118 protein-coding genes, 3 tRNA genes, 1 other RNA gene and 1 pseudogene are annotated in these 111,282 nt (G+C 57.8%); 32 read left to right on the top strand and 91 right to left on the bottom strand.

Annotated features, from left to right (window positions below):
• Window positions 1-189: 189 nt before the first annotated feature.
• From LOY68_RS32210 to LOY68_RS04365, 4 genes are all read right to left on the bottom strand, one after another.
• A complete protein-coding gene (locus LOY68_RS32210; RefSeq protein WP_413787187.1) occupies window positions 190-894 on the bottom strand; it encodes a methyl-accepting chemotaxis protein in 705 nt (234 codons plus the stop codon).
• Between the two features lie 1,562 nt (window positions 895-2,456).
• Window positions 2,457-3,293 (bottom strand): regulatory signaling modulator protein AmpE, encoded by an 837-nt coding sequence (gene ampE / locus LOY68_RS04375; protein WP_054050021.1) that lies wholly within the window; start codon window positions 3,291-3,293, stop codon window positions 2,457-2,459.
• Window positions 3,290-3,850, bottom strand: a complete 561-nt coding sequence (gene ampD / locus LOY68_RS04370) for a 1,6-anhydro-N-acetylmuramyl-L-alanine amidase AmpD (protein ID WP_054050023.1) — start codon at window positions 3,848-3,850, stop codon at window positions 3,290-3,292. Before ampD ends, ampE begins: the two co-directional genes overlap by 4 nt.
• A gap of 64 nt (window positions 3,851-3,914) precedes the next feature.
• Window positions 3,915-6,122, bottom strand: a complete 2,208-nt coding sequence (locus LOY68_RS04365) for a DUF1631 domain-containing protein (protein WP_265043127.1) — start codon at window positions 6,120-6,122, stop codon at window positions 3,915-3,917.
• A 361-nt stretch (window positions 6,123-6,483) separates the two neighbouring features.
• Between LOY68_RS04365 and nadC the strand changes: the two genes are divergently transcribed.
• A complete protein-coding gene (gene nadC / locus LOY68_RS04360) occupies window positions 6,484-7,332 on the top strand; it encodes a carboxylating nicotinate-nucleotide diphosphorylase (protein WP_265043125.1) in 849 nt (282 codons plus the stop codon).
• A gap of 118 nt (window positions 7,333-7,450) precedes the next feature.
• Here the strand turns inward: nadC and LOY68_RS04355 are convergent, their stop codons facing one another.
• A complete protein-coding gene (locus LOY68_RS04355) occupies window positions 7,451-7,756 on the bottom strand; it encodes a DUF6388 family protein (protein WP_265043123.1) in 306 nt (101 codons plus the stop codon).
• A gap of 138 nt (window positions 7,757-7,894) precedes the next feature.
• Between LOY68_RS04355 and LOY68_RS04350 the strand changes: the two genes are divergently transcribed.
• Window positions 7,895-8,737: a hypothetical protein gene (locus LOY68_RS04350; protein WP_265043121.1), complete on the top strand. Its 843-nt coding sequence runs from the start codon at window positions 7,895-7,897 to the stop codon at window positions 8,735-8,737.
• 9 nt (window positions 8,738-8,746) lie between these two features.
• Here LOY68_RS04350 and LOY68_RS04345 read toward each other — a convergent pair.
• From LOY68_RS04345 to rlmE, 16 genes are all read right to left on the bottom strand, one after another.
• A tRNA-Thr gene (locus tag LOY68_RS04345) sits at window positions 8,747-8,822 on the bottom strand.
• 135 nt (window positions 8,823-8,957) lie between these two features.
• Window positions 8,958-11,063 (bottom strand): polyribonucleotide nucleotidyltransferase, encoded by a 2,106-nt coding sequence (pnp, locus tag LOY68_RS04340; protein WP_265043119.1) that lies wholly within the window; start codon window positions 11,061-11,063, stop codon window positions 8,958-8,960.
• Between the two features lie 194 nt (window positions 11,064-11,257).
• Entirely contained in the window at window positions 11,258-11,527 is a 270-nt protein-coding gene (rpsO, locus tag LOY68_RS04335; protein WP_003176135.1) for a 30S ribosomal protein S15, read from the bottom strand.
• A 118-nt stretch (window positions 11,528-11,645) separates the two neighbouring features.
• Window positions 11,646-12,563: a tRNA pseudouridine(55) synthase TruB gene (truB, locus tag LOY68_RS04330; RefSeq protein WP_123405159.1), complete on the bottom strand. Its 918-nt coding sequence runs from the start codon at window positions 12,561-12,563 to the stop codon at window positions 11,646-11,648.
• 3 nt (window positions 12,564-12,566) lie between these two features.
• Window positions 12,567-12,968 carry a 30S ribosome-binding factor RbfA gene (rbfA, locus tag LOY68_RS04325; protein ID WP_054050033.1) on the bottom strand — a complete coding sequence of 134 codons (402 nt, stop codon included), beginning with the start codon at window positions 12,966-12,968 and terminating at the stop codon, window positions 12,567-12,569.
• Between the two features lie 159 nt (window positions 12,969-13,127).
• Complete coding sequence (infB, locus tag LOY68_RS04320; protein WP_163908351.1) at window positions 13,128-15,653, bottom strand: translation initiation factor IF-2; 2,526 nt, start codon at window positions 15,651-15,653, stop codon at window positions 13,128-13,130.
• Window positions 15,654-15,680: 27 nt separating this feature from the next.
• On the bottom strand, window positions 15,681-17,162 hold the full coding sequence (nusA, locus tag LOY68_RS04315) for a transcription termination factor NusA (protein WP_008024459.1): 1,482 nt from the start codon (window positions 17,160-17,162) through the stop codon (window positions 15,681-15,683).
• 47 nt (window positions 17,163-17,209) lie between these two features.
• On the bottom strand, window positions 17,210-17,668 hold the full coding sequence (rimP, locus tag LOY68_RS04310; protein ID WP_010463487.1) for a ribosome maturation factor RimP: 459 nt from the start codon (window positions 17,666-17,668) through the stop codon (window positions 17,210-17,212).
• Between the two features lie 138 nt (window positions 17,669-17,806).
• Window positions 17,807-17,883, bottom strand: a tRNA-Met gene (locus LOY68_RS04305).
• A 96-nt stretch (window positions 17,884-17,979) separates the two neighbouring features.
• A tRNA-Leu gene (locus LOY68_RS04300) sits at window positions 17,980-18,065 on the bottom strand.
• A 22-nt stretch (window positions 18,066-18,087) separates the two neighbouring features.
• Window positions 18,088-18,471, bottom strand: coding sequence for a preprotein translocase subunit SecG (gene secG, locus LOY68_RS04295; protein ID WP_017336473.1), 384 nt, complete (start codon window positions 18,469-18,471; stop codon window positions 18,088-18,090).
• Window positions 18,472-18,475: 4 nt separating this feature from the next.
• Window positions 18,476-19,231, bottom strand: a complete 756-nt coding sequence (gene tpiA, locus LOY68_RS04290; protein ID WP_163908349.1) for a triose-phosphate isomerase — start codon at window positions 19,229-19,231, stop codon at window positions 18,476-18,478.
• 66 nt (window positions 19,232-19,297) lie between these two features.
• On the bottom strand, window positions 19,298-20,635 hold the full coding sequence (glmM, locus tag LOY68_RS04285; protein WP_163908347.1) for a phosphoglucosamine mutase: 1,338 nt from the start codon (window positions 20,633-20,635) through the stop codon (window positions 19,298-19,300).
• A 16-nt stretch (window positions 20,636-20,651) separates the two neighbouring features.
• Window positions 20,652-21,503: a dihydropteroate synthase gene (folP, locus tag LOY68_RS04280; protein WP_163908345.1), complete on the bottom strand. Its 852-nt coding sequence runs from the start codon at window positions 21,501-21,503 to the stop codon at window positions 20,652-20,654.
• Window positions 21,504-21,511: 8 nt separating this feature from the next.
• Window positions 21,512-23,425, bottom strand: coding sequence for an ATP-dependent zinc metalloprotease FtsH (gene ftsH, locus LOY68_RS04275; protein WP_054050044.1), 1,914 nt, complete (start codon window positions 23,423-23,425; stop codon window positions 21,512-21,514).
• 202 nt (window positions 23,426-23,627) lie between these two features.
• Window positions 23,628-24,257 carry a 23S rRNA (uridine(2552)-2'-O)-methyltransferase RlmE gene (gene rlmE / locus LOY68_RS04270; RefSeq protein WP_054050046.1) on the bottom strand — a complete coding sequence of 210 codons (630 nt, stop codon included), beginning with the start codon at window positions 24,255-24,257 and terminating at the stop codon, window positions 23,628-23,630.
• A 105-nt stretch (window positions 24,258-24,362) separates the two neighbouring features.
• Between rlmE and LOY68_RS04265 the strand changes: the two genes are divergently transcribed.
• The gene (locus tag LOY68_RS04265) at window positions 24,363-24,671 is read left to right on the top strand and encodes a YhbY family RNA-binding protein (RefSeq protein WP_054050049.1); all 309 of its coding nucleotides are present in this window, start codon (window positions 24,363-24,365) and stop codon (window positions 24,669-24,671) included.
• A 9-nt stretch (window positions 24,672-24,680) separates the two neighbouring features.
• Here the strand turns inward: LOY68_RS04265 and LOY68_RS04260 are convergent, their stop codons facing one another.
• From LOY68_RS04260 to grpE, 8 genes are all read right to left on the bottom strand, one after another.
• Window positions 24,681-25,085: an MFS transporter gene (locus LOY68_RS04260; RefSeq protein ID WP_265043115.1), complete on the bottom strand. Its 405-nt coding sequence runs from the start codon at window positions 25,083-25,085 to the stop codon at window positions 24,681-24,683.
• Window positions 25,086-25,113: 28 nt separating this feature from the next.
• Complete coding sequence (gene greA, locus LOY68_RS04255) at window positions 25,114-25,590, bottom strand: transcription elongation factor GreA (RefSeq protein WP_054050053.1); 477 nt, start codon at window positions 25,588-25,590, stop codon at window positions 25,114-25,116.
• A complete protein-coding gene (gene carB / locus LOY68_RS04250; RefSeq protein ID WP_265043114.1) occupies window positions 25,587-28,808 on the bottom strand; it encodes a carbamoyl-phosphate synthase large subunit in 3,222 nt (1,073 codons plus the stop codon). The genes greA and carB overlap by 4 nt, the downstream gene beginning before the upstream one ends.
• A gap of 118 nt (window positions 28,809-28,926) precedes the next feature.
• The gene (gene carA, locus LOY68_RS04245) at window positions 28,927-30,063 is read right to left on the bottom strand and encodes a glutamine-hydrolyzing carbamoyl-phosphate synthase small subunit (RefSeq protein WP_163908338.1); all 1,137 of its coding nucleotides are present in this window, start codon (window positions 30,061-30,063) and stop codon (window positions 28,927-28,929) included.
• 258 nt (window positions 30,064-30,321) lie between these two features.
• Window positions 30,322-31,128: a 4-hydroxy-tetrahydrodipicolinate reductase gene (gene dapB / locus LOY68_RS04240; RefSeq protein WP_265043113.1), complete on the bottom strand. Its 807-nt coding sequence runs from the start codon at window positions 31,126-31,128 to the stop codon at window positions 30,322-30,324.
• Between the two features lie 9 nt (window positions 31,129-31,137).
• Window positions 31,138-32,262 carry a molecular chaperone DnaJ gene (gene dnaJ / locus LOY68_RS04235; RefSeq protein ID WP_007933514.1) on the bottom strand — a complete coding sequence of 375 codons (1,125 nt, stop codon included), beginning with the start codon at window positions 32,260-32,262 and terminating at the stop codon, window positions 31,138-31,140.
• A 296-nt stretch (window positions 32,263-32,558) separates the two neighbouring features.
• Window positions 32,559-34,475, bottom strand: coding sequence for a molecular chaperone DnaK (dnaK, locus tag LOY68_RS04230; RefSeq protein WP_054050062.1), 1,917 nt, complete (start codon window positions 34,473-34,475; stop codon window positions 32,559-32,561).
• A gap of 102 nt (window positions 34,476-34,577) precedes the next feature.
• Window positions 34,578-35,144: a nucleotide exchange factor GrpE gene (gene grpE / locus LOY68_RS04225; protein ID WP_054050064.1), complete on the bottom strand. Its 567-nt coding sequence runs from the start codon at window positions 35,142-35,144 to the stop codon at window positions 34,578-34,580.
• Between the two features lie 241 nt (window positions 35,145-35,385).
• On the opposite strand from grpE, the gene recN reads away from it, so the two are divergent.
• The gene (gene recN, locus LOY68_RS04220) at window positions 35,386-37,059 is read left to right on the top strand and encodes a DNA repair protein RecN (protein ID WP_265043112.1); all 1,674 of its coding nucleotides are present in this window, start codon (window positions 35,386-35,388) and stop codon (window positions 37,057-37,059) included.
• A 75-nt stretch (window positions 37,060-37,134) separates the two neighbouring features.
• Here recN and fur read toward each other — a convergent pair whose 3' ends face one another.
• Window positions 37,135-37,539, bottom strand: coding sequence for a ferric iron uptake transcriptional regulator (fur, locus tag LOY68_RS04215; protein ID WP_003197684.1), 405 nt, complete (start codon window positions 37,537-37,539; stop codon window positions 37,135-37,137).
• A 97-nt stretch (window positions 37,540-37,636) separates the two neighbouring features.
• Here fur and LOY68_RS04210 point away from each other — a divergent pair, with 97 nt between their 5' ends.
• Window positions 37,637-38,164: an outer membrane protein assembly factor BamE gene (locus LOY68_RS04210; protein WP_054050068.1), complete on the top strand. Its 528-nt coding sequence runs from the start codon at window positions 37,637-37,639 to the stop codon at window positions 38,162-38,164.
• A 61-nt stretch (window positions 38,165-38,225) separates the two neighbouring features.
• Here the strand turns inward: LOY68_RS04210 and LOY68_RS04205 are convergent, their stop codons facing one another.
• Genes LOY68_RS04205 through LOY68_RS04195 form a run of 3 tightly spaced genes read right to left on the bottom strand, consistent with a single transcriptional unit; the run spans window position 38,226 to window position 40,378 of the window.
• A complete protein-coding gene (locus LOY68_RS04205; protein ID WP_265043111.1) occupies window positions 38,226-38,540 on the bottom strand; it encodes an RnfH family protein in 315 nt (104 codons plus the stop codon).
• Window positions 38,533-38,967 (bottom strand): type II toxin-antitoxin system RatA family toxin, encoded by a 435-nt coding sequence (locus LOY68_RS04200; RefSeq protein WP_054050071.1) that lies wholly within the window; start codon window positions 38,965-38,967, stop codon window positions 38,533-38,535. Before LOY68_RS04200 ends, LOY68_RS04205 begins: the two co-directional genes overlap by 8 nt.
• A gap of 7 nt (window positions 38,968-38,974) precedes the next feature.
• Window positions 38,975-40,378: a sodium-dependent transporter gene (locus LOY68_RS04195; protein ID WP_054050073.1), complete on the bottom strand. Its 1,404-nt coding sequence runs from the start codon at window positions 40,376-40,378 to the stop codon at window positions 38,975-38,977.
• Window positions 40,379-40,496: 118 nt separating this feature from the next.
• On the opposite strand from LOY68_RS04195, the gene smpB reads away from it, so the two are divergent.
• Window positions 40,497-40,979 (top strand): SsrA-binding protein SmpB, encoded by a 483-nt coding sequence (gene smpB / locus LOY68_RS04190; protein WP_007900551.1) that lies wholly within the window; start codon window positions 40,497-40,499, stop codon window positions 40,977-40,979.
• 107 nt (window positions 40,980-41,086) lie between these two features.
• On the opposite strand, the gene LOY68_RS04185 is transcribed toward smpB, so the two are convergent.
• Window positions 41,087-41,854 (bottom strand): FCD domain-containing protein, encoded by a 768-nt coding sequence (locus LOY68_RS04185; protein ID WP_163908333.1) that lies wholly within the window; start codon window positions 41,852-41,854, stop codon window positions 41,087-41,089.
• Window positions 41,855-42,115: 261 nt separating this feature from the next.
• Between LOY68_RS04185 and LOY68_RS04180 the strand changes: the two genes are divergently transcribed.
• From LOY68_RS04180 to LOY68_RS04130, 11 genes are all read left to right on the top strand, one after another.
• The gene (locus LOY68_RS04180; RefSeq protein ID WP_265043110.1) at window positions 42,116-43,810 is read left to right on the top strand and encodes a lactate permease LctP family transporter; all 1,695 of its coding nucleotides are present in this window, start codon (window positions 42,116-42,118) and stop codon (window positions 43,808-43,810) included.
• 150 nt (window positions 43,811-43,960) lie between these two features.
• Window positions 43,961-44,785 carry a (Fe-S)-binding protein gene (locus LOY68_RS04175; protein ID WP_265043109.1) on the top strand — a complete coding sequence of 275 codons (825 nt, stop codon included), beginning with the start codon at window positions 43,961-43,963 and terminating at the stop codon, window positions 44,783-44,785.
• Window positions 44,782-46,236 (top strand): LutB/LldF family L-lactate oxidation iron-sulfur protein, encoded by a 1,455-nt coding sequence (locus LOY68_RS04170; protein ID WP_163908329.1) that lies wholly within the window; start codon window positions 44,782-44,784, stop codon window positions 46,234-46,236. The genes LOY68_RS04175 and LOY68_RS04170 overlap by 4 nt, the downstream gene beginning before the upstream one ends.
• Entirely contained in the window at window positions 46,236-46,907 is a 672-nt protein-coding gene (locus tag LOY68_RS04165) for a LutC/YkgG family protein (protein ID WP_265043108.1), read from the top strand. Before LOY68_RS04170 ends, LOY68_RS04165 begins: the two co-directional genes overlap by 1 nt.
• Window positions 46,904-49,723: an FAD-binding and (Fe-S)-binding domain-containing protein gene (locus tag LOY68_RS04160; RefSeq protein WP_265043107.1), complete on the top strand. Its 2,820-nt coding sequence runs from the start codon at window positions 46,904-46,906 to the stop codon at window positions 49,721-49,723. Before LOY68_RS04165 ends, LOY68_RS04160 begins: the two co-directional genes overlap by 4 nt.
• Window positions 49,724-49,842: 119 nt before the next feature.
• Entirely contained in the window at window positions 49,843-50,118 is a 276-nt protein-coding gene (locus tag LOY68_RS04155; protein WP_163908323.1) for a hypothetical protein, read from the top strand.
• A gap of 242 nt (window positions 50,119-50,360) precedes the next feature.
• Complete coding sequence (locus LOY68_RS04150) at window positions 50,361-50,612, top strand: hypothetical protein (RefSeq protein WP_265043100.1); 252 nt, start codon at window positions 50,361-50,363, stop codon at window positions 50,610-50,612.
• Between the two features lie 110 nt (window positions 50,613-50,722).
• Window positions 50,723-51,115: a transfer-messenger RNA gene (gene ssrA, locus LOY68_RS04145) on the top strand.
• Between the two features lie 256 nt (window positions 51,116-51,371).
• Window positions 51,372-52,202: a tetratricopeptide repeat protein gene (locus tag LOY68_RS04140; RefSeq protein WP_265043098.1), complete on the top strand. Its 831-nt coding sequence runs from the start codon at window positions 51,372-51,374 to the stop codon at window positions 52,200-52,202.
• On the top strand, window positions 52,189-52,596 hold the full coding sequence (locus tag LOY68_RS04135) for a hypothetical protein (protein ID WP_265043096.1): 408 nt from the start codon (window positions 52,189-52,191) through the stop codon (window positions 52,594-52,596). The genes LOY68_RS04140 and LOY68_RS04135 overlap by 14 nt, the downstream gene beginning before the upstream one ends.
• 200 nt (window positions 52,597-52,796) lie before the next feature.
• On the top strand, window positions 52,797-53,432 hold the full coding sequence (locus tag LOY68_RS04130; protein ID WP_265043094.1) for an AbiV family abortive infection protein: 636 nt from the start codon (window positions 52,797-52,799) through the stop codon (window positions 53,430-53,432).
• A gap of 18 nt (window positions 53,433-53,450) precedes the next feature.
• Here LOY68_RS04130 and LOY68_RS04125 read toward each other — a convergent pair.
• Window positions 53,451-53,574, bottom strand: a pseudogene (locus LOY68_RS04125) (cell wall hydrolase); the annotation flags it as partial.
• 134 nt (window positions 53,575-53,708) lie between these two features.
• A complete protein-coding gene (locus LOY68_RS04120) occupies window positions 53,709-54,482 on the bottom strand; it encodes a hypothetical protein (protein ID WP_265043092.1) in 774 nt (257 codons plus the stop codon).
• Window positions 54,483-54,701: 219 nt separating this feature from the next.
• Here LOY68_RS04120 and LOY68_RS04115 point away from each other — a divergent pair, with 219 nt between their 5' ends.
• Entirely contained in the window at window positions 54,702-55,070 is a 369-nt protein-coding gene (locus LOY68_RS04115) for a hypothetical protein (RefSeq protein WP_265043090.1), read from the top strand.
• Between the two features lie 13 nt (window positions 55,071-55,083).
• Here the strand turns inward: LOY68_RS04115 and LOY68_RS04110 are convergent, their stop codons facing one another.
• From LOY68_RS04110 to LOY68_RS03975, 28 genes are all read right to left on the bottom strand, one after another.
• Window positions 55,084-55,509: a cell wall hydrolase gene (locus tag LOY68_RS04110; protein WP_265043088.1), complete on the bottom strand. Its 426-nt coding sequence runs from the start codon at window positions 55,507-55,509 to the stop codon at window positions 55,084-55,086.
• Window positions 55,510-55,569: 60 nt separating this feature from the next.
• Entirely contained in the window at window positions 55,570-55,935 is a 366-nt protein-coding gene (locus tag LOY68_RS04105) for a phage tail protein (protein WP_265043086.1), read from the bottom strand.
• Window positions 55,932-56,261 (bottom strand): hypothetical protein, encoded by a 330-nt coding sequence (locus LOY68_RS04100; protein WP_265043084.1) that lies wholly within the window; start codon window positions 56,259-56,261, stop codon window positions 55,932-55,934. Before LOY68_RS04100 ends, LOY68_RS04105 begins: the two co-directional genes overlap by 4 nt.
• A gap of 11 nt (window positions 56,262-56,272) precedes the next feature.
• Complete coding sequence (locus LOY68_RS04095) at window positions 56,273-57,271, bottom strand: phage tail protein (RefSeq protein WP_265043082.1); 999 nt, start codon at window positions 57,269-57,271, stop codon at window positions 56,273-56,275.
• Window positions 57,272-57,332: 61 nt separating this feature from the next.
• Entirely contained in the window at window positions 57,333-58,229 is an 897-nt protein-coding gene (locus LOY68_RS04090) for a hypothetical protein (protein WP_265043080.1), read from the bottom strand.
• Window positions 58,230-58,478 carry a hypothetical protein gene (locus tag LOY68_RS04085; RefSeq protein WP_265043078.1) on the bottom strand — a complete coding sequence of 83 codons (249 nt, stop codon included), beginning with the start codon at window positions 58,476-58,478 and terminating at the stop codon, window positions 58,230-58,232.
• 50 nt (window positions 58,479-58,528) lie between these two features.
• Entirely contained in the window at window positions 58,529-62,287 is a 3,759-nt protein-coding gene (locus LOY68_RS04080) for a phage tail protein (protein ID WP_265043076.1), read from the bottom strand.
• A gap of 38 nt (window positions 62,288-62,325) precedes the next feature.
• Window positions 62,326-62,910 (bottom strand): tail assembly protein, encoded by a 585-nt coding sequence (locus LOY68_RS04075; protein ID WP_265043074.1) that lies wholly within the window; start codon window positions 62,908-62,910, stop codon window positions 62,326-62,328.
• Window positions 62,907-63,689, bottom strand: coding sequence for a C40 family peptidase (locus tag LOY68_RS04070; protein ID WP_265043072.1), 783 nt, complete (start codon window positions 63,687-63,689; stop codon window positions 62,907-62,909). The genes LOY68_RS04075 and LOY68_RS04070 overlap by 4 nt, the downstream gene beginning before the upstream one ends.
• A 2-nt stretch (window positions 63,690-63,691) precedes the next feature.
• Window positions 63,692-64,393: a phage minor tail protein L gene (locus tag LOY68_RS04065; protein ID WP_265043070.1), complete on the bottom strand. Its 702-nt coding sequence runs from the start codon at window positions 64,391-64,393 to the stop codon at window positions 63,692-63,694.
• Between the two features lie 54 nt (window positions 64,394-64,447).
• Window positions 64,448-64,792, bottom strand: a complete 345-nt coding sequence (locus LOY68_RS04060) for a phage tail protein (RefSeq protein ID WP_265043069.1) — start codon at window positions 64,790-64,792, stop codon at window positions 64,448-64,450.
• Window positions 64,792-68,898, bottom strand: a complete 4,107-nt coding sequence (locus LOY68_RS04055; RefSeq protein WP_265043067.1) for a phage tail tape measure protein — start codon at window positions 68,896-68,898, stop codon at window positions 64,792-64,794. Before LOY68_RS04055 ends, LOY68_RS04060 begins: the two co-directional genes overlap by 1 nt.
• 499 nt (window positions 68,899-69,397) lie before the next feature.
• Entirely contained in the window at window positions 69,398-69,652 is a 255-nt protein-coding gene (locus tag LOY68_RS04050) for a hypothetical protein (protein WP_265043065.1), read from the bottom strand.
• Window positions 69,653-69,681: 29 nt separating this feature from the next.
• On the bottom strand, window positions 69,682-70,017 hold the full coding sequence (locus tag LOY68_RS04045; protein ID WP_265043063.1) for a phage tail assembly chaperone family protein, TAC: 336 nt from the start codon (window positions 70,015-70,017) through the stop codon (window positions 69,682-69,684).
• A 9-nt stretch (window positions 70,018-70,026) separates the two neighbouring features.
• Window positions 70,027-70,521 (bottom strand): phage tail tube protein, encoded by a 495-nt coding sequence (locus LOY68_RS04040; protein ID WP_265043062.1) that lies wholly within the window; start codon window positions 70,519-70,521, stop codon window positions 70,027-70,029.
• 63 nt (window positions 70,522-70,584) lie between these two features.
• On the bottom strand, window positions 70,585-70,953 hold the full coding sequence (locus LOY68_RS04035) for a DUF3168 domain-containing protein (RefSeq protein WP_265043060.1): 369 nt from the start codon (window positions 70,951-70,953) through the stop codon (window positions 70,585-70,587).
• Window positions 70,953-71,426, bottom strand: coding sequence for an HK97-gp10 family putative phage morphogenesis protein (locus LOY68_RS04030; protein ID WP_265043059.1), 474 nt, complete (start codon window positions 71,424-71,426; stop codon window positions 70,953-70,955). The genes LOY68_RS04035 and LOY68_RS04030 overlap by 1 nt, the downstream gene beginning before the upstream one ends.
• Window positions 71,419-71,757, bottom strand: a complete 339-nt coding sequence (locus LOY68_RS04025) for a phage head closure protein (RefSeq protein WP_265043057.1) — start codon at window positions 71,755-71,757, stop codon at window positions 71,419-71,421. Before LOY68_RS04025 ends, LOY68_RS04030 begins: the two co-directional genes overlap by 8 nt.
• Window positions 71,757-72,098, bottom strand: coding sequence for a head-tail connector protein (locus tag LOY68_RS04020; protein WP_265043055.1), 342 nt, complete (start codon window positions 72,096-72,098; stop codon window positions 71,757-71,759). The genes LOY68_RS04025 and LOY68_RS04020 overlap by 1 nt, the downstream gene beginning before the upstream one ends.
• 1 nt (window position 72,099) lies before the next feature.
• On the bottom strand, window positions 72,100-72,336 hold the full coding sequence (locus LOY68_RS04015) for a hypothetical protein (protein WP_265043053.1): 237 nt from the start codon (window positions 72,334-72,336) through the stop codon (window positions 72,100-72,102).
• 43 nt (window positions 72,337-72,379) lie between these two features.
• Window positions 72,380-73,594, bottom strand: coding sequence for a phage major capsid protein (locus tag LOY68_RS04010; RefSeq protein WP_265043052.1), 1,215 nt, complete (start codon window positions 73,592-73,594; stop codon window positions 72,380-72,382).
• Complete coding sequence (locus LOY68_RS04005) at window positions 73,591-74,478, bottom strand: head maturation protease, ClpP-related (RefSeq protein ID WP_265043050.1); 888 nt, start codon at window positions 74,476-74,478, stop codon at window positions 73,591-73,593. Before LOY68_RS04005 ends, LOY68_RS04010 begins: the two co-directional genes overlap by 4 nt.
• A gap of 14 nt (window positions 74,479-74,492) precedes the next feature.
• Window positions 74,493-75,890: a phage portal protein gene (locus LOY68_RS04000; RefSeq protein ID WP_265043048.1), complete on the bottom strand. Its 1,398-nt coding sequence runs from the start codon at window positions 75,888-75,890 to the stop codon at window positions 74,493-74,495.
• Window positions 75,890-77,581: a terminase large subunit gene (locus LOY68_RS03995; protein WP_265043046.1), complete on the bottom strand. Its 1,692-nt coding sequence runs from the start codon at window positions 77,579-77,581 to the stop codon at window positions 75,890-75,892. Before LOY68_RS03995 ends, LOY68_RS04000 begins: the two co-directional genes overlap by 1 nt.
• A 2-nt stretch (window positions 77,582-77,583) precedes the next feature.
• The gene (locus LOY68_RS03990) at window positions 77,584-77,991 is read right to left on the bottom strand and encodes a hypothetical protein (RefSeq protein WP_265043044.1); all 408 of its coding nucleotides are present in this window, start codon (window positions 77,989-77,991) and stop codon (window positions 77,584-77,586) included.
• A 168-nt stretch (window positions 77,992-78,159) separates the two neighbouring features.
• Window positions 78,160-78,474 carry an HNH endonuclease gene (locus LOY68_RS03985; protein ID WP_265043042.1) on the bottom strand — a complete coding sequence of 105 codons (315 nt, stop codon included), beginning with the start codon at window positions 78,472-78,474 and terminating at the stop codon, window positions 78,160-78,162.
• Window positions 78,474-78,656, bottom strand: coding sequence for a hypothetical protein (locus tag LOY68_RS03980; protein WP_265043040.1), 183 nt, complete (start codon window positions 78,654-78,656; stop codon window positions 78,474-78,476). The genes LOY68_RS03985 and LOY68_RS03980 overlap by 1 nt, the downstream gene beginning before the upstream one ends.
• Window positions 78,653-78,943 (bottom strand): hypothetical protein, encoded by a 291-nt coding sequence (locus LOY68_RS03975; RefSeq protein ID WP_265043039.1) that lies wholly within the window; start codon window positions 78,941-78,943, stop codon window positions 78,653-78,655. Before LOY68_RS03975 ends, LOY68_RS03980 begins: the two co-directional genes overlap by 4 nt.
• Before the next feature lie 108 nt (window positions 78,944-79,051).
• Here LOY68_RS03975 and LOY68_RS03970 point away from each other — a divergent pair, with 108 nt between their 5' ends.
• Complete coding sequence (locus tag LOY68_RS03970; protein ID WP_265043037.1) at window positions 79,052-79,480, top strand: hypothetical protein; 429 nt, start codon at window positions 79,052-79,054, stop codon at window positions 79,478-79,480.
• Between the two features lie 57 nt (window positions 79,481-79,537).
• Here LOY68_RS03970 and LOY68_RS03965 read toward each other — a convergent pair whose 3' ends face one another.
• The 17 genes from LOY68_RS03965 to LOY68_RS32085 all read right to left on the bottom strand — a co-directional run bounded on the left by LOY68_RS03965 (window position 79,538) and on the right by LOY68_RS32085 (window position 88,796).
• A complete protein-coding gene (locus LOY68_RS03965) occupies window positions 79,538-79,699 on the bottom strand; it encodes a hypothetical protein (RefSeq protein WP_265045851.1) in 162 nt (53 codons plus the stop codon).
• The gene (locus LOY68_RS03960) at window positions 79,686-80,072 is read right to left on the bottom strand and encodes a hypothetical protein (protein WP_265043036.1); all 387 of its coding nucleotides are present in this window, start codon (window positions 80,070-80,072) and stop codon (window positions 79,686-79,688) included. The genes LOY68_RS03965 and LOY68_RS03960 overlap by 14 nt, the downstream gene beginning before the upstream one ends.
• Window positions 80,069-80,386: a phage holin, lambda family gene (locus LOY68_RS03955; protein WP_265045747.1), complete on the bottom strand. Its 318-nt coding sequence runs from the start codon at window positions 80,384-80,386 to the stop codon at window positions 80,069-80,071. Before LOY68_RS03955 ends, LOY68_RS03960 begins: the two co-directional genes overlap by 4 nt.
• A 131-nt stretch (window positions 80,387-80,517) precedes the next feature.
• Window positions 80,518-81,009 carry a DUF1983 domain-containing protein gene (locus LOY68_RS03950; protein ID WP_265043034.1) on the bottom strand — a complete coding sequence of 164 codons (492 nt, stop codon included), beginning with the start codon at window positions 81,007-81,009 and terminating at the stop codon, window positions 80,518-80,520.
• Between the two features lie 287 nt (window positions 81,010-81,296).
• Window positions 81,297-81,560, bottom strand: a complete 264-nt coding sequence (locus tag LOY68_RS03945; protein ID WP_265043033.1) for a DUF2513 domain-containing protein — start codon at window positions 81,558-81,560, stop codon at window positions 81,297-81,299.
• 218 nt (window positions 81,561-81,778) lie between these two features.
• Window positions 81,779-82,015: a hypothetical protein gene (locus LOY68_RS03940; RefSeq protein WP_265043031.1), complete on the bottom strand. Its 237-nt coding sequence runs from the start codon at window positions 82,013-82,015 to the stop codon at window positions 81,779-81,781.
• Window positions 82,016-82,127: 112 nt separating this feature from the next.
• Window positions 82,128-82,676 (bottom strand): hypothetical protein, encoded by a 549-nt coding sequence (locus LOY68_RS03935; RefSeq protein ID WP_265043030.1) that lies wholly within the window; start codon window positions 82,674-82,676, stop codon window positions 82,128-82,130.
• Complete coding sequence (locus LOY68_RS03930; RefSeq protein WP_265043028.1) at window positions 82,676-82,975, bottom strand: hypothetical protein; 300 nt, start codon at window positions 82,973-82,975, stop codon at window positions 82,676-82,678. Before LOY68_RS03930 ends, LOY68_RS03935 begins: the two co-directional genes overlap by 1 nt.
• Entirely contained in the window at window positions 82,975-84,342 is a 1,368-nt protein-coding gene (locus LOY68_RS03925) for a replicative DNA helicase (protein WP_265043026.1), read from the bottom strand. The genes LOY68_RS03930 and LOY68_RS03925 overlap by 1 nt, the downstream gene beginning before the upstream one ends.
• Entirely contained in the window at window positions 84,339-85,139 is an 801-nt protein-coding gene (locus LOY68_RS03920) for an ATP-binding protein (RefSeq protein WP_265043024.1), read from the bottom strand. Before LOY68_RS03920 ends, LOY68_RS03925 begins: the two co-directional genes overlap by 4 nt.
• Window positions 85,120-85,857 (bottom strand): helix-turn-helix domain-containing protein, encoded by a 738-nt coding sequence (locus LOY68_RS03915; RefSeq protein ID WP_265043023.1) that lies wholly within the window; start codon window positions 85,855-85,857, stop codon window positions 85,120-85,122. The genes LOY68_RS03920 and LOY68_RS03915 overlap by 20 nt, the downstream gene beginning before the upstream one ends.
• Window positions 85,854-86,447 carry a hypothetical protein gene (locus LOY68_RS03910; protein WP_265043021.1) on the bottom strand — a complete coding sequence of 198 codons (594 nt, stop codon included), beginning with the start codon at window positions 86,445-86,447 and terminating at the stop codon, window positions 85,854-85,856. Before LOY68_RS03910 ends, LOY68_RS03915 begins: the two co-directional genes overlap by 4 nt.
• Window positions 86,444-87,208: a Bro-N domain-containing protein gene (locus tag LOY68_RS03905; protein ID WP_265043019.1), complete on the bottom strand. Its 765-nt coding sequence runs from the start codon at window positions 87,206-87,208 to the stop codon at window positions 86,444-86,446. The genes LOY68_RS03910 and LOY68_RS03905 overlap by 4 nt, the downstream gene beginning before the upstream one ends.
• Window positions 87,205-87,465 (bottom strand): hypothetical protein, encoded by a 261-nt coding sequence (locus LOY68_RS03900; RefSeq protein WP_265043018.1) that lies wholly within the window; start codon window positions 87,463-87,465, stop codon window positions 87,205-87,207. Before LOY68_RS03900 ends, LOY68_RS03905 begins: the two co-directional genes overlap by 4 nt.
• Entirely contained in the window at window positions 87,462-87,758 is a 297-nt protein-coding gene (locus LOY68_RS03895) for a hypothetical protein (RefSeq protein ID WP_265043016.1), read from the bottom strand. The genes LOY68_RS03900 and LOY68_RS03895 overlap by 4 nt, the downstream gene beginning before the upstream one ends.
• Window positions 87,755-88,075, bottom strand: coding sequence for a DUF3077 domain-containing protein (locus LOY68_RS03890; RefSeq protein ID WP_265043014.1), 321 nt, complete (start codon window positions 88,073-88,075; stop codon window positions 87,755-87,757). Before LOY68_RS03890 ends, LOY68_RS03895 begins: the two co-directional genes overlap by 4 nt.
• 424 nt (window positions 88,076-88,499) lie before the next feature.
• A complete protein-coding gene (locus LOY68_RS32085) occupies window positions 88,500-88,796 on the bottom strand; it encodes a Cro/CI family transcriptional regulator (RefSeq protein ID WP_320110090.1) in 297 nt (98 codons plus the stop codon).
• A 106-nt stretch (window positions 88,797-88,902) separates the two neighbouring features.
• Here LOY68_RS32085 and LOY68_RS03880 point away from each other — a divergent pair, with 106 nt between their 5' ends.
• The 5 genes from LOY68_RS03880 (at window position 88,903) to LOY68_RS03860 (ending at window position 92,231) form a co-directional block, all read left to right on the top strand.
• Window positions 88,903-89,679 (top strand): helix-turn-helix transcriptional regulator, encoded by a 777-nt coding sequence (locus LOY68_RS03880; RefSeq protein WP_265043012.1) that lies wholly within the window; start codon window positions 88,903-88,905, stop codon window positions 89,677-89,679.
• Window positions 89,680-89,813: 134 nt separating this feature from the next.
• On the top strand, window positions 89,814-90,128 hold the full coding sequence (locus tag LOY68_RS03875; RefSeq protein WP_265043010.1) for a response regulator transcription factor: 315 nt from the start codon (window positions 89,814-89,816) through the stop codon (window positions 90,126-90,128).
• Window positions 90,129-90,214: 86 nt separating this feature from the next.
• Window positions 90,215-90,427 carry a hypothetical protein gene (locus LOY68_RS03870; protein WP_265043008.1) on the top strand — a complete coding sequence of 71 codons (213 nt, stop codon included), beginning with the start codon at window positions 90,215-90,217 and terminating at the stop codon, window positions 90,425-90,427.
• Window positions 90,428-90,692: 265 nt separating this feature from the next.
• Entirely contained in the window at window positions 90,693-90,890 is a 198-nt protein-coding gene (locus LOY68_RS03865) for a hypothetical protein (protein WP_265043007.1), read from the top strand.
• A 159-nt stretch (window positions 90,891-91,049) separates the two neighbouring features.
• Window positions 91,050-92,231: a site-specific integrase gene (locus tag LOY68_RS03860; RefSeq protein WP_265043005.1), complete on the top strand. Its 1,182-nt coding sequence runs from the start codon at window positions 91,050-91,052 to the stop codon at window positions 92,229-92,231.
• Between the two features lie 22 nt (window positions 92,232-92,253).
• Here the strand turns inward: LOY68_RS03860 and LOY68_RS03855 are convergent, their stop codons facing one another.
• Both LOY68_RS03855 and LOY68_RS03850 read right to left on the bottom strand, forming a co-directional pair.
• On the bottom strand, window positions 92,254-92,538 hold the full coding sequence (locus LOY68_RS03855; protein WP_248738361.1) for an STAS-like domain-containing protein: 285 nt from the start codon (window positions 92,536-92,538) through the stop codon (window positions 92,254-92,256).
• A 2-nt stretch (window positions 92,539-92,540) separates the two neighbouring features.
• The gene (locus LOY68_RS03850; protein ID WP_265043002.1) at window positions 92,541-93,527 is read right to left on the bottom strand and encodes a hypothetical protein; all 987 of its coding nucleotides are present in this window, start codon (window positions 93,525-93,527) and stop codon (window positions 92,541-92,543) included.
• A 369-nt stretch (window positions 93,528-93,896) separates the two neighbouring features.
• Between LOY68_RS03850 and LOY68_RS32205 the strand changes: the two genes are divergently transcribed.
• Window positions 93,897-94,184 carry a hypothetical protein gene (locus LOY68_RS32205; protein ID WP_413787171.1) on the top strand — a complete coding sequence of 96 codons (288 nt, stop codon included), beginning with the start codon at window positions 93,897-93,899 and terminating at the stop codon, window positions 94,182-94,184.
• A 55-nt stretch (window positions 94,185-94,239) separates the two neighbouring features.
• Here LOY68_RS32205 and LOY68_RS03840 read toward each other — a convergent pair whose 3' ends face one another.
• The 6 genes from LOY68_RS03840 to LOY68_RS03815 form a co-directional block, all read right to left on the bottom strand.
• Window positions 94,240-95,571 (bottom strand): MFS transporter, encoded by a 1,332-nt coding sequence (locus LOY68_RS03840; RefSeq protein WP_265043000.1) that lies wholly within the window; start codon window positions 95,569-95,571, stop codon window positions 94,240-94,242.
• 79 nt (window positions 95,572-95,650) lie between these two features.
• The gene (locus LOY68_RS03835; RefSeq protein WP_265042998.1) at window positions 95,651-97,057 is read right to left on the bottom strand and encodes an SUMF1/EgtB/PvdO family nonheme iron enzyme; all 1,407 of its coding nucleotides are present in this window, start codon (window positions 97,055-97,057) and stop codon (window positions 95,651-95,653) included.
• 15 nt (window positions 97,058-97,072) lie between these two features.
• Window positions 97,073-98,062: a LysR family transcriptional regulator gene (locus LOY68_RS03830; protein WP_265042997.1), complete on the bottom strand. Its 990-nt coding sequence runs from the start codon at window positions 98,060-98,062 to the stop codon at window positions 97,073-97,075.
• Window positions 98,063-98,231: 169 nt separating this feature from the next.
• On the bottom strand, window positions 98,232-98,879 hold the full coding sequence (gene leuD / locus LOY68_RS03825) for a 3-isopropylmalate dehydratase small subunit (protein ID WP_239511940.1): 648 nt from the start codon (window positions 98,877-98,879) through the stop codon (window positions 98,232-98,234).
• A gap of 18 nt (window positions 98,880-98,897) precedes the next feature.
• Entirely contained in the window at window positions 98,898-100,325 is a 1,428-nt protein-coding gene (leuC, locus tag LOY68_RS03820; protein WP_163908307.1) for a 3-isopropylmalate dehydratase large subunit, read from the bottom strand.
• A 146-nt stretch (window positions 100,326-100,471) separates the two neighbouring features.
• Window positions 100,472-101,374, bottom strand: a complete 903-nt coding sequence (locus LOY68_RS03815; RefSeq protein ID WP_163908305.1) for a LysR family transcriptional regulator — start codon at window positions 101,372-101,374, stop codon at window positions 100,472-100,474.
• A 421-nt stretch (window positions 101,375-101,795) separates the two neighbouring features.
• Between LOY68_RS03815 and LOY68_RS03810 the strand changes: the two genes are divergently transcribed.
• The 7 genes from LOY68_RS03810 (at window position 101,796) to LOY68_RS03780 (ending at window position 109,551) form a co-directional block, all read left to right on the top strand.
• On the top strand, window positions 101,796-102,860 hold the full coding sequence (locus tag LOY68_RS03810; protein ID WP_265042994.1) for an iron-containing redox enzyme family protein: 1,065 nt from the start codon (window positions 101,796-101,798) through the stop codon (window positions 102,858-102,860).
• Between the two features lie 20 nt (window positions 102,861-102,880).
• Window positions 102,881-104,158 carry a pyridoxal phosphate-dependent aminotransferase gene (locus tag LOY68_RS03805; RefSeq protein WP_265042992.1) on the top strand — a complete coding sequence of 426 codons (1,278 nt, stop codon included), beginning with the start codon at window positions 102,881-102,883 and terminating at the stop codon, window positions 104,156-104,158.
• Window positions 104,146-104,364, top strand: a complete 219-nt coding sequence (locus LOY68_RS03800; protein WP_163908299.1) for a tautomerase family protein — start codon at window positions 104,146-104,148, stop codon at window positions 104,362-104,364. Before LOY68_RS03805 ends, LOY68_RS03800 begins: the two co-directional genes overlap by 13 nt.
• 52 nt (window positions 104,365-104,416) lie before the next feature.
• Complete coding sequence (locus LOY68_RS03795; protein ID WP_265042990.1) at window positions 104,417-105,061, top strand: glutathione S-transferase family protein; 645 nt, start codon at window positions 104,417-104,419, stop codon at window positions 105,059-105,061.
• 79 nt (window positions 105,062-105,140) lie between these two features.
• Complete coding sequence (locus LOY68_RS03790) at window positions 105,141-106,175, top strand: cyclase family protein (protein ID WP_265042988.1); 1,035 nt, start codon at window positions 105,141-105,143, stop codon at window positions 106,173-106,175.
• Between the two features lie 76 nt (window positions 106,176-106,251).
• The gene (locus LOY68_RS03785; RefSeq protein WP_265042986.1) at window positions 106,252-107,487 is read left to right on the top strand and encodes an MFS transporter; all 1,236 of its coding nucleotides are present in this window, start codon (window positions 106,252-106,254) and stop codon (window positions 107,485-107,487) included.
• Between the two features lie 111 nt (window positions 107,488-107,598).
• Complete coding sequence (locus LOY68_RS03780) at window positions 107,599-109,551, top strand: aconitase family protein (protein ID WP_265042984.1); 1,953 nt, start codon at window positions 107,599-107,601, stop codon at window positions 109,549-109,551.
• Window positions 109,552-109,557: 6 nt separating this feature from the next.
• Here LOY68_RS03780 and LOY68_RS03775 read toward each other — a convergent pair whose 3' ends face one another.
• A complete protein-coding gene (locus tag LOY68_RS03775; RefSeq protein WP_265042983.1) occupies window positions 109,558-110,355 on the bottom strand; it encodes a DNA-binding domain-containing protein in 798 nt (265 codons plus the stop codon).
• Entirely contained in the window at window positions 110,345-111,169 is an 825-nt protein-coding gene (locus LOY68_RS03770; RefSeq protein WP_163908287.1) for a DUF692 domain-containing protein, read from the bottom strand. Before LOY68_RS03770 ends, LOY68_RS03775 begins: the two co-directional genes overlap by 11 nt.
• Window positions 111,170-111,282: the final 113 nt, after the last annotated feature.

Here is a 111,282-nt window from a genome sequence, read left to right as displayed (position 1 = left end):
GCAGGAAAACAGGAAATGACGTACTGGCGATGGGAAGAAGTACTACAGATTGTTCGGTACGGACGTTGGAACACATCCCCCTGTGGGAGCGGGCTTGCTCGCGAAGGCGGTGTGTCAGTCAAGGAAGATGTCGACTGACACACCGCCTTCGCGAGCAAGCCCGCTCCCACATTTGATCCGGTTTATGTTTCAGACCCGGAACGCGCTGATCAATTGTTTCAACTCCACCACCTGCGCCGACAATGCGCGGCTGGCGTTCTCGGTCTGGTGCGCGCCCTCGGCCGTACGCTCGCCAGCACGGTTGATTTCGACGATGTTCTGGTCGATGTCATGCGCCACAGCGGTTTGCTGTTCCACGGCGGCGGCGATCTGCTGGTTCTGGTCGACGATCATGCCTACGGCGCCGAGGATATTTTCCAGGGCCTGTTGGACCTTTTCCGACTGACCAACGGTGCCGTTGGCCATCTGATGGCTGACGCCCATGGCTTTGACTGCCGCGCCAACACCGCCGTGGAGCTTGGCGATCATCTGCTCGATTTCTTCGGTCGATTGCTGGGTGCGCTTGGCCAGCGTGCGAACCTCATCCGCCACCACCGCAAAGCCCCGGCCCTGCTCTCCCGCCCGTGCCGCTTCGATGGCCGCGTTCAGTGCCAACAGGTTGGTCTGCTCGGCGATGCTTTTGATCACTTCCAGCACCCGACTGATGGACTGGCTGTCGCTGGCCAGTTGATTGATCACCAGTACCGACTGGTCAATCTCGCCAGCCAGTGCCGCAATGCTGCCCTGCTGGGACTCCACCAACCCGCGCCCGCTGAGGGTTTCGTCGTTGACGCTGTGGGCGCTGCTGACCGCTGCTGCCGCACTGCGCGCCACTTCCAGCGAGGTGGCGGACATCTGGTTCATGGCGGTGGCGACCTGTTCGATCTGACTGCGCTGCCCGGCCACGGCCTGGTTGCTCTGGGCGGAAACGCTTTCCACCTGACCGGCCTGACGCTCGACTTCGCCGACGGTCTGCCCGACTCGCTCGATCAAGTCGTGGATTTTCTTCACCGTGCCGTTGAACACCTCGCCCAACTCGCCCAGTTCATCGCGGCTGTGGGCGCTGAAGGTCACGGTCATGTCGCCGGCCGCCACTTTGTCCATCACCGCGCCCAAGCGCTTGAGGGTGGTGCGGGTCGAGTAGTAAAAACCGCCGTAGAGATAAAAGATCAGCACAAACACCACCGACAGTGCCACGGCCTGCATGACCATGTGGGTGCGGTTCTGCTCCAGCCGCTGCTGCAACTGGCTGCCGAGGAACTTCAAGGTCGCTTCATTGAGCTGGTAGGTCTGGTCCATCAGGCCGGTGACCTGATCGTAGAACGCTTGCCACGGCGCATCGAGGGTGTCGGCCATCACCACTTGTTCTTCGAACAGTTCGCTGGCCTTTTTCAGCGACGCCTTGCTGCTGTCAGCCTGCGCGGCCAGGGTTTCGTTCGCGGCTTTGCTGGAGCCCAACGCGTCGTGCAACTTCAGCCCATATTCCGCCTGAAGCTTTTCGATCTGCGCCAGCAATTCGTCGAAACGCGTACTCGACGCCGAGTTGAGAAAGCCCTGCCCCAACGACAGCGAGCCCATGGCCCGGCCGTCGCCCAGAAGTTGCGTCACGGGCGGGGTGACATTGGTGATCAGTTCGCTGAGCTGGCGCATGTCGCTCTGGGTATCGCGGCTCAACCCGGCCTGGCTGGCAATGATCTGACTGAAAATCTGTGCGTTACCGAGCAACTTGCCGATCAGCGCACTTTTGCTTTGCAGGGAGTTTTCCGCTTGCTGGGCCTTGAACGCGGCGATCATTTCATCGCGTTTGCCATCGAAAACCGTGATCTGTTCCGGGTCGATGCTCATCGACGTCAGGCCTTGCAGGCGCGTCATAACGCTTTGTTCGAGAGCGCTGATCTTGGTCTCGACATCGCCGGCCTTGCCGGACTGCCCGAGGGTGACGTTGATTTGCACGAGGTTGTTCAGGGTTTCCAGATCCCGACGCAGGGTCAGGCTGCTGCCCAGCAGATCGAGGCTTTGCAATTCGACGCGGGTGCCCTGGAATTCACGATAGGAATCGCGCACCAGGTAAAAGTTGGTCACCAGCATCGGCACCAGGAACAGCACGCTGATCAGGCTGAACTTCATGCCGAAGCTCAGGCGGTTCATCAGCGCGACAGCGGGATAGAGCAAGCTCTTCACTGTGAAGTCTCCCTTGGATTTCTTATTTTTATTGGCAGGCGCACAGATACAGCAGATAGCCACTATTGGGCGCTATCTCTGTATAGCTCAAATCGGAGGGAGGTTTTGTAACTTAAGGTTAACGAAAAAGATCGTAGCCTTCGGCAACTCCTACATGGATCGTGTACACCCGATATCCGGATGCACACGTACCTGTTGGAGCTGCCGAAGGCTGCGATCTTTTGGCTTTATGCAATTCAGGGAAGGACCGTCCACAACGCAAACCCGGCATACCACAGCACCGCCGCTCGCAGCAGCAATTCCCAGATGCGGTCCAGGCTGTTGATGCCATCCGGCCCGACCACCGGCGCCGGAATTTCCCCGGCCACCAGCCCGACCTTTTCGATCAACTGGGCGGCGCTGATGTTCCAGTTCAGCAGCTCATGCAACATCACTCGACCGACCGCGACAAAATTGCCGACCAGGGCAAAACTCGCCGCCAGCAAGCGCACCGGCACCCAATCGAAGGCGTGGCGCAGTTGTGCGGCGCGTTCGACCACTGCCGGGTTCTGCCCGTGTTCTTCGGCCAGGGCGAGCAAGCGATAGCTCAACGCAGCTACCGGTCCCAGCAGGAAGTACCAGAAAATCACTGCGAAAAAGCTCTGATAGGCCTCCCACAACAGATGCCCTTGAACCCGCTCCAGCAGTTGCTCTCCACTGTCGGCGCAGATGTCCAGGTCACGCTTGGCCACATGGGCGGCGGCTTGCAGGTCTTCACGGCGCCAGGCGTCGCGAAACGGACCGAGCCCGCCGAGCAGATCGCCGCGCCCCAGGCTGTAAATCACCACCAGCAAATGCACCGGCAACGCCAGCAAGCCATAGGCCACGGGCTCGAGCACCACCAGCAGCAAACCTAGCAGCGCCACCGGCAACAACACCAATATCAGCAACACCAGCCACGGTTGGTCTTTCAGACGTGGGTTGGCTTCAAGCTTGTGCAACTCGCGTACCCAACCGCCATCACGTTGAACCCGATGGCGCAGGGCCGAGAACTTCTCGATCCAGACAGCCAACAGCAACACCAGAAAACTCATTGTTGTTCCTCTTTTGCCAAAGCGGCGCGGTAGCGTGCCCAATCGAACGCCGGTCCCGGGTCAGTCTTGCGCCCGGGCGCGATGTCGCTATGCCCGCAAATACGCTGTGCGGTAATGCCCGTGAAAGCGCTTTGCAATTGTCGGGTCAGGGTGGTCAACGCCTGATATTGCGCGTCGGTAAACGGCAGATCATCCGTGCCTTCGAGCTCGATGCCCACGGAAAAATCATTACAGACTTCGCGCCCGTCAAAACTCGAGACGCCGGCATGCCAAGCGCGCTCAAGACAGGAGACAAACTGAGTCACCGTGCCGTCACGTTCGATCAGAAAATGCGCAGACACCCGCAGGTCAGCGATCCCTTCAAAGTAGGGATGCTCCGTGACATCCAGGCGATTCTGGAAAAATTCCTGCACCTTGCCCGTGGCGAACTGCGCCGGCGGCAGGCTGATGTTGTGGATCACCAGCAGGGAGATTTCATCTGAGGGGCGCGCATTGAAGTTGGGCGAGGGGCATATGTTTACGCCCTGGCACCAACCGCTCGCGGGGTCCAACTGCATACAGGTTCCTTCAACGACGACCGTGTTGGCGCCCAGTATGCCGCGATAGACCCTCGGGGCGCGATCACTTGGCGTGATTGAGGCGCCGCAAGTTGCCGATCACCGATTCCAAGGCCCGATCGAACAGCAACGTATCGTCCAGCGTGCGCACCACGCCACGGCGGAATTCCAGGGCCAGCCCGGTGCGGCTGCGCTCCAGCACTTTCATACCGGTGCGGTTGACGAAAATGTACTTACCGGTGGCTTCAATGATCGCCGCGAGTTTGCAGCGCAAGGTGTTTTCTTCATCTTCCTGAAATTCGACCCAGCAACCCAGGCGCAGTTGATCGACCTGAAGCAGGCCCGCATCGTCCGCGGGTAAACGCGCCGAGGCCGTTTCGATCGGGCCTTCATCGGCGGTGCGCAGCACGATTTCCTCGCGCACTTCGACCATCACTGGCGCATCCGCCTGCTCCGGCGTCAGGGTTGGGCGTTCGAACAGCTGAACGTGCAAGGCTTCCAGCTCACTGAAAAACTCGCTGGTGGCAAAGGGATCGAACGCCGAGCTGCTCAGGCCGTCGCGCAGGGATTTAAGCAACCCCGGCACCATCGACAGCAAACGCAGGCTTGCATCGGCTTCCTCATGGCGCTGCACGCTCCAGATCAACTGCGCCATGGTCTGCACATCGGCGTGCCATTCAGCGGACTGATCGCCGTGCTTGAGGCAGGTCAGCAACAGCACCTTGCTCCACGCGTCCTGGACGAACCCCACCACCCCTTGCGGCAGTAACTTGCCCAACAAGGCCTCATTCAACGCCTGCTCGACCCGCTGACGCGCCAGTTCAGTCTTGGCCCGGCCTTCTTCGGCGTCGCGGGTGCGCTGTTCCAGCAGTTCGCTGCGACGGCGTTCGTCACTGGTAAAGGCCAGGAAGTCCGCCAGCAACTCAGAGAAAATCGCCGGGTCATCGACAAAGTCATTCAACAGCCGCTGCACCACTTGCTCGATGCGCAGGTACAAGGTGTCGCGCTCATGATCGTCGCACTCGCCCCAGCCCATGGCCGCGTCGGCGATTTCGTTGAGCAGGCGACGCGCCGGATGGCTGCTGCGGCTGAAAAAGCTCTTGTCGAGCACCGCGACTTTCAGCATCGGGATCTGCAAGCGTCCGATCAACGCCTTGAGGGAATCCGGCAGATTGCGGTCATCGAGAATGCATTCGAAGAGCATCGCGATCAGGTTGATAACGTCCTCGTCAGCGACCCCGACCACCCGGGACTTGCCACTTTTGACGCTGACCCGGGTCAGCAGTTGTTCGAGCTGGTTGCGCAGGTCGAAGTCATCTTGAGCCGCCAGCGCCGGGACGTACTGCTGCAAGTGTGACAGCAGGCGCAGCAGGTCGCGGGTGGAAATCGGCTGGGCCGGGGCACTGGCTTCGAGCGTCGGCGCGACACTGCCGCGCACGTGAAACAGCAGTTCCTGCAACGCGGCGAAGACTTCCTGCACGCTGTCATCAATGTGCGCACTGCCGGACCGGACAACCGCATCAACGGGTTCGGCATGCGCGCTGGCCGCCGCACGATCCGCGGCGCGCCGTGCCGGAGCGGGCTTGAGCTCGGGCAGCACGCCGGTGGCGATCAGCAGTTGGTTGGCTTCGGCGTAGAGCTGATCGGCGCTGCTGAGCACATAACGCTCGAACAGCTTGAGGATGATCAGCTTGACCTTGATCTCCACGCCCAGATTGCGCCCGGCCTGCAGGAAATATTCGCACAGCATCGCCGGGCCCAGCGGGTTGTGCTGCTCAAGCAATTCCTTGCCCAACAGCACGCTGAGCCGCGTGGTCAGTTGATCGAGGGCGAAACCTTCCCGGTTCATCACCTTGCTGACCATGCCTTCCACGGCCACGTTGCGCTCCAGGTCGTCACTGGGCAGCGCTGCGCTGGCGTCGAATGCCAATGCCTGGGGCAAAGCTGACTGGGAAATGTCGTATTGCGTGAGGCTGATGAACGCCTCGAAGAATTGTTCGAGAAACCCGCGCTCAATGCTTTTGCGTTTGAGGCGCAAGTCGCGCATGGCTTCGAAAAAGATGTTCTGTTCGACGTCGTTGCGGGCCCGGTCGGCCATTTCGAACAGGGTGTCGTCGGCGTTATCGAACAGTTCCTGCAAACCATGCCGCAGCTGTTGCGCAGCCTTGTCGCGAACCTGAAGCAGAATCACAGGCAGGCGGGCGAGCGGCGAGTGAGTCGCCTGGTCGGTAGCTGCCTTGTGCAAAGGCACTACATTCCCGTCGTTGTGCATCCAAGCCTCCTGGAACGGTGATGCTTCGGTTCGTTGAGAAAGATCGATTTGCGCAAGCCGCACAGCCGACGCCCAACGGGGAACAGTGCCCACCCGCTGTCATTCAATAATCGGGGACCCAAAGGGGCGTCAAAGCTATGACGTCAAATGCAAGGCGGATTATCTGCAAAACAGGCCGCTTGTGCCAGCGGACTCTACGCTTCACATTGAAATAGACGTACAGAGCAGACCCTGGCTTAGCGGCAAATGCTCACGCGAATCGACCAAATGCAGGTTTCAGAGCGATCTGGGCACCCGGCATGCCTTGGGTTGCTTCGCGCCATGGCCCTATAATCGAGCCACTTTGTTTGTGGAGCCCGTTATGCCGAATCTACGTCTCGCCGATTTGACCGCCGAAATCGAAGCCAACGTGCGCCGTGCGTTGCTCGAAGATATCGGCAGCGGCGACATCACCGCGCAACTGATCCCGGCCGAACGACTGGCCAAAGCCACCATCATCACCCGCGATGCGGCCGTCATTGCCGGCACCTCTTGGGTCGATGCCGTTTTCCGGCAACTGGACCCGCGGGTGGCGGTGCACTGGCAAGTGCGCGATGCCGAACGGGTGCAACCCAATCAACCGCTGTTCCACCTCGAAGGCCCGGCGCGCTCGCTGCTGACGGGTGAGCGTTGCGCGCTGAATTTCCTGCAACTGCTGTCTGGCGTGGCCACTCGCGCGCAGTTTCTGGCGGATTTCGTCGCCGAGACTCAGGTGAAGCTGCTGGACACGCGCAAAACCCTGCCAGGGCTGCGTCTGGCGCAAAAGTACGCCGTGACCTGCGGCGGCTGCCATAACCACCGCATCGGCCTGTATGACGCCTTCCTGATCAAGGAAAACCATATCGCGGCCTGCGGCGGCATCCCTGAAGCGATTAAAGCCGCGCACAAGATTGCCCCGGGCAAGCCGGTGGAGATCGAAGTGGAAAGCCTGGATGAGCTGAAGGAGGCCCTGGAGGCCGGTGCCGACATCATCATGCTCGACGAACTGAGCCTGGACGACATGCGCGAGGCGGTGCGCCTGAACGGCGGCAAAGCCAAACTGGAGGCCAGCGGCGGGATCAACGAAAGCACGTTGCTGCCAATCGCCGAAACCGGGGTGGATTACATCTCCATTGGTGCGATGACCAAGGATGTGAAGGCAGTCGATCTGTCGATGCGACTCAGCCTCTGATCAAACAATGTGGGAGCGGGCTTGCTCGCGAAAGCGGTGTACCAGACGACAATGATGTCGATTGACACACCGCTTTCGCGAGCAAGCCCGCTCCCACAGGTGTTTCACATTTGTTGGGTCAGACCACCAGATTATTCATCTCGCAGTACTCTTCCCACTCGACGCCTAATACTTCGGCCGCCTCCTTGTGCAGAACAAGGCGCGCCGCCTCGAACTCCTCAGGAGTCGAGGTGTACTTGAGCGTCAGCTCCCAAGGCTGCAGGCCCTGGGATTCCGCTTCATCCTCGAACGCCCACTGGATCTGGTCTTTCTGATCGTCGGCCGGCAGGTCTTTGATCTCGGCGGCTAGCTGGGGCGACTCCAGCAGGTACTTCTTCAGCGCTTCTTCGTGTCTGGCTTCTTGGGTCAATTCTTTAACAGTCATGTCGTTCTCGCTGATCTGGGGAATGGAAGATGGATCTGGATCATCAAGGATCTCTCTGACGCAAAAAACCGTGTGAAGCCCGGCTTATCTGGCCTTCAGAACCATTCGGGATCATCTGAAAACAGCTCGGTGGTGCTCATGCGAGCACCGAATATAGGACCTTTGGCTGACGATTTATATGCATGTTTACATCAAATCTACAAAAAAACGGATGCCCTCGCCGGCCATGCCATTTTTACGCGCCCTGAGGAACATGTTTCGGAAACCGAAGTCATAGCGATGTGCCATATAGGCACTCCACAAGGAACTCAGGTGATGCGCAATTTCCCAAAGCTTACGTCTACCCTGTTTGCAACCGGCATGGCCGCCCTTCTGCTCGGCAACCTGGCACTGACCAATACGGCTCAGGCTATCGAGCTTAGCTCCGAAAGCACTTCATACAACGATACGCTCGTCGCCCTCCATAACTCATATGGCAAGAGCGTACTGGTCAACACCAGTCTTAGTGTTGATGAACTGGAAAAGTTACAGGGCACCGCTAAATCCAATGCGGCTGAAATCGACACCCTGAAAAAGACCGTCAGTGAACAAACGCGCCTCATCGAAGAACTCCGACGCAACACCGGCACCAGCACCGGCTCGAGCAGCAATGAAATTTCCAACCTCAAGCGTACCGTCGAGGAGCAGGAAAAAAACCTGAAAGACCTTGCCAAGCAGATGGAGGAGTTCAAGCGCAACACTGGCTCAAGCTCCAGTTCCAGCTCGAGCGAAGTGTCCAACCTCAAGCGGGAAGTCAGCGATCAGGACAACGACCTGAAGAAACTGGCCAGTCAGGTGGAAGACCTCAAGCGCAGCGCCGGATCGAGTTCCAGCTCAAGCTCCAGCGACCTGTCCAACCTGAAGCGGGAAGTCAGCGATCAGGACAATCAACTCGATCAGCTCAAACGCACCGTCGAAGACCTGAGCCGGAAGGTGAAATAACAGCAGCGGTGGTGCCCGAGACAGGAGTCGAACCTGCGACCTTCGCGTTACGAGTGCGCTGCTCTACCAACTGAGCTACACGGGCGGTGAGCTAAACCTAGCACAGCTTTCGCGAGTCGCAACCGCCAGCCCTGCCTCGGTTTATCGCAGACAAAAAAAGGCCCCGTCGTTTTCACGGCGGGGCCTTTTTTACAACGTTGAAGCGGTCAGGCGGGGGTAATTAAACGCCCGACGCCTTGGCTGCTGCTACGTCTTTGATGGACAGCTTGATACGGCCGCGGTTGTCCACGTCCAGTACCAGTACTTCCACTTCCTGGCCTTCTTTCAGGATGTCGGTCACTTTCTCAACGCGAGCGTCGCTCAACATGGAGATGTGAACCAGACCGTCCTTGCCAGGCAGGATGTTGACGAATGCGCCGAAGTCGACGATGCGCTCAACCTTACCGACGTAGATCTTGCCGATTTCAGCTTCTGCGGTGATGCCCAGGACGCGCTGACGTGCAGCTTCAGCAGCTTCTTTGGTTTCGCCGAAGATCTTGATCGAGCCGTCGTCTTCGATGTCGATCGAAGCCTTGGTCTCTTCACAGATCGCACGAATGGTCGCGCCGCCTTTACCGATAACATCACGGATTTTGTCGGTGTCGATTTTCATCGCGATCATGGTCGGAGCATTTTCCGACAGTTCGGTACGCGACTGACCAATGATATGGTTCATCTGACCGAGGATGTTCAGGCGCGCTTCCAGGGCTTGGCCCAAAGCGATTTCCATGATTTCTTCGGTGATGCCTTTGATCTTGATGTCCATCTGCAGCGCGGTAACACCTTTGGCGGTACCCGCTACTTTGAAGTCCATGTCGCCGAGGTGGTCTTCGTCACCCAGGATGTCGGTCAGGATGGCGAACTTCTCGCCTTCTTTAACCAGACCCATGGCGATACCGGCAACCGGTGCCTTCATCGGAACACCAGCGTCCATCAGGGCCAGGGAAGCGCCGCAGACCGAAGCCATGGAGCTCGAACCGTTGGACTCGGTGATTTCCGACACAACACGAATGGTGTACGGGAACACGTCGGCAGCCGGCAGCATGGCTGCAATCGAACGACGGGCCAGACGGCCGTGACCGATTTCGCGACGACCAGCGCCACCCATGCGACCACACTCACCTACCGAGAACGGAGGGAAGTTGTAGTGCAGCATGAACGGGTCTTTTTTCTCGCCTTCCAGGGTGTCCAGCAGTTGTGCGTCACGGGCGGTGCCCAGTGTTGCAACGACCAGCGCCTGGGTTTCGCCACGGGTGAACAGAGCCGAACCGTGGGTTTTAGGCAGAACACCGACTTCGATGTTCAACGGGCGTACGGTCTTGGTGTCGCGACCGTCGATACGTGGCTTGCCGTTTACGATGTTTTCGCGAACGGTGCGGTATTCGATTTCGCCGAAAGCCGCTTTGACTTCGCTGGAAGAAGGCTGGCCTTCTTCACCGGACAGCTTGGCAACGACCTGGTCTTTCAGCTCACCCAGGCGAGCGTAACGGTCGGCCTTGATGGTGATGGTGTAAGCCTGGGAGATCGCGTCGCCGAACTCGGCACGGATAGCACCCAGCAGAGCAGTGGCTTCTGGCTGTGGAGCCCAGGTCCAGGTCGGCTTGGCAGCTTCGGCAGCCAGTTCTTTAACAGCGTTGATCACAACCTGGAACTCGTCGTGAGCAAACAGTACCGCGCCCAGCATCTGGTCTTCGGTCAGCTCTTTGGCTTCCGATTCAACCATCAGAACGGCTTCCGACGTACCGGCAACGACCATGTCCAGGCTCGAAGCTTTCTGTTGTTCGTAAGTCGGGTTCAGCAGGTAGCCGGTGCTTTCGTGGAACGCAACGCGGGCAGCGCCGATCGGGCCATCGAAAGGAATACCGGAGATAGCCAGGGCAGCCGAGGTACCGATCATCGCAGCGATGTCCGGATCGGTCTTCTTGCTGGTGGAAACGACGGTGCAGACAACCTGCACTTCGTTCATGAAGCCTTCTGGGAACAGCGGACGGATCGGACGGTCGATCAGTCGGGAAGTCAGGGTTTCTTTCTCGGAAGGACGGCCTTCACGCTTGAAGAAACCGCCAGGGATCTTACCGGCAGCGTAAGTTTTTTCCTGGTAGTGAACGGACAGAGGGAAAAAGCCTTTGCCTGGATCGGCTTGCTTGGCACCAACGACGGTCACCAATACGCTGACGTCATCGTCAACGGTGACCAATACTGCGCCGGAGGCCTGACGGGCGATACGGCCAGTCTCGAGGGTAACGGTCGACTGACCGAACTGGAATTTTTTGATTACCGGGTTCACGGTGTCCTACCTTCTTTGTGGCTCTTGGGGAACTTGTCTTCTTGCGAAATTCTTGGGCAATGTCGGGAATCGGCCCAACGCCTGTCCAGGGTAAAACGTGTATCCAGATAAAACTTGAGGCTGGGAGCCTGCCATGTACCGGCGGGAAACCCGCTGGCACACAGCAAACAACCAACCTCTAGCGCAATCGCTTATTAGCGACGCAGACCCAGGCGACCGATCAGAGCCTGGTAACGGCCCAGATCCTTGCCTTTCAGGTAGTCCAGCAGCTTACGACGCTGGTTTACCATGCGGATCAGACCACGACGGGAGTGGTGATCTTTACCGTTGGCCTTGAAGTGACCTTGCAGCTTGTTGATGTTGTGGGTCAGCAGTGCAACTTGCACTTCTGGCGAACCAGTGTCACCAACAGCTTGCTGGTAGTCAGCTACGATTTGAGCTTTTTCTTGAACGTCGAGAGCCATGAGGCAATCCTTTTATCAGGAAACTGTTTCAAAGAAACAGCTTCAACAGGCCAGGGACAAATCCCTGTATCTATAAATGAGGAAGTGACCGTGCCTGTTAACAGCCACCCTCGTCCGGTCATTCTGACCGAATAAGTCGACGCGGCGCGATGCGCCCGTCTTCGCTCACTTCACCGATACCGATGAAGCGACCGTTGTGATCCTGTACCCGTACCATGCCGAACTTCGGTGCATCCGGGGCTCGTACCGGCTGGCCGTTGAGCCAGTAGAACGAGCTGTGCTCCGAGAACTGCAACAACGGCCAATCCAGCAGGCCGCTGTCCGATGGCATCAGGAAGCGATCGACCGCTTCGTTGCCGCCTTCGGCGTGTACGGCTTCCAACTCTTCAAGCGTGACAGTCTGCGCCAGCGTGAAAGGCCCGGCCTGGGTACGTCGCAATTCTGCAACGTAAGCGCCACAACCGAGTTGCTCACCGATATCCTCCACCAGGGTGCGAATATAGGTGCCTTTGCTGCAATCCACCGCAAGTCGCGCAGTATCACCCTCGAAGGCCAGCAATTCCAAGCGCGCAATAGTAACAGAACGCGGTTCGCGCTCCACTACTTCGCCTGCACGGGCCAGCTTGTACAGCGGCTGGCCATCACGCTTGAGCGCCGAGTACATCGGCGGTATCTGGCTGATTTGCCCACGAAAACCGGGTAAAACCGCTTCGACATCGGCGCGACCAACGGTCACCGGGCGTTCCTGCAAAACTTCACCCTCGGCATCCGCCGTGGTGGTGGTCTTGCCCAGTTGCGCCAGGGTTTCATAGGCCTTGTCGGAGTCGAGCAGGTATTGCGAGAACTTGGTGGCCTCACCGAAGCACAACGGCAGCACGCCGGTGGCCAGCGGATCGAGACTGCCGGTGTGCCCGGCCTTCTCGGCGTTCAGCAACCAGCGGACCTTCTGCAACGCGGCGTTGGAGGTGAACCCCAGCGGCTTGTCGAGCAGGATGATGCCGCTGACGTTACGACGGATACGTTTGACCTGAGCCACCGATTACTCCTTGGCGTCTTCGGGTTCAGCCGTTACCGGGTGCTGATTGTCTTCAGCCACCGCACGCTCGATCAGGGCCGACAGATGCGCGCCACGCACGACGCTTTCGTCGTAGTGGAAGTGCAACTGTGGAACGCTGCGCAACTTCATTTCGCGAGCCAACTGCATGCGCAGGAAACCGGCGGCGGAGTTGAGCACCTTGATGCTTTGTGCGATGTCTTCGGCGTTGTCCTGGCCCATCACGGTGATGAAGATCTTGGCGTGACCGACGTCACGGCTGACTTCAACAGCGGTAATGGTGACCAGGCCTACGCGCGGGTCTTTGACTTCACGACGGATCAGCTGTGCCAGCTCACGCTGCATCTGATCGCCGATACGTTGGGTACGGCTGTATTCTTTTGCCATGTCTTGTTACCTGTTACTGCCTCACGGTGAAACCCGTGGGGTCTGAAAGCGGCAAACGCCCGGCCTGACAAAAGCCAGACCGGGCGTTGCGTTTAGAGTCCTGACGCCGTGCCGCGCACTTGCATGCGGCGGCTCGCCGTGGCCCTTGAAGTGCGCGAGTTAGAGGCTGCGAGCAACCTGAACCTTCTCGTAAACTTCGATCTTGTCGCCAGCTTTGACGTCGTTGTAGCTCTTGACGCCAATACCGCATTCCATACCGGCACGTACTTCGGAAGCGTCATCCTTGAAGCGGCGCAGGGATTCCAGCTCGCCTTCGAAGATAACGATGTCTTCACGCAGTACACGGATTGGACGGTTACGGTGAACAACACCTTCGATAACCATGCAACCGGCGATCGCGCCAAACTTCGGCGAACGGAACACGTCACGCACTTCAGCGGTACCCAGGATGTTCTCGCGAACATCGCTGCCCAGCATACCGGTGAGGGCCTTCTTGACGTCTTCGATGATGTCGTAGATCACGTTGTAGTAACGCATATCCAGACCTTCCTGCTCGACGATCTTGCGAGCGCCAGCATCGGCACGCACGTTGAAGCCGAACAGTACAGCGTTGGAGGCCAGTGCCAGGTTAGCGTCGGACTCGGTGATACCACCAACGCCGCCGCCCACAACACGCACTTGCACTTCGTCGTTACCCAGGCCGTTCAAGGCACCGTTCAACGCTTCCAGCGAACCACGGACGTCGGATTTGAGGACGATGTTGAGCGTCTTCTTCTCTGCCTGACCCATGTTTTCGAAGATGTTTTCAAGCTTGCCAGCGTGAGCACGGGCCAGTTTGACTTCGCGGAACTTGCCTTGACGGAACAGAGCCACTTCACGGGCTTTCTTCTCGTCCGACAGCACGCTCATCTCGTCGCCAGCGTCCGGGGTACCGTCCAGGCCGAGGATCTCGACAGGGATGGAAGGACCGGCTTCTTTGATTGGCTTGCCGTTCTCGTCGAGCATGGCACGTACACGGCCGTAGTTCGAACCGACCAGAACCATGTCGCCTTGGCGCAGGGTACCGTCTTGAACCAGAACGGTAGCAACCGGGCCACGACCTTTGTCGAGACGCGATTCAACCACAACACCACGACCTGGGGCCGAAGGGGTTGCCTTCAGTTCCAGAACTTCGGCTTGCAGCAGAACAGCTTCGAGCAACTCGTCCACGCCAGTACCGACTTTCGCCGAAACCGATACGAACGGGGTATCGCCGCCCCACTCTTCCGAGGTCACGCCGTGAACCGACAGTTCGCTACGGATGCGATCGAGATCAGCGCCCGGCTTGTCGATTTTGTTCACTGCAACGACCAGAGGAACACCGGCAGCCTTGGCGTGCTGGACCGCTTCAATGGTCTGCGGCATTACGCCGTCGTCCGCTGCAACGACCAGGATCACGATGTCAGTTGCCTTGGCACCACGAGCACGCATTGCGGTAAACGCAGCGTGACCCGGGGTGTCGAGGAACGTGACCATGCCGCGATCAGTTTCAACGTGGTATGCGCCGATGTGCTGGGTGATACCGCCGGCTTCGCCAGCAGCTACCTTGGCACGACGGATGTAGTCGAGCAGCGAGGTCTTACCGTGGTCGACGTGGCCCATTACGGTCACAACCGGCGCACGGGAGAACGTCTCACCTTCAAACTTCAGGGACTCGGCCAGGGAATCTTCCAGGGCGGTGTCGCTGACCAGGGTCACTTTGTGGCCCAGCTCTTCGGCAACCAGTTGGGCAGTTTCCTGATCCAGTACCTGGTTGATGGTCGCTGGAGTACCCAGTTTGAACATGAACTTGATGATTTCAGCAGCCTTGACCGACATCTGTTGGGCGAGATCCCCAACAGTGATGGTCTCGCCGATCTGCACATCACGCACGACAGGGCCGGTTGGGCTCTGGAAACCGTGAGCGTTGCGTTTCTTCAGCTTGGCCTTGCCGCGACCACCACGACGGAAGCCATCGCTTTCTTCGTCGGTAGTACGTGGCGCAACACGTGGAGCAGGCGCTTTCTCTTTGACCGAAGCACGATGCGGAGCGTTTTTGCGCTCGCCATCGCCACCGCCGCTGCGACGATTGTTATCGTCTGCACGTGGCTTGTCCGGACGACGTTGATCGTTCGGCTTACGGTCCGCAGAAGGAGCCGGTGCAGCCGCCACGACCGGTGCGCTTTCGCGTACTGGCTCGGCAACCGCAGCAGGCGCTGCGACAGCATCGTTAGTAGCGGTTTGCGCAGCAGCAGGCTGGCGACGCGCTTCTTCTTCGGCGCGACGCTTGGCTTCTTCTTCAGCCTTCTGACGGGCAGCATTTTCTACTGCGCGACGCTCATCCAGTTCACGCTTGCGCTCGGCTTCAATTTCTTCCGGGCTGCGCTGTACGAAAACTTTCTTTTTACGGACTTCAACGCTGATGCTTTTGCTGCCAGCAACACGCAGGGTGCTGGTGGTTTTACGCTGCAGCGTGATCTTGCGTGGTTCTTCCACTTTCGCCTTGTGGCTGCTTTTCAAGTGAGTCAGCAAAGATTGCTTCTCACTGTCAGTCACATGTTCTTCGGCGGCGGTGTGCGGCAGACCTGCCTCACGCATCTGCTGCAACAGGCGCTCTACCGGTGTTTTGACCTCATCGGCCAGTTGTTTCACCGTGACTTGCGTCATGCACTTCTCTCCTCAGGCCGCGCCTAATTACTCGAACCAGTGGGCTCGGGCGGCCATGATCAACTTGCCGGCACGATCATCGTCAATGCCGTCGATGTCGAGCAGATCGTCAATAGACTGCTCGGCCAGGTCTTCGCGGGTAATTACGCCGCGCACCGCCAGTTCCATCGCCAAATCCTTGTCCATACCCTCAAGCGAGAGCAGGTCTTCGGCCGGATGGGCGTCTGCCAGCTTTTCCTCAGTAGCGATGGCTTTGGTCAACAAACGATCCTTGGCGCGAGCGCGAAGCTCGTTGACGGTTTCTTCGTCAAAGCCGTCGATGTTGAGCATTTCTTCCAACGGTACGTAGGCAATCTCTTCCAGGCTGGTGAAGCCTTCATCTACCAGCACCTGTGCCAGATCTTCGTCGACTTCCAGCTCGTCGATGAAGTTGCGCAGGATGTCGCCGGTTTCTGCTTGCTGCTTAGCCTGGATGTCCGATTCGGTCATCACGTTCAGGGTCCAGCCAGTCAACTGGCTAGCCAGACGCACGTTCTGACCACCGCGACCGATGGCCTGAGCCAGATTGTCTGCGCCAACGGCGATGTCCATTGCATGGGCATCTTCGTCAACGATAATTGCCGCCACTTCAGCCGGCGACATTGCATTGATCACGAACTGAGCCGGGTTATCGTCCCACAGGACGATGTCCACACGCTCGCCGCCCAATTCGCCCGACACTGCCTGGACGCGCGAACCGCGCATACCGATGCAAGCGCCTTGCGGATCAATGCGTTTGTCCTTGGAGCGGACCGCGATCTTGGCGCGCGAACCCGGGTCGCGGGACGCAGCCATTACTTCGATCAGGCCTTCAGCGATTTCCGGCACTTCGATGCGGAACAACTCGATCAGCATTTCCGGCGCGGTACGCGACAGGATCAGCTGCGGGCCGCGGTTCTCGGTGCGGATTTCCTTGAGCAGCGCACGCAGACGCACGCCAACCCGGAAGGTTTCGCGAGAGATGATGTCTTCACGAGCCAGCAACGCCTCAGCGTTGTTGCCCAGGTCGACGATCACGTTGTCGCGGGTAACTTTCTTCACGGTGCCGGAGATGATTTCCCCCAGGCGCTCGCGGTAAGCATCAACGACTTGCGCGCGCTCGGCTTCACGAACTTTCTGCACGATGACTTGCTTGGCAGTCTGTGCAGCAATGCGACCGAACTCGATCGATTCGATTTTTTCTTCGACTACGTCACCGACCTGAGCGCCAGGATGCGTTTCGGCAACCTTGCTCGGCCAGGTTTCGATGGCCGGATCGTCCAGGTCTGCTTCTTCGACGACCGTCCAGCGACGGAATGTCTCGTAAGCACCGGTGTGGCGATTGATTTCCACACGCAGATCGACTTCGTCCTCGAAACGTTTTTTGGTAGCAGTGGCCAGAGCCAGCTCCAGCGCTTCAAAAATTACGTTTGCCGGTACGCCCTTTTCATTGGATACCGACTCAACAACCAGCAGTACTTCTTTGCTCATCGTACGCCTCGCCTTTCGCAAGCCATTGGATCCGCGGGATCCGCGTCTCAGTCAAAACTGGGAATAATGTTGGCCTTGTCGATCATATCGATCGGCAACAGGAACTCATGGTCTTCTACCTGCACCACGACGTCCTGCTCTTCTACACCGCGCAGAAGGCCCTGAAAGTTGCGTCGGCCTTCGAAAGGCGAGCGCAGCTTGATCTTCACTTGTTCACCGGCAAATTTTGCAAACTGCTCAATAGTGAACAGTGGGCGTTCCATGCCAGGCGAGGAAACTTCAAGGGTGTACTCAACGGCGATCGGATCTTCAACATCCAGGACACCGCTGATCTGGCGGCTGACGATGGCACAATCGTCCACCAGCACGCCGCCTTCTTTATCGATATAAACGCGCAACATTGAGTGGCGACCTTGAGCCGAAAACTCAATACCCCAGCATTCATAGCCTAGGGCCACGACCACCGGGGCCAGCAAGGCCTGCAACTCTTCTAGCTTGCTCGACACCTGAACCCCCTCGTGCATGTATGTGCATGCTATGCAAAATAAAAAAATGGGCGAAACGCCCATCCTTGAAACGCCGTCGAACAGCGGCGTTGAAAGTGTCCAGCTAACAAAAAGCCCCTTAAAAGGGGCTCCTTAAACTGGTTGCGGGGGCCGGATTTGAACCGACGACCTTCGGGTTATGAGCCCGACGAGCTACCAGACTGCTCCACCCCGCGACAAAGCTGGGGCGGAAGTATACGACCGATCCCTGACAGGGTCAATGTAACCTTCCACCTACAAGAAAGCCCGCAACAGCGGGCTCTCCTGATAATTGGTACCGAGAAGGGGACTCGAACCCCTACACCCTATGGGCACAACCACCTCAAGGTTGCGTGTCTACCAATTCCACCACCTCGGCAATACTACGTTTGAAACCCTTCTTACTTTTGCTCTTGAGCTGGAGGCACGTCAGTCGCTGGAGTAGCCGACTTTTGCTCTTGAAGCACCGGGACATCATCAGAAGCCGGTTGTTGCTTTGGAACTTCCAACACTGCTGGGTTTGGCAAACCTACTTGAGTCAGCTGGTGAGCTTTCTCTTTAGCAAAGTAACCTAACCCTAAGCTGGTTATGAAGAAACCTGCGGCAAGTATAGCAGTAAACTTACTAAGAAAGGTAGAGGAACCTTGGCTTCCGAACACAGTATTTGAAGCACCTGCACCGAAAGACGCGCCAGCATCCGCACCTTTACCCTGCTGTAGCAATACCAGAGCAACTACGCCCAATGCACCCAGCAGATGAAAAACGACTACGACTGTTTCCAGCATTTTTTCAGTTTCCCGCGGCGCGACAAATCGCACCGAACTCATCTGCATTCAGGGAAGCTCCACCAATGAGCCCCCCATCGATATCCGGCATGCCGAACAGTTCGACCGCATTGGCCGCCTTCACGCTGCCGCCGTATAGAAGCCGCACACCTTGTGCGACCTCAGAATTCTCTGCCGCTAACTGAGCGCGAATGGCTGCGTGCACATCCTGCGCCTGTTGCGGCGAAGCAGTCAGCCCGGTGCCAATGGCCCAGACCGGCTCGTAAGCGATTACTGCCTTTGCAAAAACTTCAACACCCAGCTTCTCGATGACGCTGCCCAGCTGATGCCCGACAACCTCAAGCGTTTTACCGGCTTCGCGCTGCTCAAGGGTTTCCCCTATGCACAACACCGGAATCAAGCCACATGCCTGTGCCGCTGCAAACTTGCGAATGAGTGTTTCATCATTCTCGCCGATGATCTGGCGTCGCTCGGAATGCCCGACGAGCACCAGGGAACAACCTTCATCAGCCAACTGACTCGGAGCAACTTCACCGGTCAGCGCACCTTGTTTGGATTCCACCGCAGCGTTCTGCGCGCCGACCTTGATCGACTTGCCTTCCAGACCATCAATCACTTGATTGACATGCAGGAAAGACGGGAATACCGCTACATCAACACCGCTCGGCAAGGCCAGATTACGCAAGCCTTCGATCAGCTCAGCGACGCTGGCGCGGGTACCGTGCATCTTCCAGTTACCAGCTACCATAGGGCGACGCATGCTGTACCTCGTCGGTCAAAGTGGGCGCAGATGTTACCCAACACAATCATGGCTGGCAAGCCGAATTCAGGCAGAAACTTCAGTAACCAGTTTTGCCAGCTCTTCAGCGTAACCACGAACCAGTGTTTCGTCCTCGCCTTCGACCATGACCCGCACCAGCGGCTCTGTCCCGGACTTGCGCAACAGCACGCGCCCACGACCGGCCATGGCCTGGGTTACACGCTCGCTGGCTTCCTTGACCGACGGATGATCGAGGGGGCTCGCCCCACCACCGAAACGGACATTGATCAACACCTGTGGACATTTGCGTAACGCCTGGCGGGCCTGAGCCAACCCTTCGGAGCGAGTCTTCAGCGCCATCAGCACTTGCAACGCAGCAATGATCGCATCGCCAGTGGTGGTGTGGTTGAAGCAGACGATATGCCCGGAGTTCTCACCACCAACCAGCCAGTTGCGCTCCAACAGGTCAGCGATCACATAACGGTCACCGACATTGGCGCGCACGAAAGGAATCGCCAGATCTGCCAGAGCCAGTTCCAGCCCCAGGTTACTCATCAACGTCCCGACTACACCGCCCTGCAACTTGCCACGCTCATGCAGATCACGGGCAATAATGAACAGCAGCTCGTCGCCATCGACGATAGCGCCGGTGTGATCAACCATCAGCACCCGATCACCATCACCGTCGAAGGCGATACCGAGATCCGCATGCTCAGCCATTACGGCAGCCTGCAACTGGCCCATATGGGTCGAACCGCAGTTATCGTTGATGTTCAGGCCATTCGGCTGGGCCGACAGCACAACAACATCAGCACCCAGCTCACGGAACACACTAGGCGCCACTTTGTAGACCGCGCCATGTGCGCAGTCGATCACGATCTTCAGGCCCGCGAAGCTGGTGCCGGTCGGGACGCTGCTCTTGCAGAATTCAATGTAACGACCCGAAGCGTCGTTAATGCGCGAAACCTTGCCGATCTTGCTCGACTCAACCACGGTCATCGGGGTGTCGAGCAACTCTTCAATCATCAGCTCGACTTCATCCGGAAGCTTGGTGCCCTTTCCGGAGAAAAACTTGATGCCATTGTCATCATGAGGATTATGCGAAGCACTGATCACGATGCCGGCTTCGGCATGGAACGTCCGTGTCAGATAGGCGATAGCCGGGGTCGGCATTGGCCCCAGCAGCATCACATCGGCGCCTGCCGACGTAAGCCCGGCTTCCAGTGCCGATTCAAACATGTACCCGGAAATGCGCGTGTCCTTGCCGACCAGTACCTTGCAGGCACCCATCTTGCGGAATGCCATACCGGCCGCCCAGCCCAGCTTGAGCATGAAGTCCGGAGTGATCGGATATTCGCCGACCCGACCACGAATGCCGTCGGTACCAAAATATTTCTTAGTCATAAGTGCTCCATCATTCTTATTCGGCTGATTCCACTGCAGCGATCATCCGCACCACATCGACTGTTTCGGCCACATCATGGACACGCAAGATACGCGCGCCCTTGACCGAAGCCAGCGCTGCAAGTGCCAGACCGCCAAAAAGGCGCTCTCCAACCGGACGATTCAACGCCAGCCCAATCATGCTCTTTCGCGAAACCCCGACCAACAGGGGCCGCCCCAAGGCATGCAAGGCTTCCATATGTTTGAACAAGCTTAGATTGTGCTGCAGGGTTTTGGCGAAACCGAAACCCGGATCAAGGATGATCCGCTCTGCCGGGATCCCCACGGAAGCACATTGCGTCATGCGCTCGGCAAGGAATTCGCCAACTTCTTTTGTTACATCCCGATACTGCGGGTTGTCCTGCATGTCGCCCGGCTCGCCGAGCATATGCATCAGGCATACCGGCAACCCCGTGGCCGCAGCAGCATCCAGGGCACCGTCACGCCGTAATGAGCGCACATCATTGATCAAACCAGCGCCCAATCGTGCGGTTTCACGCATGACGGCTGGCGTGGAGGTATCAACAGAAATAATGACATCTAGCTCACGATGGATGCGCTCGACGATCGGCGCAACGCGCTCGAGCTCTTCGAGCGGCGAAACCGCCCTGGCGCCGGGCCGGGTCGACTCGCCACCGACATCAATCAGTGTCGCGCCAGCCGCCACCATCGCCTCGGCGTGGCGCAAGGCCGCATCGAGCTGACTGTATCGGCCGCCATCGGAAAAGGAATCGGGAGTGACATTGAGAATGCCCATGACATGCGTATGGGCCAAATCAAGAACCCGGTTGCCGCAAGGCAACCGGGTCAGGGACTGAACAGAAGTCATTTCAAACCTTAAACGTCAGCAGCCGGGCCGCCGATCGGTGTTTCTGGACGCGGATCCTGCGCCACCGGAGGTGTACCGGAAGTGCCAGCACCACCACCTGACCAGTCACGTGGCTCACGCGGCGTACGACCGGCCATGATGTCATCGATCTGATCGGCATCGATCGTCTCGTATTTCATCAAGGCATCCGCCATGGCATCGAGCTTGTCACGGTTGTCCGTGAGGATCTGCTTGGCTGTGCCGTAGCACTGATCGATGATGCTACGCACCTCGGAGTCGATCAGCTTCGCCGTCTCGCCAGAGAAGCTTGCACTCTGACCGCCACCGCCGCGACCGAGGAACACTTCACCCTCTTCTTCGGCATACATCAACGGACCGAGTTTTTCCGACAGGCCCCACTTGGTCACCATGTTCCGCGCAATCTGACTTGCACGCATGATGTCGTTCGACGCACCAGTGGTGACGCCGTCGAAGCCCAAAGTCATCTCTTCAGCAATACGGCCGCCGTACAACGAGCAGATCTGGCTGATCAGTGCACGTTTGGACAGGCTGTAACGATCTTCTTCCGGCAGGAACATGGTCACACCCAGCGCACGACCGCGAGGAATGATCGACACCTTGTAGACCGGGTCATGCTCAGGCACAACGCGACCGACGATAGCGTGGCCAGCCTCGTGGTAAGCAGTGTTCTGCTTCTCTTTCTCGGACATGACCATCGATTTGCGCTCGGCGCCCATCATGATCTTGTCTTTGGCCAGTTCAAATTCCTTCATTTCGACGATGCGCTTGCCGGTACGGGCAGCGAACAACGACGCTTCGTTCACCAGGTTGGCGAGGTCGGCACCGGAGAAACCTGGAGTACCACGAGCAATCACGGCCGGAGCGACATCGTCACCCATTGGCACTTTGCGCATGTGGACCTTGAGAATCTGCTCACGACCACGGATGTCCGGCAGACCAACCACAACCTGACGGTCGAAACGGCCTGGACGCAGCAACGCAGGGTCCAGTACGTCCGGACGGTTGGTTGCGGCAATGACGATAATGCCGTCATTCATTTCAAAGCCGTCCATCTCTACCAGCAACTGGTTGAGAGTCTGCTCGCGCTCATCGTGACCGCCGCCCATGCCGGCGCCACGGTGGCGACCAACGGCGTCGATTTCATCGATGAAGATGATGCATGGCGCGTGTTTCTTGGCTTGTTCGAACATGTCGCGAACACGGCTTGCACCGACACCCACGAACATCTCGACGAAATCGGAACCGGAGATGGTGAAGAACGGCACCTTGGCTTCGCCGGCAATCGCCTTGGCCAGCAAGGTTTTACCGGTACCCGGTGGGCCAACCATCAGCACGCCGCGAGGAATGCGACCGCCCAGGCGCTGGAACTTGCCCGGATCGCGCAGGAACTCGACCAGCTCACCGACTTCTTCCTTGGCTTCGTCGCAACCGGCAACGTCACCCAGGGTGGTTTTCACCTGATCTTCGGAGAGCAGGCGTGCCTTGCTCTTGCCGAAGCTCATCGGCCCGCCCTTGCCACCGGCACCGCCCTGCATCTGCCGCATGAAGAACATGAAGACGGCGATGATCACCAGGATCGGGAAGCTTGCGACCAGGAGTTGAGTCCAGATGCTTTGCTGTTCAGGCTGTTTGCCTTCGACTACGACGTGATTGTCCACCAGGTCGCCGATCAGGCCATTGTCCTGAATTGCCGGACGAATGGTCTTGAAGCTGTCGCCATCGTTGCGCTTGCCGGTAATCACATAGCCGTCTACAGCTACGCGCTCGACCTTGCCATCCTTGACCTGCTGGATGAAGTCGGAATAGTTGAGGGTCTGCGGCTCGTTAGGGCTGGAGAAGTTGTTCATCACCGTCACGAGGACAGCCGCGATGATCAACCACAGGATCAGATTCTTTGCCATATCGTTCAATTAACTACCCTCTGAAGCAAGCTCCGCTATTGGCGCGCGCTTCGCATGATATTCACCGGCCTAACTTACTACATTACCTACGACTCTGGCAGGCGCCGTCTGTAACCCTTTGTGAAACACTTTCTACACATTATTCGCTAATGCCCGCGGGGCGAAATACGAAAAACCTATCGACCCGCTGAAAAACCTCGATTTACTCACTACGACCGCGGTAGCCCCAAGCCAGCATGTATTGCTCGCGGGAACTGCCACGGGAAGAGTCCGGCTTGATCATCTGGACCTTGTCGAATTTCTGACGAACGTCCTTCACGTAAGCATCAAACCCTTCGCCCTGAAACACCTTGATCACGAAATTACCACCTGGCTTGAGTATGCGAGCCGCCAGATCAAGAGCCAGCTCACATAGAAACATGGCTTTTGGCATGTCCACTTCAGGCGTACCACTCATATTGGGGGCCATATCGGAAATCACAAGGTCCACCTGCGAATTACCCACGGCTTCAAGGATCTGAGCGAGCACGTCGTCCCGGGTGAAGTCACCCTGGATGAAAGTCACGTCCGGAATGCTGTCCATTTCCAGGATGTCCGAAGCAATCAGACGCCCCTGACCACCGATCAGCCGACTAGTGACCTGCGACCAGCCGCCGGGCGCCGCCCCCAGGTCGACAACGCTCATACCCGGACGGATCAGTTTGTACTTCTCCTGGACCTCCAGAAGCTTGTAACTCGCACGCGAGCGGTAACCATCCTTCTGCGCCTGCTTCACGTAGGGATCATTGACATGTCTTTGCAGCCACTTAAGGCTTGTCTTGGAACGGGCCACGGGCCACCTCTAAAATAAAACGGGTCGTGATTAACTGGGCGGTCCCGGACTCGCTCGGGTAAACTGGCCGCCGCTTTTTACAAGATCAGACGCAGGGGTCAGATTATGCCGCTCAAACCAGAGCAGAAGAAACAATACAAATCCATTGGCCACCATCTGAAACCAGTTTTGACTGTGGCTGACAACGGTTTGACTGAAGGTGTGTTAGCCGAACTTGAACGCGCGCTGGCGGATCACGAGCTGATTAAAATCAAGCTCAACATCCTCGATCGCGAATCCCGCCTGGCCACCGTTGCAGAAATTTGCAAGGCCGGCAAAGCGGACCTGGTTCAGGTCATCGGCAAGATGGCATTGATTTACCGCAAGAACTTCAGCGTCAACAAGCAGCTGTCGAACGTCCATCGCTTCGCGTGATGACAAGGGTCAAGGGTGTGCTTCGCGCACCCTGCCACTCCATCCAGGCACTGGTTGCAATACCAGCACCAGCCCGGAAAACCCCAGTACCAGATAGCTGAACGTTTCCCAGCGTACCGCCTGCGGCCAGCCAAATCGCACGATGAAAAACATCCCGCACGCATACAGCGCCATCAGCAGCAATTGTCCGCGAATATCGCGCCATAGACTGACAAGGCCTTCGGCCTGAACCAGCACCAAAGCCTGAAAAATCACACACGCTGTGGCGAATCCCACCATCAGCGCACCCAGCATGCCTTCAATTTCGTCGATCAGCAGCGGCGCCAGGCCAATCTTGCCCAGCACCGGCAGCAGACCGATATGCAACAACCACAGGCCGCCAACCCACAACATCTGAGTCAGCTGCCAAAGCATGGCGCCCGCACGGAGCGGGCGCCTTCTTTCAGATGTGGCGGACTTCGACAATCTCGTACTCGATAACGCCGCTAGGCGTTTTGACCGCGACCACATCACCTTCTTCCTTGGCGATCAAGGCGCGAGCCAGTGGCGAACCCACCGAAATCTTGCCCAGTTTGAAGTCGGCCTCGTCCTCACCCACGATGTGGTAAGTGACGGTTTCGTCGGTTTCGACGTTGGCGATTTCAACGGTGGTGCCGAAAATCACTTTGCCGGTGTGAGGAATGGTCGTGACATCGATGATCACCGCATTCTGCATACGGCCTTCGATATCACGGATCCGCGCCTCGACCATACCCTGCTGCTCGCGAGCAGCGTGGTATTCGGCGTTTTCCTTCAGGTCACCCAACTCGCGAGCCGTACCGATGTCCTGGCTGAGCTTCGGGCGGACGACCTTGGTCAGGTGAGCGTGTTCTTCTTCCAGGGCTTTGGCGCCCTGGACAGTCATTGGGTATTTGATCATGCCTTCAATCCTGCGTGTAGGTCCTGCAAGCGGCGCACGGTCTTCTCGGGACCGAACTTCAGCGCTTCGCAGATAGCTTCGCCAGCAGCGATGGTCGTGGTGCAGTAGATCTTGTGCTGCAAGGCATTACGACGAATGGAGTAGGAATCAGCGATCGACTGACGACCTTCGGTGGTGTTGATGATCAGGGTGACTTCGTCATTCTTGATCATGTCGACCACGTGCGGACGACCTTCGGTCACCTTGTTCACACGACGTACTTTCAGGCCTGCGGCTTCGATCAGCTTGGCAGTACCGGCAGTGGCGACCACTTCGAAGCCCAAGTTGATCAGATCACGGGCCACGCCTGCAACCAGCGGCTTGTCGTCGTCACGCACGCTGATGAACGCGGTACCGCCAGTCGGCAGCACTTCGCTCGCGCCCATCTGAGCCTTGGCGAAGGCTTCGCCGAACGTATCGCCCACGCCCATCACTTCACCGGTGGACTTCATCTCTGGGCCCAGGATCGGGTCCACACCAGGGAACTTGGCAAATGGGAACACTGCCTCTTTCACGCTGTAGAAGTTCGGAATGATTTCCTTGGTGAAACCAATTTCTTTCAAGGTTTTACCAGCCATCACGCGAGCCGCGATCATGGCCAGGGAAACACCGATGCACTTGGACACGAACGGCACGGTACGGGAAGCGCGCGGGTTGACCTCGATGACGTAGATGTCTTCGCCTTGCAGCGCCAACTGAACGTTCATCAGGCCGACAACGCCCAATTCCAGGGCCATTTTCTTGACCTGTTCGCGCATCTCGTCCTGGATATGTGCAGGCAGCGAGTATGGCGGCAGGGAGCACGCGGAGTCACCGGAGTGAACGCCAGCCTGTTCGATGTGCTGCATGATTGCGCCGATCACCACGTCGGTGCCGTCGCAAACCGCGTCCACGTCCATCTCGATGGCGCAGTTGAGGAAGTGGTCGAGCAGCACCGGACTGTCGTTGGACACTTTCACCGCGTCACGCAAGTAGCGCTTCAGCTCTTCTTCTTCGTAGACAATTTCCATCGCACGGCCGCCCAGTACGTAGGACGGACGAACCACCAGCGGGTAACCGATCTTGGCAGCGGCACGAATCGCTTCGTCTTCGCTGCGCACGGTGGCGTTTGGCGGCTGACGCAGGTTCAGGCGCTCGACCATCTGCTGGAAGCGCTCACGGTCTTCGGCACGGTCGATGGCGTCAGGGCTGGTGCCGATGATCGGCACGCCGGCTTCTTCCAGGGCGCGAGCCAGTTTCAGCGGGGTCTGGCCGCCGTACTGGACGATTACGCCTTTAGGCTTCTCGACTCGGCAGATTTCCAGCACGTCTTCCAGGGTCACTGGTTCGAAGTACAAGCGATCGGAGGTGTCGTAGTCGGTGGAAACGGTTTCCGGGTTGCAGTTGACCATGATGGTCTCGTACCCGTCTTCGCGCAGCGCCAGTGCCGCGTGAACGCAGCAGTAGTCGAACTCGATGCCCTGGCCGATACGGTTAGGACCGCCGCCCAGGATCATGATCTTGTCGCGGCCCGACGGCGCAGCTTCGCACTCTTCCTCGTAGGTCGAGTACATGTAGGCAGTGTCGGTGGCGAACTCGGCCGCGCAGGTATCAACGCGCTTGTAGACCGGGAAGATCTCGAGCTTGTGGCGGTGGCGACGCAGTGCCTTCTCGGTCACGCCCAGCAGCTTGGCCAGACGCATGTCGGAGAAGCCTTTGCGCTTGAGCTTGAACATCAGGTCGCGATCGATGCTGGCCAGACCCAGGGTCTTGACCTTCTCTTCTTCCTTGATCAGATCTTCGATCTGCACCAGGAACCACGGGTCGATCATGTTCATGCCGAAGATGTCTTCGACCGACAGACCGGCGCGGAAGGCATCAGCCACGTACCAGATACGCTCGGCACCCGGCACGGTCAGTTCGCGCTTGAGGATGCTCATGCTTTCCGGATTGCTCAGGTCGAGCTTCTCGTCCAGGCCGCAAACGCCCACTTCCAGACCGCGAAGGGCTTTCTGCAGGGATTCCTGGAAGGTCCGGCCGATGGCCATGACTTCACCGACCGACTTCATTTGAGTGGTCAGGCGCGCGTCGGCTTTCGGGAATTTCTCGAAGGCGAAGCGTGGCAGCTTGGTCACGACGTAGTCGATGGACGGCTCGAAGGACGCAGGAGTAGCGCCGCCAGTGATTTCGTTCTGCAATTCGTCCAGGGTGTAGCCGATCGCCAGCTTGGCAGCGATGCGCGCAATCGGGAAACCAGTGGCTTTCGACGCCAGCGCCGAAGAACGGGATACCCGCGGGTTCATCTCGATGACCACCATGCGGCCAGTGCCCGGGCAGATGCCGAACTGGACGTTGGAGCCGCCGGTTTCCACGCCGATTTCACGCAGTACCGCCAGGGAGGCGTTACGCATGATCTGGTATTCCTTGTCCGTCAGGGTCTGTGCTGGCGCAACAGTGATCGAGTCACCGGTATGCACGCCCATTGGGTCAAAGTTTTCGATGGAGCAGACGATGATGCAGTTGTCCTTTTTATCGCGGACAACCTCCATCTCGTATTCTTTCCAGCCGATCAGGGATTCGTCGATCAGCAGCTCTTTGGTCGGCGACAAGTCGAGACCACGGGCGCAGATTTCTTCGAACTCTTCGCGGTTGTAGGCAATACCGCCGCCGGTGCCGCCCATGGTGAAGGACGGACGGATGATGCACGGGAAGCCGAGCTTCTCGAGCACTGCGTTGGCCTCTTCCATGCTGTGGGCGATACCCGAGCGCGGGCAGTCCAGGCCGATGGATTTCATCGCCTTGTCGAAGCGCGAACGGTCTTCAGCCTTGTCGATGGTGTCAGCATTGGCGCCGATCATCTCTACGCCGAACTTCTCCAGAACGCCTTCGCGCTCCAGGTCCAGTGCGCAGTTCAGGGCGGTCTGGCCACCCATGGTTGGCAGCAGCGCGTCCGGACGCTCTTTCTCGATGATTTTGGCAACGGTCTGCCATTTGATCGGCTCGATGTACGTCGCGTCAGCCATGTCCGGGTCGGTCATGATGGTCGCTGGGTTGGAGTTCACCAGGATGACGCGGTAACCCTCCTCGCGCAGGGCTTTACAGGCCTGGGCGCCGGAGTAGTCGAATTCACAGGCCTGGCCGATAACGATCGGGCCAGCGCCGAGAATCAGGATGCTTTTTATGTCTGTACGTTTTGGCATGGGTTTGTCACTCAAATCCGCAGGTCAGTCGGCAAGCCGTCTTGTTCAATCTGTTAAGCCTTGAGGGGGCCACCGGTGTCGGGACCACCCTCAGGCTTTGCTGCATCAAGGCGAGCGATCAGCGTCGCTTGGCCATTTCGTTGATGAAGCGATCAAACAGAGGCGCTACGTCGTTCGGGCCAGGGCTGGCTTCAGGGTGACCCTGGAAGCTGAAGGCGCTCTTGTCGGTACGCTCGATCCCTTGCAGGGTGCCGTCGAACAGCGATTTGTGGATCGCCCGGACGTTGGCTGGCAGGGTCGCATCGTCTACCGCAAAACCGTGGTTCTGGCTGGTGATCATCACAACGCCGGTGTCCAGATCCTGGACCGGGTGGTTGGCACCGTGGTGGCCGTGACCCATTTTCAGGGTCTTGGCGCCGGAGGCCAGGGCCAACAGTTGGTGACCGAGGCAGATGCCGAATACCGGAATCTCGGTTTCGAGCACGTCCTTGATCGCCTGGATCGCGTAGTCGCAAGGCTCCGGGTCACCCGGACCGTTGGACAGGAACACACCGTCCGGCTTCAGCGCCAGAACGTCGGCGGCTGGCGTTTGAGCCGGCACCACGGTCACACGGCAACCGCGCTCGACCAGCATGCGCAGGATGTTCAGCTTGACGCCGTAGTCGTAGGCAACCACATGGTACGGCAGCTCGGAGGCGTCGATGGTCGCGTGGCTGTCGGTCTTCAAGTCCCAGACAGTCGAGCGCCACTCGTACTTCTCTTTGGTGCTGACGACTTTCGCCAGGTCCATGCCTTTGAGGCCAGGGAAGCCCTGGGCAGCGGCGATGGCAGCTTCTTCGGAGATGTTGTCGCCGGCCATGATGCAGCCGTTCTGCGCGCCTTTCTCACGCAGGATGCGCGTCAGGCGGCGAGTGTCGATACCCGCGATCGCCACAACGTTGTTGGCTTTCAGGTAGTCAGACAGGGACATCGTGTTACGCCAGTTACTCGCAACCAGAGGCAGGTCACGGATGACCAGGCCAGCGGACCAGACGCGGTTGGACTCGGCATCTTCCGGTGTAGTACCGGTGTTGCCGATGTGCGGGTAAGTCAGGGTAACGATCTGTTGGGCGTAGGAAGGATCGGTAAGGATTTCCTGATAGCCGGTCATGGCGGTGTTGAACACCACCTCACCAACGGTTTGACCGTCGGCTCCAATTGCTTCGCCGCGAAAAATGCTGCCATCAGCAAGGGCGAGTATGGCTGGCTTAGTCAAGAAGACCTCCCGTAAATAAAGCCTGAAAGGGCGATCGCAGGTGTAAAAAAGCGGAGTGACGTATGGACACGTCACCCCGCTCATTCACTGAATTATTCTGCGCGCTTTTAGTGAACACACTAAAGCTGTAGCTTACAGAAAAAGGCTTTTTTGGTCTACCGCCAATGAGCCTTAAAGGCTATGGAATGCGACAGGGCGTCGCTTGGCGGAGTAAAACCGGGCTCAAACACTATGTTTGAACCCGATTTCGGGCGCATCTTAACGCAGGTCGAGCACGTCTTGCATGTCGTAGAGGCCAGGCTCGCGCCCATCCAGCCACAACGCGGCACGTACCGCGCCCTTGGCGAAGGTCATGCGGCTGGACGCCTTGTGCGTGATCTCGAGTCGCTCGCCTTCACAGGCAAACAGCACCGTATGATCACCGACCACGTCACCACCGCGAACGGTGGCGAAGCCGATGGTCTCGCGCTCGCGAGCACCGGTATGGCCTTCACGACCGTAGACCGCGACCTTCTGCAGATCACGACCCAACGCACCGGCAATCACTTCACCCATGCGCAGCGCCGTGCCCGAAGGCGCGTCGATCTTGTGCCGGTGGTGCGCCTCGATGATTTCGACATCCGCCTCATCACCCAGCACACGCGCCGCCATGTCGAGCAGCTTCAGCGAGAGGTTTACACCCACGCTGAAATTGGCCGCGAACACGATTGGAATATCCTTGCCCGCCTCGGCCAGCAACTGCTTCTGTGCAGCGTCCAGCCCAGTGGTGCCGATCACCATGGCTTTGCCCGCCTTACGACAGAACGCCAGGTTCTTCAGCATTACTTCCGGCAACGTGAAGTCGATCAACACATCGAACTCTTCAGCCACCGCTTCGACATGACCGGACAACGGCACGCCAATCCGCCCCAGCGAAGCCAGCTCACCGGCGTCTACACCGATCAGCGTGCTGCCGGGGCGCACGATGGCCGCCGTCAGACCGGTCTGCGGCGCGCGTTGCTGCACCGCTTCGACCAGGATCTTGCCCATGCGCCCGGCAGCGCCCATCACCGCAATACGTCGCATGCTCACTCCTTACAAGTCGCCGAAGAAGCGCTTCACGCCTTCGAACCAACCGGTAGTTTTCGGCGAATGGCTGTTGTCGTCCGCCAGGGAACTGCGGAACTCTTCAAGCAATTCGCGCTGACGACGACCCAGGTTGACCGGGGTTTCCACCGCGACACGGCACATCAGGTCGCCAGCACCGCCGCCACGCACGGGCGCAACACCCTTGCCGCGTACACGGAACTGCTTGCCGGTCTGAGTCCCTTCCGGGATTTTCAGTTTGACCCGACCATCAAGGGTCGGAATCTCCAGCTCGCCACCCAGCGCCGCATCGACAAAGCTGATCGGCACTTCGCAGAACAGATGCTTGCCGTCGCGCTGGAAGATCGCGTGCTCGCGCACGTTGATCACCACGTACAGGTCGCCAGTCGGGCCGCCCTGGGCGCCCGCCTCGCCTTCGCCGGACAGGCGAATGCGGTCACCGGTATCAACACCGGCCGGCACTTTCACGGAAAGGGTCTTGTACTCTTCGACACGGCCTTCGCCATGGCAGGAATCGCACGGATCAGAAATGATCTTGCCCTGGCCGTGGCAGCGCGGGCAGGTTTGCTGCACCGAGAAGAAGCCTTGCTGCATGCGAACCTGACCGATACCACCGCACGTTGGGCAGGTGATCGGCGAGGAGCCTTTCTTGGCACCCGAACCGTCGCACGGCTTGCAGTTGACCAGTGTCGGAACGCGGATATTCACGGTCGTGCCGCGCACCGCTTCTTCCAGGTTCAGCTCCAGGGTGTAGCGCAGGTCGCTGCCGCGCTGGGCGCCGCCACGGGAACCGCCGCGACCGCCACCGAAGAAATCACTGAAGACGTCGCCAAAGATGTCGGAGAAGTTCTGACCGCCAAACCCGGCACCGCCGCCACCCATGCTCGGGTCGACACCGGCATGACCATACTGGTCGTACGCCGCGCGCTTGCTGGAATCGGACAGCACTTCGTAGGCCTCGTTGGCCTCTTTGAACATCTCTTCCGACGCTTTATCGTCAGGATTACGGTCCGGGTGATGCTTCATCGCCAGGCGACGGTAGGCCTTTTTCAGGTCTGCTTCGCTTGAGCCGCGCTCAACACCCAATACTTCGTAATAGTCACGCTTTGCCATAAGTCTTCGCACTCTTAAGGACGTTCGGCAAATCCCTCCTGAGCTTCGCCAAACTCGTTGAGCCCCAATACAGGCCCGGACCCAACTCACGTCAATTCAACGATCCTGGTCTTTGTTCATTGCGGTACTTTCGGCTCGAGAAGCAGGAGCATTCCCGGCCATACCACCAACATCCGAACGCTGTCGCATGCTGTAAAAATTCGCTAACTCCAGACACGCCAACGCGGGAGCAAGCCCCCGCGCGGCGACATCCTACCAGTCACTGCCCAAAGGCAGTCAACCGGCCGACCAACAACTTACTTGTGGTCTTTGACTTCTTCGAACTCAGCATCGACAACGTCGTCAGCCTTTTCAGCCGATTCGCCTTGCGGTGCAGCGCCTTCAGCTGGCTGAGCCTGCTCGGCGTACATTTTCTGAGCGACTGGCGCGGAGACTTTCGACAGCTCTTCAACCTTGGCGTCGATCGCAGCCTTGTCGTCGCCTTTTACAGCGGCTTCCAGGGCAACAACAGCCGCTTCGATTGCAGTCTTCTCTTCAGCGCTTACTTTGTCGCCAGCATCAGCGACCATTTTGCGCGTCGAGTGAACCAGTGCATCGCCCTGGTTACGGGCAGCGGCCAGCTCTTCGAACTGACGGTCAGCGTCGACGTTGGCTTCAGCATCGCGAATCATCTGCTGAATTTCTTCCTCGGACAGACCGGAGTTGGCCTTGATCACGATCGACTGAGTCTTGCCAGTAGCCTTGTCTTTGGCGCCTACGTGCAGGATACCGTTGGCGTCGATGTCGAAGGTCACTTCAATTTGTGGCACGCCACGTGGTGCTGGTGGAATCTCAGCCAGGTCGAACTTGCCCAAGGACTTGTTCTGAGCAGCTTGCTTACGCTCACCTTGCAGCACGTGAATGGTCACAGCGCCCTGATTGTCGTCGGCAGTCGAGAACACTTGCGATTTCTTGGTAGGAATCGTGGTGTTTTTCTCGATCAGCGCAGTCATCACGCCGCCCATGGTTTCGATACCCAGGGTCAGCGGGCTAACGTCCAGCAGAAGAACGTCTTTCACGTCGCCGGCCAATACTGCGCCCTGGATAGCAGCACCCATGGCAACAGCTTCGTCCGGGTTCACGTCTTTACGAGCTTCTTTACCGAAGAACTCGGTGACCAGCTTCTGAACCAGTGGCATACGGGTCTGACCGCCAACCAGGATCACGTCGTTGATTGCGCCAACGTCGATACCGGAGTCTTTCAGAGCGATGCGGCAAGGTTCGATAGTGCGTTGAACCAGGTCTTCTACCAGCGCTTCGAGCTTGGCGCGGGAGATTTTCACGTTCAAGTGCTTAGGACCGGTAGCGTCTGCAGTGATGTACGGCAGGTTCACGTCGGTCGAATTGCTCGAAGACAGTTCGATCTTGGCTTTTTCAGCGGCTTCTTTCAGGCGCTGCATCGCCAGCGGGTCACCTTTAAGGTTCATGCCGCTTTCTTTCTTGAATTCGTCAACGAGGTAGTCGATCAGACGAATGTCAAAGTCTTCACCGCCCAGGAACGTGTCACCGTTGGTGGCCAATACTTCGAACTGGTGCTCGCCATCGACTTCAGCGATTTCGATCACGGAAACGTCGAAAGTACCGCCGCCCAAGTCGTAAACAATCACGGTGTGATCGCCTTTCGCCTTGTCCATACCGTAGGCCAGAGCGGCTGCGGTTGGTTCGTTGATGATACGTTTAACGTCCAGGCCCGCGATGCGGCCGGCATCTTTGGTCGCCTGGCGCTGGCTGTCGTTGAAGTAAGCCGGAACGGTGATTACCGCTTCGGTCACTGGCTCGCCGAGGTAGTCTTCGGCGGTTTTCTTCATTTTCTTCAGAATTTCAGCCGAGATCTGTGGCGGCGACATTTTCTGGCCGTTCACTTCAACCCATGCGTCGCCGTTGTCAGCCTTGGCGATTTTGTACGGGACCATCTTGATGTCTTTCTGTACGACTTCTTCGTCGAACTTACGACCGATCAAACGCTTCACCGCGTACAGGGTGTTGTGCGGATTGGTCACAGCCTGACGCTTGGCCGATTGGCCAACGAGGATTTCGCCATCGTTGGCATACGCGATGATCGACGGCGTGGTGCGCGCGCCTTCAGCGTTTTCGATAACTTTGGCTACGCCGTTTTCAAGTACGGAGACGCAGGAGTTGGTAGTCCCCAGGTCGATACCGATAATTTTGCCCATGTTAACTCTCCCGAAACTTTGGATTTGGTTGCCGCAGCAGTGGTGGCTAACTGCGGTAGCACTTAAACGCTTGACTTATAAATGGGGGCCTTGCGGCTGATTTCAAGCCTGCTCATCAATAGAAGGCGAAACCGGTGCAGGGGCCTTGCTGACCACGACCATGGCCGGGCGCAGCAGGCGACCGTTGAGCTGGTAGCCCTTCTGGAACACCTTGAGCACGCTGTTCGGCTCGACATCGGCGCTTTCCTGCATGGCCATCGCCTGATGATGAACGGCGTTGAACGGTTCGCCATGCGGATCGATCGCTTCCAGCTGATAACGCTTCAGGGTGTCCTGGAACATTTTCAGGGTCAGTTCGATGCCTTCGCGCATTGGGCGGATGCTTTCGTCATCCGGGTTGGACAACTCCAGACCACGCTCCAGGCTGTCGATGATCGGCAGCAGGTCGCCAGCGAATTTTTCCAGCGCAAACTTGTGGGCCTTTTCGACATCCTGCTCGGCGCGACGGCGGACGTTCTGCAGATCAGCCGCTACACGCAAAGCCTGATCATGAGCACCAGCCAATTGCTCTTCGAGCACTTGTACACGAGCCGTCAGCTCATCACCCGAAACCTGGGCAGCCTGATCGGCGTCGAGATTTTGCGTATCTACTGTCTGTTCGTCAGCCATAGAATTTCTCCTTTCAATATCGTCCGCGAGCTCAACTCGCGCTTCTGCCCAGCTATATGGGGCCGCAAAATTCAGCTTCAAGGGGCACCGGAGTATTAACCCTACAAAAAGAGCAGCATTGTCATTCCCTGGCGCGCTAACGATTTCGTCGGACCAAGCAAATCGAGCTAAGAGAGGGCATTGTCAGGCGCAAATAAAACACTGTATAAATAACCAGACCTAAAGCCTGGGAGCGGCCTTTATGCTGGTGCACCTGTCCGTACATAACTACGCCATCGTTGAACATCTCGATCTCGAACTCGATCGCGGGATGAGCGTGATCACAGGGGAAACCGGCGCCGGCAAGTCGATCATGCTCGACGCCCTGGGCCTGACCCTGGGTGATCGCGCCGACAGCGGCGTGGTCCGCCCCGGTGCCGACAAGGCCGACATCCTGGCGACCTTCGACCTGATCGATATCCCGGAAGCCAGCGCCTGGCTGGCCGAGCGCGACCTGGAAAGCGATGGCCCGTGCATCCTGCGCCGGGTGATTACCGCTGAAGGCCGTTCACGCGGTTATATCAACGGCACGCCCTGCCCCCTCGGCGACCTCAAGTCCCTCGGCGAGCTGCTGATTGATATCCACAGCCAGCACGAACACCAATCCCTGCTCAAGACTGACACCCACCGCCGCCTGCTCGACGAGTACGCCGGCGCCACTGATCTCGCCCGCCAAGTTCAACTGGCCGCCCAGCGCTGGCGCCAGACCAGCCAGGAGCTGGAACGCCTGTCCAACTCAGGCGATGAGCAGCGTGCCCGCCATCAATTGCTGAGCTATCAACTCGAAGAGCTGGAAAACCTCGGCCTCGGCGAAAACGAGCTGGAACAACTGGAGCAGGAACACAAGAACCTGACCAATGCCGAAACCTTGCTCGGCATCTGCCGACAAGTGGTCGAGCAATGCAGCGAAAGTGATTCCGGCAACGTACTGAACGCCCTGACCGCCAGCCTCAACCGCTTGTCGAGCGTAAACAACTCGATCGGTGCCTTGGGCGAAGCCAGCAGCCTGCTGACCAGCGCGCAGATTCAGGTTGAAGAGGCCGTCGGCGAACTTAACCGATTCCTTGATAACTTCGATGCAGACCCGGCGCGCCTTCAATATCTGGAGGAGCGCCTCGATGCGATCTACACCCTGGCGCGCAAACATCGCATCCAGCCAACCGAAGTCGCCGAGATGCAGCAGAAGCTGCTGGATGAAATCGAAACCCTGAATGCCAATGACGAATCCATCGAACGCTTGAGCGATGAACTCGCGTCCTATGCGCGTCATTATCAAGAGAAGGCACGGGATCTGAGCGATCTGCGGCATCAGGCGTCAGGCAGTCTGGCCAGCGCCGTGGAGCAGGAAATCCAGCGTCTGGGCATGCCTGGCGGGCGCTTCACCATTGAATTGCGCCCTAACAGCAGCAACGAACTGCTGCCCAACGGGCTGGAACAGGTAGAACTGCTGGTCAGCGCCAACCCGGGGCAACCAATGAAAGCCCTGGCAAAAGTGGCGTCGGGCGGTGAGCTTTCACGGATCAGCCTGGCGATCCAGGTCATTACCGCACAAACCTCCCGGGTTCCGACCCTGGTGTTCGACGAAGTGGATGTGGGTATTGGTGGCCCGACGGCCGAGATTGTCGGTCAGTTGCTACGTCGGCTCGGGGAGCGCGGACAGGTGCTGACGGTCACTCACCTGCCGCAAGTGGCCGCGCAGGGTCACCAGCATCTATTTGTTCACAAGGTACGCGGCGAGGATGCAACGCATACGGCCGTGTCCAAGCTGAGCAAGAATGATCGCGTTGAAGAAGTCGCACGCATGCTCGGGGGTATCGATCTGACGAAAGAATCCCTGGCCCATGCGAAGAAAATGGTCATTACCGCCAAAATTTAAGATCAGCAGAAAGCACGAAGGCGACCCTTGGGTCGCCTTCGCTCGTTTCGCGAACATCCTGTTCGCGCGACATGCTTACTTTTTCTTGCGCACGTACAGCACGAGATTGTGATCCACCATCTCGAAACCGTACTTGTCGACGATCGCCTTCTGAAGACGCTCGATTTCTTCGTCGAAGAATTCGATCACTTCACTGGTTTCGACGTTGACCATATGGTCGTGATGCTTGCCGTCGTCCAGTTCGAAGACGGCATGACCGCCGTCGAAGTTGTGTCGCACCACAAGCCCAGCTGCCTCGAACTGAGTCAGTACACGGTAAACCGTGGCCAGACCGACGTCCTCACCAGCCTCCATAAGCGCCTTGTAAACATCCTCGGCACTCATGTGGCGTTGCTCGGCGGAATCGAGCATTTGCAGAATTTTGACCCGTGGCAGGGTCACTTTGAGGCCGGCTTTGCGTAGTTCGCTATTTTCAACCATGGTCAGCTTTCTCGCGATGCTGCTTCGCAGCTTCTCTTAATGCGGGTATGATCGGCGTTTACGTTGTCCCAGCCAAGATAGTGGAAGTCGCCCACCGATGCAAAACACCAAGCTCTTGCTAACCAGTTTCACCTTCGTGGGACTGCTCGCACTCGCCGGTTGTTCATTCCCCGGGGTTTACAAAATCGACATCCAGCAGGGCAATGTCGTCACGCAGGACATGATAGACCAGTTACGCCCGGGAATGACCCGTCGGCAAGTACGGTTTATCATGGGTAACCCTCTGCTGACCGACACGTTCCATGCCGATCGCTGGGATTACCTGTATAGCCTGCAACCGGGTGGTGGTGAACGCCAACAGGAACGCATAAGCGTTATCTTCAACCCTAATGACCAGCTTGTCAGCCTGTCGGGCGATTTTATGCCCGGTGTGAGCCGCGACGAAGCCATTCTCGGCAAGGAACCCGGCACTACTGTGACCGCTCCTGCAGAAAACACCGAGAAGCCAAAACCGGAAAAACCGGTGAAACCAGGTTCGCTGCTGGACCAGATCCAGAAGGACGTCGACGGTGTAGAAACCGTTCCAGTCCCGAGTCCGGAACCACTGGACACCACGCCGCAATAATTTGCGACGCAATAAAAAACCCGGCATGTCCGGGTTTTTTATTGTCTGGCGTTTGATCAGATTACTGATTGCGCGCTTTGGCCTCGGCAGCCTTGGCGGCACGCAAGCGGCGGACCTCTTTGGGATCGGCGAGCAGCGGTCGGTAAATCTCGATGCGATCACCCGCCTGAACCACGCGGGTATCGGGGTCAGCGATCACTTTGCCGAAGATTCCAACCGGACATTCGGCCAGATCCAGCTCAGGAAACTCGGCACCTACACCGGATTCGAGCAGAGCGGCCCGAACCGTAGCGCCCGCCGGCACCGCCACGGTCAGCAACACCTGGCGATCAACGGCGGCATACACCACCTCAACCTCGATCACCGGCTCAACCATGCATCTGCTTGGCGCGCTGACAGAACGCGTCCACCAGGGTGTTTGCCGCCTGATTGAACAAAGGCCCCAACGTTGCGCGCACGATCGGCCCGGCGTAGTCGAACGACAGGTCCAGGCTGATCTTGCAGGCCTTCTCGCCCAATGGCTTGAATACCCAGACGCCATGCAACTGGTTGAACGGACCTTCTTCGAGATTCATCTCGATCGAATGCCCGGGCACCAGCGTGTTACGTGTCACGAAATGCTGACTCAGACCACCCTTGGCCACCCCCACACTGGCACGCATGTGCTCAGGGGAGCTCTCCAGCACTTCTGCCGCGGAGCACCACGGCAGGAATTCCGGATAACGTGCCACGTCGTTGACCAGGTCATAGAGGGCTTGTGCCGGATACGGCAACAGGGCCGAGCGTTGAATATGTGTCGTCATGTCAGCGTCACTTCCACAGCTGGGCGGCAAACACTACGAGAATGCCGATTGGCGCCACATAGCGCATCAAAAACAGGGACAGGTTGAACAACATCGGGTTACGGATCGACAACTCATCGCGAACCGCTTCACGCCCCATGATCCAGCCTGCAAATACCACGAAACACAAACCACCGAGTGGCAGCATGATCCGCGAGGTGAAGAAGTCGATCACACCGAAGAAGTCCAGGCCACCGGCCGCACCCCATTGGTAGAGATGAAACATTCCACCTTCGTTCACGAAAAACTTGGCTTCCTTCCATATATTGAAGGAAAACACCGTGCCCAGACCAACGAACCAGCAGGTGAATGCCAGCCAGAACGTCACCCACGCGCGGCTGATTTTTGTGCGCTCAACCAGGTAAGCAACCATTGGTTCGAGCAAAGAAATGGCCGAACTCCAGGCGGCAACAGCCACCAATACGAAGAACACTACGCCCATCAACTGACCGAACGCTACGTTACCAAAGGCAAATGGCAGGCTGACAAACATCAGGCCAGGGCCTTCGCTCGGGTTCAGGCCCGCGGCGAACACAATCGGAAACAATGCCAGGCCGGCTACCAGCGATACGAAGGTATCAAGCAACGCCACACCGACCACGGTGCCGGAAATCGACGAGTTCTTCGGCATGTACGCGCCGTAGATCATGATCGAACCAACGCCCACGCTCAGGGAGAAGAACGCGTGCCCCATGGCGGGCAACAAGCCGTCGAGGACTTTTTCCGGGTGGAAGTCGAACATGAAATGCACGCCTTCCATGAAATGCCCGGTGGTCATGCTGTAACCGAGCAGCACAATCACCATCACGAACAGCAACGGCATCATGATTCGCAGGCTGCGCTCAAGCCCGGCGACCACGCCTTTGGCGATCACCACGGCAGACAACAGCATAAATATCGTGTGCCAAAGTGTCAGGCGCCAAGGATCGGCGATCACATTGCCGAAATAAGCGCCGACCTGATCCGCCGTCACGCCCTGGAAATCGCCCCGGCCCATGTCGATGATGTAATCCAGCGACCAGCCGCCGACCACGCTATAGAAAGACAGGATCAGCAACGCCGTGATCATCCCGGCGAATGCGCCCCAGGACCACTTGCCGGAATGCCCCGCCTCCTGCGCCAACACCTTCAGGGCATTCGCCGGACTTTGGCGCGCGCGGCGGCCGATCAGGGTTTCAGCCAGCATGACCGGCACCCCGATCAGCGCGATGCAGGCCAAAAACATCAGCACAAAGGCGCCGCCGCCATAGACGCCGACCATGTACGGGAATTTCCAGATGCTACCCAGCCCCACGGCCGAACCGGTCGCGGCGAGTATGAAGACCCAGCGGCTAGCCCAACTGCCGTGGACAGAAACCTTGTCTGTCGACATCGTTATCACGCCCAAGCGTTCAAAAAAGAGGCCGCATTGTCCGGGATTCAATCAACCTGCTCAAGCACGTAGCGATACCGTAGCCGACTCGCGCGCAACTCCCTATAATGCCGCCCCTATGGCTAAACAGAAGAAACACCCAACAGGGACCATCGCGCAAAATAAAAAGGCGCGACACGATTACTTCATCGAACATAAGTTCGAGGCTGGTCTGGTCCTGGCCGGCTGGGAAGTAAAAAGTCTGCGGGCAAGCAAGCTACAGCTTGTTGACAGTTACGTACTGCTCAAGGATGGCGAAGCCTGGCTGCTCGGCAGTCATATCACGCCGCTGATGACCGCCAGCACCCACGTAATTGCTGATCCGACCCGCACCCGTAAATTGCTGCTCAACCGCCGCGAGCTGGAAAAGCTCGCCGCCGCCGTGCAGCAAAAAGGCTATGCCTGCGTGTGCCTGTCCTGGTACTGGAGCAAGCACATGGTCAAGTGCGAGATTGCTCTGGGCAAGGGCAAGAAGGAATACGACAAGCGTGATACCGAACGCGAACGCGACGCCGGTCGCGAGTTGCAGCGTGCGGTGCGGAACAAGGGCAAGGAAGATTAATCTTTCTCCTTGAGATCGCTTTCGCGGGCAAGCCTCGCTCCTACAGAAGAACGTAATCCTGTAGGAGCGAGGCTTGCCCGCGAATGTTTCACCACCAATATTCCTGGCTACATCCCCTTGCGCCGCTCCGCCCGAGCCATGCGCTGCACTTCCTGACGCACCTCCTCCAACACTTCCTGCACATACAAAATGTGTCGGCTGGAGACTTCCCGCGCCTGTTCCGCACGCCCTTCGATAATCGCCAGATACAACTCACGGTGCTGACTGATCAGCATGTCGCGGGTCTCGGTGCGCTGCTTGTACATCCCGCCAATGTTGGTGACCACATTGCGCTTGAGCAAATCGAACAGCCCGCGAATGGTGTGCAGCAGCACGGCGTTATGACTGGCTTCGGCGATGGCCAGGTGAAATTTCGCATCCGCCGCGCCCTCTTCCAACCGGCTCACTTCATCGTGGCGCGTGTAGCAATCCTGCAATTCTTCGAACGCCGCCGTCAGCCGCTCGCGATCCACATCGGTGGCGCGCAACGCGGCGTAATAGGCGCAGGAGGCTTCCAGGGTATGGCGAAACTCCAGCAGATCACGCTGCGCCTCGGGGTTGCTTTCCAACAGATGCAGCAGCGGATCGCTGAAGGTCGAGCCAAGGGAATCCACCACATAATTGCCGCCGCCCTGGCGACTGACCAGCAAGCCTTTGGCCGCCAGCTTCTGAATCGCTTCGCGCAACGAAGGGCGTGACACGCCGAACTGCTCGGCCAACGCGCGCTCGGCCGGCAAACGTTCGCCGGACTTCAGCGTGCCCTCGAGAATCATCCCCTCGAGCCGCTCGACAATATCGTCAGACAAACGGCGCTGACGAATCTGATCAAACCCCATAACTCAATTCTCCACGATCCCGGCAGCTCGCCGGGCTCTCTATTCTGGCCTATCGGCGCTGTGGCAGCACCTACCAGACGACGCTTGATCGAACAGATCAGATGCGCTGTGCACCGCTTATTCGACAAAAGTTTTAGGGCGGCAAATTGACACACCCCATACAAGGCTTTTACCCTAGCCAACAGCGATTGTAAATTGGTATTACCAATTAACCAAGAACGCTGACAGTGCCTGACCAACAACAATTAGGGGCCACCCCATATGCAAACCTGGCAACAGCTCTACAGCCCGCTCGGCAGTCTCGGCGTGTCCGCACTCGCGGCCGTCATCCCCATCGTATTTTTCTTCCTGGCCTTGGCCGTGTTCCGTCTCAAAGGCCACGTGGCCGGCAGCATCACGCTGGCCTTGTCGATTGCCGTAGCGATCTTCGCGTTCCAGATGCCGGTAGACATGGCCTTCGCCGCGGCCGGATATGGCTTTGCGTATGGCCTGTGGCCGATTGCGTGGATCATCGTCGCGGCGGTGTTCCTCTACAAACTGACGGTCAAGAGCGGCCAGTTCGAAGTGATCCGCAGCTCGGTGCTGTCGATCACTGACGACCAACGCCTGCAAGTGCTGCTGATCGGTTTCTGCTTCGGCGCGTTTCTGGAAGGTGCCGCCGGTTTCGGCGCGCCGGTAGCGATTACCGCCGCACTCCTTGTAGGACTTGGCTTCAACCCGCTGTACGCCGCCGGCCTGTGCCTGATCGCCAACACCGCGCCTGTCGCGTTCGGCGCCCTGGGGATTCCGATCATCGTGGCCGGGCAAGTGACTGGCATTGACGCGTTCAAGATCGGCGCCATGACCGGTCGGCAACTGCCGCTGCTGTCGCTGTTCGTGCCGTTCTGGCTGGTTTTCATGATGGACGGCCTGCGCGGCGTGCGGGAAACCTGGCCGGCCGCATTGGTCGCGGGCTTGAGCTTCGCCATCACCCAATACTTCACTTCCAACTTCATCGGCCCGGAACTGCCGGACATCACATCGGCCCTGGCCAGCTTGATTTCCCTGACGCTGTTCCTGAAAGTCTGGCAACCAAAACGCGCAGCCGGCCAGCACATCGCCGGCGCCGTTTCGGCATCCGTGGTAACCGCCAGCGCCGGTGGTTTCGGTCAGCCGCGCAGCACCGTGGCGTCACCGTACAGCCTGGGTGAAATTTTCAAAGCCTGGTCGCCGTTCCTGATCCTCACCGTGCTGGTCACCATCTGGACCCTGAAACCGTTCAAGGCAATGTTTGCCGCCGGCGGCTCGATGTACAGCTGGGTGTTCAACTTCGCCATCCCGCACCTGGACCAAATGGTGATCAAGGTCGCGCCGATCGTGACGGTTCCGACCGCCATTCCAGCGGTGTTCAAACTTGATCCGATTTCCGCGACCGGTACGGCGATTTTCTTCTCCGCACTCATCTCGATGCTGGTGCTGAAGATCAATTTCAAAATTGGTCTTACCACATTGAAAGAGACCTTCTACGAACTGCGCTGGCCGATCCTGTCCATCGGCATGGTGCTGGCGTTTGCGTTCGTCACCAACTACTCGGGCATGTCATCGACCATGGCCTTGGTGCTGGCGGCAACCGGCGCGGCATTCCCGTTTTTCTCGCCGTTCCTCGGCTGGCTGGGCGTGTTCCTGACCGGCTCCGATACCTCATCCAATGCACTGTTCAGTTCGTTGCAAGCAACCACCGCGCACCAGATTGGTGTCAGCGATGTGTTGCTGGTGGCCGCGAACACCAGCGGCGGTGTGACCGGCAAGATGATCTCGCCGCAATCGATCGCCGTGGCCTGCGCCGCGACGGGGCTGGTGGGCAAGGAATCGGATCTGTTCCGTTTCACCCTCAAGCACAGCCTGTTCTTCGCCACGATCGTCGGCCTGATTACCTACGTCCAGGCCTATTGGTTGACCGGCATGCTGGTGCACTAAGACTACGAGCAACACGGAAAAAACCGACGCCGGACCACGATTCCGGCGTCAGCTATTCACTACCCGGTCTGTAAGGCTGCTGAAAGCTTGCCGCTCTATATTCAGCAGCCTCAACGGACGGATAACCGGGACCACCCGGAGACACGCCTGATGAGCGAGCTTTTTTACAACGCCGTGCCGAACACGACCCGCGTCGCCCCGCCACTGCCCAAGCCTCGGCAATACCCCAGCGAAAAACCGTCACGGGTCTACCTGTTCGGGACCTGCGTGGTGGATTTGTTCTACCCCGAAGCCGGGATGGACGCGATTCACCTGCTGGAACGCGAAGGCATCCGTGTCGACTACCCGCAAGGGCAAAGCTGCTGCGGGCAACCGGCCTACACCTCGGGTTACACCGAACAGGCCCGGACCGTGGCGCGCTCGCAACTGGCGCTGTTCGCCGGGAATTATCCGGTGGTGGTGCCGTCGGGTTCTTGCGCAGGCATGTTGCGTGAACACTACGCCGACTTGTTCAAGGACGAGCCGGATACGCTGAAACAGGTTCAAGCGCTCGCCGCCCGGACTTATGAATTGGCGGAATTCTTGCTGTTTGTCTGCAAGGTGCAGCTCAAGGACGGCGGCGAACCGGTCAAAGTGGCGCTGCACACCTCGTGCTCGGCACGTCGCGAGATGAACACGCACCTGCACGGCCGCGAGCTGTTGGCGCAGTTGGGCAATGTTGAGCGGGTCGAGCACAGCCACGAAAGTGAATGCTGTGGCTTTGGTGGGACTTTCAGCGTCCGTATGCCAGACATTTCCGGCGCGATGGTGGCTGACAAGACCCGCTCGTTGAAGGAATCCGGCGCGCATCAGGTACTAAGTGCCGATTGCGGTTGCCTGATGAACATCAACGGCTCGCTGGAGAAACAAAAGGAAGCGCTGCGCGGCCAACACCTGGCCAGTTTCCTGTGGCAGCGCACCGGGGGTGTTCGATGAACGCTTCCGCGATTATTCCTACGGTTACCGTGGAGGAAGATTTCCGCAGCCGGGCTCACGAGGCTTTGGCTGACACGCAATTGCGAAACAACTTTCGCAGTGCGATGGATTCACTGATGACAAAACGGGCAGCGTCTTTCAGCGATGCCCACGAAAGAGAACATTTGCGCGTGCTGGGCAATGCTGTCCGCGCCCGTGCGTTATCCAAGTTGCCTGACTTGCTTGAGCAACTTGAACAGAACCTGACCCGCAACGGTGTGACAGTGCACTGGGCGGAAACGGTGGACGAGGCCAATGGCATCGTCCTCTCGATCATCCGCGCTCACGAGGGGCGGCAAGTGATCAAGGGCAAATCGATGGTCAGCGAAGAAATGGAGATGAATCATTTCCTCGCTGAACAGGGCATTGAATGTCTGGAATCGGACATGGGCGAGTACATCGTCCAGCTCGACCACGAGAAGCCTTCACACATTATTATGCCGGCGATCCACAAGAATGCCGGTCAGGTCGCGTCCTTGTTCCACGACAAACTTGGCGTGGAATACACCAAGGACGTTGACCAACTCATTCAGATCGGTCGCAAAGTCTTGCGACAGAAATTCTTCGAAGCGGACATCGGCGTCTCCGGCGTCAACTTCGCCGTGGCCGAAACCGGCACCTTGCTGCTGGTGGAAAACGAAGGCAACGGTCGCATGACCACCACGGTCCCGCCGGTGCACATCGCCGTGACCGGCATCGAAAAAGTCGTTGAAAACCTGCGGGACGTGGTCCCTTTGCTGTCGCTGCTGACCCGCTCCGCGCTGGGCCAGCCGATCACCACTTACGTCAACATGATCTCCGGCCCGCGCAAGGAGCATGAACTCGACGGCCCGCAGGAAGTGCACCTGGTATTGCTCGACAATGGTCGCAGCCAGGCCTTTGCCGACAGCGAACTGCGCCAGACCCTGAACTGCATTCGCTGCGGCGCGTGTATGAATCATTGCCCGGTCTACACTCGAATCGGCGGCCACGCCTATGGGGAGGTTTACCCTGGGCCTATCGGAAAAATCATCACCCCGCACATGGTCGGCCTGGCGAAAGTCCCGGACCATCCGAGTGCCTCGTCGCTGTGCGGCGCCTGCGGTGAAGTCTGCCCGGTAAAAATTCCGATCCCGGCATTGCTGCGACGCCTGCGCGAAGAAAACGTCAAGGCCCCGGACAGCCCACATAAAGTCATGCGCGGCCAGGGCAGCAAGTACTCGCGCAAAGAACGCTTTATCTGGAATGCCTGGGCGAAACTCAACAGCTCGCCGACGCTCTATCGTTTATTCGGCTTCTTCGCCACTCGCCTGCGCGCCCTCGCGCCGAGCAATGTCGGCCCATGGACGCAAAACCACAGCGCGCCAAAACCCGCTGCCCGCTCGCTGCATGACATGGCCCGCGAGCATTTGGCCAAACAGGGAGACCGTTGATGAGCGCCAAGCAAAATATCCTCGCCAAATTACGCAATAGTCTGACCGGAACTACACCGGTACCTGACGAGTTCGACGTCGAACTGCTGACCGCGCCTTACACCTACACGCCTGAGCAACGCATCCCGCAACTGCGCAAACTGATGGAAGCGGTGCACACCGAAATCCACCTGACCTCGGGCGAAGATTGGCCCGAACTGTTGGCACAGCTTTTAAGGGATCGCCAGTTGCCGAGCCTGTTGATCGCGCCAACGACGCCTCACGGTCAACGCATCACACAGCACTGGTCGAAAAATCCCGGCCTGCCGACGCTCAAATCCTACGATCGCCCGGTCGAAGAATGGAAAGCCGAATTGTTTAACGACACCCCGGCCAGCCTCACCACCACCCTAGGCGCAATCGCCGCGACGGGTAGCCTGATTCTCTGGCCGACGCGGGAAGAACCGCGCCTGATGAGCCTGGTGCCGCCGGTGCATTTCGCCCTGCTCAAGGCCAGTGAAATCCGCGACAACTTCTATCAAGTGCAGCAGGAATTCGAGTGGGCCCAGGGCATGCCGACCAACGCCTTGCTGGTGTCCGGCCCGTCGAAGACTGCCGACATCGAACAAGTGCTGGCCTATGGCGCCCACGGTCCGAAAGACCTGGTGGTGTTGATCCTGGAGGACCAATGACCTTACCGGCGGCTTTCCTGCGTGATGCGCAGCAACTGATTCCCCAGGACCGACGTTTCGATGATCCGCTGTCGACGCTGGCCTTCGGCACCGATGCGAGTTTCTATCGCCTGATTCCGCAACTGGTGATCCGCGTCGAGTCCGAAGACGAAGTGGTCGAGCTGCTGAAACTGGCGCAACGGGATCAGGTCCCGGTGACCTTTCGCGCGGCCGGCACCAGCCTTTCCGGGCAGGCCATCAGCGATTCGGTATTGATCGTGCTCGGGGATAACTGGAACGGTCGCGAGATTCGTGGACAAGGCACGCAAATCCGTCTGCAACCCGGCGTGATCGGCGCACAGGCCAACGCGTGGCTGGCGCCGTTCGGACGCAAGATCGGTCCGGACCCGGCCTCGATCAATGCCTGCAAAATCGGTGGCATCGTCGCCAACAATGCCAGCGGCATGTGCTGTGGCACGGCGCAAAATACTTATCACACCTTGGCCGGGATTCGCCTGGTGCTGGCCGATGGCAGTCGCCTCGATACCGAAGACGCCGCCAGTGTTGCCGCGTTTCGCCAGAGCCATTCCGAACTGCTGGAGCGTCTGGCGACATTGGGCCGCGAGACCCGCGCCAATTCCGAACTGGCTGCAAGAATTCGCCACAAATATCGTCTGAAAAATACCACCGGCCTGTCGCTCAATGCGCTGGTGGATTTCGACGAGCCTGTGGATATCTTGAGCCACTTGCTGGTGGGCTCCGAAGGCACGCTCGGCTTCATCAGCGCAGTGACTTACGACACGGTGATCGACCACCCGAACAAAGCGTCGGCATTGATCGTTTTCCCGGATGTTGAAACGTGCTGCAACGCCGTGACCGTGCTGAAAAGCCAACCGGTGTCGGCGGTGGAACTGCTGGATCGCCGCAGTCTGCGCTCGGTGCAGGACAAACCCGGCATGCCCGCTTTCGTACAGCAACTGTCGAATAATGCCTGCGCCCTGCTGATCGAATCCCGCGCCGCGTCGCCCACTCTGCTGCGCGAACAACTGGCGCAGATCATGACGTCCCTGGCTTCTTTCCCGGTGGAGAAGCAAGTCGATTTCACCGAGGACCCAGTGGAAAACGCCCGGCTCTGGGCGATCCGCAAGGACACCTTCCCGGCGGTTGGCGCGGTGCGCAAAACCGGGACCACGGTGATCATCGAAGACGTAACCTTCCCGGTGGAACAACTGGCCATCGGCGTGAACCGCTTGATCGAGTTGTTCGACAAACATCACTACGACGAAGCGATCCTTTTCGGACACGCGCTGGAAGGCAATCTGCACTTCGTCTTCACACAAGGCTTCAACAACCCGGAAGAAGTCGCACGCTATCAGGCGTTCATGGATGACGTGGCGCAACTGGTGGCCGTGGAATTCGGCGGCTCGCTGAAGGCCGAACACGGCACCGGTCGCAACATGGCGCCTTTCGTCGAACTGGAATGGGGCAGCGATGCCTATCAGTTGATGTGGCAACTCAAACGCCTGCTCGACCCGAACGGCATTCTCAACCCCGACGTGGTGCTCAGCGAAGATCCGCAAATCCATCTCAAACATCTGAAGCCGCTGCCCGCCGCCGACGAGATTGTGGATAAGTGTATCGAGTGCGGCTTCTGCGAGCCGGTCTGTCCGTCGAAAGGCCTGACCCTGAGCCCGCGCCAGCGCATCGTTATCTGGCGTGACATTCAGGCGAAGAAACGAGCCGGCGTCGACACCACTGAACTCGAAGCCGCTTACGAATATCAAGGCATCGACACCTGCGCCGCCACAGGGCTATGTGCGCAACGTTGCCCTGTAGGAATCAATACCGGCGAACTGGTGAAAAAGCTGCGCAGCCGTAAGGCGACGCATACGAAAACCGCCAATTGGCTTGAAGGAAATTTCGCCACTGCGCTGCAAGGTGCGCGGTTCACCCTGCACGTTGCCAACGGCGCGCGGATGCTGCTCGGAGCGCCGCGTCTGGCGAAGCTCTCGGCAACGCTGACGCGGCTGTCCAAAGGACAGGTCCCACAATGGACCAACGCCATGCCGCAGCCGGAAAAAGCCATTCGCTTCAGCCCGGTCGTGTCGGACGAGCGCCCTCGGGTGGTGTACCTGGCGGCCTGCGTCTCGCGGGCAATGGGTCCAGCGGCGGGTGATAAAGAGCAAATGTCGCTGTACGACAAAACCCGTGGGTTGCTGGAAAAGGCCGGTTACCAGGTCGTGTTTCCGGACAACCAGGACAACCTCTGCTGCGGTCAACCGTTCGCCTCCAAGGGTTACGCCGAACAGGCCGAACACAAACGCCAGGAACTGATCGGCGCGCTGCTGCACGCCAGCCGCGGAGGGCTCGATCCGATCTACTGCGACACCAGCCCCTGTACGTTGCGGCTGGTTCAGGACCTCGGTGAAGTGCGCCTGGACCTGTACGACCCAGTGCGTTTCATTCGTACGCATCTGATGGATCGGCTGGACTTCACCCCGCAGGATGCGCCGATCGCGGTGCACGTCACCTGCAGCACTCAGCACTTGGGTGAGAGCCAGGCGTTGATCGATCTGGCACGCAAATGCAGCAACAACGTGGTCATTCCCGAAGGCATTCACTGCTGCGGATTTGCGGGGGACAAGGGCTTCACCACGCCAGAGCTGAACGCGCATTCACTGCGCTCGCTCAAAGAGGCAGTGCAGCATTGCAGCGAGGGGATTTCCACCAGCCGCACCTGTGAGATTGGCCTGACGCAGCACGGAGGCATTGACTACCACGGGCTGGTCTATCTGGTGGATCGGGTGACCCAAGCGAGGGTCATGCAAGAAAAATAGAACCCTGACGAACCGCCGTAGTCCACAGATTAAGCCCGGTAAATGCCGGGCCTTACCCAAACTCGGCAGCCCGTCCTGATGGCCAGCGATGCCTGGACCCTCAGTTCAAGGAGATACACATGAAACGTTCTGTACTGTTAGGTCTGTTCGTTACTGCTTCGCTGATGGCATCCACCTCGTTTGCCGCCGAAGACCTCTGTGCGGTCAACTTGAAAACCATCGAAAATGCCAAAGCTCAGATCTCTCCGGAGATGACTGAGCAGGTACAGGCTTCCGTCGAAAAAGCCAAAGCCGATCACGCGACGAACACCAAAAAAGGCACTGAAGATTGCATCGCCGAAACGACCCAGACGATTCAGGATATTCAGAAGTCCAGTGACGGCGGCAAACAATAGTCCCCGACAAGGCCAACCTTCGGGATGGCCTGCTTCGCAGACGCTGATGTAAAGCACACAGGCTTGTTGCTCATCTGAATTCACAGAGCAACAGGCCTGTCGTCGTTCACGATTCTCAAAACCGAATTACTTCGCAGCGCCGTGGTCTTTTAAGTAGGCCCCATCCATCGTGGCCTGTTTTCCGACCTCGGCCGAGCCCGCTCATACGGCAGCACCGAGACCATCAGTCTTAGGAGATTTCCATGAAACGTACCGCACTCGCTGGTCTGTTCATGTCTGCTGTTATGTTGGCCTCTCCCGTATTTGCTGCGGACAACAACCTGTGTACGAGCAGGCTGCAGGAACTCGAAGCCAAAGTGAATTCGCTGCCAGCGACCGCCCCCAACGCACCGGAGATTAAACGACTGCTGGCCAGCGCCAAAGCTTCACAGGCCGCCAATGATGACAAGAAATGCGCCACCGAGGCCAGCCAGGCATTGTCGATGGCAAACTGAGCAGCGAGCCTATGATCACTCGCGGCCAACCTTCGGGTTGGCCTTCTGAGGCGCGTTGGCGTACACTGCACACGCCTGTCGCTCACTTTGATTCACCGAGCAACAGGCACGGGGCCGTTTAGGATTCGACGCCGGTCGCGAAACTTTAGGTGCATGCCGAGTTGGTAACAGAACTCGTAAATCCACTGTTGCAACTTTCTATAGTTGCCAATGACGAAACCTACGGGGAATACGCTCTCGCTGCGTAAGCAGCCTTAGCCCTTCCCTCCTGGTACCTTCGGGTCCAGCAATCACCAGGGGATGTCTGTAAACCCAAAGTGATTGTCATATAGAACAGAATCGCCGTGCAGTACGTTGTGGACGAAGCGGCTAAAACTTACACAACTCGCCCAAAGCACCCTGCCCTTCGGGTCGCTGAGGGTTAACTTAATAGAAACGGCTACGCATGTAGTACCGACAGCGGAGTACTGGCGGACGGGGGTTCAAATCCCCCGGCTCCACCAAACAAGTCATGCAAATCAAGCACTTATCGGAATGCGAAAGTGCTTTTTTTGTGCCTGATGGGGCTGTTTTAGCTCCAGAATGACAGGTAAATGACAGCGTTCAAGACTGGGTAGACTCATCGTGATACCCAGACTGGGCCTTGTAGAAATGTACAGCATTGCGCGACTCGCAAAAGGCGGGTAGCTTCGCGCACATTGGTTCTTGCGAGCGATCCATCAAGGAGACGCACTGAGGGCCAAAAGCCAGGAGAGGCTGATGGCGTTAGCGAAAACAATCGGCGAAACAGTTCTTGAAGAACTCAATTATTTTGCCGTATCAGGCTCCAAGCCGGATCCTTTCACAATCGCAAGGCTGCGACGTGAGATCAGCAAACTTGAGAAAGTCGAACCAATAGGTGCACTGCTCTGCCAGGGAATTTTGTTCTCTATTGAAAACAATGCTGAGGAAGCGATCAGGGCGTTTGAAGAAATTCTCTCTTATGACCCTAACAACCCGGACATGAACCAGAATTATGGCCACTCATTAGCAAAGTTGAAGATGGCCAATTCGGCTCAGAAGCATTACATAATTGCAGCTGACCATAGCCTTGAATCTACGTCGGCACTTATTGACGTTGCGGAAACTGCGCAAGTTGTATTTCGCCCTACTGACTTCACAGAAGCCCTTGAAAGAAATGCACACAAAGCTGACGTTGAAAAACTCATGCAAAACGCAGATGTTCAAAACTGCTTCACGGTAGCCGAACTCTTCAAAGAATTCGGGATTGACGAAGCAGACGCCAACAAAATCGGATTGTCAGCGGAGCGCATATGTGTACAAAGAGATTTATCCGTTATGAATGGATATTTCAGACGAACTGGAATGTATGGTAGTTCCAAGCTAACCTTCTATGCTGGGATTGAAGGCGATAGCGATACCATATGTGATATGAATATTGATCTCAGCGACTCGATCATTGACAACGATGCGGGTCATATACTTGCTGAAATTTCATATATATTTGTGCCGTACCATGCCGGAGATGCGGCCATCCTTATAGCTGGCGCTCCGACGATGCATAAGGATAATGCTAATGCCAGTCAGTAATAGCTGTTTCCTCAATTGGTCAGAAAAATGTCTTTCGGAAGAGGGATTGTCCGAAACTGACTACCGGAATATCGTCAGCAGATCCTACTACAGCGCATACCATGAGGTACTTTCACTAGCTGACAATGATCTTCGGTTGGGTGTAAGCCAGATGGTAGGACCATCACACCTGAAGCTTTCTGAAACCTTAACGAACTTTATCTGCGAAGACAAAGCGAAGCAAAAGGTTATCAGAAGATTAGGCGCCAGGATGCATGCTTTGCATGGAATGAGAATCCGTGCAGACTATTACTTTGATATTACCCTAACGGACACCGAGGCAAAATCGCTAGTTAAAAATGTAAATGACGTATTCAGAGTCATTAAGAATGAACTGCAAGACAGCGCGGCTTAAATGAACGCTCTCGCCTAATAATCTATAACTGCAAGCACCACATTAAACAATGATTGCTAGCAGCTCTCGGTCGAAATACAAATATCTTCCCATAAGTGCGCCTATGCTGCTCCATGATCCATTGCGCCAGAGAAAACAGGCTCTGAACAGGCACTGCACGCCTGAGTAAAGAGCCGACCACCACCTGCTGGTATTTCGTTATGCCCTTCTCGCTCTCAGAAATCGATGCATACATCCAAGCTCTCTCAGAAAACGCCGAAGCATTAATCTGTGAAGCTTCTTTGCTCTTGAAGCATGGAGCATTCGCTCGTGCATTTACGCTTTCTCACCTTGCTCGCGAAGAGCTCTCCAAATGCTTGATGCTGCAATCAGCGGGGGTGAGAACCCTCGCGGGACATCCGATTGATGAGAAGAAACTGCTAAAACGATTGACGGATCACAAAGCAAAATTGAATTCGGAGCAGGTGCAAAACTCAGTCTGGATGGCCTCTATTGGAATGATGGAACAAGCGCAGGACTTGCTGAAAGCCTCCAGCGCACTTTCAGGTCACCGAAACAACCGCAAAAATGAATCTCTTTACGTGGGATTTAAAAATGGAGTTGTGACGAAGCCATCGGAGAATTTCAGTAAAGATCAAGCATCCGGAAACGTCGATCTTGCTGCAATTGCATTGGAACAACAGAAGCGGATGACCGACCTAATGGGTAAATTCACTGAACGTGAGCCCATTGTAATGGAACGGATTGAGCCTGGAGATATCACCATCGAGAATATGGAAGAGCTGTTCAAGGAGATGGCGGTATCAATGAGGTGGCATTACCAGACACCGGAATAGTTTTTTAGCGATTTTTGCCTATGGCACATTCTTGAAGAAGACATGGCCGCCGAGCTTCAGCGTCTGCTTGGCCTTCGCTGCCCAAGCAGGGCGAGGTTTTCATGCTAGTCACATAATAGTGCGCGGCACCACCAGCCCAGTCATCTGATGTCGCCGTAGTAACCATGGACATCAAAGAACTTGGCGTTTTTGGTTTTCGGCTTTTAAAGGGCTTCAGGGGGCATCCCCCTAAACGCCCCTCAAAAACGCATGAATGGTACAAAAACCGGTATGAGGTTACTTAAGGAGTTTGAGCATAGTGGATTGGTGGTTCGTAAAAGCCTCATATCCATGCTGGATCATATTAGAGGCTTGAAAAGAGTCTTCGAATTTAACGCAGATTGCTATTACGTTGGCATCGCCACCTACATAAATGGCAGAAGCCTCTGCGTGAACCTTTTCCGAAACATTTGTATGTATATTCGCTATCAACCCATCAAAATAAAATCGGTAGCTATTTAGCATCAGCGGCCCATTTCCAGCGCCAGCGTCTAAAGGAGTCGTCATTTTTAGTGGGCCAAGGTTGTGACGTGGACCCCGAGTTATCATCTGAGTTAGTTGTACTGGAAAAAAACTCAAAGGATATGGATTTTTATTCAAAACCATTAGCCTGAGTTTTTCCAATTCACATTCTTGCAATTTTATATTTGCGTTTTGCGGCATGTCAGATGCTGCAGCTCGCCACAGTAAACTGAGAAAAAAAACCCGAAGTTTTAAAACGTTCAGATCTGGTACCAAACGAACGAATAGATCGCTATTTGGGTATGGAATAATACTGTCCCTAAGCTCTTCCTTTTTCCCCCAGCCACTCCAAACTAAGCGAGCCCTACGAAGCTCAGTCGCAGCAAAACTGTCCAAATCAGCGAGAATATCCTCCCCGGAACGCGTGACCAGCTCACGGTCATACCAGCTCGTCGGCCTCCTAGTCGGACGACCTCCTGGTGCTCCATCGATGAAATAGCACCCTTCGCTTGGAGCTGAGAACGCCAACGGGATGAGGTGTGATTTCACAAACTTCCCGGGCTTCAGTGTCAGCTTACATGTCCCTGTCGTCACGCTCCGCCTCCTGTGATGGGTGACCCTTAGGGTGCCTGAAAATATGCTGCGCGGCAAAATGACAGCACCGGTGTTCTGCTGACCATACCCCCCATAAATCTACAGCTCGTCGCCTCACCCTCGCCTGAACCGGCCCGCCTCGATTACTGTACATCCGAACAGTACAGATAAGGCATGACCGTGGCTCCTCTCGATATCGAAGACACCAGCGACTGGCTTGGATGCCCAACCGAACTGGAAACCATCACACACTACAACCGCATGCTGGAGAACGAAGTCCAGGAGCTGAATCTGCAACTACGCACAGCCAGAGAAAACATCTTCGGCCTGGTGAAAATGCATGGAGAAGCCTGCTCAGAGCGAGACTCCCTTCGCGCCGAAATGACCAAATGCAAAGCTGCGCTGCGTGATTCCAACCGAGCAGCCACCGATAGCGAGACAAAACACAGCTGGGAAATGATGGCCAACAACAAGCTGGTCAGCGAGTTATGCGCCAGAATAAAAGAGCTAACTGGTAAAGACGCACTGACCGGGAGGCAGTAAGGTTAGGCCGCTCTCACGGCACGCCCTTGAAGAAGACATGACCGCCGAGCTTCAGCGTTTGGGTTGCTTTCGCTGCCCAGTTCGGCGCTGTCTTCATCGCGATCGCGTAATAGTGCGTGGCGCCACCGGTGGGATCTGACACCTTGCCATCGATCACCTGGTCAGCAGCGATACGTGCCTGGGCCAGCTCACGGAACGGGATCGCCCTGGCGCCTGACAGGTACGCGAAGTTCGGGTCGTTTTTGTTCCAGCAGCTGAACTGGTACGGCGCCTGGCACACGCCGGCATAACCCTCCCCCCACCACGATTTCAGCTTGCCGTCTTCCACTCGGTTGCGAATGGTCCAGGCCACGGCGATCTGGCCGGCCAGGCTCTCGCCGCGGGCCTCGCCCCACAATGTGCGCGCAAGGATGTCGCGGTCTTTCTCGGTAACAGCCATAACTTTTCTCCAGGCAAAAAAAATCCCGCTCGATGGCGGGTGCGTTGTGTTGCGGTGACGCTACATCTGGTCAGCAGTACGAGCCTCGGGACTGGCCTCTATCACCGGAATAACCGGCTCCGTTGGCCATACCGGCGCGGCATACCAAGTCGGCTGGACCGTGACCTTGCCCAGGGAAAATTTGTAGGTCTTCCAGGCTTTCAGGTTGACCAGCAGCTCGGCCTGTTCCGCCTCGTCCTCTTCAGTGGCCTCGCCGGCATCAATGCCGTAACCGAGCGTGTCGATCCGATCTTGAATGCGGGCGATCTGCGCCACGGCAGCGCTGTTGCGCCCCGCCAGTTCAACCTTGGCCGCAGACAGGGCAGCACTCGCTGCGGCTGCGTCCTTCATCGCCTTGGTGATCAGCTTGCTCCAGTCGATGTTCATGGAGTCACCTCCCCGGCGACGATTGGAACCGGTAGAGGCTGCGGCAACTGCACGACGCCATCCGGCACGTTGAGCAGCGGAACAGGGAAAGCCTGCTCTTGGCTGAAGTTCGCCGGCAGTGGAAAACGCAAGGTCAACTCCAAGGTGTCGCCGGTTCGGGTCACGGAGTCAGCGAACCAGGTGGAGGTGATCGCCTCCAGTGGCAGCGTGTCGCCAGCGCCAACATTGGTAAAGTCGAATGATTCGCCGTTCAGGATCAACGTCGCCCCCTGCTTGATGATGCTCAGCTCTTCGTCTGAGCGGATCGGTGAAAGTTTGATGATCATGAGGACTCCCATTAGTACCAGCGACCAAAGGCCATAAGGCGCGAGGCGCGGGCTGTGGTGTCATTGAAGAATGCGATACGCGACCAGCTCACTCCGGTAGGCGAAGGCGCGCTGTTCAACCCGATCACCCCCAGCGCCGAATTCTGGCTTCCGGTCACGACCGGCTCTGATCCAGCAACGAACGCTGCAGGAAATGTCCATGTCGCTGCGGCGCTTATCCAGGAGTTGCCATTAACCGTTGTCGCGCCAATCGCGCCCGTTGTGCAGGAGCAAATCTGCGTGCCGTCGGCAAAGCGCACCCAGTTACCATTGGTATTCGAGCCGCTCTCTACGACATTTCTGCCGGCTAACTGGAGTCCCACCGGGACATTGAGCACGCCCGCATAGGAGTAGGTCATGAACGGGCCACCGGCGTTGTTGGCCTGGTTCACCGTGCGCCAACTAAACCCACCGGTGCCGCCACCTTGGTTGCAGGTGAACGACACCGCGCCCGACAGGTTGCTGCCGTTGGTTTCGTTCCAGCCGACATAACCACCTTGGGATGCCGGCATCGCGCCGGCGACCACTTTCAGGGAGTTGAAGGATGGGGCAAATGCCCCTCCGGCGACCGGCATAGCGCCGAGGCTGCTCAGCAACTCCGCCGAGCTGCTCACTGCAACTCCAGTGCCGCCCTTGGTTACGGGCAAAGTATCGTAGTTGCCGGTGGTGCCGAGCGCTCCGAGCTTCTGGCCGTAAGTGTTGACCAGCCCCCGCAACGCGTCGGCTGAATCCTTCACATACCCTTGCATCGGCGCCAGCGCATAGCCGCCAGCCGCATTGGTGGCGCCTTTGTAAGGCGGGTCGATAGAAATCGCCGCGTCACTCGCGATGTTGGTTACTTCGTACCAGCCACCGTCAGGCCCACGGAAAGCATCACCTACCCGGCCGTTGGAGAGAAACGCGGTCCCGGTACCGATTACAGCATTCGAATTTTGAGTAACGTAGACCGTCCCGGATTTAGACCAAGGCATAGAGCCGTCCTTTTAACTTGAATAAGGATCCCGCGATGAGCGGATTGAATGACTTAAGAGATCAGTTGAAGGGGAATGGATAGTTATCGGACTTAATTACCAAGGCAACAGGGTAGCGGTCAGTGGGGATATTGGAGAAAGACACCGGGGATCCGTAACCTGAAGTGTTAGGTCTAGTTGTAGTTGTTCCTCCCGTGGCCCCGAACATAAAAGTAATGCCTCCGTTATAACCATAGGCGCCCTCACTGCCGGAGTAGACGGCGAATTGGGAAAAGCCGCCAGCAGCAGGATACAAATCATTTATTTGGCATGAGCGCGACCAGGGGAGATAAGCAGCATACTCGGCGGCTCCTATTGGGACATTGACATAAGAATCGGCCTGCGCCACGTAGACGATACCGCCTACGTTGCCATTAGCCTGTCGCTGGCGATTGGAGCCGCCGGCGTAACAGGTGTAATAGCGTCCAAAACCGTCCAAGGCTCCAACACCCGGGGCTTGGACGGCCCCTACAACGTTAAGTGGAGGCTGCAAAGAGTTAAATGTAATTCGACCTAACGAGTCATATGTTTTTAGAAACGTAGTGCCTGACATGTTATCTGCCATCAAATCGAAGCAATAGAACTTTGTGCTCGGACTGGCGTTTGTGTAGTAAAACGTCATGGCGTTCCCCGCCACCTGTGTACCAACAAGGCAGCCAGAGCCAGTTATAAAAGCAATTGGCGATATTGGATTGACAACCGTAAACCCATGGATTTGGTCGGCAAAGTTCGGCGTAGCGATGGCGGTGGTTGCCGACCAGTTAACTCCGTAGTTAGGGTCCTCCCCTTGTCGAATGAATTCCTTGCGCGTCCACGAGTGGATGTAAGACATGTTCCCGCTCTTAACCAATCCATAGCAAATCAAATTGGTGTCAAAAAGAATCTGCCCGTTCTCTTTGAAAGCCTGAAGATTCGCCATTTAGTAATACCCGTAAAAAATTCGGCAGTTGGCCGAGAAATACCCCCACCCCAGCGTTGAGTAGGAGTACACCCACGACATCGATCCGCTCCCAAGCGTTACACCTGGCTTCTTGCCTTTCTCAAGCTGTAAATCCACAAGCGGAACAATGATGTAATACTGGGTCTTCCCCGCTGGAGGCGGCTGGATGGCAGTGGAGCCATTCGCACCGCCAGTATCGACGTAGCTCTGCATCTGGCTAATGTTCATGGTCATATCGACCAGCAGACGCCCGGAGGCGTCATAGGTAGTTAGTCCCGTCATACGCTAAGGTTGATTGCGAGGTTGCCGTTCGAGTGGTAAAGCTTCACTGAACTGTTGTTGATCGCTATTCGGGCCTGGCCCGCACCTTGCCCGTTCATTTCAAAACCTCCGTTCTTGAAGATGGCCCAGCCGGTCAGGCCGAACTGATAGTTCGTTGAGCAGATGTAATCGCCGATCTTGGCGTTGGTGATCGAGCCATCCTGAATAAATGCGTCCCGAATAAACGTCTGGCCACCAGTGATTCCGAAGAACGAGATCGGGTTTTGGGTGTTGGTGTTCATCACCAAGAAGGTGTCCGCCCGCACCACAAACTGCGAAGTGGTGCCAGCGGCGCCGCTTTCCAGACCCAGGCCGAAACCGGCCGCATACGGCTGGCCACCCGCGGTCAGCTCCATCCGTACCGACCAGATAGCCGCCAGTTTGCCGTTGGTGCTTGCCAGTGCGCTGGTCGTCTCCTGAACAGCCACGCTCGCCCCATCCGCTTTGGCTTGCGCCGTATCAACTCGCGTTGAGAGAGCACCAACCGCGTCAGACCTGGCAGTGACCTCCGACTGGATAGCCGCCTGATTACTTCCGACCGAAGCCTTCAGCGTCTCGACCTGCTGGGAGATCGAGAGCTGATTACTCGCCATCGCCGTCTCGACGATAGTGATCTTCGACTCGCTCGTTCCTACGCGAGAATCGAGGGAGGTAATGCGCTGCGTTTGCGCAAAGTCCTGCTCGGTTCGCACGCGAACCTCTTGCGCGTAGCTCGCGGTGGCTTGCCAGCCATTCAATGCATCCAGCAAATCCCCGCTTCCATCATCACCGCGAGAAGAAGCCTGCAATGCCTGGAGCTGGCTGGCGGTGGAGGTTGTCTTGCCGTCGACCGTTGAGATGTCGGCCGTGTTCTTGGTCACCTGCGCCGCGAGGCCGTTCGCCGTGCGTATTGATTGACCGCTGTTTACCCAGTACGTCGGGTTTGGTGGGCCATTCGATCCATCAGCAGCGGCCGGGACATTAACGATAGAGGTCCAAAGATTGTCACCAACCCGAACTGTGTTGTCTCGCACGTAGGGATCAGTCGGCACATAGACGAGAGCATCCACCAGGTTGCCGATCTCATCTTGCAGTTCGCTGAGCCGCTCGTTGACCGAGCCAGGCCCGTCGCCGTCGATCAAATCGATCCGGCCCAGCAAGTGCTGACCGAACTGGCTTTCTGTCAGCTTGTCTTTGAGCAAATCCAGAACCGGCCCAGCGTCACTACTCGCCTGCCCCATCACTCCATTGACCACTGGATAGAACGGACCGATGTTGCCGGTGCGATCCACCAGGCGCGCCCAGAAGAAGAGCGTGGTGCCCGCCAACAGGCTCTGCATCGCGTAATCGCTTTGCGGGTAGGCCAGGTCTGCCAGCTTGGTGGCCGCGCCCAGGTTGTTGACCGGTCCATGCCAGATCTCGGTGCGCTGGGTGTCCTCGGCGCCTGCGGGAAACCCCCATTTCAGGCCAATGCCAAACAGCAGCGAAGCTGCCGTCAGAAACGACACTGCTGGCGGCAAACCGGCCTTACCCGTCAAATCGGTCAAAACCGAGTTCGTCGGGATTGAAGAAACATTCATCGCGCTGACGGCGCGAACCCGGGCTAAATACTGACCGGAGTAGATCCCGCGCACGTCTACGACCAGTTCGCCAGTGCGCGGAACCTTTATCCACTCACGAGCGCCCCAGCGCCATTCAACGTCGTAACCCACAGCACCTGGGGCCGCGTCCCAGGCGATAGTCATGATGGTGACTGCGATGCCTTGCTCTACCACAACGTGCTGACTGAGCAGCACCCGAGCCGGTGCGGCCTGCGTGCCAATCGGAATGCCGGTGATTGGCCGAATATCAACTACAGCACCGAAGTCGATCGCGTTGAATTTGCTCGGCTCATGCTGAATCATTTCCAACTGGAACTGGTGCCACTCCGGACGCGTCACGTTCCGTACGTAGAACTGCATCAGCTTCAGGTCGTCGTAATCGAGCGCCCATCCACACTCGGCCTCCGGCACTTCGCTGTAATCCGCCATGACAGTGATTGCTCGACCGGCCGCAGACTTGACCACTCGCGCCTCTGACTTGCCGCTGGGCAGGTTGACGAACAACCGGGCGCCAGCCGGCACCGACGTATCACGGTCCAAGGTGATGACCCGTCCGGCGACAGCTGAGATACGCCCACCGTTTGCGCGACCGGCCAACGCAGGGTCGGCGAGCGCGATTACTTGACCGGGTTTTGGAATTTGCCCGTCCAGACCCACGCGCATAGTCGCGCCGCGTGTTTGCAGCTGCTCGGTCAGCAGCGCCCATTGTCCGGCGCGCTGAGCCTGACCCAGCGACGTACAGCCGATGGCATCGATGGATAGCTCACGCACCATGCCCAGCTCTGCCATGGCGTCGTCGTCGAATACCGGCTCCTTGTCAGTCTCGAACCCCTGATCGGGGTTGTCCCAGGCGACCATGGCCAGGGTGTGCCGATCGCGCGCACGGGTACCCTCGTATTTGATTTCACCGTTATTGAGTATCTGCGAAGGGCTGTATGTGTAAACCGGATCGCCAGGCATGTCGGCGTTGACGACAATTTGGCTGCCGTCCCAGTAGGACATGCCATGAAAGCTTTGCGCCAGATCCTGCAGTACAGCGTAGGCGTCGGCTTGTTTCTGGAAATACAAGTTGAGGGTGTAGCGCGGCTGCAGGCCGCCTTTGCCATCCGGCACCATCTGGTCGCAATACTGGCCAATGCGATACAGCGACCAGCGATCAACCATGGTCGCGTCGATGCGCTCGCCCAGGCCGTAGTACGGATGCAGCACCAGGTCGTAAAAGATCCAGGCCGGATTGTTGGTATAGGCTTCCTGAAAGGTGCCGTCCCAAACCCCGTTGCTGGTCCCGGCGCCGCTGGTGCGGTAAGTGCGGGTCACGGCGTCATAGTTGGCCGGGACACGAATAATGCGACCACGCATCAAGGCCGCGACCTTGGCGATATCGCCGCCGAATTGCTGGGCGTCATACTCCAGGCAACCCACGGAGGTCAGTGGATATTCCTGATCGCTGTCGACCACCTCGGCAATGGCCTCGATCAGCATCCCGTCTTGCACCAGCGAGCTGTTCGCCTCTGGCGTCAGGCGGCGGACGCGAATCGTCCAGCGACTGCCGGCGGGTAACTCTATTCGGTGCGAGCGCTCGTATTTGGTGACGTTCTTGCGGTCAACGAAAGAACTCAGAGCTGGCAAGTACGGGCCGTTATCAGTCGAAACCTCAACGGAGTACTCGATTCGGACGCCGTTCAGGTTGCCACTGGCGTCCTGACTTTGCAGCTGTGGCCACGCGAGGCGGATCCGGACGGCATCGATCAGCGAGTTGTTGATGGTGTGCAGCCAGGGAGTGGTGCTGATCAACTCCTGACTGACGGAGATTTCGTTACTCGCCTCGGAAATCCCTTCAAGACGGGTCTGGTTCAATTCACCGGAACGGAACTGCCATTTCACACCCGGGAAGTTGAGCGTGCCGTCCTCGGCTTGTACCGGCGTACCGTCGAGCTTGAGCGAGCGAAGCCCGTTCACCAGACCAACGATCGGCCCCCAACTCCAGAGGTAAACGATCCGCGCAGTGGCAATTGAGGGCACGCTGTTCGAGGCGATGCTCGGCTGTTTCTGCTTGGCTTCGCCGCCCTTGCTACCAGCAACGGGCCGACGCTTTCTTGGGGCGGCTCGCGGCGCCTTCTTTGCTACTGCGCTCATGCGCCCTCCAGAATGCAAAAACCCGCCGAAGCGGGTAGTTAAATATTGTCTTGGGTGTAGATCCCGCCAGACTCGACGGCCCCGCCGATCTCTCGTTCGCCATAGAGCAGCGGATAAGGGTTGCCCTGGGCGATGGTGGTGACCGCACCGCCGAAGCCGTAGCTGGGATTGTTGCCGTCTTCGTTTTTGTCGCTGGTGTTGGCCTTGGTCGTGGGCGACAACATCTGCACCACGCCGCCCAGGCCCACAGCAGCACCACCGGCCAACAGCGCCATACCCAGGCCCGTAGTCGTACCACCGCTGAACATCCCCGCCACGATTAGCGCCACACCGAGCAGGGTTTGAAACATGCCTGACTGCTTGCTGCCCTGAATGATCGGCATGATTCGGATGTCGCCGGCGCTGGAGTCCTTCAGGTCAAGCTCGGCCTCAGCGATGTTTCGTTCATCGACGAACACGGCGAAGACGAGACCACGCTCTTCCGCCTGGCGCAGGAACTGCTCGAAGCCGGGCTTCATGTTGCACAGCGCGCTCACTGCATCGCGCACGCCATGGATGTCGAGGGTGTACTGGCGGCCGAAACGCTTACCCAGCACGCCACCGAGTTTGATAGTGCGTTTCATGGGCGATAGTCCTTGTGCCGAAGAATCAGCCGCAATCGGTTGGCCTGTGACCAGCCGTAGATTTCACGACTGGCAAGGCGCCCGGGCATGTGGTGGTAGATGAATGGCCCGGCGCCGCCCAAAGTGGCCGCCGGCTCGCTGACCAGCGCGGCCTCATCACCCAGGTAGATCGCCGCGTGGTTGGGATGAAAGCAGTTGCGCCCCGGGGTCGGTATCTGCAAAACCAGCATGTCGCCGCGCCGCGCCTCGCTGACCTGGTAGAAGCCGGCGGCCTTGAAGTTGTCCTCGTAGAGGCTCGGGCCGGCTTCGTCTTCCCACCACAGGTCCTGCCGCTCGAAGTTGGGCAGTTGCAGGCCCGCCTCCCGCGCGTACCAGTCACGACAGGCCGTCCAGCAATCCAGCAGGCCGTGAGAGAAGTCCCGACCCAGCAACGGGGCTTGGAAGCCCGTAGGTTTGAACCATTCGAAATCCCCGCCCGGCCAACCAATGATGCCCCACGGCAATTCGTGCAGCTCGCAACTGACACGATCAGCCATGCTCGGCGTCGGCGCCTTGTCCGGGTGGCTGTGAATGATCGCCAGCACTTCGCCGCGGTCCTCGGCGGCGGCCTGGTCCCGCTCGCAAATCTGGAAATTTTCCCGGTCGGTCTTCGCGAGATTGGCGCATGGAAAATACTCACGGCCACCGGCGGTACTGATCAGCAGGCCGCAGGCTTCAGCCGGGTACGCGCGTTCCGCGTGGGCGCGAATCGCGTCCTGCAACTGTTTGTTGATGCGCATGGTTACCTCGAACTGGTGATCAAACTGGCGCCCATTGATCCGCCGAAACGCCGGGTGTTGCCCCGCAACTTGCAGCTGCTCCACCAGCCGCCGCAGCGATCGAGCGCAGGGTTGTCGGTGGGTTCGTTCTTCTTGGTGAACATGGCACCGCCCATGTAGGCACAGGCCTCCCCCCGGTAGCCGCCACGGCAGGCCCAGCGGCATAGTTTGGTGATCTGCTGCGACGGGAGTTGCTGCCCTTCCATGTCCGTGGGGCTCGACAACGAGAACACCACTGCGGCTCGACTTTCTTCGGTCTTCTGCTCGATGTACCAGAGGTTGATCTTGCTCTGGTCGCTCGCGTTGGGATTTCCCTCGGGGAAGTTGGCCGCGTCCAGGAAGTGGCGGAACGTCTCGATGACTCGAACCTTCGCGCCAGCCAGGTCACGGAACTGCAAGCACAACGCAGTGATGGCGCCGGGAATGCCGCCCAGTTCGTTGGCCACCTGAAGTGTCGGGGTTGCGGGTCGCCCATCGCCGCGAATATCAAATCCCTTAGCGGTGATCTGAAGCGGTGAATAAACCTGGCCCTGCCAGATGATGTCGCCCTCTTGCGTGTGGCCATGGAAGCGCCAGAGATTCGCGCCCAGGCGTGTGGCGTCGAGCTCGAACAGCCGGATCTGATTGCCTGGCTCGAGCTTCTGGATATCAGCGTTGTAATTCATGAGCCTCCAGAAACAGAAAGCCCCGCACTAGGCGGGGCTCGATTGAAAGGTAAGTCAGGGGTTGTAGACCTGCTTGAAGATGAAGGTCAGCGTGTAAAGGCCTGCCCCAAGAGGCCGCGGCTTGTAGCCGTTGCATCGGTACCGGCCCTGGACGCCACCGGGTGGCGTCCAGAGAAACGACTTGTAGCCTTCGTGGCGATCGAGGAATTCCCAAACGCCTTTCAGGTCAAAGCCCGGCGCCAATAGGCCGCTGTACGTCATGTTCCAGGTTTGCCGTTTGGTGTTGATGCCAATGCCGCCAGCCTGGGTGTAACCATCGCCGAAATCGTTTTCCCAGGTGTTCTGGGTCACCTCGCCATCGGCGCCGAGCTGGGCGCAGTAGTTGAATGTTTCCAACATCAGACTCGCCTCCAAAGCAAACCGCCCTGCCCCATCTCGCCCTGGAGAACTCGACGGATCGTCGCCGTCAAACCCTCGCCGGCCATTTCACCCTGTCGGCGCGCATCAGCATCACTGGTACCCGGTTGGGCCTGTACGTTCACTGGTGCGTTGATCGTGATGCCGCCACGACCGCCACCGCCGGCCCCCTCTCCTACGCTGTCCGTCGCAGCGGTTTGGCGGGCCAGGAAATTGGTGAGGTCCTTGTTCTGTGCTGGAGCAACAACCCGCTCACCGCCATCAAGCAACCAGGTCCCCTCTTTGGGGATATTGCCCATACCGTCGTGCGCCATACCTGCCAGCGCTGCGCTGGCAACACCGGCAACCATAGGGGCGGTCGCCGCGGCAGCAGCGGCAGCGGCGCCCGGTGCCGCAGCAGGACCAACAATTGGAATCGCAGCAGTCGAAGCAAACGCCGCGAGACTTGCCTGGAAGGCTGTCGCTTGCGCGTTGGCCACCAAGGTAGGTACGGCGCTTGCCTGCGTCGTCTTGCCTACCAGCAGTTGCACTGCCTGGTATATCAACCATTGCGCAGCCATGTCAGACAGGGCCTGCAACGTAGATTTGGCGAAGTTAGCGACCAGGTCGCCCAAGGCGTCACCGGCAGACTCAGCACCGCTCGCTACATCGGAAAGGAAGGTGCTCAGGCTGCTGGTTGCGCCGTTCAGAACCGAAGCCGTTGCCTCGGCAGCTTGCGAGGAATAATCCTGAGCCGCTTCAACATAGTTCTGCCAGGCACTGCTAACACCGTCCATCCAATTCGATTGAGCATCATCCAGCTGGTTGTAATAGTCCTGCTGAATAACTAGGCGACCGGCTAACGCCTCGCTCAGCTTGGCGGTTTCCTTGTCGTAAAGTTCCTGGCTGATGTCATCGCTGTTGCGCTGGAGCACCAGTTCGCGCTGTTGTTTGTTGAAGTCCTGCTCGATAGCAAGCATTTCCTGCAACTGCGCACGGCGCTTATCACCTTGGCCAGCTCCTGCGAGCTGCTGATTGAAACCCGCCCTTGCGGAAAGATTGTTCTCGCTGACGCTTGCTTGAAATGAAGCAAACTTTTTCTCTTCCTCGTTCGCGATCTTGCGTAGTTCGATTTCCTTTTCTAAAACTGCGTTGCGCTTCAGGTCAGCCGTGATCGACTCTTGTTTGGCGAGTAACGATTTCTGCTCGGAGGTAAGTGTCTTCTTCGACTTTAGGTCAGAGAGCTCCTGCTCCCACTTGATCAACTCGCGAGAAGCGGCACCGATTTTTTCAACATCACCCTTCTGAGCATCCAGCAAAGTGGATTGCTCCTTCAGCACCGCGTACTGCTGACGGGCTTGATCAAGAACCTTTTGCGCAGCGTCTTCCTGGTACTTCTTCTGGCCTTTATTCGGGTCAGTTGTTTCGCTGATCCGTGCAATGGCAGCGTTGGCCCGGGTAACAGCATCTTTTCTCGGATCAATACCCGCGCTCGGGGTCTCAACACCAGGAAGCACCATGCTTCGGCCTGTGACATCCGCTTGTGGTGGCGGGGCGAGCAGTATGTTGCGCCCTGTCAGGAAGGCTGCATTTTTGGAGATATTGCTGGCCGCTTCGATCACCCGACGCATTTGATCGATCTGGGTGGTGGCACTATCAGTAGCTGCTTTGGCGGAGTCTTCATGCGCCTTTTTTGCCGCCGCCGCGGCATCCACGGCAGCTTGTTCGGCGGTGTATAGACCGATCAGTTGTTTCTTAAGGGCCTCCTGCTGGACCTTGTCGTTCTCCTTGACCGCATCCCGGTATTTCTCGAGCACGTCCTTCTGCTGTGAAATGACCTTTGCCTGTTCGCGTTGCTGCGCGGTAAGCCCCATTTGATCAGCCGCGTACGCCGCCTGCGCCTCCGCATTCGCCCCAAACAGGTCGCGGGTCTCGATCAGCTTGGCAACATATTTTTCCCAATCGGCGATTTGCCCTTTGGTCTGTCCACCGGTTTGAGATTGAACATCGGCAAGGCCTCTCGCGCTTGCGGAAGCAGCTCTGGTAGACGCATCTACGCCGTCAAGCTTGGCGCTGTAATTCGCGGCCTCTTTCGAGTTCGCGGAGTACCCGGCGGAAATTTCAGTTAGTTGCTTAATCACGGCAGGATGCAGCTGGACGCTTTCCTTTGCCCACTCGGTGACGCTATCAAGAGGACGAGTGCCCGCTTTTACCTCATCAAGCATGCGGCTGAGTTGCTTTTGATACTCAGCCCTGTCTCCAGTGATCGTGTTCAACGTTACGCGGGTTTTTACCGCGTACTCATTGAGATCTCCAGCGGCCGCGCTCAATGCTTCTTTGCGGCCCTTCCCCCAACTATCAAGCTGATAACGTTGCTGCTCGGCGCTGAGTTCTTTGTACTTTTGAATCGACTGATCAAGCGTGCTGTTATGGTCGATGAGCGACTTGCTTGCTTTGTCCGCAGACCCGCCGAAGTCGATAAACGAAGCAGCGACCAGCGCCGTCATCGCGATCATCCCGACCGGCCCCGTGAGAAGCCCCATAAGTCCGGCGCCCGCGGTAGTCAACGCACCGACTGAGCGAGTGGTGATGCTCGCCGCAGCTGCGGCTCGCTCCGACGCTTTCACAGCAGCATTTGCTGCCAAAGTGGTTTCCGCGTAACCGGCGGCAGCGGCGCTGCGCAACGCATACCCGGCCTGAATATCTGCCGAGGTCGCGGCGCTCGTCGCTGCAAGTCCGGCTTCTGCCGCCTGGATCTGCCTGATAATGGCCACTTCATCCAGGCGCGCGAGCGCCATTCTGTTGCGAGCAGCCGCCCGGCCCTCCTCAGAAATTTGAGCGGCGAGACGCTGCTCTTCCAAAACCCTCTCTGCCGCCAGTGTTGTCTGGACGGTTTTCAGGTTGTTGATTTCTGACTGTTGACGAAGTCGGTCGGCTGCGACTTTCTGCTCGGCGGCCAATATCTCAAGATTTGCCCGCTCGAGCAGTACCTTTGCATCGGTTTGCCTGGCCTGGGTGGTGGCGAGCATTTGCCGAGCCGTAGCCGCATCCGCCTCTACGCTCTTCCAGGTGGCGGCCGCGCTGTAAACGAGTGCGCCCGCCTGTTGGATTGAAGCTTTGGTGGCTGCCGCAAAACTGATTACGGCCTGGCCGGTGGAAAGAGCGAGCTTGGCGCCAAAAATGTAAGCCAGCGTTTCGGCAGCGCTCGATACCTGCTCGAATGTTTTCGAAGTTGCCGCGAAATCTTTGGTCAGCCCATCAATTGATTTCGAGACCTTGACGATATTCGCCGAGATTGCAGCGCTGACCCCGCTCGCTTGGTCCATTCTGCCGATGAACTGGGTGAGCGAGTTTGCAGTAGCCGTGATGCTGTTGCCGATCGTTACCGCAGTCTTGCTGAAAAGGTCTCCAACGGCCTTTTCTTGCGCCTGCAAAGCTTTTACGACCGCATCGGCGGTGAGCTTCCCCTCTGCACCAAGCGCGCGTAGCTCACCTACTGTTTTGCCCATCCCTGCAGCAATAGCTTGAGCCAGTGCCGGCGCCTGCTCCATGACGCTGTTGAGCTCTTCACCTCGCAGAACGCCAGACGCGAACGCCTGCCCCAGCTGGACCAATGCGGCGTCGGCCGAGGCCGCAGATGCACCCGAGATGGCTAGAGTCTTGCTGATCGTGCCAACCACACCAGCCACGCCCTCGCCAGTCAGTTTCAATTCTTTCTGGTTGGTCGCAATCCGCTGATACAGCTCGGCAGTAGAGCTTAGAGGCTGATAAGCGCTCTGGGCGATGGCGAAAACCGCATTTTGCGCGGTAGCCAGTTCCGCCGAGCTCTCCGTCACCAGCTTCAGCCTGCTGGTCAGCTTGGTGTATGCCTCTGAGGCACTGTAAATCGCGCTCAAGCTGAAAGCTGATGCCAGTGGGCCTGCCAGGCTTGCCGCAGCACTGGAAAGGGAAAGAAACTGCCCCTGAAGTGCGTTTACTCTTGCGGATGCGGCATCAGCGGCAGCACCAGTGCGAGTCACTGATCGTGACGCTTGATCCATGTCCTGCCGAAATCCGCCGATTCGCGCAATAAGATCCAGCGTCAGAGTTCCGAGCGATCTTGACGCCATTTACTTTCCTCCAGGCATAAAAAAACCCACCGAAGTGGGTTTCCTGTTTTTTCGGTGATTTACTTGGCGAAGCCTTGAACATCCGCGTTAAAAAGGTCTAACGCCCTGTTTGATATATCGGCGCACCAAGACCTTCCCCGACAATCGAATGTTGCATTGATTGAATACTTCCCTTCAGAAATTACTTGCTTGTAAGCGGCGCCGTTCAAATAGCCGACTTTGCTTGCAGGGAACGTTTGGAGGTAGCTATCAGAGGCCGTCATAAGTCTCATTCTGGAGATCGCAGGCAGAGACTTAATAGCCCGCCCCCACATCTCCGAGCATTGCGCCTCACCGGTACAGACTGGCGTCGGATGTATTTGGGACACGGGGAGCGGCGGCTTTGATGGTTGCTGAGCACAACCAGAAGCAGACAGAACCACCAGCATTAGCACGTAAGCCTTTTGCATAACCAACCTCCATTTAATTGCTGACAATCTATCACCGTCCATGGTGATGATCACACCCACTCCGCCATAGCCTTCTCAAGAGCTAGCGCCTGGTGGTCGGCGTGTGGCATGAAGTCCGCCATCTCAGCCTTACCTCCTGCACTTCGATTCACCTGCAGCGCGATGATCGCAGTGGACAGCTCCAGTCGCCGGCCAATGTCCAACGTTCCGTGTTTGTCACGATAGGCGACCCAGGCCAACACCTCAGCGTAGGAAATGTTGGCCTTGGCCTCTGCGACGGTGCACCCGCCGACTCCGTTGAGCACCAGTTCGTGCCACAACTCATCGGCGGGGGTCAGTTTTTTACAGGGTTATTGACCTCATTAACTGCCTGCAAGAGTAAAACGCCCAGGCCAGAATCGAGATTTACAGCATCTTCAAACGGCAGTTCTTCACCGCCGGTTTCGCCCAACATAATGCTGGCGGACAGGTATCGGGCGTTTTTAAAGCGCTCAGCTTCACCGCCGGCGAACATCGCCTCCATCACGCCAAAAGCATGGCGGCGAATGTGTACCTTGAACTTGTCGGTCACTTCCTTGCCCTTGGCGTCGATGTGCTTCCACTCGACATCACGCTGTACCAGGGCGTCAGCGACGACGCCTCCCTTTTTTTTCAGTTGGGCCAGATTCATGCGATCCCCTTATGCAGTTTTGCGAATCCAGGCGGAGCCGCCCGAGCGCTGGATGGTTGCGGCGGTACTGACCACAGTGTTGGCAGCAAAGTCGAATGGGAAGTCAGCGACGTATCCGTCGTAGACGAACCAGGTGCGTGAAGGAGGAAGTACAAAATCATCGCCGCCAACGTTGACGGTCGGAGGAATATCAATGCCATCCGACCAGCCTACCGCCCAAGCCAAGCTTTCGATGCTGTCGTCTTCCGATAGCTGGTGCAGGCGCACGTGAGAAGCGTTGCGCGGATCTGCGTTCAACGTCAGCGATGCCTGCCCCGGTGTACGCAGTCCACGCAGATAACGACGAACTTTGTCACTGAGGCAGGTGACTTCGATCTGATCCGCAGGGTTGCCACCTGGGCTGAAAGCGGTTGCGCACTCAATTTCAAGTACTTCAAAAACCGCTGGGTCGGCGGCACTGGGCACCAGCACGTAAACCTGTGTGCCTTGGGTAAGAATCGACATGGCATTCTCCAAATGTCGGGCATAAAAAAACCCGCACTCGGCGGGTTGATTGGGGGTGATGCTCTATCGAAGGGTGATCCAGTCGATATCAAAACTGCGGTGGTAATCCTTCGTCGTCGGGTCTTGGCCAGAAGCGCCCCAGCGGGTGATGTTGGCCTTCAGCTCCAGCGCATCCCGTAAAGCTGCCGTGACTCTCGTTGCCGAGTCCGCGCTGGTGGCATAGACGTCGACCTGCAACGTGAATCCGTCTGCGTCTGGGCGGCCAGCCAAATAGTTTTCAGGGTTGCCATCGATCAGGTTCCAGACGACGTAGGGCTTCAAAACCCCTTCCGGTGCTTCGCCGAACGAGTAAATGCGGCAGTCGATTCCGGCGCCGATCAGCGCCGCCACGACCGGATCGGTTGAGCAGGTCAGATAAATAGGCGGATCCATCAATTCCCCCTGAGTAGAGCGTCGATTTCTCGGCTGAGACTGGCGACAAACTGGTCTGTGACCTTGCCAACGTTTTGTGAAAATGCCGGACGCATGAACGGCGCCGGCGGCGTGAACTGCGTGCCAAACTCGATGTAGCGCCAGTGCCTGGTGTCGCCACCCGGGTTGCCAGTAGCGCTCTTGCTGTGTTGGTTCGATCCAGCACCACCGCGGACACCGACTCGCATCACCACGCCACCCTCACGGCGGGATTCCTTGGTCGCCTCCTGGGTGATTATGTTTTTCCAGACTTTCTCTTTGGTTTCCGGGTCGTCCAGCGCCTTGCCCCGGGCCTTCGCGTCATCGCGAACGATGTTCATCGCTTCCCGGGCTGCCTTGCGAAGGCCTTTTTTCTGGAGCTTTGGAGCCAGGCCGCGCATTTTCTCCACAGTTGACGCCACTCCCTGCAAGCGAGAGGAAATTGAACTAGCCATCTTTGACCCCCTTCGACACCAACAGCGTCAGGTACTCAAGACCGGACTCCTTGTCGGTGAGCGGAGGCCCCTCGATGCTGTAGGTCTCGCCGCGGTAGAGAATCCGCATTGTCGGAAGCACGCCTGGGCGATATCGGATAACCATCCGGCCGGTTGCCTGAGATTTTGCAGCTTTGGCGGCCACCAGGTCGCGGGCCGACGAATCTTCAACGCTGGCCCAGACCTTGGCGAACTCCACCCAGGCCGGCTCAAGGAAATTGCCGGTGGATGGATCTCGCAGGGTGATTTTGTGCTGGATTTCGATTCGGTGACGCAGCTTTCCTGCTTGCATCAAACACCCCACTCGATCCGGTATGGCGTCAACAGAGACTTTGAACCCGACGGCAGTTCGCTGAAAGCACCGCCAGCGACATCGTCTTCCCGATTCTCGTAAAGGCTCCCAGCCTTCAGCAGACAGGCCGCGACAATCGACGGGTTAATCACGATGGGATCAGAACCTGCCGTTCCATCAAGGACTGCGACAGCCAGCGCATCAGCGTCTGCATAGAAGCGCCGATTCAAGTATTGAGCGGCGCTATCTTCAGCGGCAGCAAGAAGAAGCTCTACGTGAGGCTTGTCATAGTCTTCGGCCCGCAGATGGCGCATGGCGACCTCGATAGCGATGACGGTCATGTCAGGCGCCTTTCTTTTTGCCGACGGTGGTTTTCACTTCGGCTTTTTCGGTAGTCAGCGGTTCCGCGTCCGGTTGTTGTTCAGTCAGGTCAACGACCGGCTTGTCTGCGCCTTCGTCATCCTCGGCATAACCTCGATCCTTGAGTTGGCGGCCATGCTGCTCGTCGGTGATGAAGGCCTTCCCTTCCGGGTAGGCAACACCCGCCAGCAGCAGCGGTTTGATAAGTTTCAGTCTCATGATCGCCTCCAGCGAGGGCCGCGTTGAGGCGGCCCACAGTTGGTTAAGGGGCTGTTGGTGGAGTGAAAGTGCCGTAGATGAATGCTTCCGGCCGTTTAACCGCCAATGCGGCTCGTTCTTCGCAGCGAATCGAGATCATGTTTTTCTCGAAGTCATCGGCGTTCTCGGTGGAGATCACTACGTTGGCATCTTCGCGATCAAACAACTGAGCACCTGTCTGGAATGCACCGGTGAGGAACTTGCCCTGGAACGCAGCAATTTCTGTCGCAACGACTGGCAGCCCCCACAGCAACGGCCCCGCAAGGCCAAGCGGGTTGGCCAGGATGTAGCGGCCCAGGGTGTCCTTGGTCAGTTCGATCTTCGCCCAGTCGATGAAGTGCAGTACGTGACCGGAAGCTGGCAGGCGAGCCAGTTGGGCCTGCAACATGGCCAGACGCAGATCGTCGATGCCCGATTGATGTTCAACGGTGAACGCTGGATCAAAGGCTGTGGCTTGCGGAACGATGCCGTGCAAATGCACGCCGGTGCCATCGCCGAACAGGATTTCCTGTTCTTCTGCGTACTTGAGGCCGTAACGCATTTCGATATCGATGGTCGACTGCAACTGCGAAAAGTCATCCAGGATCTGCTTCGACGCCTTGAACATGTGAGCGATGGTGCTCACCGGCGTGATCTTGGTATCAAACTGGATATCGCTGTAAGGCTTCGCGGTGCCTTCGGCCACAACTCGGGCGGCGTTAGTAAAGCCGGTTTGCTGAACCCAGAAAATCGCCGAAGAGTCGGTGCGGCCAGGTGCAATCAAGTCGCGAATGAACAATCGCTGCTTCGGCGCCGCATCAATGGCCGGCAGGCGAGTAGGCTCAACAATGCCGGTCGGGACATTACCGCTCAACAGAGCGGCATGGACAGGGATGCTGATGCGGCGATTCCCTTCGACATGAGCGGAGAACTGCTTCAGCGCTTCACTTTTGATCACCACGCCACCAACGGTATCGCGAGAGGTGGCCGAGGTATTCGCAGGGATTCGGGCGAATTCCTGCTCGAGCTCGCCCAGCTTCGCCTTCAATTGCTTTTCAGCTTCGGTCAGCGAGTTGTATTTGGTGGCCAGTTCATCGACGGAGGCCTTGGTTTCAGCGGAAAGCGTGCCCGCCTTTTTGGCCTCGTTCAGTGCGCTTTCTGCCTGTTTGCTGAAATCGTCAGTCGCCTTTTTCAGTTCAGCCGAGACGCTCTTCAGCAGGTCAGCGGTGGAATCGCTCATGGTTTTACTCCGGTTTGGGTAGCTGCTGCCGAGAACCGCGAAAGTGCGGCTTGTAGTTCGGCGATGGGGTCGGCCAGATCGGCCGTCGTTACGGCAGCGTTTTGCTTGCCGGCGGTGGTAGCGCCAGGCGTACCAGCCTTGAGTTCTTGAATAAGTGCGCGGCGCTCGGAACGCGGCATGCCCTGTTTTGCCAGGATCAGATCCATGCGGCGGGCGGCAACCTGGTGCGGCGCCGATGCGCTCACATCTTCGATAGCGGCATCCGACGAAAGAAGACTGTCGGCAAACCCTGCGTCGATAGCAGCAGCGCCACCCATCCAAGTCTCGACATCCATCAACTTGCGCATGGCTTCAATGGGATCGCCGGTTCGCACGGCGTAGATGTCGGCCAACGTGCCATCGATCTGTTCGAGGAAGTCGGCGACCTCCCGAATGTCGTTGCGATCGCCAGCGGCCATGGTCCAGCTGTTGTGGATCATCAAGAAGCCGGCGCGGGCAATCTGGATTTCGTCCGCCGCCATGGCGATGAACGAAGCAGCAGAGGCGGCAAGGCCGAGAATCTGCACAGTGACCTTGCCTTTGTGCTCGCGGAACAGGTTGTAAATGGCCAGCCCTTCAAACACATCGCCGCCTGGACTATTGATCTTGACGACGACATCGCTGTCGCCGATGGACCGAAGCGCTGCGCTAATGCGTTTTGCCGTTACTCCCTCGCCCGTCCACCAGTCGTATCCGATCGGGTCGTAAATGGTGATGGAGTTGTCATCAGTGCTCGCAGCCTTGATCGATGGATTCCACCGCTCCAAGGCCTTCGGCGTCAGGTCGCAGTGAACCTGCGCGCGCGGCCGAGCCTCCGGCGCCGCCGGAATGGTCTTTAAGGTCATGGGTTACTCCAGGATCAAGCGGCGAGCCGCGGTAGCGATATCAGTGCGTGAGCCATCATTGGCCCATCAGGGTTTCCAGCCTCCAGCGCTTTGGAAGCCAAATCGAACGCCTCTTGGATGGCCCCCTTGTCGCCGCTCTGGTTGGCTGCAGCGATGCGCAACATAAACGCCGTGGCGGCAGGTGACATGCCTGCGGACTGCTTGCCGAGCTGGTCCAGCGGGACGAGCGCTGACTGAACAGTGAACGTATCGCCACCCGGGATAGGAGCCATGTTCTCCAGGCGCCGAACCTCGTTGCGGCACATCCAGCCATTTTGCAGCGCGGTGTTGTACCAGGCGCCGCGACCGGCGCTGTCAGCGCGCAGTAGACCTTCAACCGCGAACTCGGCGAAGAATTCGTCGGCATCCGCCTCGCCGATCAGGCAGCGGGTGATTTCCTGCTCGATGTTCACCAGGAGCGGGCGCAGGCTATTGGTTAGAAAGTGCAGGTTCTGCGCCTCCACCGAACTGGCCCAGCTGGATTGCTTGTCCATGTGCCCGACCATGAAGGGCGGCACGCGAAACCAACGACACATCTCCTCGATGCTGAACGAACGCGACTCCAGCATCTGGGAGGCTTCAGGGTTCATCGTGATGCCCTGATATTTCAGCCCCGCTTCGGCCACCATGATCTTGCCGGCGTTCTTGGAGCCCATGAACGATCCGAGGCTTTTACGCAGTTGCTCACGTTGAGCCGGGGTAAGCACTTTGTCGCTGGTCAAAATCCCGGAAGCCTGCATGCCCTGGGCAAAGACTTTGGCGGCTGCCTCTTCCACCGCCATGGCTGAACCGAAAATCTCCTTGCCCGTCGTGACCGGCAGCATCCCGCAAACACCGTCCAGACCAAAGCCGCGAATGTGCATCAGGGTCTTTTCTGGAATGTCGCGCTCAACTCCATTTTCGGTATAGGTGTATTTGAGTCGGCCATTGTCATCGCGCTTGACCTTCATGCACTGGGGCAGAAGCGGCACCAGGGCGATGATCCGGCCGGCCAGCATCTTTTTCTCTACGAAGGCATTGCCGCGCAGACAGATGCTTGCAACCACCAGCAGCATGAAGCGCTGCGGGGTCATTTCCGCGTTGGGCACCCGGCAAAGCAGCCGATACAGAGGGTGGTCAGTGGCGGGAGCGCGCGAGCCATCCGGCAGCCGTTGGTACAATTTCAGCGGAAGAGTCGAGACTGACTCCGAAAGTAAACGGACGCAGGCCCAGACCGTGGACAGCTGCATCGCCTTGTCGACCGACACATGCTGACCACTGACCGAACTACCAAACCATTCCTTCCAGAACGCACCATCTTTTAAGCCGATGGGCACACCAAGCCAGTCTTGAAGAGCGGCCTTGATTCGCCCGGGTTTCTTTTCGCGCGCCATCAAAGCCCCACCATAATTGGATTGTCGAAAAAGCCCTGTAAATCGCCACACCCCACAGGGTTTAGCGCTATGAGCGTCGTTGCGTCGAAGGTGGCCATCAGCGGGTCAATTTTTGCGGACCCACTTACCTGCTTGTTGATTGCGATCGCATTGCCAACTGCGACCGTTCTGGCATTACCAACGCACCAGGCCATCAGGCGAGTTCCTCCGTGAACAAACTCACCGCCGGCCACTTTGCGCTCAGTAGTCTTGATTGCACCGTTGAGTCGCCACCCTTGGGAGATCGAAACAATCTGTTCCATGGTTATGCCGCGCTCTTCCGTGGTCAGCTCATCAACGATGTCGCCAATACCTGCCGAATCGACACCGATTGCCTGCTTGTCCGGCAAGAGGCCTGCGTCACGAACCTCGCAGATGATGTCAGCCACCTGCAGCACGTCATCACCAGGCCGGTCAACAATCGTCAGATCGCCATCGGCCTCGAAGTCACGCAGCTTTGAAACGATGTCCTTGCGGCGCTCCAAAGCGATCTTGTGAGCCCAGGCGTGCGCCCAGTGCAGCCAGCGCCGCGTCTCACGCTCACGACCAATCAAACTGAGCCCTAGCAAGTCATCCAGCCCGCCGCCATCGATACCCACCACGATTACTTCAGAGCGCCGCAGCAGTTCGTCAAAGGTCAGCGAGTTGTCGCCAGCAGCCTCCCAGTGATCAGCGCCTGCCCAGCGATCAGTGCGCAGGTTAAGACCGATTTCAATATTCAGATGCTTGGCCAAGAACTTCTGCAGAGAGCCGTCCGAGGTGCCCAGCCTTTTCTTGAGCTGGTCTTCTAACCATTCCGCACTCACAGAGCGCCCGATGTTAGGGTTGGTGATGTAAAAGTTCTCTGGGTTCAGATATTGCTTGTTAGCAACCATCCGGACTGGAAATTCGTAAAGAACCCCCAGCGTCTTGCAATCCACCACCTTTCCGTCACGAACATCGCGCCAGTAACCCAAGCGCTCCTTGAATACCCCTGCTGGCGGCTCATCACTTTGAGTGGTGAGGTAAATTACCCACCCCTCCTCGCGAGAGATTTGTCCGCCAAGTGCCTCCATGAACATTGACTCGGCATTGGCTCGCTTGCCAAACACCCAAAGCTCATCGACCAGCACCTTGCCCGACTTCTTGCCGGAAACGGTGTCAGTGTCGGCCGCAACGACCTTCAATGAATTCAGGGTGGTTCGGTCCGTGATAGTCCTGGTGTGTTCCTGGATGTGGAACATCGCTGACAGCTCTTCATCAGCGCGAACCATCCCGGCAGCTGGCTTGAAAGCGTTGTCCGCAACCTCCTTGGTCGGCGCCAGAATCAGATGTTCCTCTTCCTCGCGCCAGCAGAGAATCAAGGCGGTTAGCATGATGCCGGCTGCGATGGTGCTCTTAGTGTTCTTCTTGCTGATCAGCAAGCCGAATTCGCGGATCAGTTGCTTGCCAGTGTCCGCATCGTAGGCTCCGAAGATGCAGCGGACGTAGTCGAACACCCACTCATCGCAACAGTCGGCCATCCTTGGCTTGCCCGGCAGATCCGGAACGCGGAGTTCCTTGAATATCTGGAGCGCACGCTCCGCTTCCTCTACAAAAATTGGCGGGGGGATAATCGACTCATGGTCGATCAGGCGTTGCTCCCAGTCGGGGCATGCGGTCGACCATTCCATAGTTAAACCTGCTTACCGTTCGCTGCGACTAATTTCGGCGGGACCTGCCGGTTAAATTTTCCAGCAGCATCCTCTGCGGCTTTTTGCTTCCCATCCTTCTTGCCGCCATCAGCCTTTTTGACGTGCGTGTACTGAACTGCTGCGATGGCTGCTCTGACCTGGATGGGGCTCGCATCGAGTTGACCGAGCGCGATCTTGGTCAGCAGGGCCAACATATCCATCTCAGGCGCGGGGACCGGTACCGCCCTCTCGCGCTTCAATGCGCCGCCGTGAGGCTGAGCCTCGAACTCCACAGAGACTGCCGAGGAATTTGCTGATTCCGGCTCAACCTTCTTTTTCCTGCCAGCACCCGGCCGAGCGCCGCCAGAGTTGGGGCGAGCGCCCCCGCTCTTGCCTTTAACGCCTGCCATTTGCTGAATTCCTTTTTCAAAAAGGGGGAGAAAATCTGCGCGTGAGGAGGGGGTGGTGTCCGAGACGAAAGGTCTGGAGCTTTTACCCCACCCCTCCTCCGCTGTTGCACGCCAGTGACGTGCCTCTACATTATGAAGCACGCCTGAGACGTGCCAGAAATCAATCCGTTACCGGTGAGCCGTCGCTTCACGGGCGGTCTTGGCCTTGTGGCAAGGGGTGCACATGGCTTGGAGGTTGTCGTCATTGTCGCTACCGCCCTGGGCCAGGTTGACGATGTGGTCTACCTCAAGCTGATTCGTTGTCACGCCGCAGACTTTGCAGGTGTACTGATCGCGCAACAGAATCGCAGCACGCCTGCGCCGCCATGGTCTGCCACCACGACCTGAGCCCCAGCCATCACCGGTAGCAGCCTCTTCGATAGCGGCCAGCTTTCGGCCTTCGAATGGCTTCAGTGTCGACTTGATTGAGGTCAGTCTGGCCATCAGTTCACCTTGCTCCCATCCATGTAGGTTGTTGGCTCAGCATCAGGGTCATCATCACCCTGCTCGTCGGCCAGCACTTCGATCATCAGGACCTGGTGCTTGGCTATCTGCTCGAGCAGTGTCGTCTGCTTCTTCTGCTCGGCGAGGATCTCGACCAGTAAGCAGCTCACTTGCTCGGTCATACCGCCGCCTTGGCGTACTCACGGCCTGGAGAATTCAGGTCCGTGACTTCTACCTCGACGAACTCAGCTTCGACGCTAACCGGCTGGATGATCCTCGGCAGCACCGTGATAGTCGCCTGCCACACCCCACCGGCGTTCGCAGTAAGCGTGACTGAAGTAACGCCTGTCAGCTCACTGCCGTCGCTCAGCATCACCTTGGTGCCCTGCACCAACTGTGCGCTGCCTAGCTTCTGGTTCGGCGAGGGCACTATCGTCACCACGCTCAAAGAGTTTTGCTGCTCGCTCATATGAAAGCCTCGCCATCTTGTTGATCCATTCACGCCGGGCGGCGCAACCTGAACAATTCGTCATTTTTGGATAAACTCCGCGCTCTATTCATTTCACCAGGACTTTTTATGAGTGACGGAACACCTCCCAATAGCACTCGACCCAGCTGGCTTACCGTGGGCCTGATTTCTGCTATCTGCGCCGTGCTTAGCTCCGTGGCGACCGTTGGAGTGAAGTACGGACAGCAGGAAACGGCACTAACCTCTCTGACCGAAAGAAACCAGGAATACCGAGAAGCGAATAAAGAGTTGCTGCAGAACCTTAAGGAATGGCGACAAGCTTACGAGAGCCTACAAACGCAGCTTCAATCCACTCGGACAAGCCTGCAACGACTGCAGAATGATCGATGCAACCCAATCAGAGACAAAGTTGACGACCTCAGGATTTCCGTTGAGGTTGCTACAAGTTACCCGCCCTCATCTAACGCCGAAGCCCTTCAAAAACTGATGGAGGATTATCAGGCCACTCTCCGCGCCTGCTACAACTCGCCGCGCTAAGAAGAAATGAGTGTTTTATCGCACCACAATTTGGAGCTATCCAAAACGTGGCGCGGATTACTTGCTCTGGCTGCGGACGATCTGGGCGTCGACCTGGTCAGCGCAGGTGTCCAGCAGTTTGATGGCCTTATCCTTGAGTTCCCACACGTCGCCGTTGAGGCGTAGGTCGGCGTCCTCCTGATCAACCCGCTCGCACGGAATCAGTTCAGGGGCTTCCAACCTTACGGCCTGGGTCTTTGTTACCACCGCCGGCTTTGCCGCGCAGGCCGTCAGGCAGAGGCTGAGCAGCCCAATCACGAACAGGCTTGCTGTTGCGCTTGAGTTCTTCAAAGTCTTTCCTCGCCTTCTCGGCTTTCTTCTCGCTGGCTTTGATGCGCTTGGCCAGGTCGGCGGTGTACGCGGCATTGCGCTGGGCCTCGGCGCGTAGCGTGGTGATGGTTTCCTGGCTTACTCTGTTGGCCTCAACCGCCTCTTCCTTGGCCGTTGTCTCGACGCGCTTCTCGTCGCGCAGATCCTCGACCCGGAGTTGCTGGATACCGACGAGCAACAGGCCGACCAGCGCGATGATGATTGCCGCTGCGATCGCCTTCATAGCGTGTCCGCCTTTCTGCCGAGGAACCTGATGATCAAGTCACGGATCGCCGTCACGCCGATGAAGCCGATGGCGCCGCCGGCGGCGACGGACAGGCTCGAAGGCCAGGCCATCCACTCGATGATGCTGCTGGCCGACAGGCTCAACGCTCCGCAGATCAGCGCCTCGAAGATGATCCGCCACTTGTTCGACTCTTTGGCCTCGTACAGAACACGCAAGAGCGTGATCGTGAAGGCCATGATTGCTCCCTGCCAAAGAGGCGTGGAAAGGACCAGCCAGACCTGGGCCCAGAAGTCGGGGTTTTTATCAGGCATGTTTTTGGACATCCGGCTGTCCTCCCTCTCGGGGAGCGAATAGATTCAGCTCCATCAGCACTCCCAGCTCGGAGCGATGGGTGTGGTGGAGCCGAAAACGAAAAGGCCTTAGCAAATGCCAAGGCCTGAGATTATGTGGAGCGCCAAAGAAGGCCGCCCTGGTGCATCTCGGAACGGATCACTTCTTTGACTTTGTCGGCAAAGCTCGACCGGAGCTGGTCGATTTCAACCTGAAGCTGCTTGCCGAGCTCGGTTTCATTAATCTGGCCGGCAATTTCTCGGAAGACATCCGAGGCGTCGCGACCATTGACGGCAAAGCGGTCAGCCAGAAATTGCGAGCCCAAGCCAATATCGATGCCAGCCGCATACAGCTGACCATTCGTATCTGCTGCAAGCCGCACCGACCACGTGTCGCTGATCTTCGCGTTGGCAATCGAGCCGCGTTCGACTTCGGCCTGACTGATATAGACCACCCCGTCGATTACAACGAATGGCTTCGGTTGTTCCGGCTCGGGCGTGTCGAGCTTGCCTAGAATGATCGGGTAAGGTGAGCCGTACAGTTCGATTCGGCCTTTGCTCATCCGCCAACCTGAAACGCCCTCAACAAAGTCTTGGCTTTGCATTGCTGTGCTCCAGAAACGAAAAAGGCCCGCCGACATGGCGAGCCTTGAAATGGGTGCAGGTGGCTGGTGCAAGAATCCAGCTCTGGTGGGGCGGATCGCCGGGTCACGTCCCCGCCCTCTCATCGCGTCGACGCCCAGTATCCGTACGGGAAATAGGCGACGCCTCTACCGATTTAGCCCAGCTGCCTGGGCGATAACCTGCATAAAACAAAAAGCCCCGCACGATGGCGAGGCCTTGGAAGTAGAAAGCAAAAGCCCGGCTAAATGTCCGGGCTCTTGGTCGTTATTTAGAAATTCACATCCCTGTTTCGATCAAGCCAATCATGTCCGTCCCATGTCAGCACTACATACCCAGTCCGAACACTGACCTTTCCAGCTTCGATACAGCGCTCGAGGAGATAGGTGAATTCGTTCCAATCTAAAGGAGGGTTTGCAGTATTTCCTGACTCTATCCACAAATCAGCCAACGCTTCTCGATGTACGCCCCGATGCTCAGGACACTTCTCTATCAATTCAAGTAGATGCCTGACCTTATTTAAATTACGGCGCATTTCAACGTCCTTGTTTTAGAGGTAGGTGAGCAAAAAACACAACCAAACAAATAGAAAGACCTACCCTTAGGACGATCTTTGCACGCGGAAAAACCGCAAAGTAACTGAAATCTATAGTTCGTCCCCGGCCGCTGTCAAGCCGCTTCTCGACACTGCGTTAAGGGATCAGAAAGCAAAAAGCCCGACTCCAGGGTCGGGCTTAGTCGAATTCTAAAAATCTACTTAAGCTGAAGCGTGAACTCAACTTCCTGCTCGCGGATCACGTACGGAACACCGAGCAGTATCGGAACAACAGAGTCTGGAGAGGTGGCGGAGAAGCCAAAACAGCCATTGTCCACTTTGGATTGCGTCAGCCTCTCAAAGAAATCTTGACGCAAGCTGATCTGGACAACCTTCTTAGGCGCCTCCAGACCTTCGATTCGTTCGATCGCGTCATGAATATCCGCAATGCCCAAAACGACCCCCTATCAAAATAAAAAAGCCCGACTTCAGCCGGGCTTTTCCTGTTTGCATCCTAAAGACGCAGAACCGCAATGTGGGAAACTATATTCTCATTTTCTCGGGCGTTCAAGCTGCTTCCGCAATCAATTCCGCTTCTTCGAGAATCACCCATGCCGAGGCGATCGCAGCATCACGCTCGGCCTCCAGCCACTTGCGGATATCCGACCTCCACCGGTACAGCGTCTTCTCCGGAGTAGGGGTGTCGGCATTGTCCCAAGTGTGTAGCACCATGAACGCCTCAGGCAGTCGTGGTGTCGCCCAGGCCGTAACGCATTTCGTTCTGAACAGGTGGTGAGACTTACCGGGCGCCGAACGAGCCAGATGAGCAAAGGCCGCAATCCGCTGCTGCTGGGTTGAGCCGTCCAGGTCCACCATAAAATGTGCCACCAGCACTTGCCAGTGATGAGGTGCCAAGACACGACGTAGCAGCGACCGCGTCATGCTGTCCTGGGTGAGCTGGTCGAACCGATCCATTGGGCATGGGTTGTCAGCGCGCTCGGCCTCCCAGGTGTCCGGCTTGTACTTGTTCTGCCAGCCTGCACCTTTGTGCAATGAAATGGAGTCGACGTTCATCGCTCGCATCACGCCGTGCTCGGCGCTTCGGTAAACCGTCATTAAGCTGCCCTCCGGATGCGCCGCGGCGGCGGGTTATCGTCCAGGCCCAACAGATTGCGTAGCAGACGGTCGGCGGTCTTGCTCTTGGCGTTCCCTTCAGCCACCCAGCGCTTGCAGTAATCGCCAAACCCGATGTTCACCCGGGTAGCGTGCCAGCTGGCGACGATGTCCAAAAGACAGGCCATTGCAGCAGCACCGCCGATTTTCTCTTGGGCCAGGCCTTCGCCGGCGATCTTCAGAAACTTGCGCTCATGCTCGAGCAGGCTTTTGCGCGGCAATGCCGCTGTTACGTTATTCATCAGAATCTCCCCCTGTACTGACTGGCGAAGGGGCGACTCATTTCGACCTCTTCGTTGGAAGGCTCGCGGCCGGCGAAGTTGACGAAGCGAGCGAACTGACCTTGCTGTTGGACCAGGCATGAACTGACCGGTGCGTGCCTGCACTTGGGCATGATCAGCTCGGTGACGCCGTTCTGGCCCTCCTCGGTGTCTTGGTCACGGTGAACCAGGATGATGCAGTGGGCGTCCGCCTCGATCTGACCCGAGTCACGCAGGTCCGACGCGATGGGCTTTTTGCCCGGGCGTTTGGTGGAGTCGCGGTTGAGCTGGGCCAGCAGGATCACCGGCACGTTGAGCTCTTTAGCGATGTTGACGATCCCTGTCGAGATCTTGCCGAGCTCGGCGGTGCGGTTGAACGCCTTGCCGTCCGAACCGATCAGCCCGATGTAGTCGATCACCACCACGTCGAGACCATGGCTCCGCTGGATCTGGCGACAGATGCTTCGAATCCGTGCAACGGTCAAACCCGACTTGTCACTGACATACAGCGGAGCGTCCATCAATTTACTGACTGCGGACGTCAGTCGAGGCCAGTCCTCGTCCTGAAGCTGCCCGTCGTCGAGTTTGCGCAAGTCGATCCCGCCGATCGACGCCAGCGCGCGATTGCCCAGCTCCTCCTCGGGCATCTCAAGGCTGAACACCATGCCCACACCAGCACCGGAGCAGGCGACGTGCTGCGCGATCTGCAAGCCCAGCGTGGTCTTGCCGCTGCCGGGAAGGCCGGCCACGATGGTCACGGTCTTTTTGCGCAGGCCACGAATCATCTTGTCCAGTTCCACCAACCCGGTGGACTGCCCTGATTGCACCTGACCGTTGAATTTGGCGTCGATGATGTCGATGTTTCGCGCCACCACGTCGGCCATGCGTTTGTAGTCCGGCTCACCGGTGTCAAGGTCGCGCAGGTCGGCCATGGCCTGCTGCGCGCTGGCGATGATCTCAGCCACCGGTTTATTTTCGCTGGCCGATTCGCGCACCGCGTCAGCCGCATCCACCAACCGGCGCAACACAGCGCGCTCCCTCACAGTTCGAGCGTACGCCTTCCAGTTGGCCGTACTCGGCGTGTTCTTCGCCAGTTCGCCAGCGTAGGCCAGGGTCACGTTGCCGCTGGGCAGATATGGCCGGAAGTCGTGGAGCGTCACCGGGTCAATCGGGTTGCCGGTACCGTGCAGGTCAATCATCACTTGGAACAGTGCGGCGTTTTCCGGATCGTGAAAGTCGGCCGTGGCCACGCTGGTGGTGATTGAATCGAACAGGTCACCGTCCAGCATCAGGGAGCCCAGCAGGGCGTGCTCTGCTTCATCGCTGTACAGCTCGCGATACTGGTTCATGCCGTAGCCCTCATCGAAGACCAGCTGAAGCCGACGGCTTGACCGCCGTTCTGGCGCAGACGGTCGAGGGCGCGGTCGCCGATGAATTGGCCCAGGGTGCTGGCCGGTAGATTCGAAACCACCACCGTCGGCTTGATCAGCTCGTACCGCCGATTGATGACTTCGTGCAGAAGGCCCTGCTCATACTCGCTGCCCTTCTGCGCGCCAATCTCATCGATCACCAGGAGATCTAGCCCGGCCAACTCGGTGATCACGTCACGCTCGGTGTATTCGGCACCGCGAACCATCGTCCCCTTAGCGATGCGGATGAGCTCAGCAGCCGAGACGATGACCGCTACTGCACCAAACTTTCGTATGACCCCCTGCACGATCCCGCTGGCGAGGTGGGTCTTGCCGGTACCGACATTGCCGGTCAGCAGCAGCCCACGGCCGACGCGATAGCACCCCTCGAACTGGTCGACGTAGGCCTGGCACACGATCAGCGCTGAGGCCATGTCCGCAGTGCTGGTCCGGTAGTTGTCGAGCGTGCACTCGATGAAGCGCGGAGTTATGCCCGACCCGATCAGCAGTTCGTTCAGCGCCGTTGCCTTGCGGCGGTCCAAAGCTTGTGTGTGCGCCTCGCTGCGGGCATCGGCGGTATTCATCGCCTCCCACTGGCAGCGGCGGCAGGTGCGGACCAGATACGAGCCGTCGAACTGCTCAACCTCAGCACCGTCGACCGTGCCGTGTTCCGAGCACTGAGCCTCGAAGAAGCGGACATCCGGCACGCGGCTGAAGTTAGAAATTGGTTTGGCCATGTGGCGCCTCCGGGTACATATCGGGTGTGTGCTGTGGCAGGTTGGTGAAGGCGGTTTGGCTTGCGCTGGCCGGCTTGAGTACGTCGGTCCAGCGCTCACCGTTCAACCACGTCGACGCCATGGGTACGTACTGACCGTCATCCTTGGTCCAGTCGCGGGACATTCGGTGGCCGCCCAAGGCGGTCATCAAAGTCAGGCGGAGTTCAGCGCTTGGCTTGAGCTTCTCCCAGGCCTTGCGTGCGTTCGCTTTGGCCTTCTTGTTGGGATACAGCGTCCAAAACACCTCGAAGGCTTCAGCCAATTCCACTTCCGATGCGCACAAGGTTTTAGGTTCCTTGACTGGTTCAGAAGAGTGACTGGTTCTGGGGGCAGCTCCTGCCCCACCCCCTGGGTTATCTCCTGCCCCAGGTGGGTTATCTCCTGCCCCACCCCCTAGGGCAAATGCTGCCCCACCATCAAGCGACAAGTGAAAAACGTTCGACTGATTCAACTCGCCCTTTCGGCGGTACTCACGTCGAAGAAAACCGGCCTTTTCCAACTCGCGAATATGCAGCTTCACCGTTGAGCGGCCGATCTCACATTGGTCGGCAATGTGTTGGTACGAGGGCCAGCACTCGCCCTGATCGCTGGCGTTGTCGGCCAGCTTGACCAGGACGAGCTTGCGCAGTGGATTGCCAACCTTGGTTTTCATGGCCTTGACCATCAACTCCATGCTCATTGCAGAGTCTCCCCCGGCTTGCGACTGATCTGGGCGGCCATAGCTTTCACTGTTCCGCCAGACATACGCAGGACCAGCTGACGCAGCGCGGTGGTGGCATCGATGGAGAACACGCGCGCCTCATCCATCACCAGAGCCTTCGGTGAGTGGTCCATAATCGCGGTTCGAACACGGTCGCTGTAGTTGAACGCTGCGCAAGCCAATTGCTGATCTGTCAAATGATCGAATGCTTCATCCGGCAGATGCTCGGCAGGGAACTTGACGACAGGGATGAACTGTTCGGGGCGCGGGGCGCCCTCTAACAGATGACGCCTCATTGCCTCCAAATGATCCCGCGCGACTGTCTTGGCATCATGTCCGGTCTTGCGCTCAAACAGGACCTTGAGGGCCCAGTACGCCTCGATAAGGCTAACGTGTGTGTCGTCATGCTTCTGGATATGGAAAACGCCATCCTCGTCAATGAAATCGATAGCATCTTCCACGACCTCGAAACACTTCAGGAGCAGCGCTGCGTCGGCGAACTTCTCGAAAAACGCCTGATCGATGGTTTCGGTCTGCGGCGTCTTGGGAAAATCGATTACTTTGCTCATGCGGAAGTCCTCAGGCGCAGCTTGAAGCGGCCTTGCTCAATATCGGGATGGGTTGCGCGCTCGGCGGTGACGAAGATGCACTTGCCGACGAACCGGTCGAAGCGACGCGTGATGTCTGCCTTCGGCCAGATGGCGTAAGGCTGACCGCCGTCGTGAGCGTGCTTGCTGCGCACCATGGCGAACGGCAATGGGGCGCCAGGGATGTCGCGCATCACGGCATTGATCACCCACTGAGGGATGCCGTGGCGCAGGTTGATACGGGCGCGGATCGAGGTCATCGACTCAAACCCGGCGGGCATTGCGTCCAGGTACCGAACTTGCTCGACCTTGGCGACGCGGCTTTCGATGCCCACCACAACCTGTTCGGCATGATCCTGCCGACGCTCCATGTCTACCAGCACCTGGGCGTTGGCCAGCAGTTGCTCGGCTGGCGACAACGGTCGCTGATAGCTGCCGGTCTTTCGGATCTTTGGCAGCACATCACCCACCACCCACTCCTCAAAGGCTTCGGCCGCCGACATCTTCGAACGCATGACCAAGCGATAGACATCGCGCTCCGGCATGACTTTTGTCATCTGGTCGCCGCCAGCAGAAGGGATGAGGATTTCCCTCACCCCTTTGCAATGGGTGCGAACAGCTTCGTGAGGATTGGCATACTCGAGCAGATCGGCGACGTCCTTGGCTACGAACCATGGCTCACCCAGGTCATCGGTGATCACGCGGATATCGTTACCGCGAAAATCGAACGGGGTCAGATTCATTGGACACCTCCCGCTGCGCTCTCAGACTCAGCGATCAACGTGGCAAAATCGTCGCCGCGGTTCATGAGTTCCGTGCCGATCAGGCGCAGGCCCGCCGCCAGACCGCCAACCACATAGCCGTCCAGCGCTTGCTCGCAGAGCTCTGGATCATTAGCGCCTACAGTGCCGATGAACTTCGCCAGCGCATCGACGAAGTAACCGGCCTGACTCATTGCCTCAGCCTCGATTTTGAGGCGGTCAACAGGAATCAAGCTCATGGCTGAACCTCCGCAGTACGCGACACGTTTTGTTCGTTCGCGTTTTGTGTCGCGACCGCCGCACCGTCGAGTTCCTTCTGCCAGTCTTCTACAAAGCAGTCGAAGCTGTTGGCGTGATCCATGGCGACAAGCGCGCCAAGCGCTGCAAGCCGGGCCGTGTCTGAGTGCGCCTGAGCACCCTTTTTGAGAGAGTTAAACAGCGCCTCAAGCTGCTGAAGCGTTTCGCGAGCGCCACGCAATGAATCAAGGGCGTCCTCTGCGATTGCTCCCGCCGAACGGGTCGCGGTGCTCATGCTTCACCGCCTTGGCGATTGCCGAACTCGACGCTAAGAGTTCCGGAGTCGACGAAGGCCTTGGCCGAATCAATTAAAAACCGGATGCCGTAGATTTCGTTCGCATCCATGCCCCCCTCAAGAAGGCGGTCGAGGATGCTCGTTGCCGCCATCAGCAAGTTGCTTGAAGAGCTGAGAGCTTCGTTGACAGGCATTCCGGCGCGGACTTCAAGCAGGCCAAGCGATTTTTCAAAACTGTCAAAGGTGTGAAAAGGAGCTTTACTTGTAAGAAGGATCTCTTGCGCCTTTGGTGGCGTGGTGCTATTTTTTGGGTGCATTGATTCGTCCTCTAGACGAAGAAGTACTTCAGCCCCCCGGCAAGGGGGTCGTTAAGAAAGCCCGCCGGCAAGCGGGCTTTTTTGTGTCTGACGTTTAGGTTTCCCAATCATCCACGACACAAAAATAATGCAACCCCCTCCCCTGAGAGGGTTATGACCTACCCTGGGTGGGCGGGCGGAATAGATGCTTGGCGCATATCACATCTCCAAAAATTGCAACTCATGCCTATCAGTGCGAAGGCCGAGGTGCGCTATAACGATTAACTTTTTTCGAAAAGGTCGGCTTGTCGTATTTCTGGATCAATACGTCGCTTTTTTCTAAATTTGTTTGCATATAGTTGCGGGCGAATAAACCCGCGCATGCGCGGAAAATCACTAAACAAAGCAACGATGCTCTGACGGTAATGCTTGATGGTCCTTCGACTCACCGGATCCCCCCGAGCCCGCTACTGGATGGATGAACAGAGGTATCGCCAGTCTCTTCAGGATCCTTTGCAAGGCGTATCGTTTGGCTCAAGGTCGGGGCAACCCGTAGGCCGATGCGCGAAGGGAAGCTCCTGGTTTCTACAGCGGTGAAGGTGCCGTCAGCGTGTTCTATGACGAGAACATCTCGACCAATACGAATAGCCTTACTCAGCGCACCTTGGGTAATACCCAGAAGCGAGGCGGCTTCGGGCTGACCGCGAACCTTGGCAAAATCTTTCAAATGGATCCGTTTCACGGCCAAATCTCCAAACAGAACTTTGGCAAAATAGTACCTATGGCATTTCTACAAAGCAATACCTTTGGCATTTGTTAACTATTACTGATGGGAATATTATTACCCCATGAAAAAACCATTGCCTGCCGACCGTAAAGAAGAATGTCTCCGCTTGAAGGCGATTTTCACGGCCAAAAAGAAAGAACTGAAGCTGACGCAGGAAAAGCTGGCCGAGCAGCTTGGGATAAACCAGAGCTCTGTCTCGCATTACCTGAACGGCGTGAATCCGCTGAACACGGAGATAGCGGCGGCATTTGCCAATATTTTGGATGTGCCTGTGTCTGACTTCAGTCCGCGCCTGGCGGAAGTTATTGAGATGGTTGCTTCGTCGCGAATTACTGCGGATTCATTTCGAACAACATGGGCTCGGGCTGCCCGCGTTATTGATGCGCCTCCCCGCGAGCAATACGTGCTAATACCTCAGTTTTTAGATGAGAACTCATTCATCCCTAGCGTTAATGACGAGCATGTAGGGCTGACTGAGGGCATGGTTTTCAGGCGAGGATGGCTCCGAGAGATGGGGGTAGTATTTGATCGTCTATGTGTTCTCTATGCCAGCGACGACGGTATGGCTCCGCATATTTTGGCTGGCGACGTGGTGATGATTGACACTTACAAACCAGTCTTGAGTGACGGGGCGATATATTTGATTCGTAGGCCGGACGGCAGAACCAGCATCCGACGAATCGCGCAGCAAATTTCGGGAAGCTGGGTGCTAAGGTGTGACAACCAAGATAAACAGCTATTCCCGGACGAAATCATCGCCAGCTCAGCGGCTTCTGACCTTCCGCTAGTTGGAAGAGTTGTGTGGCGAGGCGGCAGTGTAAGAGTCTCTCGGACCTGAATCACCTCGGAAAGACGCCGCTTAATCAGCGGCTTTTTATGGCTCGCAAGAAATAATATTGCCAAAGGTATTTACTTATAAAAATGCCTTTGGTATTTTTTACTCCATCGAAATCACAGCATGGAGCTTCAGACATGACCATCAGCACTCTCACCGCCGGCAACTGGCAGGGCAATCTCAAGATGGGTCTTGCTCCACGTGAGCTTGAAGCCACGCTGTGGGCTGCCGCCGATCTGACGGTAAAAGAGATCGGTCGTGTGATGGGAATCAGTCCGAATACCGCCGAAAAGCGTCTGGAAAGTGCGAGGCTCAAGCTCGGCGCTAAGACGATGCGCGGATTGGTAGTGGAAGCGTTCCGGCGCGGCCTGATCGCCATTGCGGCCCAGCCACCAGCATTCCCTGACCCACAGCGTCCAGCCAATGAGCACGACGGTGTTTTCATCGCCTGATTGATCCACGCCACCGGCGCACCTGAATTCCTAATTTTTGCGAAAGCCAACAACGCGGTCGGGATTCGTTCGGCCTGGAGAAACTAATGAGTGATAGATCGATGCATATCGATGACCGCGTGAAGATGGTCGGCGCCGAGCCGGCTTACCTGACGATCGTCTTCAAGCTGCCAAGCCTCAACGACGCTCAGCCACTGATCGCGAAGTTGCCCTACGGCCAGAAAGCCCTCGGTACGGAGGCGGTTGTGTTCGGCCTCACCACTGGCAACTTGATGGAGGACGAGTCATGCGAGCAGTAATCGCCATCGTCCTGCTGCTGGTCGCCGGACAAGCTACCGCCGGCGAGCAAGTCATCAGCGTTCAACACGACTCAAGCCGAGCAGTCACTTGCTGGATCACTTCGCAGGGCTACATCAGCTGTTTGCCAGATAGTTCGCTCCTACAGGGTCAGGCCGCCACCGCCACCCCAGAGATCGAGACGGCCCGGGCCTCTCTAGCTAATTCGGCCAGAGAAAGTACACCGTTGACCGCCTCCCCGCTCCCACAGGATGAGAGGTTCCGGCTATGAGCCAGCGCGTTGAAAAAAACCCTGTAGGCGTGAGCAGCGAGTTCGCCGGCCTGGGCGCCCGCCTCGTTCGCTTCGGCCATGCCCTGCAAGAAGGGTCCACCACCGTCGGCGAGCTCGTCACTCTGGCCCAGGCCTGCGGCATCAACTTCAAGCTACGCGTAATCAGCGAGTCCAGCGATAACGCGGAGCGGTAAAGGCATGCGCTATGTGACCGTCAGGAAATTCGCCAGCGAGTCTGGCTACACAGAAGACGCGATCCGCTCAAAGATCCGTGACGGCATCTGGCGGCTCGGTGAGATATGGATCAAAGCGCCGGATGGCCGGACGCTTCTCGACATAGAAGGATATGAATCATGGGTAGAGGCGGGAGGGGAGTTCGGGCGGTCTCGGATACGAGTATCGAGCTCACGTTCATGTATCGGGGCGTCCGGTGCCGCGAGCGCATCACACTCAAGCCCACCGCCACTAACCTGAAGAAGGCCGAGCAGCACAAGGCGGCGATCGAACACGCGATATCGATCGGCACCTTCGACTATTCGGTGACATTCCCGGGGTCTGCCCGGGCGGCGCAGTTTGCTCCTGAAGCATGTCGCGAGACGCTGGCGGGTTTTCTCACCAGGTGGCTCGAGAGCAAAAAAAAGCACATCGCGAGTAGCACCTTCGAGGGTTATCGAAAGCTGGTCGAACTCCGCCTGGTGCCAGCGCTAGGACATCACATGCTGGTCGATCTCAAACGCAAGATAGTCCGTGATTGGCTAGATACTCTCGAGGTCGGCAACAAGACCCTGAGCAACATTCAGAGCTGCCTTCGCTCGGCGTTGAACGATGCTTGCGAGGAAGAATTTATCGATGTGAATCCCCTAGCCGGCTGGACTTACTCGCGGAAAGAGGCACCGCCGAAAGACGATGACGTCGACCCTTTCAGCCCCGAAGAGCAGCAGGCCGTGCTGGGCGCGCTCTTCGGCCAGGCGCGCAACATGATGCAGTTCGCTCTATGGACAGGCCTTCGCACCAGCGAGCTAGTCGCGCTTGATTGGGGCGACATTGACTGGCTGCGCGAAGAGGTCATGGTGTCCAGGGCAATGACCCAAGCTGGTAAGGGAAAAGCCGAAACAACGAAGACGGCGGCAGGTAGACGTAGTGTGAAACTGCTTCGTCCGGCGATGGAAGCGTTGAAGGCGCAAAAGGCGCACACGTTCCTCGCAGATGCCGAGGTGTTTCAGAACCCGCGCACGCTTGAACGCTGGGCGGGTGACGGCCCGATCCGCAAGACAACGTGGGTGCCGGCGATGAAGAAAGCCGGTGTGCGCTACCGTCGTCCATACCAAACTCGCCACACCTATGCGTCGATGATGCTTTCTGCCGGCGAACACCCAATGTGGGTGGCTAAACAAATGGGGCATTCCGATTGGACAATGATCGCCAGAGTCTACGGTCGTTGGATGCCGCAAGCTGATGAAGCCGCTGGCGGCAAAGCGGAACTTGCATTTGCCGCTCCACCTAGTAATGCAGGCAATAAAAAAGAGGGCTCATAGCCCTCTTTTCTATTTGCGACAATCATGCCGCTGCAAGACGACGACGCTTCATCGCGATAGCGATCGAACGGAGCACATCATCCGCAGCGTTCACTATTTTGACATGCGTAACCACGAAGTCGAACCCTCGTTCCAACACCAGCACACCGAATAACTCATCGGCGAAGGATTCGGAAATGGACTCTACAGCCGCTAGGTCGATCACAACGTGCTCGTGATCATGCAACTGTCGATACAATGCGCTCCGTTCCTTCGAGGCGAGGCTTCGGGAAGCTAGGTCACTGTGCCTTAAGGCAAATGTTTCCATCATTACCCCCTTAGTAGTTTCATAATATCTTCAACATCTTCAGCCACATCAGCCTTAGCGGCCATGAGGCTGGACTCTTTAAGCGATAACGAAATCGCCACGCCCTTCCAAGGCTGTCGCAGAATCCTAAACTGAGCGTTATAGCCAAGGCGCATAGTCATAAGACAATTGCCTGACGCTATCTGCAAAACGCCCCGATAGGTTTCAGCCAGTTCTACAAGCTTAGCCAGTCCCAGACCTTGGTGGTGGTTTCCGTTTTCGCCGGTAACCATTGCAACATTTCCGAAAGGATTGCCACCAATGAAATCGTTTGGAACAGATTGAGCCCAATCATCCTGAGCAGCAGCAAGCTTCGAAGAATTGCCCTCTTGGATGCACCATGCAATCGCATCCCTATCAGACTGGATGCCGTTTTTTGCAGCAATCCTCGCCCGTTTCAGCTCCTCAAAGAATCCCATTCCGCAGTCGGCTAACGAAAACTCCACCGCGTGATCATCTCCACGCCGGATGCATTGACGCTGGGCGACGGAATAGCCGGTATTCAAACCATGAGACCACACGTTATCGTGTAGTTCACCAACGACATGTGTCAACTCCTTGAAGGCTGGGCTACGGCTATAGTCCACAGCACCGTTAGAAGCATAGGCTCTCAAACAACCGTTGATCTGAGCTGTTGCTGTCTCCACGGCGTCTTGAGATGCCAGTGGAGTGAGCGTAGCGTAATTTACCCCTGCGTTCCGTCTTTGGAATGGGTAATCGTCAATACCCCAGACGGCCAGGGCAAGCCCCACGGCGGAAAAATATTCCCGATTAGCATCATTGTCGAACACGACGGACTCACGGTGAACCCTCTTATTCGTCAAATAGGCTGCAAATGCTGCAATAAATCCTGGCGAATAATACCTATCAGGTATGCGGTGCTCCGCATCAGCTGCTAGGTGACCGAAACGAAGAGGTAGCCAATCGAGCGCATCAACGAGAGTAGCCAAAACCATTCCTTGGAATTTTTGTATGAGAAATTATATTGCCATTATGAGTTTACGCCTTCAAAACATTCCGATAGCTGGCTCAGCGCGGATTGACTTCGGAATGACAACAATATGGCAGTTCAGAAGCTGAAAGCCTTGTAACACAAGGGTCAGACGGGGGTTCAAATCCCCCCGGCTCCACCACTTCAACATCTAAAGACGTCCACGGACGTCTTTTTTTGTGCCTGAAATCCAGTGAATACGGGCTTTCAGCGCTGCGGGAGGCTTTGCAGGGTTTCTGAGTTCCAGGCGCTTTGGTATCCCCAATGGTATTCCCGGCTACCCGACGCTAATCTTGGGAATAGCAAAAGGTGTCATGGAGTGCTTCTCATGTGCGCTCAAACCACCCGCCTCTCCGACCGCCAGCTCAAGGCGGTCAAACCGAAAGAGGTGGATTGGGAAGTCACTGCATCACGCCGCATGATCAGCGCCTGCAGCAACCGGGCAGCGTTGATGCCGCAAACCGCAACCCATCAACAATTGCCTGCGGGTGTGCTGGCACTCGACCTCGGTCAGCACACGTTTCAACGCGATATCGGCTTGATCCATCGCTCGCGGCACAGCCTCAACGAACCTGTGCGCTTCGCCGCCCCTGGTCAAGTGGCTGAAACCGAGTGAGCGTTCGACCAGGGACTTCGATCAACGCAGAGCGGACTGTCGGCCCGGCATCGCGTCAAACCATAACCCGCCTCGCGGTTTTTGAATCATCCGGCAGGCCCCAATGGATCAGCGCCGCGCACAGGACGCAGAACGGGGCCAGCGCCAACATGCCCATGTAGGTGTTACCGCTCACGTCGTTTATGTAGCCCACCAACAACGGCGCCACCATGCCGCTCAACTGCCCGACGGTATTGACCGCAGCAATCCCGCCGGCAATTGCCAGGCCGGTAAACGCCTGTTGCGGAATCGTCCAGAAAATCGGAATGGCAATAAAAATACCCGCCGTGGCCAGCACCAGAAATGCCGTCAGCAGGATGTAGTGTTCATTGAAATAGCACGCGGCGAAATAGCCGACGGCGCCGACCATCATCGACATCCACAAGTACTTGCGCCGCTCTCCGGAGGCATCCGAGCGCCGGGTGACGATGATCATGCCGATGGCGGCCACCAGATACGGCAGTGCCGTCAGGAACCCGACTGTCAGTTCGCTCTTTATCCCCGATGCGCCGATCAGGTGCGGCATCCAGAAGTTCAGCCCATAGCCGGTCAGTTTGATCATGAAATAGATCACCGACAGCACCGCGACCTGGCGGGTAAAGATCACCTTGAACAGCGAGGCATGGATCGGCTTCGACTGCTTCTTGTCGTTGTCCAGGTTGCACTGCAGCACATCCTTTTCGTCCTGGGTGAGCCACTTGGCGGACTGAATGTCGCGATCAAGTTTGTACAGCACGACAATCCCCAGCAGAGCGCAGGGTAACCCGGACAAGACAAACAGCCAGTGCCATCCGGCGAGTCCGAGAAAGCCATTCATGTATTCGAGGATCAAGCCCGACACCGGCGCGCCGAGCACGCCGGCTAGCGGGATCGAGAGAAACCAGATGCCGTTCATGCTCGCCAGATTCTTTTTCGGAAACCAGCACGCCAGATAGAACAACAGCGCCGGGCCAAAACCGGCTTCCATCACCCCGATCAGAAAGCGCAGGAAATACAACGAATATTCATTGTAGGCAAACACCAGTGCGGCAGTCGCCAGCCCCCAGGAAATCATGATGCGGCAGATCCAGCTAGGTGCGCCGTAGCGTTTGAGTCCATAGCTGCTGGGCACTTCAAAAAGCACGTAACCAAAAAAGAAAATGCTGGCGGCGAACCCGTACGCCGAATCCGACAGGCCGAGCTCGGCCTGCATCTGGGTCTTGGCAAAACTGATATTGATCCGGTCGAAATACGAGAAGAGGAAGCACACCATGGTGAGTGGAAGAATACGCCAGGCAATGCGCCGGTAAAGCATGAGTTCATCAACGCTGGCCGTATCGACCACAGCGCCTTGAATGGCAGTTGTCATGATATTTCTCCTTAATTGTAGTTGTTGGAGATCATTTGTTCCGGCTACGCATGGCAGCCGGTTGCTGCATTAAAAGGTTCTACAGTTCACGCACCACCCTGAAACCGATATTGCTGGTTCGCCCCTCGACCTTGTAGCCGGCGCGGCTCGCCGAGCGGATGAACGCCGGGATATTGCCCCAGGCACCACCCCGGATGACCCCTTGCGTGCATTGCCGCTCTTGCCAGGCGCTGCCGTCCTGCGGTGCATTGCGGTAATCGCTGTGCCAGCAATCGTCGGTCCACTGCCAGACGTTGCCGAGCATGTCGAACAACCCGAAATCGTTCGCCGCAAAACTGCCGACAGGAGCGGTGTTCAACCATTGATCCGGTCCCGCAATAAAGCCGCCACAGCGAATTTGCGCAGGGCAATCGTCCGGGCCGTAGTTGGCCTGACTGCGACTGGCGGCCTCCCCCCACCAGCGCGCGGTAGACGTGCCAGCACGGGCGGCGTATTCCCACTGCGCCTCGCTGGGCAGTGCGTACAGATGACCGGTCTTGTTCGAGAGCCATTGGATATAGGCACGCGCATCGCTGAGACTGACGTTGATCACCGGACGCTTGCCACGCCCCCATCCTTCGTCACTGGGCTTGTAAGCGTTGCAACCGCCATCTTCCAGGCAGGCATCCCATTGCTGGAACGTGACACTGGTAACCGCCATGGCGAAGGGCCTGGCAATGTTCACCGGATGCTGTTGCTCATTGCCGAAGCGCTGTGCCTCGCTCGGCGGTGAACCCATCGCGAAATCACCTGCAGGGATCGGCATCAAGGGTGGACAAGCATCTTCGCAATCACTGAACGGCTCGCCGGATTGGGGCTTCGCTTGGCTGAGCACGGCCTGCAGGCTTTGCGCTCTGAGGCGGTTCGCCACGCTGGCCGGTTGGCGTGCGGCAAGAAATTGGGCGATGTTCGCGACCTCCTCGTCGGTCAAGGATTTGGCCGCGACGTCCATGATCGGCGAAGCTCGCGTGCCGTCGCGAAAAGCGCGTAACTGAGCGTCGAGATAGCTGGCGAATTGGCCTGCCAGTTTTGGAAATGCGCTGTTTTGCGAATCACCGGCCACGCCATGGCACGCCGTACAGGCCGGAATCGCGCGCGCGCGATCACCCTCGGCGTAGAGTTTGGCGCCAGCTTGCAGGTCGGCCGTGGCGGACAGCGGAGCTACATGCGCCGAGCAAGCCTGCGGCTGGGCGGCAACCGTTCCACCTGACTGTACGCAAGTGCCTTTGGGCACCATGGTCCACTCGCCCGGGTCGTTGTCGACACTGCTCATGCCGGAGCAGGAGTGAAAACAACGGGTGTCGGCACAGTCGTTATGGCCAGCCTTGGCCACGCCATAACACACCTCGTTTTCGGTGGCATTTTGTGCGGCGGCATCGGCTTCGCTCGCGGCCGTTGCACCGATTGAGGCCAATGCCGAAGCTAACAGCAGATCTTTGAGATTCATCATCAGGGCCCGAATTCAGGACATGAACAACTGATGTGGATTGCCGCCCGCAACTCGCTCGCCCGGACGTGCGAGCCACACGCCAGCGCGCTGTTCGTTGTTAGCCTGGGTCAGGTGTGTGAACAGTTTTCCGGCTGCAGGCGACAAATGCCGAGGATTGCGCACGACCACTTTCAAGTGACGCGTGGCCCACTCGTCGCGCAGGTCGAGCGAAACCAGATTCTTCGGTGGCCCGAGGCTTTTGAACACCTGGTAAGGAATCAGCCCTACGCCGACCCCGGCCTGGACCATGCGGCATAACACTTCGAAACTCGGCACCTGCGTTTGAATGTCCAACGGTTTGCCGGCTTCCAGCGAGCTTTTCATCGCGTGGTTGAGAATCCAGTCGTTGCCGTGCAGGCCGATGTGATGATTGTCCAGCGACTCTTCGAAGCTGATCTGACCGCGCGGTGCCAGCGGATGCTTGTGATGGACAACCATGATCAGGCGATCCTGGCGGTACGGTTCGCAGTACAAATCGTGTGCCACGCCATTGTCTGCGTACACCCCGATATCGGCCCTGCCCGCCTCTATGGCCTGCAACACATTAAGGCTGGAATCTTCCTGAAGGTCGACGCAGATCCGCTTGTGGGCGTTGAGGAAATGACTGACATCGTCGGGCACAAACTGGGCGATGGAGGATGGGTTGGCAGCGACCCTGACACAATCCTGCGCCTGGCGCGCATGCTCCATCAGAGCGGCATGAATCCGTTGCGCACCTTGCAACATTTGCCGCGCATGGTCGAGCAAGGTTTCACCGGCTGCGGTGAGTGTCATGCCCTTGGATTTCCTGATGAACAGTGGCAGGCCAATGGCTTGTTCCAGACCAAGCAGTCTTTTGCTCGCGGCCGAAATAGCGATGGATTCTCGTCGGGCACCGCGGGTCAGGTTGCCTTCCTCGCTGATCGAAAGCAGCAGCTTCAGCGTGGTCAGATCCAGGTGGTGTAACAAACTGATCGGATACATGTACTCACTCCGTTAAACCTGTGCGCGCCAAAGCACGCAGCGGGTATCCATTCCTTTCCCCCCGGTAGCCGCTTGCAGCGCGGCGCCGTGCAGGTCATTTCGATGCCCCGGGGATCGATCCGAATGCTCGGTAGCAATCCCCACCGTTAACGCGGTCAGTTGCTGTCGCTTATAGAGTGTTCAGTAGCCATGGGAAGCGTTTGAGATGGTTGTGTTCGAAGGCTTGAATCAGCGCCTGGCGTTGCAATGTCAGAGCGATATCGTCTAGCCCGTTGAGCAGGCAGAATTTGCGGAACGGATCAATCTCGAACGCGATGGAAACGGCGTGCGCATCAGATGTGATGCGCTGCTGTTCGAGGTCGATGGTCAAATGTAAAGGTTCGATCTGAGTGGCCGCCTCGAACAGCCGATCGATCTGCGCCTCCTCCAGCACAATCGGCAACAGGCCGTTCTTGAAGCTGTTGTGGAAGAAGATGTCGGCAAAGCTTGGCGCGATCATCACCCGAAATCCGTACTGCTCGAGCGCCCACGGCGCATGTTCGCGCGACGATCCGCAGCCGAAATTGGCGCGCGTCAACAGGATCGACGCACCTTGGTAACGCGGTTGATTGAGGATGAAATCCGGGTTCAGTGGCCGTTGCTCACAGGCCTGCCCTGGCTCTCCATGATCGAGGTAGCGCCACTCGTCAAACAGATTCTGACCAAAGCCTGTGCGGCGGATCGATTTGAGGAACTGCTTGGGAATGATCGCATCGGTATCGACGTTGACTCGATCAAAAGGCACAACCAGACCGCGATGTTGGATCAATGGCGTCACAGTCATTTCCTTTTATGTTTATGGGTGTTTAAGCGTGCGGACATCGACGAAGCGCCCGGCAATAGCTGCCGCCGCAGCCATCGCGGGGCTGACCAGATGCGTTCGCCCACCGGGCCCCTGGCGCCCTTCGAAATTGCGATTGGAGGTTGAAGCGCAGCGTTCGCCGCTGCTCAGGCGATCGTCATTCATTGCCATGCACATCGAGCAGCCGGGTTCGCGCCATTGGAATCCGGCGCGAATGAACACTTGGTCCAGACCTTCAAGTTCCGCCTGACTCTTGACCAGCCCGGAGCCCGGAACCACCATCGCCAGCTTGATGTTGGCCGCCAGCGAATGCCCGCGCACGACCTCGGCAGCGGCGCGCAAGTCTTCGATTCGCGAGTTGGTGCAGGAGCCGATGAACACTTTGTCGAGGACGATATCTTTGATCGAAGTCCCCGCTTGCAGCCCCATGTACGCCAGCGCCTTGAGCATGCCGTCACGCTTGACCGGATCTGCTTCCTGACTCGGGTCTGGCACCCGGCCACCGACCGGCGCGACCATTTCCGGCGAAGTGCCCCATGTCACCTGCGGTTGAATGGTTGTGGCGTCCAGCGTCACCACCTCGTGGAACTGCGCATCCGCATCCGAGTGCAAGGTTCGCCAGTATTCGACTGCCTGCTCCCATTGCTCGCCGGTGGGTGCCAGCGGCCGGCCTTTGACATAGGCCAGGGTTGTGTCGTCGAAAGCAATCAGCCCGGCCCGCGCACCGGCCTCAATCGACATGTTGCAGATCGTCATGCGCCCTTCCATCGACAGCGCTTCGATGGTCGAACCGGCGTACTCGATCGCGCAACCCGTGCCACCGGCGGTGCCGATCTTGCCAATGATTGCCAGGACAATGTCCTTGGCCGTCACGCCGGGCGGCAACTGGCCGTCGACCTGGACTTTCATCGACTTCATTTTCTTCGTCAGCAGGGTCTGGGTGACCAGCACATGCTCGACTTCCGAGGTGCCGATGCCATGTGCCAGACAAGCGAAAGCGCCGTGGGTCGAGGTGTGCGAGTCGCCACAGACCACCGTCATGCCGGGCAGCGTCGCGCCTTGTTCCGGGCCGATCACATGCTCGATGCCTTGGCGGGGATCGTTCATCCCGAAGTAGGTGAAGCCGTAAGTCTGCGCATTGGCGTCCAGCGTCTGAACCTGCATCCGCGAAAACGGATCACGGATCTTGCCACCGGCGCGATCACTGGTTGGCACGTTGTGATCGGCGACGGCGAGGTTGGAGGCAACCCGCCACGGCGTGCGCTCGCTCAGCTTCAGCCCTTCGAAAGCCTGCGGGCTGGAGACTTCGTTGATCAAATGACGATCGATGTAGAGCAGCGCCGTGCCGTCTTCATCGGTGGTAACGGCATGCGCATCCCAGAGCTTTTCGTAGAGGGTTTTGGCTGGCGTGGCGATGGTCATGGGGCAAGTCCCGTCGGAGATGTATCCAAATATTACTACTCGGATCCAATCCCAGACGTGACATGTCGAGATGGCTAACGTGCCGATTGGCGAGTGACACGTGCTTTTTGCTCAAGGCTTTTTGCTCAAGGCTTTCTGCCAAATCCTCAGTGCTTGTTGGTCAGATAGTTGACCAGCGCTGCTGCGGTGGCAGTCAGGCGATCACGATGGCGAAACACCACCACCAGTTTGCGGATCGACCACGGCTCGACAATCGGCACCACGCGCAGGTCCAGCGCGTTCATATTCAACTCGGCCACCAGTTGTGGAACTACCGCCACCCCGAGTTTGACGTGCACCATCCGGCACAACACGTCGAGGCTGCGCACACGAATCTTCACGTCCAGCTCCTCGCCAATGTCCCGGGCGCGCTGCGCCAGCAAAGTCATCAGCGAGGTTTCCTCAGACAAACCGACGAAGCTTTCGCGGGCGATATCGTTGAACGTTACAGAACTGGCTTCGGCCAAGTGGTGGCCGCGCGGTACCACCAGCACCAGCCTGTCCGTGCGATACGGCAAGAACTCCAACTCTGCGGTACCGTAATTGGCATTGCAGATACCGATTTCAGCGCTGCCCTCGGTGACGCTGCGCATCACGTGGGCGCTGCTGTGCTCATCGACGAGAATTTCCACTTCCGGGAACAAGCGTTTGAACGCCGCCAGATCTTCCGGAAGAAACTGAACGATGGCCGACAGGTTGGCTGCGATCTGCACACTGCCCTTGGCGCCCGAGGTGAACTGTGAGAGTTCGGCGTTTAGGCTTTCCAGGCTGGCAATCATCGCCTTGGCGTGACGAATGATCATTTCACCGACCGGCGTTACGGAAATGCCGCGCGATTCGCGATGAATGATCGGCAGCCCGACAATCGCCTCGATCTCGGCGATACGCCGGCTGACGGCCGAGGGCGTGATGCACTCGCGTTCGGCGGCGCGGGCGATGTTTTTTTCCTGACAAACCGTCACGAACAAGCGCAACGAAGTGAAGTCCAGTTTTCTGACTAAGTGATTCATGGCCCTCCCTTGGGCGCGACAGACTGTCGACTAACTCCAGACACGCCAACACGAATAGTTCTTATTTGATGATATTAAACCGCTACTTAAACTGAGCACGAAGTGCGACTTGCCGACATGGAATACACGCTTTTCAACGCCATTGGAAGTATCAACCAACCCTGCACAAGGTGGATCAACTGAAACTCCGCCGCTCGCTCACAGCACTGAAGCACGCCAAACCGAAGCGATCATTCTCATTAAGTTGAACACTGTAGAAAATTCGAGAATTGATTTTCACAGCATCGCCATAGACCATAGAACGCAACTGAATAGCGCCCTACATACTTGCACTAAGAGAAACGCAATCGACTCTATTAGCGCAATTTTTTCGAGCCACTATTTGTCCGTGAAAGTTTTTACTCGTTCGAAGGAGTGCACGATGCAAACGCAAGACTTCAATTTGCTTTCATTCATCACTGACTATTGCAAGCAAGGATTCAGTGGGCCACAGCCGTATGTGCTCAACAATGACATGCGCCAAAAAGTCCTCGATGAATGCCTCCGCCTGAAACGTCTTTGCGCTTGCGGCCAACAGGAATCGCGTGAAGAACTGCATCGGGTACTGGCAGTCATCTATGACTACCGCTTTTCGGTGCCCTCAATGGAAACAGTCGATGTTGATATCTCTTGTGTATTCGCCGACATCACTACCTTACTTGAACCGGTCATCCTGCAGAATGAAATCGATATTATCCCAGCGGACATATTCGATCAGATGCCAACTAACGGCAGCGCTTTTGTAAGTTGGTTCAAACAGCTGATATCCCAACATCCTGCGGGCGCGCACCCATTCTTTCAGAACTATCTTCGCGACTCGGCAAGTGTTGAAGCTTTCAGAACTTTCCTGGCGCAGGAAACCACTCTCGACCCGCGCTTCGACGATATTCTGGCGCTGATGCAAGTGGGCACAGTCGGCGCAGAAAAAATGGAAATCGCCAAAAACTATTTCGACGAGATGGGCAATGGTGATGAACGAGAGGTGCACACCCTGCTGTTCAGCAAAGCCTTGAAGGCGCTGAATGTCGACGCCGCTTACATCGACAAGGCGTTGCTCCCTGAAGCACGGGTGTGCGGCAACCTTTCTGCCTGCCTGGCCCTGAGCCCGCGGCATCATTACAAAGCCATCGGTTACTTCGGGGTTACCGAATACCTCGCCCCTCGGCGCTTCAAGAAACTGGTTGCCGGCTGGCGGCGCCTGGGGTTGCCGGAGTTTGGTCTGGCTTACCACGACCTGCATATCCGCATCGATGCAATTCATGGCAAAGGCTGGTTCGACAACGTCATAGAACCGGCGGTCGAACAGGATCCGCGTGTCATCAGGGAAATTCTCTACGGCGCACTGATCCGCCTCAGTTCGTCGAACACTTTCCTCGACGCCCTGCTCTCCCACGTGCAGCGTCAGGACCGAATCGCGCAGCCGCAGAACGTTCTTTCGATTGCCTGAACCGGCTGAGGGGTGCATCCGTGGTTTCTTTGAACAGTCATGACAGACCGCTGCCCGACTCGGTGTCCGATGCATTCGAACACCTGGCAACGTTTGATCTCGATCACATCGCAGGCTCGCAGTTGGTCGGGGTGGCCCGGGAAGCGTTTCGGCTCGGGGATGTGGACTTCCTGTGCTTCGGCGAAAGCGATCATCCGAGCCCCGTCTGCGCACAAACCGCGCTCAAGCAAGCGCTCGATGCCGGGCACACCCGCTACCCGGATATTCGCGGTGTGCCGGCCCTGCGCCAAGGGCTGGCCGACTACCTGAGCGAGTTGCATCAACTGCCAGTCAGTGAGGATCGGATCGCCGTGACCGCCTCAGGCATGGCCGCAATCAACGTCGCCTTCGCTGCGCTGCTGCGCGAAGGCGACACGGCGGTACTGATTTCCCCCGCGTGGCCCAACCCGGGAAATCTCGCGGCGCTCAAAGGCGTGAATGTGCGCGACGTGCCGCTGTTGCTCGACCAACAGGGGTTCACGCTGAACCTGGAAGCGTTGGAAGCGGCGTTGCCGGGCAGCCGGGTGCTGTTTCTCAATTCGCCCAACAATCCCACCGGCTGGACCGCCAGTGCGCAACAGATGCAGGCAATTCTGGACCTGTGCCGCCGCTACGGGGTGTGGATCGTCAGCGATGAAGTCTATTCACGCCTGATCTATGACGGCCGGCGAGCCGCCCCTTCCATGCTCGACATCGCCACGGCCCAGGATCGTCTGGTGGTGTGCAACAGCTTCAGCAAAGCCTGGGCGATGACCGGGTATCGGGTGGGTTGGCTGGTGGTGCCGCAGGGCCAGCGGGAAAAGCTTGGTGAGCTGATCGAGCTGACTCATTCCGGGGTCGCGCCCTTCGTGCAGATGGCGGCGCTGGCGGCGTTGCAGGATCGGCCATTCGTTGACGGGTTCCGCGATTACTGCCTGACCGGGCGGGCGATCGTGTCCGCCGCGCTGGCCGGTGTTGCAGGCATCCGCTACCACCAGCCAGACGCCGCTCTGTATGCGTTCATCCAGCTGGAGGGTGTCAGCGACAGCCTGAGTCTGGCCATGGCGCTGGTGCAACAACATGGCGTCGCCATCGCACCGGGCAGCGCGTTCGGCCCCGCGGGAGAAGGCTTCATTCGCGTGTGTTTTGCCCAGAAACCCGAATTGCTGCGCCGTGCCATGGAGCGTCTGGCGCGCGGTTTACAGACAGAGCTGGCGAAGCAAGGCCCGGTGCCGAGCCTCGTCGCTGCCAACCCAAGGAGCGTTGCATGCCTTACGTAAATATCAAGATTACCGATGAAGGCGTCACCCGCGAGCAGAAACGCGAGCTGATCGCCGAAGTCACCGCGGTGCTGGAACGCGTGCTGCAGAAAAACCCGCGAAGTACCACGGTGGTCATCGATGAAATCCATGTCGACAACTGGGGCATGGCGGGTCTGCAAGTGCCGGAGTATCGCGAAACATTCATGAAAAAACCGTCCGCATAAGGTCGGTCAACGCAAACAGTAGCCATCTGATTAAATCGTGCGAGGGATAGTCATGTTGACAGTTTGGGGCAGAGAACGTGGTTTGTGCGTCAAGAAGGTGTTGTGGTGCCTTGAAGACCTGAAGCTGGATTTTGAGCGAATTGATGCCGGCCGCCAGTATGGGCGGACCAATGATGAGGAATACCTGCGGCTCAATCGCAATGGTCTAGTACCAACGCTGATCGATGAGGAATTCGTGCTGTGGGAGTCCAACGCGATCATGCGCTACCTGGCGCTGCGCTACGGCCCGCCAAGCCTTTACCCGTCCGAACCGAAGTTGCATGCGGACTGCAACCGCTGGCTGGATTGGTCTGTCGGTGCGCTGTGGCCGGATATCGTGCCGCTGTTCACTTCACTGATCCGCACCGCTCCCGAGCGGCGCGACATGAATGCCGTGCGCATTCAATCGACGCGCCTGGCGAAGAACTGGTCGATTGCCGACGAGTATCTGGCCGGCAAGCAATTCATCACCGGCGAATACTTCACCATCGCCGATATTGCCCTCGGTGTGCTGGCGCAAACCTATGAAACTTTCGAGCTCGACAACAAACCCGACACCCCGCATCTGGACGCCTGGTACCAGCGCATCAGCCAGCGCCCGGGCTTCAAGCGCTTTGCAGTGTTACCACCTGAGCCAGACCCGACCGAACACAACTGAATCGATCTTGCTCAAGCCGAGCATCTGAGTTGAAACGGGCAGCCTGCGGGCTGCCCACTGGTCTGAGTGGAGGATCAACATGCGCTACAAGCAACGTCCGGCGGGTTCGAACTGGGGGGATTTCGGTCCTGATGATCAACTCGGACGGCTGAATCTGCTGACGGCTGAAAAGATCCGTCAAGGTGCCGCCGAGGTTCGTGCCGGCAAATCGTTCTGCCTGAGTCTGCCGCTTGACTTGCCGGGCGGTTCGAAGTGGAACTCGCGTCGCCAGCCACCCGTGCTGAAACCGGTACTGCGCAACAATCGTTCGAACATCGACTACCAACTGAGCCAGGATGATCCGCATCTGACCGATGTACTGTGCGACCACACCGTGACCCTTTGCACACAGTATTCGACCCAGTGGGACAGCCTTGCGCAAGTCGGCAGCCTGTTCGATATCGACGGTGACGGGCGCTTGCAAAGCTGCTTCTACAATGGTTTCCGCGCCGAGCAGGACATTTTTGGCGAAATCGTTCGTGAGCCTGATGCCCACGGCGATTTCCCCCCGGCGCCAGCCAGGTTCCTCGGGGTCGAGCACATGGCCGCCACCGGACTGCAAGGCCGGGCGGTACTGATCGACCTGCACAAACATTTTGGCAATGCCAAGCGGCGCGTCGGTTATGCCGAGATCCGTCAGATCATGGAGGCCGACAATATTGTGGTCGAGCCTGGCGACATCGTACTGTTCCACACCGGTTTCGCGCAGATGCTGGTGGATATGCAAGGCGATCCGGACGTGCATTTTCTTGAGCACTCGTGCGTCGACCTCAACGGTCGTGACGAAGAGTTGCTACGCTGGATCGACGAAGCGCAGATCAGCGCGATTGCAGCGGATAATCATGCGGTGGAAGCCTTCCCGTCGGAAAAACTCGATCTGCCGCACTACCCGATTCTGCCGCTGCACGAGTTGTGTCTGTTCAAACTGGGCATCCATTTGGGCGAACTCTGGTATCTGACGCCACTCGCCCAATGGTTGCGGGAAAACGGTCGCAGCCGTTTTCTGTTGACCGCGCCGCCCCTGCGTCTGACTGGCGCCGTGGCCTCGCCTGTGACGCCGGTGGCCACAGTCTGAACCCAGTGCCTGCGAGCGCATCGGCATGGCGCAGGCAACACCCATGCGCTCGATCATTTTTACAGGGATTCATCACATGAGTAGCGTGTACTGGCAACGTAACCTGGCCATCTGTTTCTTCGGCTCATTCATCAATATCGTCGCCATGACGTTGCTGTTGCCTTTTCTGCCGATCTACATCGAGCAACTGGGCGTTGAGGGCCATGCGCAAATCGTCCAGTGGTCGGGCATCGCCTATGGCGCCACGTTCCTTTCCGCTGCTCTGGTGGCGCCGCTGTGGGGGCGTCTGGCTGATCGCTATGGCAGCAAACAAAACCTCATCCGCGCGAGCCTGGGCATGGTTGTGAGCATGGCGCTGATCGGCCTGGCGCAGAATGTCTGGCAGCTGGTTCTGTTGCGGTTTCTGGTGGGACTGGCGGGCGGCTACACGTCTGGGTCCTATGTGATCGTGGCGGCGCAAACGCCCAAGGATCGCTCTGCCTGGGCGCTGGGCACCCTGGCGTCGGGCATCATGGCCGGGAGTCTGGTCGGCCCGTTGATTGGCGGTGTGTTGCCGGCGGTGCTGGATATTCGCAGCATCTTCTTCCTCGCCAGCGCATGTATTTTTCTGAACTTCCTGGCCACGTGCCTGTTCGTCCGCGAAGAAAAGCGTGTCGCCCCAGCCAGGACGAACTCGGCGCCCCTCTCCGCGACCGACGCTGGTCTATCGAATAATCAGCGCACCGTGGTCTTCTCGATGCTCGCCACGGCGTCATTGCTGATGGTCGCCAACATGTCCATCGAGCCGATCATCACCGTGTACGTGCAACAACTGGTCGAGGCCGCCGGTAGCGTGACGTTCTACGCTGGTTTGACCATGTCCGCCGCCGCGCTGGGCAGCATCATTTCAGCGCCGCGGCTGGGCAAGATCGCTGACCGGATCGGTGGCCTTAAAGTGGTCGCCGCGAGCCTCGCACTGGCCGGGCTGCTGCTGATTCCACAAGCCTTTGTCAGCGATATCTGGCAATTGATTGCCCTGCGTTTCTGCATGGGCCTGGCGCTCGGCGGCTTGCTGCCCTGCGTAACTGCGCTGATCCGGCACAATGTCGATGATCGCTCGGTCGGCCGCATGCTCGGTTATTCGACCTCCGCGCAATACGCCGGACAAGTGCTGGGACCGGTCGCCGGTGGTTTTTTTGCCGGACACATCGGGATTCGTTCGGTGTTCATCGCCACCTGCGTGCTGCTGCTCGGCTGTGCGCTGTGGATCGGCCAATTGAGCGTGCAGCAACGGCGAAAAGCACTTTGTGACAAGCTCCCGGTCGATGTCTGAGCCTTGCCCACAGCGCTTGGCGATTCGTCTCCAACCAGCATCGCTGTGTTCTCCAACCATCAGCGCGGGGCGTTTTCCCCGCTGATAGAGTGCAATCAGGAGAACTCATCTATGAACAATGCAATTCGCTTTTCCGGGCGCGCTCTGTATTTGTCGCAAAACCCTGAGTGTATTCGCCGTCAGCTCGACGGCGAAGACCTGACTTTGGCAAGCGCCGAGCCGCTGCGCGACAACATCTCTACCGACGAAATCACCCCCGTCACCGTCATGATGGTTTACGACGAGCGCCTGGGGGAATTCCCCTATGTCGGCTTCAAGGCTGGCGAGCAATTGCCGATTGCTCGCCATGCGATCAAGCGAGGCGGTTTCGAGATCACCGTCGCGGGTAAGCGCTACGGCAAAGGGTCGTCACGCGAATCCTCGCCGGTGGCTGAACTGTCGGCCGGTATCCGCCTGATCGTGGCCGAGAGCTTTGAGCGGATCTATCAACAGAACTGCGACAACATTGGCATTCTGACCACCACCGATTTCTCTGTGCTTGAGCGCATCGCCGCTGGCGAAGCCATCGAATTTTCGACCTTCGTGGAAGGTCGCGACGAACTGACGCAGCAGATCATCCGCAGCGGGGGACTGCTCAAGTACAGCCGCGCCGCGCACTGGCCGCTGCCGGACCGCGAGCGGGTTACCCCGAGCAAGACAGGCCAGACTCTGGTCGAGAAAATCATCACTCGTCACCTGCATCCGGATGCGCAGACCGTCACCCGTGGCGAGGGCGTGTTCATCGCCGCAGATTACCGCTTCAGTCACGACTACTTCACCGGCATGAGCGCCCACCTCATGCATCAGGCGTTCGGTCAGCCGGCCAGCCTGATCGATCCAGACCGGATCATTGCGTTTGAAGATCATCTGGTCCTCGCGCCGCAAAGCATTCCGCACATCCAGCAGGGACTGCTCGACGGTGTGGCGGATCTTGCCCGTGGCCACAGGCACTTTTCCGAGCAGTATCCGGTGCGTTCCCACGGGGCGCTGCAAGACAAATCCGGGTCAGAGGGCATTTGCCATGCCTTGATGATCGAGCGCTACGCCCTGCCCGGACAAGTGGTCGCCGGCACCGATTCACACACACCGCATTCCGGCGCGCTGGGCTGTCTGGCGTTCGGCGTTGGCGCGACCGAAATGGCCAATAGCTGGGCCACCGGTTACGTGCGCTGCAAAGTCCCAGACACGATTCGGATAGAGGTCAGCGGCACGTTGGCGCCTGGGGTGATGGCCAAGGATCTGGTGCTGTATCTGCTGCAGATGGAGTCGATCCAGGCCGGTGGTGCAATCGGCGCAGTGTTCGAATATGGCGGCCCAGCCATTCGAGGAATGGGCATTGATGAACGCGCGACGTTGACCAACATGGTCGCCGAGCTCGGCGGCATGACCGGCATTGTCGAGCCCGATGCCAAAACCGTGAGTTTTCTCAAAGAGCGGCGCGGCATCGACTTCCAGCTCGAAGACTGGATGAGCAGTGATGCGGATGCCCACTATCGCGAAGTGATCCACATCGACGGCGCCCAGTTGCAAGCCATGCTGGCCCGTCCGGGAGATCCCGGCAACGGCGTGGCAGTGGCGGATCTGCCCGCGCCGGTGAACGTGGACATCGCCTATGGCGGGTCCTGCACCGCCGGCAAGCGCAGTGATTTTGACTGCTATCACGAAGTCCTGGCGTGGGCGCTGGCTAACGACTATCCCCTGAACGCAGACACACGGCTGTTTTTGCAGTTCGGCACGATGGACGTTCACGACTACTGTCAGCAGCGCGGTTACCTGAAAACCTTCGAGCAGGCCGGCGTGGTGCTGATCAAACCGGGTTGCGGCGCCTGCGCCAATTGTGGACCGGGGCAGTCGGTGTCGGCGGAACAGGTCACCATCAGCGCGATCAACCGTAACTTTCCCGGCCGTTCGGGGCCCGGCAGCGTCTGGCTCGCCAGCCCCTACACCGTGGCCGCCAGCGCGATTGCCGGCAGCATCACCACCTTCGCCGAACTTCAGGCGGCGCTGGCAGTTGGCGTTCCGTAAGGATCGCTAGACGCTGACGGTAACCAGCAGCGCATCGTTCAACCAGCGCGTAACCAGCGCTGCGCTATCGACCAACTGCGATGGGCGATTCGCCTCGGCGAATCGCGCCTGCGCTGCCAGCAAGGCCTCGCTCAGGCTGGCCCCGCGACTCAGGCAGATCAACCCGGCCGCTTCGCAAGGGTTCAACTCCCGCACCTTCACCACCCAGCCGAGTCGATAAACCAGAGTTGTCCGGTGTTTCGCTTGCAGATCCGGAAATGCCTGGCCCAGCGTCACATGAGCAGTCCATAACGCCGCGCATGGCCAGTCACTGTGCAGCAGCGAACAGCCTGGATGCAGGGTCAAACGTTGGGCATCGAGTTGACTGCTGCTCAGCGCAGCCAGTTCGCCAGCACTCAATGCCACAGCGTCAGCTGCGAACGCCGCACACTGCACCGACCACTCCAGCGCCGCCACGTCAGCAAAATACGGGTAGGCGTGAACGGCCAAGTAATCATTGAGAAACGCCGCAAGCTGCGCGCCGAACGTTTTCAGATCGGCCTGGCGCGATGGATATCGCTGGCCATAAGCATGCGCAAGCGTGCGGAAAAACTCATCGCCGACCAACGCCTTGATCACCGGATAAGTCAACGCCAGCGAGCGCTCCTGGTGCTGCCAGAGAGCACTGCGGTAACGCGAAAAACGCTGCAGATCATCGGCACTGGTAGCGTCAAACCAACCCTGCGGCAGAATCGCAGGTGCTGACGATTCGTCGAGGCTTGCAACGAAATCGGCTTGCAGCGACGCCAACTCTTCACGCGTCAATCGACACCTCCGCAGCAATCGCCCGAGCAATCTCGACCTGACCCAACAGCTCTTCAAACGGCGGCAGACGAGTGTCCCATTCGATCAGCACCGGCACGCTGCCAAACTGGCGCAATGCGCTGCGATACAGCGCCCAGACCGGCTCGGCAACCGCACTGCCATGATCATCCACCAGCAAGCCTTGCTCATGGCTATGGCCTGCAAGATGCAATTCACCGATGCAGCCAATAGCAAGCGTTTGCATGGCGGCCAGCGCCGGTTCGCCGTGGTTGCATTGATTGACGTAAAGATTATTCAGATCCAGCAGCACCGCACTCCCAGTGCGCGCCACGACTTCCGCAAGAAACTGCGTCTCACCCAAGGTGTCACCCTTGTAGCGCAGACTGGTCGACACGTTTTCCAGCAACAGTTGTTGACCGAGGGCGCTCTGCACTTGATCGACACGCTCACAGACCAGGCTCAGAGACGCTTCGGTCAGCGGCAGCGGCAACAGATCGTTAATGCAGCGCCCCTCCACCGCGCCCCAGGTCAGGTGTTCCGAAATCAGAAAGGGCCTGACGCTGGCTGCCAACTGGCGAATGCGCTCGACATGTTCCATGGAAAACCCATGTACCGAGCCGATGCCCAATCCCACCCCATGCAGACTGATCGGATAGTGATCGGCCAGGCACCGCAACACATGCAGATCCCAGCCACCGGGCCCGAAGTAGTTCTCGGTATGCACTTCAAGCCAGTCAACGGGCGGCAGCGTCTGCAGAAAATCGGGGTAATGCGCAGCACGCAGACCAACACCAATCGGCGGTAACGGGCGCATTCGTGACTCGTCGGGCAATGGATTCATGACCCCCATTATGCGGACGGAATCGATCTGTGCAACTGCGCAACCGGCTGAAGACAACGGCAACGCTGCGGGCGAAATGACAACAC

It is taken from the genome of Pseudomonas sp. B21-053 (assembly GCF_026016365.1).
In the GTDB taxonomy this organism is placed as follows: domain Bacteria; phylum Pseudomonadota; class Gammaproteobacteria; order Pseudomonadales; family Pseudomonadaceae; genus Aquipseudomonas; species Aquipseudomonas nunensis.
This window is presented reverse-complemented; position numbering and strand designations above follow the sequence as displayed.

What these genes read in the sequence shown, in the direction of transcription:
- LOY68_RS32210 (WP_413787187.1), bottom strand. Translation starts at nt 894, where the DNA reads ATGTCCGCCACCTCGCTGGAAGTGGCGCGCAGTGCGGCAGCAGCGGTC.
- ampE (WP_054050021.1), bottom strand. Translation starts at nt 3,293, where the DNA reads ATGAGTTTTCTGGTGTTGCTGTTGGCTGTCTGGATCGAGAAGTTCTCG.
- ampD (WP_054050023.1), bottom strand. Translation starts at nt 3,850, where the DNA reads ATGCAGTTGGACCCCGCGAGCGGTTGGTGCCAGGGCGTAAACATATGC.
- LOY68_RS04365 (WP_265043127.1), bottom strand. Translation starts at nt 6,122, where the DNA reads ATGCACAACGACGGGAATGTAGTGCCTTTGCACAAGGCAGCTACCGAC.
- nadC (WP_265043125.1), top strand. Translation starts at nt 6,484, where the DNA reads ATGCCGAATCTACGTCTCGCCGATTTGACCGCCGAAATCGAAGCCAAC.
- LOY68_RS04355 (WP_265043123.1), bottom strand. Translation starts at nt 7,756, where the DNA reads ATGACTGTTAAAGAATTGACCCAAGAAGCCAGACACGAAGAAGCGCTG.
- LOY68_RS04350 (WP_265043121.1), top strand. Translation starts at nt 7,895, where the DNA reads ATGCGAGCACCGAATATAGGACCTTTGGCTGACGATTTATATGCATGT.
- rpsO (WP_003176135.1), bottom strand. Translation starts at nt 11,527, where the DNA reads ATGGCTCTCGACGTTCAAGAAAAAGCTCAAATCGTAGCTGACTACCAG.
- rbfA (WP_054050033.1), bottom strand. Translation starts at nt 12,968, where the DNA reads ATGGCAAAAGAATACAGCCGTACCCAACGTATCGGCGATCAGATGCAG.
- infB (WP_163908351.1), bottom strand. Translation starts at nt 15,653, where the DNA reads ATGACGCAAGTCACGGTGAAACAACTGGCCGATGAGGTCAAAACACCG.
- nusA (WP_008024459.1), bottom strand. Translation starts at nt 17,162, where the DNA reads ATGAGCAAAGAAGTACTGCTGGTTGTTGAGTCGGTATCCAATGAAAAG.
- secG (WP_017336473.1), bottom strand. Translation starts at nt 18,471, where the DNA reads ATGCTGGAAACAGTCGTAGTCGTTTTTCATCTGCTGGGTGCATTGGGC.
- tpiA (WP_163908349.1), bottom strand. Translation starts at nt 19,231, where the DNA reads ATGCGTCGCCCTATGGTAGCTGGTAACTGGAAGATGCACGGTACCCGC.
- glmM (WP_163908347.1), bottom strand. Translation starts at nt 20,635, where the DNA reads ATGACTAAGAAATATTTTGGTACCGACGGCATTCGTGGTCGGGTCGGC.
- folP (WP_163908345.1), bottom strand. Translation starts at nt 21,503, where the DNA reads ATGACTTCTGTTCAGTCCCTGACCCGGTTGCCTTGCGGCAACCGGGTT.
- ftsH (WP_054050044.1), bottom strand. Translation starts at nt 23,425, where the DNA reads ATGGCAAAGAATCTGATCCTGTGGTTGATCATCGCGGCTGTCCTCGTG.
- LOY68_RS04265 (WP_054050049.1), top strand. Translation starts at nt 24,363, where the DNA reads ATGCCGCTCAAACCAGAGCAGAAGAAACAATACAAATCCATTGGCCAC.
- LOY68_RS04260 (WP_265043115.1), bottom strand. Translation starts at nt 25,085, where the DNA reads ATGCTTTGGCAGCTGACTCAGATGTTGTGGGTTGGCGGCCTGTGGTTG.
- greA (WP_054050053.1), bottom strand. Translation starts at nt 25,590, where the DNA reads ATGATCAAATACCCAATGACTGTCCAGGGCGCCAAAGCCCTGGAAGAA.
- carB (WP_265043114.1), bottom strand. Translation starts at nt 28,808, where the DNA reads ATGCCAAAACGTACAGACATAAAAAGCATCCTGATTCTCGGCGCTGGC.
- dapB (WP_265043113.1), bottom strand. Translation starts at nt 31,128, where the DNA reads ATGCGACGTATTGCGGTGATGGGCGCTGCCGGGCGCATGGGCAAGATC.
- dnaJ (WP_007933514.1), bottom strand. Translation starts at nt 32,262, where the DNA reads ATGGCAAAGCGTGACTATTACGAAGTATTGGGTGTTGAGCGCGGCTCA.
- dnaK (WP_054050062.1), bottom strand. Translation starts at nt 34,475, where the DNA reads ATGGGCAAAATTATCGGTATCGACCTGGGGACTACCAACTCCTGCGTC.
- grpE (WP_054050064.1), bottom strand. Translation starts at nt 35,144, where the DNA reads ATGGCTGACGAACAGACAGTAGATACGCAAAATCTCGACGCCGATCAG.
- recN (WP_265043112.1), top strand. Translation starts at nt 35,386, where the DNA reads ATGCTGGTGCACCTGTCCGTACATAACTACGCCATCGTTGAACATCTC.
- fur (WP_003197684.1), bottom strand. Translation starts at nt 37,539, where the DNA reads ATGGTTGAAAATAGCGAACTACGCAAAGCCGGCCTCAAAGTGACCCTG.
- LOY68_RS04210 (WP_054050068.1), top strand. Translation starts at nt 37,637, where the DNA reads ATGCAAAACACCAAGCTCTTGCTAACCAGTTTCACCTTCGTGGGACTG.
- LOY68_RS04205 (WP_265043111.1), bottom strand. Translation starts at nt 38,540, where the DNA reads ATGGTTGAGCCGGTGATCGAGGTTGAGGTGGTGTATGCCGCCGTTGAT.
- LOY68_RS04200 (WP_054050071.1), bottom strand. Translation starts at nt 38,967, where the DNA reads ATGACGACACATATTCAACGCTCGGCCCTGTTGCCGTATCCGGCACAA.
- LOY68_RS04195 (WP_054050073.1), bottom strand. Translation starts at nt 40,378, where the DNA reads ATGTCGACAGACAAGGTTTCTGTCCACGGCAGTTGGGCTAGCCGCTGG.
- smpB (WP_007900551.1), top strand. Translation starts at nt 40,497, where the DNA reads ATGGCTAAACAGAAGAAACACCCAACAGGGACCATCGCGCAAAATAAA.
- LOY68_RS04185 (WP_163908333.1), bottom strand. Translation starts at nt 41,854, where the DNA reads ATGGGGTTTGATCAGATTCGTCAGCGCCGTTTGTCTGACGATATTGTC.
- LOY68_RS04180 (WP_265043110.1), top strand. Translation starts at nt 42,116, where the DNA reads ATGCAAACCTGGCAACAGCTCTACAGCCCGCTCGGCAGTCTCGGCGTG.
- LOY68_RS04175 (WP_265043109.1), top strand. Translation starts at nt 43,961, where the DNA reads ATGAGCGAGCTTTTTTACAACGCCGTGCCGAACACGACCCGCGTCGCC.
- LOY68_RS04170 (WP_163908329.1), top strand. Translation starts at nt 44,782, where the DNA reads ATGAACGCTTCCGCGATTATTCCTACGGTTACCGTGGAGGAAGATTTC.
- LOY68_RS04165 (WP_265043108.1), top strand. Translation starts at nt 46,236, where the DNA reads ATGAGCGCCAAGCAAAATATCCTCGCCAAATTACGCAATAGTCTGACC.
- LOY68_RS04160 (WP_265043107.1), top strand. Translation starts at nt 46,904, where the DNA reads ATGACCTTACCGGCGGCTTTCCTGCGTGATGCGCAGCAACTGATTCCC.
- LOY68_RS04155 (WP_163908323.1), top strand. Translation starts at nt 49,843, where the DNA reads ATGAAACGTTCTGTACTGTTAGGTCTGTTCGTTACTGCTTCGCTGATG.
- LOY68_RS04150 (WP_265043100.1), top strand. Translation starts at nt 50,361, where the DNA reads ATGAAACGTACCGCACTCGCTGGTCTGTTCATGTCTGCTGTTATGTTG.
- LOY68_RS04140 (WP_265043098.1), top strand. Translation starts at nt 51,372, where the DNA reads ATGGCGTTAGCGAAAACAATCGGCGAAACAGTTCTTGAAGAACTCAAT.
- LOY68_RS04135 (WP_265043096.1), top strand. Translation starts at nt 52,189, where the DNA reads ATGCCAGTCAGTAATAGCTGTTTCCTCAATTGGTCAGAAAAATGTCTT.
- LOY68_RS04130 (WP_265043094.1), top strand. Translation starts at nt 52,797, where the DNA reads ATGCCCTTCTCGCTCTCAGAAATCGATGCATACATCCAAGCTCTCTCA.
- LOY68_RS04115 (WP_265043090.1), top strand. Translation starts at nt 54,702, where the DNA reads ATGACCGTGGCTCCTCTCGATATCGAAGACACCAGCGACTGGCTTGGA.
- LOY68_RS04110 (WP_265043088.1), bottom strand. Translation starts at nt 55,509, where the DNA reads ATGGCTGTTACCGAGAAAGACCGCGACATCCTTGCGCGCACATTGTGG.
- LOY68_RS04105 (WP_265043086.1), bottom strand. Translation starts at nt 55,935, where the DNA reads ATGAACATCGACTGGAGCAAGCTGATCACCAAGGCGATGAAGGACGCA.
- LOY68_RS04100 (WP_265043084.1), bottom strand. Translation starts at nt 56,261, where the DNA reads ATGATCATCAAACTTTCACCGATCCGCTCAGACGAAGAGCTGAGCATC.
- LOY68_RS04095 (WP_265043082.1), bottom strand. Translation starts at nt 57,271, where the DNA reads ATGCCTTGGTCTAAATCCGGGACGGTCTACGTTACTCAAAATTCGAAT.
- LOY68_RS04090 (WP_265043080.1), bottom strand. Translation starts at nt 58,229, where the DNA reads ATGGCGAATCTTCAGGCTTTCAAAGAGAACGGGCAGATTCTTTTTGAC.
- LOY68_RS04085 (WP_265043078.1), bottom strand. Translation starts at nt 58,478, where the DNA reads ATGAACATTAGCCAGATGCAGAGCTACGTCGATACTGGCGGTGCGAAT.
- LOY68_RS04080 (WP_265043076.1), bottom strand. Translation starts at nt 62,287, where the DNA reads ATGAGCGCAGTAGCAAAGAAGGCGCCGCGAGCCGCCCCAAGAAAGCGT.
- LOY68_RS04075 (WP_265043074.1), bottom strand. Translation starts at nt 62,910, where the DNA reads ATGAAACGCACTATCAAACTCGGTGGCGTGCTGGGTAAGCGTTTCGGC.
- LOY68_RS04070 (WP_265043072.1), bottom strand. Translation starts at nt 63,689, where the DNA reads ATGCGCATCAACAAACAGTTGCAGGACGCGATTCGCGCCCACGCGGAA.
- LOY68_RS04065 (WP_265043070.1), bottom strand. Translation starts at nt 64,393, where the DNA reads ATGAATTACAACGCTGATATCCAGAAGCTCGAGCCAGGCAATCAGATC.
- LOY68_RS04060 (WP_265043069.1), bottom strand. Translation starts at nt 64,792, where the DNA reads ATGTTGGAAACATTCAACTACTGCGCCCAGCTCGGCGCCGATGGCGAG.
- LOY68_RS04055 (WP_265043067.1), bottom strand. Translation starts at nt 68,898, where the DNA reads ATGGCGTCAAGATCGCTCGGAACTCTGACGCTGGATCTTATTGCGCGA.
- LOY68_RS04045 (WP_265043063.1), bottom strand. Translation starts at nt 70,017, where the DNA reads ATGAATCTGGCCCAACTGAAAAAAAAGGGAGGCGTCGTCGCTGACGCC.
- LOY68_RS04040 (WP_265043062.1), bottom strand. Translation starts at nt 70,521, where the DNA reads ATGTCGATTCTTACCCAAGGCACACAGGTTTACGTGCTGGTGCCCAGT.
- LOY68_RS04035 (WP_265043060.1), bottom strand. Translation starts at nt 70,953, where the DNA reads ATGGATCCGCCTATTTATCTGACCTGCTCAACCGATCCGGTCGTGGCG.
- LOY68_RS04030 (WP_265043059.1), bottom strand. Translation starts at nt 71,426, where the DNA reads ATGGCTAGTTCAATTTCCTCTCGCTTGCAGGGAGTGGCGTCAACTGTG.
- LOY68_RS04025 (WP_265043057.1), bottom strand. Translation starts at nt 71,757, where the DNA reads ATGCAAGCAGGAAAGCTGCGTCACCGAATCGAAATCCAGCACAAAATC.
- LOY68_RS04020 (WP_265043055.1), bottom strand. Translation starts at nt 72,098, where the DNA reads ATGACCGTCATCGCTATCGAGGTCGCCATGCGCCATCTGCGGGCCGAA.
- LOY68_RS04015 (WP_265043053.1), bottom strand. Translation starts at nt 72,336, where the DNA reads ATGAGACTGAAACTTATCAAACCGCTGCTGCTGGCGGGTGTTGCCTAC.
- LOY68_RS04010 (WP_265043052.1), bottom strand. Translation starts at nt 73,594, where the DNA reads ATGAGCGATTCCACCGCTGACCTGCTGAAGAGCGTCTCGGCTGAACTG.
- LOY68_RS04005 (WP_265043050.1), bottom strand. Translation starts at nt 74,478, where the DNA reads ATGACCTTAAAGACCATTCCGGCGGCGCCGGAGGCTCGGCCGCGCGCG.
- LOY68_RS04000 (WP_265043048.1), bottom strand. Translation starts at nt 75,890, where the DNA reads ATGGCGCGCGAAAAGAAACCCGGGCGAATCAAGGCCGCTCTTCAAGAC.
- LOY68_RS03995 (WP_265043046.1), bottom strand. Translation starts at nt 77,581, where the DNA reads ATGGAATGGTCGACCGCATGCCCCGACTGGGAGCAACGCCTGATCGAC.
- LOY68_RS03990 (WP_265043044.1), bottom strand. Translation starts at nt 77,991, where the DNA reads ATGGCAGGCGTTAAAGGCAAGAGCGGGGGCGCTCGCCCCAACTCTGGC.
- LOY68_RS03985 (WP_265043042.1), bottom strand. Translation starts at nt 78,474, where the DNA reads ATGGCCAGACTGACCTCAATCAAGTCGACACTGAAGCCATTCGAAGGC.
- LOY68_RS03980 (WP_265043040.1), bottom strand. Translation starts at nt 78,656, where the DNA reads ATGACCGAGCAAGTGAGCTGCTTACTGGTCGAGATCCTCGCCGAGCAG.
- LOY68_RS03975 (WP_265043039.1), bottom strand. Translation starts at nt 78,943, where the DNA reads ATGAGCGAGCAGCAAAACTCTTTGAGCGTGGTGACGATAGTGCCCTCG.
- LOY68_RS03970 (WP_265043037.1), top strand. Translation starts at nt 79,052, where the DNA reads ATGAGTGACGGAACACCTCCCAATAGCACTCGACCCAGCTGGCTTACC.
- LOY68_RS03960 (WP_265043036.1), bottom strand. Translation starts at nt 80,072, where the DNA reads ATGAAGGCGATCGCAGCGGCAATCATCATCGCGCTGGTCGGCCTGTTG.
- LOY68_RS03955 (WP_265045747.1), bottom strand. Translation starts at nt 80,386, where the DNA reads ATGCCTGATAAAAACCCCGACTTCTGGGCCCAGGTCTGGCTGGTCCTT.
- LOY68_RS03950 (WP_265043034.1), bottom strand. Translation starts at nt 81,009, where the DNA reads ATGCAAAGCCAAGACTTTGTTGAGGGCGTTTCAGGTTGGCGGATGAGC.
- LOY68_RS03945 (WP_265043033.1), bottom strand. Translation starts at nt 81,560, where the DNA reads ATGCGCCGTAATTTAAATAAGGTCAGGCATCTACTTGAATTGATAGAG.
- LOY68_RS03935 (WP_265043030.1), bottom strand. Translation starts at nt 82,676, where the DNA reads ATGACGGTTTACCGAAGCGCCGAGCACGGCGTGATGCGAGCGATGAAC.
- LOY68_RS03930 (WP_265043028.1), bottom strand. Translation starts at nt 82,975, where the DNA reads ATGAATAACGTAACAGCGGCATTGCCGCGCAAAAGCCTGCTCGAGCAT.
- LOY68_RS03925 (WP_265043026.1), bottom strand. Translation starts at nt 84,342, where the DNA reads ATGAACCAGTATCGCGAGCTGTACAGCGATGAAGCAGAGCACGCCCTG.
- LOY68_RS03920 (WP_265043024.1), bottom strand. Translation starts at nt 85,139, where the DNA reads ATGGCCAAACCAATTTCTAACTTCAGCCGCGTGCCGGATGTCCGCTTC.
- LOY68_RS03915 (WP_265043023.1), bottom strand. Translation starts at nt 85,857, where the DNA reads ATGAGCATGGAGTTGATGGTCAAGGCCATGAAAACCAAGGTTGGCAAT.
- LOY68_RS03910 (WP_265043021.1), bottom strand. Translation starts at nt 86,447, where the DNA reads ATGAGCAAAGTAATCGATTTTCCCAAGACGCCGCAGACCGAAACCATC.
- LOY68_RS03905 (WP_265043019.1), bottom strand. Translation starts at nt 87,208, where the DNA reads ATGAATCTGACCCCGTTCGATTTTCGCGGTAACGATATCCGCGTGATC.
- LOY68_RS03900 (WP_265043018.1), bottom strand. Translation starts at nt 87,465, where the DNA reads ATGAGCTTGATTCCTGTTGACCGCCTCAAAATCGAGGCTGAGGCAATG.
- LOY68_RS03895 (WP_265043016.1), bottom strand. Translation starts at nt 87,758, where the DNA reads ATGAGCACCGCGACCCGTTCGGCGGGAGCAATCGCAGAGGACGCCCTT.
- LOY68_RS03890 (WP_265043014.1), bottom strand. Translation starts at nt 88,075, where the DNA reads ATGCACCCAAAAAATAGCACCACGCCACCAAAGGCGCAAGAGATCCTT.
- LOY68_RS03880 (WP_265043012.1), top strand. Translation starts at nt 88,903, where the DNA reads ATGAAAAAACCATTGCCTGCCGACCGTAAAGAAGAATGTCTCCGCTTG.
- LOY68_RS03875 (WP_265043010.1), top strand. Translation starts at nt 89,814, where the DNA reads ATGACCATCAGCACTCTCACCGCCGGCAACTGGCAGGGCAATCTCAAG.
- LOY68_RS03870 (WP_265043008.1), top strand. Translation starts at nt 90,215, where the DNA reads ATGAGTGATAGATCGATGCATATCGATGACCGCGTGAAGATGGTCGGC.
- LOY68_RS03865 (WP_265043007.1), top strand. Translation starts at nt 90,693, where the DNA reads ATGAGCCAGCGCGTTGAAAAAAACCCTGTAGGCGTGAGCAGCGAGTTC.
- LOY68_RS03860 (WP_265043005.1), top strand. Translation starts at nt 91,050, where the DNA reads ATGGGTAGAGGCGGGAGGGGAGTTCGGGCGGTCTCGGATACGAGTATC.
- LOY68_RS03855 (WP_248738361.1), bottom strand. Translation starts at nt 92,538, where the DNA reads ATGGAAACATTTGCCTTAAGGCACAGTGACCTAGCTTCCCGAAGCCTC.
- LOY68_RS32205 (WP_413787171.1), top strand. Translation starts at nt 93,897, where the DNA reads ATGTGCGCTCAAACCACCCGCCTCTCCGACCGCCAGCTCAAGGCGGTC.
- LOY68_RS03840 (WP_265043000.1), bottom strand. Translation starts at nt 95,571, where the DNA reads ATGACAACTGCCATTCAAGGCGCTGTGGTCGATACGGCCAGCGTTGAT.
- LOY68_RS03835 (WP_265042998.1), bottom strand. Translation starts at nt 97,057, where the DNA reads ATGAATCTCAAAGATCTGCTGTTAGCTTCGGCATTGGCCTCAATCGGT.
- LOY68_RS03830 (WP_265042997.1), bottom strand. Translation starts at nt 98,062, where the DNA reads ATGTATCCGATCAGTTTGTTACACCACCTGGATCTGACCACGCTGAAG.
- leuC (WP_163908307.1), bottom strand. Translation starts at nt 100,325, where the DNA reads ATGACCATCGCCACGCCAGCCAAAACCCTCTACGAAAAGCTCTGGGAT.
- LOY68_RS03815 (WP_163908305.1), bottom strand. Translation starts at nt 101,374, where the DNA reads ATGAATCACTTAGTCAGAAAACTGGACTTCACTTCGTTGCGCTTGTTC.
- LOY68_RS03810 (WP_265042994.1), top strand. Translation starts at nt 101,796, where the DNA reads ATGCAAACGCAAGACTTCAATTTGCTTTCATTCATCACTGACTATTGC.
- LOY68_RS03800 (WP_163908299.1), top strand. Translation starts at nt 104,146, where the DNA reads ATGCCTTACGTAAATATCAAGATTACCGATGAAGGCGTCACCCGCGAG.
- LOY68_RS03795 (WP_265042990.1), top strand. Translation starts at nt 104,417, where the DNA reads ATGTTGACAGTTTGGGGCAGAGAACGTGGTTTGTGCGTCAAGAAGGTG.
- LOY68_RS03790 (WP_265042988.1), top strand. Translation starts at nt 105,141, where the DNA reads ATGCGCTACAAGCAACGTCCGGCGGGTTCGAACTGGGGGGATTTCGGT.
- LOY68_RS03785 (WP_265042986.1), top strand. Translation starts at nt 106,252, where the DNA reads ATGAGTAGCGTGTACTGGCAACGTAACCTGGCCATCTGTTTCTTCGGC.
- LOY68_RS03780 (WP_265042984.1), top strand. Translation starts at nt 107,599, where the DNA reads ATGAACAATGCAATTCGCTTTTCCGGGCGCGCTCTGTATTTGTCGCAA.
- LOY68_RS03770 (WP_163908287.1), bottom strand. Translation starts at nt 111,169, where the DNA reads ATGCGCCCGTTACCGCCGATTGGTGTTGGTCTGCGTGCTGCGCATTAC.